We start from the raw sequence: 115,343 nt of genomic DNA on the forward strand, positions 1-115,343 counted from the left end.
CACCACTGCAACTGGGTATCGATGGATTCCGGCGAGATCATCACCAGCGCCATGCGATCCGCGCTGTAGTGGCTTTCGTAAAACCGGATAAGGTCGGAGCGCAGATCCCGTCCCGGCAGATCGGCCAGGGTATCGAGGTTGCCCACCGAGAATTTTGAGAAGGGGTGCGCCGGATTAACCGTCTCTTTATGCACCTGATAGCTGCGGCGCATGTCGTCCTGCAGCTTGAGGCGATACTCTGAGTCGACCGCGTTGCGCTCCTTGTCCACCCACTCGGGATCAAAGGTGGGGCAGATAAAGAACTGGGAGAAGCGATCCAGCCCTGCTTCGAAGAAGCCGTTGTCGATCTCGAAGAAGAAGTTGGTGAATTCGGTGCCGGTCCAGGCGTTGTTGCTGCCGCCATGACGGCTCATAAATTGCTGGTATTCACCTGGCTTGGGGTAAGTGGCGGTGCCGAGAAAAAGCATGTGTTCCAGAAAATGGGCCATCCCCTGCCGGTCGGCAGGATCGTCAAAATGGCCGGTATTGACCGCCAGCGAGGCGGCGGATTTGTCGGTTTCGGGATCACAAATCAACAAGACCCTGAGCCGGTTGGCCAGCTCCAGAAAATGGTATTGCCGATGGTCATTGGGACTGGCATATGGGCTCATTGGCGTGTGACTCACGTTGGATTTATTTGAATTTAAACATGATTATCGACCCCGCTATCCCGTCAGGCAAACCCTTTTCTGAGAGGTAGCGCAATTGTTTCCACACCCGTGGCGGGGTAAGATCCCCCGGCTATCAAAACAGGCCCGTTGGGCGAGGTTGTAATGAAGATCTATATCATGCGTCATGGCCAGGCTGGCATGAATGCGAAAACAGATGAACAGCGTCCATTGACCGAGCAGGGTATTGAAGAGTCTATCCAGATGGCCCGCTGGTTGGCGCCTCAGCTGATTGGCCCGCTGGATCGGGTGATCCACAGCAACTATCTGCGGGCTCGCCAGACCTGGCAAGCCATATGCAGTGAATTACCTGACGCAGCAGCCGTTGAAGAGAGTGGCGACATTACCCCGTACGGTGATCCCGCTTTCGTGGCCAGCTACCTCACCACCCTGGCGCAGCAACATGATCAGATCCTGATGGTCAGCCATCTGCCGCTGGTGGGTTATCTGGTGCAAAGCCTCTGTCCGGCCGCAGGAGCGCCCATGTTCGCCACCTCGGGCATCGCCTGTATCGAGTGGTACCATGGCAAAGGAGCCTTGCTCTGGCTCGAAGGGCCGCATACAATAGGCTAAAAGTTAATAAAAAGTTACAAATTGAATTTTTTGGGAAGAGGTGGGCGATTTTTCCGGGTTTTTATAAATATTTTACGGAATTAATTCGCAGAAGCTGCTGTCATACGGATACAACTGCAAGAGGTTGCAAACGATGAGAGTGTTCAAGAAGTACCTGCCACTGATGGTGGCAAAGCATGTCAAAACCTTCTTTAAAGGTCGGATTTACATCCATGGTCGGGGGCGGTTTGATTTCCAATCCGGTTTGTTGATGATGCCGAATCCGGCGGATATTCCCCACCGCCAGACTGTCACCGAGGTCAACGAGCTGATCTCCAGACTGCACATGGATGCCGCGTGATGTGCTTCTGAACGTGATATGCCTGCACTTTACGGGCATATTTGTTTCTGGCCGCTGGCATGCGCCCTATGCCCGGCCAGCTTCACACCTTTGTTTATCTCCCGTCGCCCCCTATACTGGCCCGCTGTTGTCTCTTCGGTCTGGATCGTTTCATGCCTCTTGCTTTTCTATTTCCCTTCTCTTGCATTGCCATCTGGGCGGGCAATGGCATCGTCAGCAAACTGGCGGTCGGTGTTCTGTCCCCCGCGGCCTTGGCCTGGTCGCGCTGGGTGGTGGCTGCGCTGGTATTAAGCCCGTTTCTGGCCCGTAGGGTATGGCGTGCGCGTGCTCGCCTGCGTGCAGGCCTTTGGCAGATCGCCATGCTGGCTTTGCTGGGCATGGTGCTCAACCAGACTTTTGGTTACTACGCGGCGCAAACCCTGGGGGCCACCGAGATGGGATTGATGATGGGGCTGACGCCGCTGTTGACCGTGTTGTTCAGCATCTGGCTGCTGCGTGAGCGGCCCACCTGGGGCGCCGTGTTGGGGGCTCTGCTCTCCATCCTCGGCTTGTCTATCTTGCTGGGACAGGGAGACCCGACCCGACTGTTTACCCATGGTATTCATATCGGCTCTGTCTATATGCTAATTTCGGCGGGCACTTATGCCCTTTACAGCGTGCTGCTCAAGAAGTGGGATCTGGGGCTCGACAACTGGTCGCTGCTCTACGGTCAGGTGCTCTGCAGTGTGGTGATCCTGACTCCCTTCTTTCTGCTGGTTGATGGCCAGTGGCCGGATAGTCGAGCTCTGTGGCTGATCCTCTATGCCGGTATCCCCACCTCGGCGCTCTCACCCTGGCTCTGGATGCAGGGGATTACACTGCTCGGTGCTACCCGTACCGCCATCTTTATGAACCTGCTGCCGGTGATGATCGCTGGTCTTGCCATCACCCTGCTGGACGAGCGGCTGACCAGCTATCACCTGATCGGGGGGGGGCTGACTCTGCTCGGTGTCTTGCTGGCACAACTGCTGGTGCGTCCGGTGGTGATGGGTCGCCGCCGGGGGACGATGGCGCCCGGTCCCGAAGAGCCATCTTGCGCGAAAGTGTAGGTGAACCCCGTGGCCCGCAAATGCACCTGCAGTAATGCAGGCGTATACAAAAGTAGGTGCACCGCAGGGACAAAAGGCGCGCATGACGTGATTTGCTAAATGATGTCTGGCCCCATGATCTCGCCATTGAGTGATCATGGGGTCTTTTACCTTTTTCGCCGCCTATCAATCTGTTCTCATCCTGCTGTTTCCGCCGACTTTTGCATGCTCCAGCCCGCCTGATGAGGTATAATGCGGCACTATTTTTATGGGTTCCCCGTGAGCGTGATGAAAGAATTTTTTGCAACCTGCCCCAAAGGGCTGGAAAACCTGTTGGCCGACGAGCTGACCACCCTGGGCGCAGAGCAGGTCCGTGAGACCGTCGCTGGCGTCCACTTCAAAGGCGAACTGGCGATTGGCTACAAGGCCTGCCTATGGAGCCGTTTTGCCTCCCGTATCGTGCTGGTGCTCTCCGAATTCCAGATGAACGACGATCTGGATCTCTATCTGGGTGCCCACACCATTCCCTGGGAAGAGCACTTCTCCGGTACCTCTACCATCGCAGTGGACTTTACCGGTACCAACCCTGCCATTCGCAATACCCAATATGGCGCGCTGAAGATCAAGGATGCCATCGTCGACCGCTTCACCAAGCGTGGTCACGTGCGTCCTGACGTGGACAAGAAGTCGCCGGATATCCGCATCATGGCGCACCTGGGCAAAGGCAAGGCCAATATCACGCTGGACTTGTCGGGCCCGGCGCTGCACCAGCGTTTCTATCGTCAGGGCACCGGTGAAGCTCCGCTCAAAGAAAACCTGGCCTGCGCCATGATTGCCCGTAGCGGCTGGGCTGGTGAGCCGATGATGGACCCCATGTGCGGCTCCGGTACGCTGCTGATTGAAGCGGCCTTTATCGCTGCCGACATGGCGCCAGCGCTGCGCCGCGAGCGCTTCGGTTTTGATCGCTGGCTGCAGCACGATAGCGAGCTGTGGCAGAGCCTGATGATGGAAGCGCAAGTGCGCGCCAAACGCGGCATGCAGCGTTGTGAAGTAAAACTGTTTGGTTGCGATGCCGACAGCCGAGTGCTGCTCAAAGCGCGCGACAACGCCAAAGCGGCCGGTGTGGCGCACCTGATTACCTTCAAGCAAGCCGATGTCACCAAGCTGGAAAACCCGCTGCCTATGCCGACTGTGGAAGGGGAGGCTCGCCAGGTCGGTATGCTGATCTCCAACCCGCCTTATGGCGAGCGTCTTGGCGAATTCCCGGCGCTGTTGGAAGTGCATCAGGCGTTGGGCGATGCCCTGCGTCGCAGCTTCCAGGGGTGGAAAGTCTCCATTCTGTCCGCATCCCCCGAACTGCTCAGCTGTCTGCGCCTGCGCGCCGACAAGCAATATCGCCTGTTCAACGGCGCCCTCGAGTGTCAGCTGCGTAACTACCAGATCGCACTCGACTCGGTGGCCTCCCAAAAAGAGGTGGCGCAGGACTTTGCCAACCGTCTGCGCAAGAATCTGAAAACCCTCGAGAAGTGGGCCAACAAAGAGGGCATCGACTGCTATCGCCTCTATGATGCCGACTTGCCGGAGTACAACGCTGCCATCGACCGCTATCAGGACTATCTGGTGGTGCAGGAGTATGCCGCGCCCAAAGATATCCCCGCCCAGAAGACCCGTCAGCGTCTGCTCGACATGGTTCAGGCCGCCATCAAGGTGACCGGCATGGACGGCGAGAAGGTGATCCTGAAGGTGCGTGAGCGTCAGGAAGGCAAACAGCAGTATCAGAAGCTCTCCGAAGAGCAACACCGGATGGAAGTGCAGGAGTACGGTGCCCGGCTGTGGGTCAACCTCTACGACTATCTGGATACTGGCCTGTTCCTCGACCATCGTCAGACTCGCCGCATGCTGGGTCAGATGGCCAAGGGCAAGCGCTTCCTGAACCTGTTTGCCTATACCGGCAGTGCCACCGTGCACGCAGGTCTGGGTGGTGCCAGCGAGACCACCACGGTCGACATGTCCCACACCTACCTGAACTGGGCACAGGACAACATGCGTCTCAACTCGCTGGTGGGCCGTCAGCACAAGTTTGTGCAGGCCGATTGTCTGAAGTGGCTGTCTGAAGCCGATGATCAGTACGATCTTATCTTTATCGATCCGCCCACCTTCTCCAACTCCAAGCGGATGGACGAGAGCTTCGACGTGCAGCGCGATCACCTGTTGCTGATGCAGCACCTGAAGCGTCTGCTGGCGGCGGACGGCACCCTGGTCTTCTCCAACAACAAGCGTCACTTCAAGATGGATCTGGCCGGTCTCGAGGCTATCGGTCTCAAGGCCCAGAACATCACCCAGAAGACGCGACCGAAGGATTTCGAGCGCAACCAGCACATCCACAACTGCTGGATCATCACCCATGCGCCGGAGCAGGCCGAGTCGTGATGCTGACCCTGTTTCACACCGACGGTTGCCACCTCTGTGAGCAGGCTTGGGCGCTGGTGGAGGAGGCCGGCCTTGCCGCCACCACCCGCCAGTGCGACATCATGGATGATGAGCAGTGGCTTGCCGCCTATCGGGTGCGTATTCCGGTACTGCGTGACGAGGCTGGCCGCGAGCTCGGCTGGCCCTTCACACTGGCCGAGCTAAAAGGCTGGGCCGCCCGTCAGGGGTGAGCGTGATTTGACGATAAAACGGGGGCAGACCCAGTCTGCTGCCCGTTTTTTTCATATGAAATAAGGAATACACATGGCTCTTTTAACCTTGCACGGCGCCTGTTTGTCGTTCAGTGATTTCCCGCTGCTCGACAATGCCGAACTGACCATCGAGCGCGGTGAGCGCCTCTGTCTGGTGGGCCGCAACGGGGCGGGCAAGTCCACCCTGATGAAGGTCATCGCCAGCGAATTGCCGCTGGACGACGGCCGTCTGGTGCTGCAACAAGATTTGAAAGTGACCCGCCTTGAGCAGGATCCACCGGCCTCCAGCGAGCTGACGGTGTTTGACTATGCCGCCGAAGGGCTGGCGGGCGTGGGTGAGCTGCTCAAGCAGTATCACCACATCTCCATGGAGCTGGCGCACGATCCCTCAGACGCAAACATTCGCAAGATGAGCGAGTTGCAAGAGCAGCTCGATTATCAGAACGGCTGGCAATTCGAGACCCGCATCAGTCAGGTATTGACCCTGCTGGGGCTGGATCCTGACGTGACCCTCGACAGCCTCTCTGGCGGCTGGCTGCGCAAAGTGGCGCTGGCCCGTGCGTTGGCCTGCGATCCCGACTTGTTGCTGCTCGATGAGCCGACCAACCACCTGGATATTGAGGCCATCAACTGGCTGGAAGATTTCCTCAAGGATTTTCGCGGCGCCATCGTCTTTATTTCTCACGATCGGGAGTTCATCCACAAGCTGGCAACCCGGATCATCGATCTCGATCGCGGTGCCATCACCTCCTGGCCGGGCAACTACGACGAATACCTGCAGGGGAAAGAGGAGTGGCTGCGGGTCGAAGAGCTGAAAAATGCCGAGTTTGACCGCAAGCTGGCCCAGGAAGAGGTATGGGTGCGTCAGGGCATCAAGGCTCGCCGTACCCGTAACGAAGGCCGGGTCCGTGCCCTTGAGGCGATGCGGATGGAGCGCTCCCAACGCCGCGAGCTGCAGGGCAAGGCCAAGCTGCAGCTGGACGAGGTCAATCGCTCCGGCAAGCTGGTGTTCGAGACCGAAGGGCTGGGGCTGGACTTTGGCGATCGCACCCTGTTCAAGGGGCTCGATCTGCAAGTGCTGCGCGGCGACAAGATTGCGCTGGTCGGCCCCAACGGCTGCGGCAAATCGACCCTGATCAAACTGTTGTTGGGTCAGCTTGAGCCGACCCGTGGCACCGTCAAGGGGGGCACTAATCTGGAGGTAGCCTACTTCGATCAGTACCGCGAGCAACTCGATCCCGAGCAGACAGTGGTGGACAACGTCGGGGAGGGTAAGCAGGAGGTGATGGTGCGTGGCCGCTCCCGTCACATTCTTGGTTACCTGCAGGACTTCCTGTTCGAGCCCAAGCGGGCCCGTACCCCGGTCAAGGCGCTCTCTGGTGGCGAGAAGAACCGGCTGCTGCTGGCCAAGCTGTTCCTCAAGCCCAGCAACCTGCTGATCCTCGATGAACCGACCAACGATCTGGATGTGGAAACCCTGGAACTGCTGGAAGAGCTGCTTTCTGACTACCCCGGCACCCTGCTGCTGGTCAGTCACGATCGTCGTTTCATCGACAACACAGTGACCGGTTGCTGGCTGTTTGAAGGGGATGGCCGTATCAGCGACTACGTGGGCGGCTATGCTGACATGATGGCGACCCGCGAACAGCAGAGTGTCCAGCAACAGGTCAAGAGTGCGCCGATCAAGGTACCCGAGCCGGTTGTTGCAGTAGCTAACGAAGCGCCGAAGAAGAGCAAGAAGCTCTCCTACAAGCTGCAGCTTGAACTGGAAGGGTTGCCCGCTCGTCTCGAGCAGCTGGAAGTCGAGCTGGATACGCTGCAAAGCGAGATCAATCAGCCCGGGTTCTTCTCCCTGTCAGCCGAGCAAACCCAGCCGAAACTGGATGCGCTCAATGCCGCCGAAGCCGCGCTGGAGCAGGCATTTGCTCGCTGGGAAGAGCTGGAAGGGCTCAAAAATCAGGAGTAAGTTTCTTGTAATTAAAACTTAATCCAGTTCAATGCCTTGTGTCACATAGCCCGATTAGGGTGAAAGTTTTTGTTTGACCGGGTGCGCTCGCAGGAGTAAAGATGAAAGTGACCGATGCAAAATTGGTCGCTTTTTTTGTTCCACGAAGAGGGTCGTAGATGATGAAGAGACAGAAGCGGGACCGTCTGGAAAGAGCTCGTGCTCGTGGTTATCAGGCTGGCGTGGTCGGCAAACAGAAAGAAACGTGTCCGTATCAATGCCTAGATGCCCGTGGGCATTGGCTTGGTGGTTGGCGTGACGCCATGGAAGGGCGGGGCTCAGGCCTCTTCATGAAGTAGTTGGTACTTCATCACTCATTACAAAAGGAAAGGGGCCGTTGTGGCCCCTTTGCGTTAATGCTGTTTTACCACTAATCAGACAGATCAGAATGCGGTGGTATCTTTGAACAGGCCCACTTTCAGATCGGTGGCGCTGTAGATCGGACGGCCGTCGACTTCGACCACGCCATCAGCAATTCCCATCACCAGCTTGCGGTTGATGACGCGTTTGAAGGTGATCTTGTAGGTCACTTTCTTGGCAGTCGGCAGGATCTGGCCGGTGAACTTCACTTCACCCACGCCCAGCGCACGACCCTTGCCGGGGCCGCCTTTCCAGCCCAGGAAGAAGCCGACCAGCTGCCACATGGCGTCCAGACCGAGACAGCCAGGCATCACAGGATCACCCGGGAAGTGGCAATCGAAGAACCAGAGATCCGGAGTAATGTCGAGCTCAGCCAGGATCTCGCCCTTGCCGTGTTCGCCGCCGTTGTCATTGATCTTGACGATGCGGTCCATCATCAACATGTTGGGGGCAGGCAGCTGACTGTTACCCTCACCAAACAGTTCGCCACGGCTGCAAGCCAGCAGCTCTTCACGGGTAAAAGAGTTCTTGCCCTGTTCGCACAGGGAAAGGCGGGCTTCCATGGTGGTATTGTCTACGGTCACGCGGTATTTCCTTCAAATGGGTCAAAGCCGGGCCAATTTAGCTTACAGTTGTTCGCTAAACAACTCCGATCACTTCATCAGCGGCCAAACAGGCGCCCCAACAGGGCTCGCAGCAGTCCGACTTTGGCAGTGGAGCCGTTCAACTCGTCCAACCGCTCCTGAATACGGCCAAACAGGGTATCGGGCATATCAGGCTCACCAGCGACACAGCCGGTCAGCAACTCGATGGCTTCTTCCACATGATCCACCGGGTGGATGTGGAACTGGCCCGCTTCAACCGCGGCAATCACCTCGTCAGAGAGGTTCAACTGCTGGATATTGGTCCCCGGCAGAATGATCCCTTGCTTGCCGGTGATACCGTGGATCTTGCACACCCGGAAGAAGCCTTCAATCTTCTCGTTGACGCCACCAACGGCCTGCACGTTGCCAAACTGATCGACCGCACCGGTCACGGCGAAGTGCTGATAGATAGGCTGGCGAGCGAGGGCAGAGAGCAGGGCACACAGGCCGGTCAGGGAGGCGCTGTCACCATCGATTTCGTGGTAAGACTGCTCGAACACCAGATTGGCCGACAGGGGGGAGGGGTTCTCTGCGCCAAATTTGTTGGAGAGATAACCATGGATAATCATCATCGCCTTGGCGTGTATATGACCGGCCAGCTCCGCTTTGCGCTCGATATCAGCCACATCGCCATCACCAAGGTGGACGGTTGCGGTGAGGCGCACCGGCTCACCGAAGTCATAGGGGTGACCAGAGACCTGAATGACCGACAGGCCGTTGATCTGGCCAATCTCTTCGCCATCGGTTTGCAGCAGGATCTGGCCGTCGATAACGCCCTGATCAGACTGTTCAACCAGATAGTTGAGGCGGTAATCCTGCTCCTCCAGCGCGCCACGAATATGCTCGTCGTTCACCACTTCTGATTCCAGCTCCCGGGCCAGACTGTCAGCCATCCGCATGATGGCGGCCAACTGCACCTCGGAGAGTGACAACCATTCCTGATGGTCACAGAGGCGGCTGGCATGACGACAAAGGGCGGCGAGGGCGGCTGGCGTGAAGTCCAGCAGGTTCCAGCGCTGGCGAACCCAGGCCAGATACTGCAGAAATTCCTGCAGATCCTCTTCAATATTGACCTCGGAAACCAGGTCTGCGCGCAGGAAGATACGCTCGGACATATCCCGATCCAGCATCTGGAACTCTGCCACATCGAGTCTGTCACCCACCAGGATCAGCTTGAGCTTGATCGGAGTCGCCTCAGGTGCGAAGAAGGGGGTCAAGGTTTTCCCTTCCTGATAGGCGTTCCAGTCCAGCTCGCCTTTTTGCATGGCATTTTTCAGTTTGAACCAGAGGTGCGGCTGATCCAGCAGCTCGTCCAGTTGCAAAATGAGGTAGCCGCCGTTGGCTTCGCGCAACAAGCCTGGTTCCAACAGGTGCTGGTTGGCATAGACAGAGCCTTGCTCGGTCTGGTAGTTGATGGAGCCAAACAGAGTATCCCAGTTGAGATCCCGGCCATAAATTATCGGCGCTTCCTGTGCTTCGTGGTGGATAAGCAGGTTGATCAGAATGGGGTGCTGAAACTCCAGACCCAATGCTACGTGAGCCGCCAGATCGGAGAGGAAATCATCGATTTTCGGATCATTGTTCTGCTTGCGCATGATGCGGGTCACGATGCGTTCAGCATCGAGATGGTGGCTCAACAGCTTGAGCAGCTCGCCAACCATTTCGCAAAACTCGACGCCAGTACCCGGTTGCAGTCGCAGCCAGATAGGTTTGTAGGGGTTGTTCAGATTCTCTGTATAGCAGAGATCAAACAGGTCACCATCTTTGCCATTGGAGTCGGCAATCAGCGTCTGGCAAACGCCTTCGTAATCTGCGCCGGGGAACCCGTTGAGCAGCATGACCGGACAGTCACCATCAAAACTGGCGAGACGCTTGATGCCGGAAATGGCTCTGGGCTGCAGCGCCGCAAAGGGGATGGGTTCAAGCTCGCTGAGCATGGGGAACTGTTCAATCGCAAAAGCGGGTTTTAATTGTTCTGATGTTAATTCAGCCACTTAAGACATCCGGTCGAAGATAGGATCAATTGTTGCCATTATACACAGTTCAATAAGTGGTGGCAGGCATCTGGCAGCATCTCCGTGATATGGTAAAGATGGGTGAGAGTCTGAGGGGATACACGGCGAGCTAGCTGAGTTTTCACATGGTGTCTGTTTACCTCATCCTTGCATTGAGCTGCCTGCTGTATATGTCACGGGGACTTTCGCGAAGTAAGTGGCAGAGGTTGAGAAACAGCCGGAGCAGTTTGTGTTGCCGGAAGGACGGGAATGAAGTTACCCCTGTTGCGTGAAGCCGAGGCCACGTAACCGTTCACTGGCAGGGGCTTGACGCACACAACCTGGAGGGTATGGGGTAATCCCGTTTTTTCGATGCAGGTTCGACGACGATCGGCCACTCTTGGGGACAACGCCCCCCAGCCGTTTGGCCATCTCTACCAATGGCACTATGCGTTGACGAAACAGCTCTCCACGATGTGAACACACCCCGTAGCTCCCTTTGCGCCACAGCATATCGTCATCCTTAATGAGCCACTCGCAGGCCCCCTATAGCGCTTCGAGCAGAGCTGGGTTCCTTGTTCTAACTGCTTTCCTTGCCCATGATCGCGAGACAGGTCAGACCGTGGACAGCAAAACCCGAGCGAGTCAGGGCACTTTCAAGTGGGTTTAACTGATTGAGGTGCTGGCCAGCGAATTCCATCAGGGATAAAGGCTGTTGCCTCGCTTGAAATCCGGATCTATGGCTGCAATCTCCACCTGACTCACTTTCATTTTGGGGGCTTGGCAAACCGGGGCGACCAACTATGACTGGCATTAGGCCTTTTTCAGGTAGGCTGCAACCAGTACGATCTGCACGCCGTTGACCTTGCCTTCGATATGGAGCGGGTTGTTGGTCAGGCGGATGCCCTTGAGCAGGGTGCCGCGCTTGGCGGTGAAACCGGCGCCTTTCACGTCCAGATCCTTGATCAGGGTGACGGAGTCGCCCTCTTGCAGTACGGCTCCGTTGGAATCAACGGTCGGCACGCTGTCGTCATCGTCATTAGCCATTCCGGCTTCAGCCCAGGCCTTGTCCTCGTCTTCCATGTACATCATGTCCAGCAGATCCTGAGCCCACACCTCACCCTTGCCGGAGAGTGCTTTCAGTTGGCGCCATGCCATCACCTGCACCGCAGGCACCTGGCTCCACATGCTGTCACTCAGGCAATGCCAGTGGTTGACCACCAGGGTATCCGGTTGTTCCAGTTGACCATGGCAGGTGTCACAAATAGCAACGCTATGATCATCGTCACTGGCGGGAGAGTGAGGCACCACGAAGGCGGTCAGCGTCTGCTCGGCGCTGCACAGTTCACACTTGGCGCCCGCGCGCGCTTGCAGGATGGCGTTGATGGTCATGTTGTTGGTCCCATAGCTAGTGGTAAAGCGGCCCGCGTTGGGCGGGATGCGTAAAAGAGGGGGCGAAATATAGCACATAACCTTGTACTTTGTCAGGTCAGTCATCGGTTGATGGCTGAGAGTGCAAGATGAGCGGCCGCGAAAACGGAATGCAACTCCGGTTTTTTAGGTGTTGCCTGATGTATGGCGAAAAGCGTGCCGGCTCTGTGTAAACAGCTTCAAGGCTAGCCTCATCTTTTCATGCGCCACGTATTCTCCACAAAACACACATTCTCAACACAAAATGATAGGAGCAAGATGACTCGTTTTAAAAATGGCTTATATGCCAACAAACTAAATATTTTTATCATTATTTCAACAGCACGGAGCGATGTTGAGACTCGCTTGATATAACAAAATGATTTGTAGGGATAAAAGCCCACCTTAACTATGGCCAGCGAAGGGGCTTTTTTTGTATTATTCCCCTCTTGACCTTATTTAGCCTAAAGGCTCCTGTACCGGGAGTGGTGACGAGGAAGACATGCAACAGCTTGAAGAAGTAGTCGGCCAGGCCAAGGCCGAAATTGAGGGCGTGAGCGATATCGCTACCCTCGACGAAATCCGGGTCAAATATCTGGGTAAAAAGGGCTTTTTTACTGAGCAGATGAAAGGCCTGGGTGCCTTGTCTGCCGAAGAGCGTCCTGCCGCGGGCGCCGTGATCAACCAGGCCAAACAGCAGGTTCAGGATGCCCTGAACGAGCGTCGTGAAGCCCTCGAAATCGCCGTGCTGAACCAGAAGCTGGCCGCCGAGACCATCGACGTTAGCCTGCCGGGCCGTCGCATCGAGAATGGTGGTCTGCACCCGGTAACCCGCACCATCGAGCGCATCGAGCGCCTGTTTGGCGAGATGGGCTTCAAGGTGGCCCGTGGTCCCGAGATTGAAGATGGCTTCCACAACTTCGATGCGCTGAATATTCCGGCTCACCACCCGGCGCGTACCGATCACGATACCTTCTACTTCAATCCAGATCTGATGCTGCGTACCCACACTTCGGGCGTGCAGATCCGCACCATGCAGCAGCAACAGCCGCCGATCCGCATCATTGCTCCGGGCCGCGTCTATCGTAACGACTATGACATGACCCACACTCCGATGTTCCATCAGGTTGAAGGTCTGCTGGTTGACGAGCATGCCAGCTTTACCGAGCTGAAAGGGATCCTGCACGATTTCCTGCGCAATTACTTCGAGGAAGATCTGACCATCCGCTTCCGTCCTTCCTACTTCCCGTTCACCGAGCCGAGTGCCGAAGTAGACGTGATGGGCAAGAACGGCAAGTGGCTGGAAGTGCTGGGCTGCGGCATGGTGCACCCGAACGTACTGCGTTCGGTCGGTATCGATCCGGAAAAATACTCCGGCTTTGCCTTCGGCATGGGCGTTGAGCGCCTGACCATGCTGCGTTACGGGGTCAACGACCTGCGTGCCTTCTTCGAAAACGACCTGCGCTTCCTCAAGCAGTTCAAGTAAGGGCGAGAGAACATGAAATTCAGTAAATCCTGGGTGATGGAGTGGGTCCGCACCGAGTTGAGTGACAATGCACTGGCCGAGCAGATCACCATGGCCGGTCTGGAAGTGGACGCCGTGGAAGCGGTGGCTGGTCAGTTTAATAATGTGGTGGTGGGTGAAGTGGTCGAGTGTGCCCAGCATCCAGATGCCGACAAACTGCGGGTGACCAAGGTCAACGTGGGCGAAGCCGAGCTGCTGGACATCGTCTGCGGCGCACCGAACTGCCGTCAGGGCCTCAAAGTGTGCGTGGCCAAAGTAGGGGCGACCCTGCCGGGTGATTTCACCATCAAGAAAGCCAAGCTGCGTGGCCAGCCGTCTCACGGCATGCTCTGTTCTTTCAGTGAGCTGGGTATCGACGTCGAAGCTGACGGCATCATCGAGCTGCCGGCCGATGCCCCCATCGGTACCGATATTCGCGACTACCTCAATCTGAACGACGTCTCTATCGACGTGGATCTGACCCCGAACCGCGCCGATTGCCTCGGTATCGCCGGTCTGGCCCGTGAGATTGGCGTGCTCAACAGCGTGGACGTGGTCGAGCCGACCTGGGCACCAGCTGTTGCCACCATCGATGCAACTTTCCCGATCCGGGTTGAAGCAACCGCCGATTGCCCCCGTTATCTGGGGCGCGTCATCAAGGGGCTGAACCTGCAGGCCCAGAGCCCGCTCTGGATGCAAGAGAAGCTGCGTCGTGGCGGCATTCGCTCCATCGACGCCATTGTCGACATTACCAACTACCTGCTGCTGGAATACGGTCAGCCGATGCACGCCTTTGATCTGGCTACTCTGGAAGGGGAACTGGTGGTGCGTCGCGCCCACGCTGACGAGCCGATGACCCTGCTCGACGGCAACGAAGTGAAGCTCAAAGAGACCACTTTGGTGATTGCCGATGCCAAAGGTCCTGCCTGCATGGCCGGTATCTTCGGTGGCAATCGCACAGGTGTCAGTGAGACCACTACCGACATCCTGCTGGAGTGCGCCTTTTTCGCGCCGCTCTCCATCACCGGCCGTGCTCGTGCTTACGGTCTGCACACCGACTCCTCCCACCGCTTCGAGCGCGGGGTGGATCCGGAGCTGCAGGCCAAGGTGATGGATCGTGCCACCCGTCTGCTGCTGGACATTTGTGGCGGAGAGTGCGGCGGCGAAGCCGGTCCGGTCATCGAGGTCAAATCCGATGCCCATCTGCCGAAAGCGGCACCCATCAAGCTGCGTCGCAGCAAGCTCGACAAGGTGATCGGTATCAGCGTGGCTGACGCTCAGGTGGTCGAGATCCTGACTCGCCTCGGCATGCAGGTCACTGTGGATGCTGACGGTTGGACTGCGCTCGCGCCCTCCTGGCGTTTTGATATTGCCATCGAGGAAGACCTCATCGAGGAAGTGGCCCGCATCTACGGCTACAACAACATCCCGAACCTCAAACCCGCCGCCTCTCTGGCGATGGTGGAGCAGGCTGAAGGGCAGGTGACCCTGAAGCGCGTGCGCGACCTGCTGGTTGACCGCGGCTTCCAGGAAGCGATCACCTACAGCTTCGTTGATCCCAAGACCCAGCAAACCCTGTTCCCGCAGAGCGATGCCATCGTGCTGCCGAACCCGATCTCGGTCGAGATGTCCGCCATGCGTGTCTCTCTGTTCCCGGGTCTGGTGCAGGCGGTGGTCTACAACCAGAACCGTCAGCAGCCGCGTGTGCGTCTGTTCGAGCAGGGTCTGCGCTTCATCAAGGACGAAAATGCCGAGAACGGCATCCGTCAGGAGCCGATGTTGGCCGGTATTATCACTGGCAACCAGAGCGACGAGCACTGGGACATCAAAACCCGCTCAGCCGACTTCTTTGATTTGAAAGGGGATCTGGAAGCGGTGCTGGACTTGACCGCCGAAGGGGCCACCTTTACTTTCGAGCGTACCGAGCACAGCGCCCTGCACCCTGGCCAGAGCGCAGCCATCCTGCGTAATGGCGAGATCATCGGTCACATTGGCGTGATCCACCCGAGCCTCGAGAAGAAGCTGGGTCTCAAGAGCCGCGCGGTGATGTTTGAGCTGGAGCTGGACAAGCTGACCCCGGCCAAGGTGCCGGTAGCTGCCGAAGTGTCCAAGTTCCCGGCGAACCGTCGCGACATCGCCGTGGTGGTCGATGTTACGGTTCTGGCAGGTGATGTGCTTGCGGTAATTAAAAAAGTTGGCGGAAATCAGGTAGTTGGAATAAACTTGTTTGACGTATACCAGGGTGCTGGTATGGCAGAGGACAAGAAGAGCCTAGCCATTAGTCTTGTATTGCAAGATACCCAGCGCACCTTGGAGGAGAAAGAGATTGCCGAGACCGTAGACAATGTCGTGCGGGCCCTTGGTGAAGAGTTGAATGCATCCTTGAGGGATTGATCTATGGCGCTTACCAAAGCCGACATTGCAGAGCACCTGTTCACCCAGCTCGGGATGAGCAAGCGTGAAGCCAAAGATATGGTGGAAGCCTTCTTTGAGGAAATCCGACAGGCGCTTGAGCGTGGTGAACAAGTGAAGATTTCAGGCTTCGGTAACTTTGACCTTCGTGAGAAGAATCAGCGTCCTGGACGTAACCCCAAGACGGGCGAGGATATTCCTATCAGCGCCCGCCGCGTGGTGACCTTCCGGCCTGGCCAGAAGCTCAAGGCCAGGGTAGAAAATGTTGAACCCAATGAGTGATAAAAAGCCAGGCAGATGCCTGGCTTTTGTTTTCAGATGACAAAATTCCCAATACTTCTGCTCGGTGCCCTGTTGGCACTGCCGCTGCACGCCAAGCCATTGCAGACTACAGTGCTGCCGCTGGCGCCAGCGACACAAGCCTATGTTGACTCCATCAGCCAGCTGGAGATCTGTTATCCCGCGACCCTTCCGCCCCCTTATTTGTTAGAGGGTGGTGGGTTGCTCAAGGATCGGATCGCCAAGTTGGCTGCCGTGTTGCCGGTCCCGCTCAAGGTTCGCGAACTGCCTGACTGGCAAGCGGCGCGCGATGCACTGCTGCGTGGTCACTGCGACCTGGTACCCCATGTCGGGCCGCTCTCGACCGTGATGCCCGATATGTTGGTCAGCCGTGCCATGATGGAGACGGATGCGGCCATTCTCTACCGTGGTGATCTTGAACATGCGACCTTTCTGGTTCCTGCGGCTACCAGCTCTGAAAAGATGCTCAGGGCGCTCTACCCGAATGCGGTGATCAGGCAACTGCCGAAGGGGGAGGATCTATACATGGCGCTGGAGAGTGGAAAAGGGAATGCCTATCTGGGTGACTATCTGCAACTGCGCTACCTGATGCGCGAGTTTCCTGCCGATGGCTTGCGACTACGCCGGTTGTTGGGGGATGAGATGGTGGTCAGCTACAGGTTGATGATGCGCGACGAGCCGGAGCTGGCCCGCCTGATCGATACCGCCATCCGCTACATGCCTGCCGGCAGTCTCTACGCCGATCTGGGACGCTACCTCGATCAGGGGTCGCTCTATGTCAACCAGTTGCACTTCAGCGATACTGAGCAGGCTTGGCTCTCTGGCCGGGGTCGCACTGTTCGTCTGGTGGTCAATCCAGAGCTGATGCCCTATAGCGGCGTTAATGATCTGGGGGAGGCGAAAGGATGGAGCGCGGATGTGCTGCGCCGGGTCACCCAGGAGACCGGCCTGAAATACAAGCTGGTGCCTGCCGCCAGCAAGGCGGAGGCAGTAGAAAAGCTGCGGCGCGGTGAGGCGGATATGATGGCCGGCTTGCCAGAATCCCCTGCACTGACGGATGAATTTATCTTCAGCCGGACGATCTCCATCAACCGGTTTGCCTTGATCAGCTCGCGCAAGCTGGTTGCCGATCATATCACCCAGCTCAAGCGGCAGCGTATTCTGGTGCCGGAATCCCTCTACGATCCCTCCTTGCTCGGCCAGCTCGGTGATCAGGAGTGGGTTCGCACCGACGGGCTAGAGCAGGGGCTCGCAGCGATCAAACAGGGCAAGGCTGACGCCATGCTGAGCGAGCTTTATCAGCTGCAATATCCCCAGCGCACCAACTTGCTGGAAGGGCTCGATATTGAGGAGCTGGAGGATCGCTTCGGCCTGGGCTTTGCTATCAAGAAAGATCAGACCGAGCTGGCCGGGGTGATGGATCGTAACCTGATGGCCCTGACCAGTAGCCAGATCGATGAACTTAACCAGCGCTGGCGTCGCTTGCTCGTCTTACAGCAGCCCGGCGTGAGCTACGCCGCCTGGTTTGGCTCTATCGCTATGGCACTGCTGATCAGCGGTATTGTCATCGGCGGGATCTGGCGCTCCCGTCAGCAACTGGCACGGGAGGTGGCACAGCGTCACGCCGTTGAGAAGGCGCTGGCCATCGAGAACGAGCTGCGTGAAACCATGTTTCAGGCGCTGCCAGTGCCCGTCTATCTGCGCAACAGTCAGGGCAAGGTGATCAAATCCAACAAGCAGGGAAGACGTCTGGCCCTGCGTTACTCGCAGCAGTTGATATTACCACCGGTGCAGCCCCAGAAGAGCGAAGGGGAGTTGGTGCTGGGGGATCAGGTTTTCGCTTATGCCCAGCATCCGCTGCGGTTGGACAAGCAGGCGCCCGCCATCGATCTCATCGCGCTGTCGGATATCAGCGTGCTGCGTGAGCAGGCCCGTTTTCTGCGTCAGGCTGAGCGCCGCCTGCGCGCCCTGACCAATACCGTGCCCGGCGTGGTGTTGCAGTTTATGTTCGAGCGGGGACAGGTGGGGGCCATCGAGTTTATCAGCCGGGGCTGTTACGAGTTGCTGGGGCTGGCGAGTCAGCAGATCCGCCGTGAGCCCAAACGGGTGTTCACTATGCTTGAGCGCGAGGATCGCCGCCGGGTGCGGCGTGACATGTTCGCCATGTTGCAGGCAGGCAAACCCTTCGCGTTCACCCTGCGTTATCACCATCCGACCAAGGGTGTGCGCTGGCTGCAGCTCTATGGCCGTGGCCGCAGTCAGCCGCAGGGTTGGCGGATCTATGCAGTGATGCAGGATGCCACTGCCCGGGTCGAGCAGGATCAGGCATTGCAACACTCTCATGAACAGGCGCAACAGGCGGTACAGGCCAAGGGCCGTTTTCTGGCCGCCATCAGCCACGAGATCCGCACGCCGATGAATGCCATTCTCGGTTGGCTGGAGTGGCTGGCCAGCACCCCTTTGTCGAGAGAGCAGGATTCGGCGTTGGCGCGAGTACGTCAGGCGGGTGATGAGCTGCTCGGCTTGCTCAACGATGTGCTCGACTTTAGCCGCAATGAAAACCGCAAACTCTCTCTTTCGCCCCAGCCCACTGATTTCACCGAGCTGTGCGAGCACGTGGCGGCGGTGCACTGGACCAAGGCGCGAGCCAAGGGATTACAACTGCGCTTGCAACTGGACCCGGCCCTGCCTGCCCTGCAGTCACTCGACCCCCATCGGGTACGGCAAGTGCTCCACAATCTGCTCTCCAATGCCATCAAGTTCAGCCTGCATGGGGAAGTGGTGCTGTGGGCCGAGCTGGCAGCGTCGACCTTGCGCTTCGGGGTGGATGATCAGGGGCCGGGGATCACCGCCAAGATGCGCCCCACGCTCTTTATGCCATTCGAGCAGTTTGCCGTTGCAGGGCAACTGCGGGCGCCGGGTACCGGCCTTGGTCTGGCAATCTGCAAGCAGTTGATCGAGCAGATGGGTGGCCTTATCGATGTCGAGGGGCGTATCGGCGGCGGTAGCCGCTTCTTCTGCGAGTTGCCACTGAAGCGAGTTCAGCAGGAGCCGGACTGGCAGCCCAAGGTGCGGCAGCTGGCGCTCTCCTTACCTCATGATGAGGCACAAGCCCTTTCGCCCTGGCTTAGTCGATTGGGGATCGCCACCTTCAGCAACGCCGTTGATACGTTGCAAGCGGAGGTGGACGAACAGGGGCTCTACCATTGGGCCTGGCAAGGGGAGTCCTGGGTGCCCGGTACCATTATCACCCTGCTGCAGCCACGATTGACTCCTGGTCAATCGGTCGCAGGCACTCAGCCAGGACGTGGCATGCGGGTGCTGCTGGTTGAAGATCACGATGTCAATCGCGAGCTGATCAGCTTGCAACTGGGGCAACTCGGTGCCAGCGTCATCACTGCCGCTAACGGCCAGCTGGCGCTGGCGATGCTGGCGCAGCACGAGGTGGACCTGGTGTTGACGGATCTGCAGATGCCGGTGATGAACGGGGCCGAGCTGTGCAGCGCGTTGCGCCAATCAACGCGCTGGGCCTGTTTACCAGTCTACGTCATCACCGCAGATCTCAGTGAGCAAGCGGCGAGTGAGCTGCAATCCTGCGGTTGCGATGGTCATCTGGACAAGCCGGTCGCCCTCAAGACGCTGGCGACTTTGCTAAGCCATATTGCCAGAGCGGAGCGCAATGCCATCGCCCCGGCACCGGTGGCCTCGCTGTTGACCGATGAATTGGCCGCCCTTTATCTAAAGGCGACCCGTGACGATCTGGCGGAACTTGACCGCTGTTGCCAAGCAGAAGATGACGTTGGTGTGAATGCGGCTTTACACAAGTTGAAGGGGGCCGCCAGAATGGTAGGCGCCACCGCGTTGGTGACTGTTATCGAAGAGTGGCAGCGAACGCCCCATCCGGCGCTGTCATCAGAACTACACCGGGTATTGGATGAGTTCAGCCAGCCGTTTTCAAAGAGGGCTCAAGATGATCATCAGTGATGAAGAACTATTGGCGTTACTCGACTCGGAAGATCGCGAGGCGGCCGGATTTTGCCCCATTGTGCTCTACGCCCTCGATCGCACCGCCCATGAGCTGGCCAGCGCCATGACATTGCCCTCCTATGTGGCGCTGCGCCGCACTCAACCGGATGCCTGCTGGCAGTGGGAAGGGCTTTTTGCGGCCGGTGCCATCGCGCTTTACGACCCCGCCGCCCATCAGCAGGCGGACTATTTCCCCGAGTTGCAGCAGCATCAGGGGATCTACGCAATCGGCGAGGACTGGTTGGGAGGCCTTGCGGCCAGTTACCGTGACTGGAGCCACTGGCTGGCGGCCAACCAGGTGCTGCTGCTTGAAGACCACCCGTTTCAGGGAATGCAACTGCAACAAGCCATTGCCGCATGGGGGCTCTCCTGCCTGTGGGTGCAAGATGAAGCAGCCTGTCTTGCGGCGCTGGCGGCGGGCGATATCAGTCTGCTGGTGTGCGATCTCAGTCTGGTGGAGCAAGATGCCATCAGCCTGTTGATGAGCCAGCCCCAGTTGCAGGAGGCTGGGCTGCCCATCGTGCTGCTCTCCGCTCATGAACAGACACTGATCGATGGTGCCCGCCGGCTGCTCCATGATGCCGGTTTCAATATTCTGGCGGCACTGGCTAAACCCCTCGACGGCGATGCGCTGCTCAGGTTGCTGCGCAGGCTTTATCTGGGCCCGTTACGGCAGCAGCGGTTGAGTGGCCAGCGTCGCTCTATCCGCCCTTGGCAGGGGGAGGTGCAAGGTCAGCTTGGGCTGCTCTCCAGCCCCGCCACCCCTTATCCGGTCTGGCTGGCGGTAACGGGCTTGCCCAGCCGCTGGGAGGTCCTCAAGGAGTGGCTGGCGGAGCAGTCGCGCCCCCCCTCCGAGCTGACCTTGTTGATCCACCGGCGTGATCACCTGCTCGGCAATGCAGATCGCTTCGCACTGGTGCTGCAAGCCAGTCTGGCGGGGAGCAAACTTGCGCTGCTGCTCGACAACGGTCAGCATCTGCCATTCGATCTGCTGGAGCGTCTGCCGCTGCAAGCCTTGCTGCTGGGACAGGGGATCTTGCCGGAGATGGAGTCCTTGACCGATGACTCCCTGCTGGGACGTTTTATGACCCGGGTCAAGGAACTGGGGATCGCAGTCTACCTGGATGACCCTTACAACCTGCTCGACGTCGAGGTGTGGCGAGCGCGCGGTATGACGGGGCGCTGGTAAGCCATGGCGCGCTACCTCTGCTGGCCGATGCATCGGGAGCGCCTTAGCAAAGGGCTGGATGGCTGGCCCCATCCGGTTTCCCGGGCCGGACTGCCGCTGGCGATGGAGGTTGCCGAGGTGCCCTGTCTGCTGCGCGAGCTGCATGGTGTGGCGCCTGCCCGCATGCTGGCTGCTTACGATGCATTGAGTGAAGAGAGCATCTATCTGCGCTTTATGCGCCCGAAACGGACGCCGCCACCGGAACAGGTCGCCCAATTTCTCAATTACCAGCCCGAACATCAGATCTCGCTGCTGCTGACCGATCTTGCCGGTGAGCCGCTGGCTCAGGCCCAATCGATCCGCCGCTCTCTTCATCCCGATCAGGCAGAATTCTCCTGCATCGTGGCGGATCACTTTCAGCACAAGGGCGCGGGACGGCGCATGCTACTGGCGCTGGCACTGTTGGCCAGGGCGGACGGGATCCGGGAGTGGACGGCAGAAGTTCTGGCCCAGAACCGTCCCATGCTGACCCTGCTCAAGCGCCTTGGCTTGCCGCTGACGCTGGTGACCGGACGGGAGATGGTTTTTGTCAGGCTGGATCTGTCGGTACTGGACGCCTGGTTGCCAGAGCCGCCATCTGCGCCGCTTAAGACCAAGGGCGAATAGTGACACTTTTTTCCCTGTGCTAAGGTCACATTTATTGTGCGGGGATAGACGGAGCAGCTTATGGCGCAGTCATATAAACATATCGTGATCCTGACCGGGGCAGGGATATCAGCCGAATCCGGCATCAAGACCTTTCGTGCCTGCGATGGCTTGTGGGAAGAGCACAAGGTCGAAGATGTGGCGACCCCCGAGGGGTATGCCCGGGATCCTGATCTGGTGCTGCGCTTTTACAACTCCCGCCGCAAACAGCTGCAACAGCCCCAGGTTCATCCCAATCCGGCCCACTATGCGCTGGCCCGTCTCGAGCGGCTGCTGCCGGGTTCAGTCACCCTGGTGACTCAGAACATCGACAATCTGCACGAGAGCGCAGGCAGCAAGAACCTCATCCATATGCACGGCGAACTGCTCAAGGCCCGCTGTCCCGAGTCCGGTCAGGTGATCGAGTGGCGTGGCGATCTCCATCAGGACGAGCTCTGTTCCTGCTGCCAGTTTCCTCAGCCGATGCGCCCTCATGTGGTCTGGTTTGGTGAGATGCCGCTCGGGTTGGATCGTATCTACAGTGCGTTGGCCCAGAGCGATCTCTTTATCTCCATCGGCACCTCGGGCGCCGTCTATCCGGCTGCCGGTTTTGTCCATGAGGCTGGCCTCAATGGTGCGCATACTATTGAGCTCAATCTTGAGCCGAGCGAGGTGGGTAGCCAGTTTGACGAGAAGCGCTATGGCCCGGCCTCTCTGTTGGTTCCCGCTTATGTAGACGAGTTGCTTGAGGCGTGCGGCATCCATCAACCCAGACAGATTGAGGGGCACAACTGGATGGAGATGCGTGGCCCTTAGCGGTTAGCAGATGCCCCGTAAACCATTGCCCAATCGGGCGGGGATATAAGGGGAGCTAATCTGATGCGTTTGCGAGCCCGCCTATGTCTTCAGTGTCTCGATAGTCGCGCCTGCCGCACGTCCGCAGTGGTTGTTGATTTCACTGGCACGCGCTATAACTGTGCTTATACACAGCCTGTGTTTTTAATCATGAAAAGAGCCACAAAAGTACGCATTTACCCCACCGACGAACAAGCGGCATTCCTCAATGCCCAGTTCGGCGCGGTGCGGTTCGCGTACAACAAAGCCCTTCATATTCAGCGGCACATGTTCCAGCGCCACAGGGTTTCACTCAAACCCAAACGCGACTTGAAACCCCTGCTCGCTGTGGCAAAAAAATCGCGCAAATACAGTTGGCTGAAAGAGTACGATTCACAAGCCTTACAGCAGGCGGTGATCAACCTGGATAAGGCATTCGCCAATTTTTTCAACCCCAAGCTCAAGGCCAGGATGCCCACCTTCAAGAGCAAGAGAGGCAGGCAATCCAGTTATCACCCCAATGGCAAAGTGCTGACCGATGCCATCCTGTTACCGAAGATGACGCCCATCCGAGCTGTCATTCACCGAGATATTATCGGCGTGGTATCTAGTATCACGGTCAGCCGTGGCCCGACAGGGAAATACTATGCCTCCATCCTTTGCGATGATGGCCGTGAGGCTCCCGCCAAGCCCTCCCTCATCACAGAGGTGACAGGCTATGATATGGGGCTGTCCCACTACCTCATTGCGTCGAGTGGCAAAAAGATGGCCAACCCGCGCCATCTTATCAACGCCAGTCGCAATCTGCGGCGAAAGCAAAAAGCACTGTCTCGCAAGACAAAAGGCAGTGCCAATCGTAGTAAGGCCAAATTACAGCTGGCCGCCCTGCACGAGCGGGTAGCCAATGCTCGCGCTGATTTTCAGCACAAACTCTCTCGCACGATAGTTGACGATAACCAAGCGATCATCGTGGAGACGCTTAAAACAACCAATATGATGAAAAACCACAAGCTGGCCCGCGCCATTGGCGATGCTGGCTGGCATGGTTTTATCATGAGGCTGGAGTACAAAGCCCAAGCGGCGGGCCGCCACCTAATCAAACTCGATCAGTGGTTTGCCAGCTCTAAACCATGTAGCGAGTGCGGCCACAAGATGTCGGAGATGCCACTTCACCAGCGACAGTGGGTATGTCCAGCGTGTGGGGCAGAGCATGACCGCGACATCAACGCGGCCATAAACATTCGACAGCAAGGAATATTGGAATTAAAAGCGGCGGGGCTCGCCGTTTCTGCCCATGGAGGCCAGCGTAAATCCGTCAATCTGACGGTAGCGGCCTAAGAAGTGGGAAGCCTCGCCGCTTGCGGCGGGGAGCAGTCACGCGATGGCACAGTTGCAAAGGTCAGTTGAAATCGCCACACTGGCAGCCACAAAAAATGGGACGCAGTTGGCGCAAATTACCATGACCGCAGTAAAGCAATGGATCGCTTTTTTTCTCCTGATGCTGGCCAGTGCCGGCGCATCGGCTTCTATCCCCCTGATGACCCTGATATTGCCTGGTGACCAGCAGGTGACCCTCGATGAGGCGGCCCTCTCCGCCTTGCCACAGACCGAGTTCACCACCACTACCCCCTGGACCTTGGGCTCCCACCACTATCGCGGGACAACCCTGTCAGCCGTGCTGGCAGCGCAAGGGATCCGGGATGCCCGCAAGATCGCAGTCTCGGCCCTCAACGGCTATCAGCAGGTGGTGGATCTGGCCCTGTTCGACGGCGTGCCGCTGACCTTGGTGCGCCAGGAGGACGGCAAACCGCTGACCCGGCGCAACAAGGGCCCGCTCTGGCTGCTCATTCCGTTTACCAGCTATCCCGAACTGGACGTGCCCACCATCCACAACTGTATGGTGTGGCAGGTGGCTCGCATCGAGATCGTTGATTGATGGGGCTATCCCGCCACAAACTGCTTTTGGTTGCGGTGTCGCTGTTGTTTCTGCTCTCCTCGGGTAGCAGCCTCTATCTGCAGCATCGCCAGGAACAACTGGTCGATACCTTCTACCGCAATATCCACTGGAACATCAGCCAGGTGATGCTGAAGTCCCAGCGTTTTCTCTACGGTCTGCAGCTCTACCGGGCCGGTGGGCTTGAGATGGCTACGTTGAGCGTTGATTATGATCTGCTGTGGAACCGGCTCGATATCTTTCTCATCAGCAGTGAAACCGCCGAAGTGCGTCAGCGCCATGGACTCGGCAAGGCGCTGGCCAGACTGTTTGAACTGATCAGGCAGCTCGAACCCCAAATTGAGGCAGGTGTACTGCGCGAGGGCGCTGAGCTTGTCCGTTTGCAGGAGGAGCTCGCCAGCCAGACCCGTCTCATCGAGCAAATAGGGGATCAAATACTCTCCGGCCAGGAGCGGGAGCGTTCGGTCAGCCAGATCCGCAGCAGCCTGTTCTGGCTACAGATCTGGCAACTGATCTTGCTGCTGACCGGTGGCGCCCTGGTGGCCGCGCTCATTCGTGCCAATCTGGAGAACCGCCGGCTCGCACTGATCGATCCCCTGACCCAGCTTGGCAACCGGCGCGCCCTGCAGGAACAGCTTGCCAACACCTTGCAGATGGGGATGGCCACTGCCTTGGTGGTACTCGATCTCAAGCGCTTCAAGCAGGTCAATGATCTGCTTGGCTATCAGATCGGGGATCGGTTGCTGCAGACAGTAGCAGACAAGTTGCAGCAGGCTCATGGCTGTCACGCCTACCGGCTTGGCGGTGACGAGTTTGCCGTGGTGTTGACCACGGTGGACGGGGACTTGGAAGCCCGTATCGATGCATTGGTTAGTCTGCTCCATTTCGAATTTGTGACCCGGGAGTGCAGCTTCGAGCTGGCTTGTCGACTAGGTGTTGCAAGGGTGACGAAACAGGATGCAGATCGGCTGCTGGATCAGGCCATACTGGCCCTTAATCAAGCCAAGCGCGGCGTGAATGTCAGCGTCAGCTGGTTCGAGCCGGACATGCTGCAGCAACTGCAACTGAGTCAGCAGCAGTTGCATTCACTGCGCGACTGGCTGGCCGGCCGCCAACCCGCACCGCTGCAGGTCGCTTTGCAGCCGCTGACAGATGAGCAGGGGGGGCACCTGTGGCAACTGACGCTTCATTGGCGTGAGCAGGGGACGCCCTGCCAGATGTGCTGGTTGCATGAGGGGGGAATACTGGGCCACGTCGTGGCAAAGTTGCTGCAAGAGCAGTTGGCGGTGGTACCTGCCGATGCGAGAGCCTTGCTCATCCCGCTCGACAATCAGGCTCAACTGACTCATTTGCTGGCCTATCTGCCAAGCGAGCACGCTGTAACAACGCTGGTGCTGCTGTTGCCCGCGTTGCAGCCGGAGCCGGCTCTGCTCACTGTGTTGCAGCGGCAGGGCTGTTGTTTGGCGCTCAGGGAGCTGGTAGTCACACCCCGGCTCAGTTGGCCGCTGGCTGGCCGATCCGCTACTGGCTGCCAGATGGCGAGTCAGAGCGTGAGTTGTTGCAGCCGCTGGCCCAGCGACTGGGGCTGCTGCAATTGCGCACGCAGCCAGCACCATCAGCCGATCAGGGCTGAGCAGACAAGGGTCATGTTGCCAGAGGGCACCAAGAAAAAGTGAGGGAGGTATGATGCCTCCCTCTTTTCATCCAGCGTGGCAGTAACGAGAACATCAATGGGCTACTCCGGCAGTTTTTACCCAAGGGGGACAGACTTGACGGTCTACAGCCAGGCGCAACTGGATGAAATAGCTTATCTACAGAACATTCGACCTCGTAAACATTTCGACTGGCAGTGCCTGATTGAAATGATGACAGAGGTGATTGGGGAGCCTGTAAATAATTCTGTGTAACTGCCCACCCCATTACAGGTGACCGTTCAGGCGATCACCGAACTCGATAATAAAGCGATTCAGGGCAGGCTTCCAATTCTGGATCGGCATGGTCCATTTCTTGGAAGCCTGTTGTATCGCCAGGAACGCGACTTTGAGCGCCGAATCATCGGTCGGGAACAGCTTCCTTTGCTTGGTCGCTTTGCGCAGTACGCTGTTTAGCGACTCAATGGCATTGGTGGTGTAAATCACCTTCCGGATCGCAGGGGGATAATCAAACAGTGTGATCAGATTGACCCAGTTACTCTGCCAAGAGCGCGCTATTTGCGGGTACTGACTATCCCAGCGTTCACCAAAGGCCGCTAGCGCCTGCTGAGCCTCACGCTCTGTCGCAGACTGGTAGATCTGCTTCAGATCCGCCGTCACCGCTTTGTAGTCTTTCCAGGACACATAGCGCAACGAATTGCGGACCATGTGGACGATACACAGTTGGACCTTCGTCTGGGGATACTCCACGGCAATGGCATCAGGGAAGCCCTTGAGACCATCCACACATGCGATCAAGATGTCTTCCAAGCCGCGATTCTTCAGCTCCGTCAGGACCGACAGCCAGAATTTTGCTCCTTCGGTCTCGGCCAACCACAGGCCCAACAGCTCCTTGTGCCCCTCCATATTGATGCCCAGAGCCAAATAGAGCGACTTGTTGATCACCCGCTGGTTCTCGCGGATCTTCAACACAATGCAGTCCAGATAGACAATGGGATAGAGCGGATCGAGCGGCCGGTTTTGCCATTCGTGGACCTGCTCAATGACACGCTCGGTTACGTTGGACACCAGCGTCGCCGAGATATCGGCGTCATACATCTCTTTGAACGCGTCAACGATATCGCGCGTGCTCAAGCCCTTGGCGTAGAGGGCGAGGATCTGATCGTCCATCTGGGTCAGGCGGGTCTGCCCCTTGCGGACGAACTGCGGCTCGAAGGAAGCGTTACGGTCGCGAGGTGCCTGAATGGTGACCTCGCCGTGCTGCCCTTTGAGGCGCTTGGTGGAATAGCCATTACGATTGTTGCCGGTCCCGCGGCCCTCGGGTGCGTGCTTTTCGTAGCCCAAGTGCTCGTCCATTTCAGCATTGAGAGCGGTCTCGACAGTGAGCTTGATCAGCTGTTGGGTGAGGGTGCCGAGATCTTTTTCAGACTTGATGTCTTTGGCCAGCTCAGCGGCCAGTGCTTTGAGTTTGTCTTGGTCCATTTGCTTACCCACGAAGGTATCCTTTTGAAAAAGTTACTTATTCGTGGGCGGTTACACAATTGGATTTACATGCTCTGATTGGGAAGTATCATACATACCCTGCGTCCATCCAGTAGGTGTGTTGCACTCAGCTCCGGCATCCACCATGATTAATACCTCATCGAAATATTTTATAAAGGTAGCTTGCAACCATGCTGCGTCTCATCACCTTAGAGCACAATGTCTCCATCACCAAATTGTCCGGTAAAGCCTTTATCGTCAGTGATGACGGAGCGAAAAGATTACTCAAGGTGGGTGAGGTTTTGCACAAGGGCGCACAGATCTCCATCAACCAAAACGCCATTTTTGAAACTGAAATTCTGGCGCCTCATCATACTATTACTGCTCAACATACCCCGTTAGTGACAGAAATAGACGCAAGCCATCATCATGTAGAGGACCACTCAAAAGAGGGTCAGGCCGAGCAAAAGTCTCAGGTTGCTACGACACAAACTGATCTATCTAAAGAAATTGCGGAGCTTCACCATCTGGTGCTTGAGGGATTGGACCCAACCAAAAACCTGATGACGGCATCAGGCGGCCAAGATGGCCGACATTCCGGTGGCGGTGGAGAAAGCAACAGTGGCGCCGTTTTGGTTGAAATGCAGCTTGATCAGACCATCGCTGAAGCCGGGTTTGATACAACTCATACAACGCAGCTGGCAGTGACCGAACGAGTTCTTCAAGGCGATGCAATGCCGATGGTGGATGCAACCTTGACGCTCAGTGCTGAGCGCAGTGTTGCCGAGGGGGGGCTGATTCATTTTATCGCGACCGTGGATAACCCGGTATCGGTCAGCGATCTCCAGGTGTTACTAAGCAATGGTCTTACCCTGGTAATCCCTGTCGGCAAAACCACCGGCAGTATCACTGTCTCCGCCCCTACGGATGATGTCTATCTCGATGCCAGCCACCTGCTTACTACTATCACAGGCGTTCAAGGTGGGGCGTTCGCCCGTCTGGGTTTGCCTTTGCACGCTGTTGAAACCGCGATCCCCGATACGATAGATCCGACACTCGTGACGCTCAGTGCCTCTCACCGCGTCGATGAGGGTAGCAAGGTTGTTTATACCGCGACGTTGAGCCATCCAGCGGGTTCTGAGTTGACGGTAACGTTAAGTAATGGCTCGAGCATTGTTATCCCTGCTGGTGGCAGTAATGGTTCTGTTGAAGTATCAGCACCGCTCAATACCCCGTGGCTGGAGAATGGTCATCATGTTGATACCACGATAACCAGTACTCAGGGTGGCAACTTCGAGCAACTGGTTGTGGACCGTAGCCCGTTGACCATTGATGTTATCAACACCATCGATACCACCACGGTGAGCCTGAGTGCGACCCCGACGGTCAGCGAAGGTGGTCAGATTGTCTACACCGCCACGCTGGACCATGCGGCGCAGGGCGCGGTGACCGTCAAGCTCGACAATGGCCATGTGATTACCATTGCGGATAAGCAGACCTCGGGCAGCGTCAGTGTGACGGCCGGTAACGATGTCTATGTCGGGCAACCGGCGGTGCATGCTCACATCGTGGATGCCAGTGGTGGCAACTTTGAGAAGTTGGTGGCGGACCCCCAGCCGGTGGTGACCACCATTACCGATACCACCGATACCACGACCGTCACCTTGACAGCAGACAAGAGCACGCTGACCGAGGCGGGTGGAGAGATTATCTACACCGCGACCTTGGCCCATGAGAGCCATGGCGTGACCACGGTCCATACCCAGCTGGGCGATATCACCATTGCTGACGGAGACCGCAGCGGCACGCTGACACATACCGTGCCGGTCGGTGAGGATGTCTATCGTGACCCGAGCACGGTCAGCAACGCAATAACCGGTGCCGAGGGTGGCAATTTTGAACGACTGGTGCCGAATACGGCACCGGTCACCACAACCATTACCGACACCATCGATACCACCACGATTAGCCTGACGGCTCCGAGTACCGTGGTGGAAGGCAGCACCATTACCTACACCGCGCAGGTTGATCATCCGGTCACGGGCAGCGATCTGGTCCTGACGCTCAGTAATGGCCAACAACTCACCATCCCGGTGGGCGCGAGCAGCGGAACGCTGGATGTGGCGACGCGGCCGGCAGATGTGTTGGCGCAGGGCGATAGCCAGGTTGCGCTCTCCATCACGAGCACTCAGGGTGGGAACTATGAGCGGCTCGATAGCAGCGCCCATGTGTCGACCACGGTGACGGACAGCGCGCTGCCGGTGCATGTGACCCTGACGGGCAGCCCGGACGTGAAGGAAGGGGGCGTAGTGACCTGGACGGCGCAGGTGGACCATGCGCCGGTGACACCGTTGCTGTTGACGTTGGATAACGGCTCGGAGATCACCATCAAGGCCGGGGAGTTGACCGGTAGTGTCGATGTGAAAGTGCATCCGGACACCGTCTATGTGGATGCTGGCGTGGTCAACGCGGCGATTACGGCCTCAAGCGGAGGCGGCTACTCCCATCTCGAGCTGCCGAGCGGCCCGAGCGCGGTGAGCGTCGGTGACACCATCGATACCACCACGATTAGCCTGACTGCCCCGAGTACCGTGGTGGAAGGCAGCACCATTACCTACACCGCGCAGGTTGATCATCCGGTCACGGGCAGCGATCTGGTCCTGACGCTCAGTAATGGCCAACAACTCACCATCCCGGTGGGCGCGAGCAGCGGAACGCTGGATGTGGCGACGCGGCCGGCAGATGTGTTGGCGCAGGGCGATAGCCAGGTTGCGCTCTCCATCACGAGCACTCAGGGTGGGAACTATGAGCGGCTCGATAGCAGCGCCCATGTGTCGACCACGGTGACGGACAGCGCGCTGCCGGTGCATGTGACCCTGACGGGCAGCCCGGACGTGAAGGAAGGGGGCGTAGTGACCTGGACGGCGCAGGTGGACCATGCGCCGGTGACACCGTTGCTGTTGACGTTGGATAACGGCTCGGAGATCACCATCAAGGCCGGGGAGTTGACCGGTAGTGTCGATGTGAAAGTGCATCCGGACACCGTCTATGTGGATGCTGGCGTGGTTAACGCGGCGATTACGGCCTCAAGCGGAGGCGGCTACTCCCATCTCGAGCTGCCGAGCGGCCCGAGCGCGGTGAGTGTCGGTGACACCATCGATACCACCACGGTGAGCCTGAGCGCGACCCCGACGGTCAGCGAAGGTGGTCAGATTGTCTACACCGCCACGCTGGACCATGCGGCGCAGGGTGCGGTGACTGTCAGCTCGACAATGGCCATGTGATTACCATTGCTGATGGGCAGACTGCGGGCAGCGTCAGTGTGACGGCCGGTAACGATGTCTATGTCGGGCAACCGGCGGTGCATGCCCACATCGTGGATGCCAGTGGTGGCAACTTTGAGCACCTGGTGGTTGCCCCCGGTGAGGTGGTGACCCCGATTACGGACACGGTCGATCCGACTGACCTGACCCTAAGCGTCACCCCGACAGTGGTGGAGGGGCAAGGGGTCACCTTTACCGCAACCTTGACGAATGCCCCCGGACGGATGTAGAGGTCGAGCTGTCAGGCGGCCATCACATCACCATTGCCGCAGGCGCTAGCAGCGGCAGTGTTACGGTCGCGACGACGGACACAATCTACACCAACCCGCATCTGGTGACGGCCATGATAACGGGGGCCAAGGGCGGTGAGTTCGAGCAGTTGAATCTTGATCCGAACCAGGCGGTAAGCCAGGTGATAGACAATCCGACGCCGACGCACCTGACACTCAGTACCAGCACGCCGAGCGTGGCGGAAGGGCAGTTGCTGAGCTTGACGGCCACTCTGGACCAGGTGCCTCAGACCGCGGTAGACGTGACACTGACCAACGGCATGACACTGACAATCCCGGCGGGTGAGCGGAGCGTGAGTATCGATGTGCTCTCTGCGGGTGAGGATGTGTATCTGGATGCGGGTCAACAGCATTTCGCCATCCGGGATGCGCAGGGCGGCAACTTTGAACAGCTGGTTGTAGACCGTAGCCCGTTGACCATTGATGTCACGGACACCCTCGACCCGACTAGCGTGACGCTGACGGCAGACAAGAGCACGCTGACCGAGGCGGGTGGAGAGATTATCTACACCGCGACCTTGGCCCATGAGAGCCATGGCGTGACCACGGTCCATACCCAGCTGGGCGATATCACCATTGCTGACGGAGACCGCAGCGGCACGCTGACACATACCGTGCCGGTCGGTGAGGATGTCTATCGTGACCCGAGCACGGTCAGCAACGCAATAACCGGTGCCGAGGGTGGCAATTTTGAACGACTGGTGCCGAATACGGCACCGGTCACCACAACCATTACCGACACCATCGATACCACCACGGTGAGCCTGAGCGCGACCCCGACGGTCAGCGAAGGTGGTCAGATTGTCTACACCGCCACGCTGGACCATGCGGCGCAGGGTGCGGTGACTGTCAGCTCGACAATGGCCATGTGATTACCATTGCTGATGGGCAGACTGCGGGCAGCGTCAGTGTGACGGCCGGTAACGATGTCTATGTCGGGCAACCGGCGGTGCATGCCCACATCGTGGATGCCAGTGGTGGCAACTTTGAGCACCTGGTGGTTGCCCCCGGTGAGGTGGTGACCCCGATTACGGACACGGTCGATCCGACTGACCTGACCCTAAGCGTCACCCCGACAGTGGTGGAGGGACAAGGGGTCACCTTTACCGCAACCTTGACGAATGCCCCCGGACGGATGTAGAGGTCGAGCTGTCAGGCGGCCATCACATCACCATTGCCGCAGGCGCTAGCAGCGGCAGTGTTACGGTCGCGACGACGGACACAATCTACACCAACCCGCATCTGGTGACGGCCATGATAACGGGGGCCAAGGGCGGTGAGTTCGAGCAGTTGAATCTTGATCCGAACCAGGCGGTAAGCCAGGTGATAGACAATCCGACGCCGACGCACCTGACACTCAGTACCAGCACGCCGAGCGTGGCGGAAGGGCAGTTGCTGAGCTTGACGGCCACTCTGGACCAGGTGCCTCAGACCGCGGTAGACGTGACACTGACCAACGGCATGACACTGACAATCCCGGCGGGTGAGCGGAGCGTGAGTATCGATGTGCTCTCTGCGGGTGAGGATGTGTATCTGGATGCGGGTCAACAGCATTTCGCCATCCGGGATGCGCAGGGCGGCAACTTTGAACAGCTGGTTGTAGACCGTAGCCCGTTGACCATTGATGTCACGGACACCCTCGACCCGACTAGCGTGACGCTGACGGCAGACAAGAGCACGCTGACCGAGGCGGGTGGAGAGATTATCTACACCGCGACCTTGGCCCATGAGAGCCATGGCGTGACCACGGTCCATACCCAGCTGGGCGATATCACCATTGCTGACGGAGACCGCAGCGGCACGCTGACACATACCGTGCCGGTCGGTGAGGATGTCTATCGTGACCCGAGCACGGTCAGCAACGCAATAACCGGTGCCGAGGGTGGCAATTTTGAACGACTGGTGCCGAATACGGCACCGGTCACCACAACCATTACCGACACCATCGATACCACCACGATTAGCCTGACGGCTCCGAGTACCGTGGTGGAAGGCAGCACCATTACCTACACCGCGCAGGTTGATCATCCGGTCACGGGCAGCGATCTGGTCCTGACGCTCAGTAATGGCCAACAACTCACCATCCCGGTGGGCGCGAGCAGCGGAACGCTGGATGTGGCGACGCGGCCGGCAGATGTGTTGGCGCAGGGCGATAGCCAGGTTGCGCTCTCCATCACGAGCACTCAGGGTGGGAACTATGAGCGGCTCGATAGCAGCGCCCATGTGTCGACCACGGTGACGGACAGCGCGCTGCCGGTGCATGTGACCCTGACGGGCAGCCCGGACGTGAAGGAAGGGGGCGTAGTGACCTGGACGGCGCAGGTGGACCATGCGCCGGTGACACCGTTGCTGTTGACGTTGGATAACGGCTCGGAGATCACCATCAAGGCCGGGGAGTTGACCGGTAGTGTCGATGTGAAAGTGCATCCGGACACCGTCTATGTGGATGCTGGCGTGGTCAACGCGGCGATTACGGCCTCAAGCGGAGGCGGCTACTCCCATCTCGAGCTGCCGAGCGGCCCGAGTGCGGTGAGCGTCGGTGACACCATCGATACCACCACGGTGAGCCTGAGCGCGACCCCGACGGTCAGCGAAGGTGGTCAGATTGTCTACACCGCCACGCTGGATCATGCGGCGCAGGGCGCGGTGACCGTCAGCTCGACAATGGCCATGTGATTACCATTGCTGATGGGCAGACTGCGGGCAGCGTCAGTGTGACGGCCGGTAACGATGTCTATGTCGGGCAACCGGCGGTGCATGCCCACATCGTGGATGCCAGTGGTGGCAACTTTGAGCACCTGGTGGTTGCCCCCGGTGAGGTGGTGACCCCGATTACGGACACGGTCGATCCGACTGACCTGACCCTAAGCGTCACCCCGACAGTGGTGGAGGGACAAGGGGTCACCTTTACCGCAACCTTGACGAATGCCCCCGGACGGATGTAGAGGTCGAGCTGTCAGGCGGCCATCACATCACCATTGCCGCAGGCGCTAGCAGCGGCAGTGTTACGGTCGCGACGACGGACACAATCTACACCAACCCGCATCTGGTGACGGCCATGATAACGGGGGCCAAGGGCGGTGAGTTCGAGCAGTTGAATCTTGATCCGAACCAGGCGGTAAGCCAGGTGATAGACAATCCGACGCCGACGCACCTGACACTCAGTACCAGCACGCCGAGCGTGGCGGAAGGGCAGTTGCTGAGCTTGACGGCCACTCTGGACCAGGTGCCTCAGACCGCGGTAGACGTGACGCTGACCAACGGCATGACACTGACAATCCCGGCGGGTGAGCGGAGCGTGAGTATTGATGTGCTCTCTGCGGGTGAGGATGTGTATCTGGATGCGGGTCAGCAGCAGTTCGCCATCCGGGATGCGCAGGGCGGCAACTTTGAACAGCTGGTTGTAGACCATAGCCCGTTGACCATTGATGTCACGGACACCCTCGACCCGACCAGCGTGACGCTGACGGCAGACAAGAGCACGCTGACCGAGGCGGGTGGGGAGATTATCTACACCGCGACCTTGGCCCATGACAGCCATGGCGTGACCACGGTCCATACCCAGCTGGGCGATATCACCATTGCTGACGGAGACCGCAGCGGCACGCTGACACATACCGTGCCGGTCGGTGAGGATGTCTATCGTGACCCGAGCACGGTCAGCAACGCAATAACCGGTGCCGAGGGTGGCAATTTTGAACGACTGGTGCCGAATACGGCACCGGTCACCACAACCATTACCGACACCATCGATACCACCACGGTGAGCCTGAGCGCGACCCCGACGGTCAGCGAAGGTGGTCAGATTGTCTACACCGCCACGCTGGACCATGCGGCGCAGGGTGCGGTGACTGTCAGCTCGACAATGGCCATGTGATTACCATTGCTGATGGGCAGACTGCGGGCAGCGTCAGTGTGACGGCCGGTAACGATGTCTATGTCGGGCAACCGGCGGTGCATGCCCACATCGTGGATGCCAGTGGTGGCAACTTTGAGCACCTGGTGGTTGCCCCCGGTGAGGTGGTGACCCCGATTACGGACACGGTCGATCCGACTGACCTGACCCTAAGCGTCACCCCGACAGTGGTGGAGGGACAAGGGGTCACCTTTACCGCAACCTTGACGAATGCCCCCGGACGGATGTAGAGGTCGAGCTGTCAGGCGGCCATCACATCACCATTGCCGCAGGCGCTAGCAGCGGCAGTGTTACGGTCGCGACGACGGACACAATCTACACCAACCCGCATCTGGTGACGGCCATGATAACGGGGGCCAAGGGCGGTGAGTTCGAGCAGTTGAATCTTGATCCGAACCAGGCGGTAAGCCAGGTGATAGACAATCCGACGCCGACGCACCTGACACTCAGTACCAGCACGCCGAGCGTGGCGGAAGGGCAGTTGCTGAGCTTGACGGCCACTCTGGACCAGGTGCCTCAGACCGCGGTAGACGTGACACTGACCAACGGCATGACACTGACAATCCCGGCGGGTGAGCGGAGCGTGAGTATCGATGTGCTCTCTGCGGGTGAGGATGTGTATCTGGATGCGGGTCAACAGCATTTCGCCATCCGGGATGCGCAGGGCGGCAACTTTGAACAGCTGGTTGTAGACCGTAGCCCGTTGACCATTGATGTCACGGACACCCTCGACCCGACTAGCGTGACGCTGACGGCAGACAAGAGCACGCTGACCGAGGCGGGTGGAGAGATTATCTACACCGCGACCTTGGCCCATGAGAGCCATGGCGTGACCACGGTCCATACCCAGCTGGGCGATATCACCATTGCTGACGGAGACCGCAGCGGCACGCTGACACATACCGTGCCGGTCGGTGAGGATGTCTATCGTGACCCGAGCACGGTCAGCAACGCAATAACCGGTGCCGAGGGTGGCAATTTTGAACGACTGGTGCCGAATACGGCACCGGTCACCACAACCATTACCGACACCATCGATACCACCACGATTAGCCTGACGGCTCCGAGTACCGTGGTGGAAGGCAGCACCATTACCTACACCGCGCAGGTTGATCATCCGGTCACGGGCAGCGATCTGGTCCTGACGCTCAGTAATGGCCAACAACTCACCATCCCGGTGGGCGCGAGCAGCGGAACGCTGGATGTGGCGACGCGGCCGGCAGATGTGTTGGCGCAGGGCGATAGCCAGGTTGCGCTCTCCATCACGAGCACTCAGGGTGGGAACTATGAGCGGCTCGATAGCAGCGCCCATGTGTCGACCACGGTGACGGACAGCGCGCTGCCGGTGCATGTGACCCTGACGGGCAGCCCGGACGTGAAGGAAGGGGGCGTAGTGACCTGGACGGCGCAGGTGGACCATGCGCCGGTGACACCGTTGCTGTTGACGTTGGATAACGGCTCGGAGATCACCATCAAGGCCGGGGAGTTGACCGGTAGTGTCGATGTGAAAGTCCATCCGAACACCGTCTATGTGGATGCTGGCGTGGTCAACGCGGCGATTACGGCCTCAAGCGGAGGCGGCTACTCCCATCTCGAGCTACCGAGCGGCCCGAGTGCGGTGAGCGTCGGTGACACCATCGATACCACCACGGTGAGCCTGAGCGCGACCCCGACGGTCAGCGAAGGTGGTCAGATTGTCTACACCGCCACGCTGGACCATGCGGCGCAGGGTGCGGTGACTGTCAGCTCGACAATGGCCATGTGATTACCATTGCTGATGGGCAGACTGCGGGCAGCGTCAGTGTGACGGCCGGTAACGATGTCTATGTCGGGCAACCGGCGGTGCATGCCCACATCGTGGATGCCAGTGGTGGCAACTTTGAGCACCTGGTGGTTGCCCCCGGTGAGGTGGTGACCCCGATTACGGACACGGTCGATCCGACTGACCTGACCCTAAGCGTCACCCCGACAGTGGTGGAGGGGCAAGGGGTCACCTTTACCGCAACCTTGACGAATGCCCCCGGACGGATGTAGAGGTCGAGCTGTCAGGCGGCCATCACATCACCATTGCCGCAGGCGCTAGCAGCGGCAGTGTTACGGTCGCGACGACGGACACAATCTACACCAACCCGCATCTGGTGACGGCCATGATAACGGGGGCCAAGGGCGGTGAGTTCGAGCAGTTGAATCTTGATCCGAACCAGGCGGTAAGCCAGGTGATAGACAATCCGACGCCGACGCACCTGACACTCAGTACCAGCACGCCGAGCGTGGCGGAAGGGCAGTTGCTGAGCTTGACGGCCACTCTGGACCAGGTGCCTCAGACCGCGGTAGACGTGACACTGACCAACGGCATGACACTGACAATCCCGGCGGGTGAGCGGAGCGTGAGTATCGATGTGCTCTCTGCGGGTGAGGATGTGTATCTGGATGCGGGTCAACAGCATTTCGCCATCCGGGATGCGCAGGGCGGCAACTTTGAACAGCTGGTTGTAGACCGTAGCCCGTTGACCATTGATGTCACGGACACCCTCGACCCGACTAGCGTGACGCTGACGGCAGACAAGAGCACGCTGACCGAGGCGGGTGGAGAGATTATCTACACCGCGACCTTGGCCCATGAGAGCCATGGCGTGACCACGGTCCATACCCAGCTGGGCGATATCACCATTGCTGACGGAGACCGCAGCGGCACGCTGACACATACCGTGCCGGTCGGTGAGGATGTCTATCGTGACCCGAGCACGGTCAGCAACGCAATAACCGGTGCCGAGGGTGGCAATTTTGAACGACTGGTGCCGAATACGGCACCGGTCACCACAACCATTACCGACACCATCGATACCACCACGGTGAGCCTGAGCGCGACCCCGACGGTCAGCGAAGGTGGTCAGATTGTCTACACCGCCACGCTGGACCATGCGGCGCAGGGTGCGGTGACTGTCAGCTCGACAATGGCCATGTGATTACCATTGCTGATGGGCAGACTGCGGGCAGCGTCAGTGTGACGGCCGGTAACGATGTCTATGTCGGGCAACCGGCGGTGCATGCCCACATCGTGGATGCCAGTGGTGGCAACTTTGAGCACCTGGTGGTTGCCCCCGGTGAGGTGGTGACCCCGATTACGGACACGGTCGATCCGACTGACCTGACCCTAAGCGTCACCCCGACAGTGGTGGAGGGACAAGGGGTCACCTTTACCGCAACCTTGACGAATGCCCCCGGACGGATGTAGAGGTCGAGCTGTCAGGCGGCCATCACATCACCATTGCCGCAGGCGCTAGCAGCGGCAGTGTTACGGTCGCGACGACGGACACAATCTACACCAACCCGCATCTGGTGACGGCCATGATAACGGGGGCCAAGGGCGGTGAGTTCGAGCAGTTGAATCTTGATCCGAACCAGGCGGTAAGCCAGGTGATAGACAATCCGACGCCGACGCACCTGACACTCAGTACCAGCACGCCGAGCGTGGCGGAAGGGCAGTTGCTGAGCTTGACGGCCACTCTGGACCAGGTGCCTCAGACCGCGGTAGACGTGACACTGACCAACGGCATGACACTGACAATCCCGGCGGGTGAGCGGAGCGTGAGTATCGATGTGCTCTCTGCGGGTGAGGATGTGTATCTGGATGCGGGTCAACAGCATTTCGCCATCCGGGATGCGCAGGGCGGCAACTTTGAACAGCTGGTTGTAGACCGTAGCCCGTTGACCATTGATGTCACGGACACCCTCGACCCGACTAGCGTGACGCTGACGGCAGACAAGAGCACGCTGACCGAGGCGGGTGGAGAGATTATCTACACCGCGACCTTGGCCCATGAGAGCCATGGCGTGACCACGGTCCATACCCAGCTGGGCGATATCACCATTGCTGACGGAGACCGCAGCGGCACGCTGACACATACCGTGCCGGTCGGTGAGGATGTCTATCGTGACCCGAGCACGGTCAGCAACGCAATAACCGGTGCCGAGGGTGGCAATTTTGAACGACTGGTGCCGAATACGGCACCGGTCACCACAACCATTACCGACACCATCGATACCACCACGATTAGCCTGACTGCCCCGAGTACCGTGGTGGAAGGCAGCACCATTACCTACACCGCGCAGGTTGATCATCCGGTCACGGGCAGCGATCTGGTCCTGACGCTCAGTAATGGCCAACAACTCACCATCCCGGTGGGCGCGAGCAGCGGAACGCTGGATGTGGCGACGCGGCCGGCAGATGTGTTGGCGCAGGGCGATAGCCAGGTTGCGCTCTCCATCACGAGCACTCAGGGTGGGAACTATGAGCGGCTCGATAGCAGCGCCCATGTGTCGACCACGGTGACGGACAGCGCGCTGCCGGTGCATGTGACCCTGACGGGCAGCCCGGACGTGAAGGAAGGGGGCGTAGTGACCTGGACGGCGCAGGTGGACCATGCGCCGGTGACACCGTTGCTGTTGACGTTGGATAACGGCTCGGAGATCACCATCAAGGCCGGGGAGTTGACCGGTAGTGTCGATGTGAAAGTGCATCCGGACACCGTCTATGTGGATGCTGGCGTGGTCAACGCGGCGATTACGGCCTCAAGCGGAGGCGGCTACTCCCATCTCGAGCTACCGAGCGGCCCGAGTGCGGTGAGCGTCGGTGACACCATCGATACCACCACGATTAGCCTGACTGCCCCGAGTACCGTGGTGGAAGGCAGCACCATTACCTACACCGCGCAGGTTGATCATCCGGTCACGGGCAGCGATCTGGTCCTGACGCTCAGTAATGGCCAACAACTCACCATCCCGGTGGGCGCGAGCAGCGGAACGCTGGATGTGGCGACGCGGCCGGCAGATGTGTTGGCGCAGGGCGATAGCCAGGTTGCGCTCTCCATCACGAGCACTCAGGGTGGGAACTATGAGCGGCTCGATAGCAGCGCCCATGTGTCGACCACGGTGACGGACAGCGCGCTGCCGGTGCATGTGACCCTGACGGGCAGCCCGGACGTGAAGGAAGGGGGCGTAGTGACCTGGACGGCGCAGGTGGACCATGCGCCGGTGACACCGTTGCTGTTGACGTTGGATAACGGCTCGGAGATCACCATCAAGGCCGGGGAGTTGACCGGTAGTGTCGATGTGAAAGTGCATCCGGACACCGTCTATGTGGATGCTGGCGTGGTCAACGCGGCGATTACGGCCTCAAGCGGAGGCGGCTACTCCCATCTCGAGCTGCCGAGCGGCCCGAGTGCGGTGAGCGTCGGTGACACCATCGATACCACCACGATTAGCCTGACTGCCCCGAGTACCGTGGTGGAAGGCAGCACCATTACCTACACCGCGCAGGTTGATCATCCGGTCACGGGCAGCGATCTGGTCCTGACGCTCAGTAATGGCCAACAACTCACCATCCCGGTGGGCGCGAGCAGCGGAACGCTGGATGTGGCGACGCGGCCGGCAGATGTGTTGGCGCAGGGCGATAGCCAGGTTGCGCTCTCCATCACGAGCACTCAGGGTGGGAACTATGAGCGGCTCGATAGCAGCGCCCATGTGTCGACCACGGTGACGGACAGCGCGCTGCCGGTGCATGTGACCTTGACGGGCAGCCCGGACGTGAAGGAAGGGGGCGTAGTGACCTGGACGGCGCAGGTGGACCATGCGCCGGTGACACCGTTGCTGTTGACGTTGGATAACGGCTCGGAGATCACCATCAAGGCCGGGGAGTTGACCGGTAGTGTCGATGTGAAAGTGCATCCGGACACCGTCTATGTGGATGCTGGCGTGGTCAACGCGGCGATTACGGCCTCAAGCGGAGGCGGTTACTCCCATCTCGAGCTGCCGAGCGGCCCGAGTGCGGTGAGCGTCGGTGACACCATCGATACCACCACGATTAGCCTGACTGCCCCGAGTACCGTGGTGGAAGGCAGCACCATTACCTACACCGCGCAGGTTGATCATCCGGTCACGGGCAGCGATCTGGTCCTGACGCTCAGTAATGGCCAACAACTCACCATCCCGGTGGGCGCGAGCAGCGGAACGCTGGATGTGGCGACGCGGCCGGCAGATGTGTTGGCGCAGGGCGATAGCCAGGTTGCGCTCTCCATCACGAGCACTCAGGGTGGGAACTATGAGCGGCTCGATAGCAGCGCCCATGTGTCGACCACGGTGACGGACAGCGCGCTGCCGGTGCATGTGACCCTGACGGGCAGCCCGGACGTGAAGGAAGGGGGCGTAGTGACCTGGACGGCGCAGGTGGACCATGCGCCGGTGACGCCATTGCTGTTGACGTTGGATAACGGGTCGGAGATCACCATCAAGGCCGGGGAGTTGACCGGTAGTGTCGATGTGAAAGTCCATCCGGACACCGTCTATGTGGATGCTGGCGTGGTCAACGCGGCGATTACGGCCTCAAGCGGAGGCGGTTACTCCCATCTCGAGCTGCCGAGCGGCCCGAGTGCGGTGAGCGTCGGTGACACCATCGATACCACCACGATTAGCCTGACTGCCCCGAGTACCGTGGTGGAAGGCAGCACCATTACCCACACCGCGCAGGTTGATCATCCGGTCACGGGCAGCGATCTGGTCCTGACGCTCAGTAATGGCCAACAACTCACCATCCCGGTGGGCGCGAGCAGCGGAACGCTGGATGTGGCGACGCGGCCGGCAGATGTGTTGGCGCAGGGCGATAGCCAGGTTGCGCTCTCCATCACGAGCACTCAGGGTGGGAACTATGAGCGGCTCGATAGCAGCGCCCATGTGTCGACCACGGTGACGGACAGCGCGCTGCCGGTGCATGTGACCTTGACGGGCAGCCCGGACGTGAAGGAAGGGGGCGTAGTGACCTGGACGGCGCAGGTGGACCATGCGCCGGTGACACCGTTGCTGTTGACGTTGGATAACGGCTCGGAGATCACCATCAAGGCCGGGGAGTTGACCGGTAGTGTCGATGTGAAAGTCCATCCGGACACCGTCTATGTGGATGCTGGCGTGGTTAACGCGGCGATTACGGCCTCAAGCGGAGGCGGCTACTCCCATCTCGAGCTGCCGAGCGGCCCGAGTGCGGTGAGCGTCGGTGACACCATCGATACCACAAGCGTGACCCTGACGGGGACCTCTGGGGTGAAAGAAGGGGGCGATATTACCTGGACTGTAACGCTCGGTGCGGCAGCACACGGGGAAGTAACGGTCCAGCTCGACAATGGCAAGACCGTGGTGATTGCTGACGGACATACGTCTGGTCAGGTTATTACCACTGCGCCGGATGATCTCTTCTCTGGCGGCTCTCATGTAACCGCCAGTGTGGTATCTGCTACGGGAGGCAATTTTGAGCAGCTGGCTATCGGGGCCACGGCTACCGTATCGGTGGTGGATAATATTTCTCCAGTCTATGCCCGATTGGTTAATGTCACCGGCAGTGTGACAGAAGGGGAAACACTGCAGCATCGCGTCGAGTTAACAGATGGTAATGGTCATCTTGTGCAGGTGCCGACCGGGGGATCCGTCACTGTTACCTTGACGTATGGTTCGCAAACCACCTCACCAAGCGATTTCAGTGCGGCATTGGTAACGACCGTGACCATTCCTGCCGGCCATAACAGTGCTGTGATAGAAAACCAGACCGTGGTGGATTCGCTGTACGAAGGGCACGAAGGTTATACGCTGACCATTAGCGGGGTAACGGACACGGCTCATAGTTTTGAGTCGCTGGAGATTGTTAGCGGTGCTGGCGCCACCGTAACGGCGGTGATCAATGATGCGGATACCGCTCCCGTCTTGTCGGTTGCTAATGCTGAGGTCACGGAAGGGGGCGATCTTCTCTTCACCGTTACCCGTAGTGGGGATGCGCAGGCGGCGCAAAGCGTGAAGTTTGCGACATCGGACGGCACCGCCAATAGTTCAGATTACACCGCAGCCAGCGGGACGCTCACCTTTAATCCGGGCGAACTGAGCAAGAGTGTGACGGTGCACACCACGGCGGATACCCTGTTTGAGGGTAATGAAAACATGTATCTCACGCTCTCCCAACCTAACGTTGGGTCTGTGGTGCAAGGTAAGGCGATGGGCACCATTATCGATGATGATAGTGCTCCCAAGGTGGCGTCTATTTCATCGCCGTCCGTAACAGAAGGTCAATCGCTGGTCTTTGATGTTGCCCTCACCAATGCGGCTTCCTCGCTGCAGAAGCTGGCCTTCTCTCTGGGTGGCGGTAGTGCAGGTGTTGAAGATTACGGCAAGCCGGTGTTTTCCAACGGGGTGGTCTTGGACCATGGTTATCTGGCAGTGCCTGCCGGTGTGACTCATTTCTCCGTGACCTTGCCCACCACCGATGATCTGTTGGCCGAGCCTACCGAAACCGTGCCGCTGACTATTGGTGGTGTGACGGGAACGGGTTCAATTCTCGACAATGACGCCGCCCCCACTCATGAACTGCCGACCTCTCTGGCCCTGAAGGAAGACAACCCAAGCGCGGTCAGTGGGATCAAGGTAGCGGATCGTGACAGCGCCCATCTGTCAACCACACTCAGTGTCTTGCATGGCACACTCCTGGTCACGGCCGGGCATGCCACTGTGCAGGGCAACCATGGGCCGAGTCTGACGATAAGTGGCACGGCGGCAGAGATTAACGCAGCGCTGGCGACCCTGACCTACACCGGTAAACCCGATTACCATGGCGCGGACACGCTGCAAATCGAGACCAGTGACGGCCACCATCACGCCACTGGCGCGGTGCCGATTACGGTGGCATCGGTGGCCGATATAGTGGCGGACTCTTTACATGTCAATGAAGATGCGTCGCTTAGTTTTAATCCATTAACTGGCCAGGGCGGCGCATCGGCAGATAACTTTGAAGATAACACTCGCCAAGTGACCGGCCATACCAATCCTTCACACGGCACGCTGACACTTGGCAAGGATGGCGCGGCGCATTACACGCCGGTAGCCAATTACCATGGCGCGGACAGTTTTACCTACACCGTCAGCGCCGGTGGCAGCACTGAAACCGCAACCGTCACCATTGATGTGGCATCCGTCAATGATGCGCCCACAGCACCTGACGTGGTGTTGGTATCGGGCTCTGAGGATACACATCTGCCGTTAAGCTGGGGGGATTTCCATATCACTGACGTGGATGGTGGTAAGGCGCTAGGCATTAAAATTGGCAGTCTCCCCGCCGACGGTAAGCTGCTGTTTACTGACGATGGCAGGGCTTGGAAGGCGGTTACGGTCGGCCAGGTCATCACCAAGGCCATGATGGATGCTGGTCATTTCCATTTTGTGCCGGATGCCAATGAGGCCGGTGATGATGCGTATCATCACCCCGGTGTCGGCAATATGAAAGATGACTATGCCCATTTTGATTTCACCCCCACCGACGGTGAGCCAGTTAATGGGCAAGGAGCATTGTCCCATATGCACATTGATATAGCGCCCAAAGTTGATACACCGGTGTTAACGGTCAGTAGAGGCACCATGACTCATCAGCCGGGCCGTACCACAATCGAGGTGCATCAACAGGCTGGACAGAAAGATATCACCGTCACAGATGGCCATTTCAATGCTGACCCGCATGTCAAGATTTGGCATTTGTCAGACATCCAGGGCCAAGGTGGTAATGTTCACGGTGCACATGATAAATCAGATATTTTTATGTTGACTGATGATCAGGGTGCAATTTTGCCGGCGATGGCCGGGGCGGTGCATGGCTTGGACGGTGGCGGCGATAAAATTGACAGCCCTCAGGACTATATCTTTCTGGCCGGTCCACGGAGCCGATACGAGATTACCTACAGCGCTGACCATCCGAATACGGCTGGCGGCGGCATGGATAACCTCTCCATCACTGACAAAACAACCGGACAGAAAGTGAGTGTTGCCAACAATATCGAGAGCATTATCTTCGGTGATGGACACGGTTTGGTGAGTACGCAGGGGATGATGACTGAAAGTGGAGCCAAGGCCACCACTCATAGTGAACCGGGCGTTGATCACTATCCCCTGCAGCTGACTGCCGCCTTGACCGACAAGGATGGCAGTGAAAAGATCTCGGATATTACCTTTAACGGGTTACCGGATGGCAGCACGCTCAATCTGGGACATGCTGGCGCTCGGGGCAGTTGGGTCATTACTCATCAGGAGCTTGCGCAAGGGCAGCTCGTGTTGACCGTGAAAGAGGGTCAGTCGATTGATGGCATCAAGGTCGCTGTTACCTCTACTGAGGTGGACGGCGAGCATGCGACGTCGACATTGACGCTTGCCAGAGGCGCTCATGTGTCGGTGAGTCACGATGCTGGCCATGAAGCGCCGGTGGAGAGTGTGGCGCTGCAAGCTGCTCATCACGCGGATGCAGCGCCGGCGCCAGATCATCCGTCGCAGCTTGGCGAGCCGCTCTCAGGGCAACACGGCCAAGAGTTGTTTGCCGATGACGCCATCAACCTCAAGGAGTTGCCGGTGGGGGATCACAACCTGATCCTGAGCGCGGGAGCTAGCCTGGGCTTCCCCCTAGAGACCATGCATATCGACAACCAAAGTGGTCATGACCTGCTTGGCTCGGATCAGGGGAGCTGGTTGTTCGGCATCACTGGCAATGATCGGATCCTGGGCGGGCTTGGGGATGACGTGATCCGGGGAGGCATGGGCAACGATAGCCTAACCGGAGGCGCCGGCCACGATCTCTTTGTTTGGGGTCACGGGGATGAAGGGACAGTGGCACAGCCTGCCATTGACACCATCACCGACTTCCACCCGGAACAGGGTGACAAGATTGATCTGGCTCACATGCTGCAAGGGGTGACCGGCAACCATGTCGATAGTCTGCTCAATAACCTCTCTGCCTCGGTGTCGATGGGCAGCAATGGCCTGAACGACGTGAACCTATCGGTTTCGCCGGCAGGGGATGGCCACGTGACTCAGCAGATCACCCTGAAGGATGTGGATTTGACCAGCTGGAATCTCACTAGCACCTCCTCCCACGATATCCTGCAGAGCATGGTCGAAGACCAGCATAGCCTGATCATCCAACACCCCTGACGCTGCGTGAGATAGCACTATAGAAAAAGAGCCGGCAATTGCCGGCTCTTTTATAAGGTGAATACATAAACTGAGGGGCGGTCGGACGGGCGAGTTGCCACGTTGTTGGCCATGGTGCTGTCACCGTAGCGGTCAAGGCCTCATGGTTGGCAGCAGAGAGCGGCATGACGGCGGCGGGAGCGGCCTCTACCTCGGCGGCAACTACGGCTTCGATAACCTCAGGGGCATCAGTTACGGAGTAGATCGCAGTCGGTTCCATTACGGCAGGCTGCGACACACTTCGGAACCTGGCGATATTACGTGCCGATTTCAGCGCTCAGAGCGCGCATCGGTCAATCAGCAAGGTCCGTTGCTGATGATCCTATCCCTGGATGTGGATGTTGCGGGGCCGCGCGCAGGATTGTCTGATCACCAGATCCGGGTCAACGGTGATCAGGTGGTTCTCCACCGCCTCGCCGTTGATCCGCGCCAGCAGACGGGTGACAGCCAGACGTCCCAGCTCCTCTTTGGGCTGGTTGATGGTAGTGAGTGGCGGCGACATAAATTCGGCCAGCGCCACATTGTCATAGCCAACGATGGAGATATCCCGCGGGATCACCAGCCCGGCCTGATGGGCGGCACTGATGGCTCCCATTGCCATCATGTCATTGCAGACAAAGAGGGCGGTGGGGCGCTCTGACAGGGCCAGCAGACGAGTCATCGCCTGATGACCGCTGGCGCCGTCAAAGTCCCCCTCCTGGATCCACTGCGGATTGACGGTGAGCCCCGCCTCCTGCAACGCCTGCTCAAAGCCAGCTTGGCGCTGGTTGGCGGGTGCGCGGCTCTGGGGGCCGGTGATACAGCCGATGGCGGTATGGCCCAGTTCAATCAGATGGCGGGTCGCCAGATAACCGCCGCGGAAGGAGTTGTCAGCGATAAGATCCACATCCTCGCTGACCAGCCCCCAATCCATCACTACTACCGGCAGGCTCTTGAGCCAGTCGAGCTGGTTGAACACCTCCTGCTGTCCCTCGCTGCACATGATCAGCAGGCCGTCGACCCGCTTGCGCAGCATCATTTTGAGGTAGGATAGCGCCGTTTCGGCCTGCCCCTCGGTGTTGCCCAGCATCAGGTTGTAGCCCTGCTCGAAGCAGTAACGCTCCACCCCGCGCACCACCTCGGCGAAGAAGGGGTTGCTGGAGGTGGTGACCAGCATGCCGATACTGTTGGTCTCCTTCACCTTGAGGCTGCGGGCCACCAGGCTCGGGGCATAGTTGAGATCGCGCATGGCGGTGAAGACCCGCTCGCGGGTCTCCTCGGCCACGAAGCGGGTCTCGTTGATGACATGGGAGACGGTGGTGGTGGAGACCCCCGCCAGCGCCGCCACCTCCTTGATATTGGCCATCAGTGCCCCTGCGCAGTCTGCTCAAGCAGGAAGGCGTCCACTTCTTGCTTGCTCGGGATGGAGCTCTGGGCACCGAACCGGGTGACGGAGAGCGCCGCCGCCCCGTGGGCAAAGCGCACCGCGCCGTGGAAATCGGCTCCGGCCAGTTCGGCCGCCAGCAGGGCGCCGTTGAAGGTATCGCCCGCGGCAGTGGTATCCACCGCCTTGACCCGAAAGCCCGGGATCAGCTGTTGCTGCTGTGCGTTGCTGCAATAGACCCCCTGCGACCCCAGGGTGATCATCACATCCGCAATACCCATCTGGTGGAAACGGGCGGCCGCCTCGCGGGCGCTGGCTGCGTCGGTGACTTTGACGCCGGTCAACAGCTCGGCTTCGGTCTGGTTGGGGGTGATGAGATCCACCAGCGCCAGCAGCTCACTCGAGAGCGGGCGGGCCGGGGCGGGGTTGAGTACCACCCGGGTGCTGTGGGCGCGCGCCAGGCGTGCAGCTTCATGGACGCTCTCCAGCGGCACTTCCAGCTGTAACAACAGGGTGTGGGCGTCGGCGATCATGGCTTCGTGGCGCTGCACCACCGCAGGGGAGAGGGCGCCGTTGGCTTCGGCGGAGATACCGATGCTGTTCTCCCCCTCATCGCTGACATAGATGATGGCGATGCCGGTAGGCAGGGTGTCGTCGAGCTCGACGGCGCTCACATCGATGCCATCTTTGGCAAAGCCGCTTTTCATCTGGTGGCCGATGGCGTCATCACCGATACGGGCGATAAAGGAGACCGGGGCACCGAGGCGGGCGGCAGCGACCGCCTGATTGGCCCCCTTGCCACCCGGGACCACCTGATAGCTGTGGCCGGTCAGGGTTTCACCCGGGCGAGGAAAGTGGGGAACGCGCAGCACGTGGTCTGCATTGACACTGCCCAGAACGACGAGACGATTCATGTTGACTACTCCTGATGCATCTTGGCTTGAACACTGTGATTGAGTGAGCCCAAGCCGGGAGACACCTGAACGAGAGAGAAAAGGGGAGGCGAACCTCCCCTCGAGAACTTACTTGCTGACCACTTGCAGCGGTACCGGGATGGATTTTTCCACCGGCTGGCCCTTGAGCACCTTGTCGGCAGTTTCGACGCCGATGGCACCGATCAGTGCGGGTTGCTGGGCCACAGTGGCGGCCAGTTTGCCACGGGCGACCGCGGCTTTGCCATCGTCAGTGCCGTCGAAGCCGACGATCATCACCTCTTTACCGGCAGCCTGCACCGCGCGGATGGCACCCAGCGCCATCTCGTCGTTCTGGGCGAATACGGCCTGTACAGTCGGATGGGCCGCCAGCAGGTTTTCCATGACGTTCAGACCCTTGGTGCGGTCAAAATCGGCAGGCTGGGATGCCAGTACCTGCAGCTTGTTGGCCGCCACGGCCAGGGCAAAGCCTTCACCACGGTCGCGGGCGGCGGAGGTACCGGCAATCCCTTCCAGCTGGATCACCTTGGCACCGGTGCCCAGTTTTTCGGTGATAAAGTCACCGGCCAGTTTGCCACCCGCCACGTTGTCGGAGGCGATGTGGGCTTTCACCTCACCCTGTGCGGCGCCGCGGTCCAGGGTCAGTACCGGAATGTTGGCGCGGTTGGCCAGACGAATGGCGTTGCCGACCGCTTCGGAGTCGGTGGGGTTGATCAGGATGGCGCCGACCTTGCGCACGGTGAGATCTTCCATGTTGGAGAGCTCTTTGGCCGGGTCATTCTGGGAGTCCAGTACCACCAACTGGTAGCCGAGCTCTTTGGCTTTGGCTTCGGCCCCCTCTTTCATGGTGACGAAGAAGGGGTTGTTGAGGGTGGAGACCACCATGGCCAGGGTTTGATCGGCGGCCTGGGCGGTACCCAGCACGGACATGATGGCGGCAGCGAGCAGGGTATTGAGCTTTTTCATCATTTCATTCCTTGTGTGTGGCATGTCGTACGTTATTAACGATTGCTTTTGTTATCGATCATCACGGCAAGCAAGATCACGCTGGCCTTGGCGATCATCTGGTAATAGGAGGATACATCGAGCAGGTTGAGGGCGTTGTTCAGGAAGCCGATGATCAAGGCACCGATCAGGGTGCCCATGATGCGGCCCTTGCCGCCCATCAGGCTGGTACCACCCAGCACCACGGCGGCGATGGCATCCAGCTCGTAACCCATGCCCGCCGTCGGCTGGGCAGAGGAGAGGCGAGAGGTAACGATGAGCCCGGCCAGCGCCGAGAGCGCGCCGCACAGACCATACACCGCCAGCTTCACCCGATCCACATTGATGCCGGAGAGGCGGGTGGCAGACTCGTTACCGCCCAGCGCGTAGATGTAGCGACCGAGCCGGGTGTGGTTGAGCATGAACCAGGCGAGCAGGAAGACGATGGCCATCAGCCAGATGGGCACCGGCAGACCGAACAGGTAACCGGTACCGAGCCAGGCAAAGTGATCGGCGCCGTCACTGAAACCGGTGGAGATGGGGCGGCCCTCGGTATAGACCATGGTGATGCCGCGCAGGGCGGTCATGGTGACCAGGGTGGCGATAAAGGCCTGCACCTTGCCTTTGGCAATGATCAGACCGCTGACGCCGCCCAGCAGGGCACCGGCACCCAGAGTGAGGGGCACCACCAGCCAGATCGGCAGCTCCATGGCGACCATGGTCGCAGCCAGCGCGCCGCACAGGGCCAGTACCGAGCCGACCGACAGATCGATACCGGCGGTGAGGATAACCAGCGTCATGCCGACCGCCATGATGGCGTTGACCGAGGTCTGGCGTAGGATGTTGAGCAGGTTGTCGGCGGTGAAGAAGTTGGGGCTCAGGAAAGAGACCACACCAATCAGGACCAGCAGCGCGACCAGGGATTTGTTCTCGATCCACCACGCCTTGCTCATGACGCCACGGCGGGAAAGGGTTTGGGTTGTCATTGGGATGCCTCTTGCTCTGCTTGCCACTGTTTACCGACTGCCGCCGCCATCAGCTTCTCCTGATTGGCATCGCGGGTGTTGAACTCTGCGCTGATGCGCCCTTCGTGCATCACCATGATGCGATCACTCATGCCGAGCACTTCCGGCATCTCGGAGGAGACCAGAATGATGCTCATCCCCTCCTTCTTGAACTGGTTGATCAGCTGATAAATTTCCTTTTTCGCCCCCACATCGACGCCGCGGGTCGGCTCATCGAGGATCAGCACCTTGGGCCTTGTCAGCAGCCCCTTGGCGATGGCCACCTTCTGCTGGTTGCCGCCGGAGAGCAGCTTGATCAGCTGATCCTGACTCGGGGTCTTGATGTTGAACAGGCGCACATAGTCGCTTACCGCCTGCCGCTCGGCCTTGCCGTCAATCTTGCCGTTGCTGATGAACTCGTCGAGGGCGCACAGACTCATGTTTTCGCGCACCGACAGCTCCAGCACCAGCCCATCGCCCTTGCGATCTTCGGAGATATAGGCAATGCCCGCTGCCAGACCATCGGCCGGGCTTTTGGGCACCAATGCATGACCGTCCACTTTCACTTCACCAGCGCTGATGGGGCTGGCGCCATAGATAAGCTTCATCAGCTCGGTGCGGCCGGAGCCCATCAGGCCGCTGAAGCCCAGAATTTCCCCCTGACGCAGGGAGAAGCTCACCCCGCGCACGCCGGGACCGGCCAGATCCCTGACCTGCAGGCTGACGGGGCCGAGCTCGCGCTCAACGCGCGGATACTGCTCTTCCAGCCGGCGACCCACCATCATCTCGATGATCTTGTCTTCGTCCAGCTCGCTCACCGCCTTCTCGCCAATCCACTTGCCATCGCGCAGCACAGTGACTCGATCGCAGATCTGGAAGATTTCCTTGAGGCGGTGGGAGATATAGACGATGCCGCAACCCTGCTCACGCAACTCGCAGATCACCTTGAACAGCTGCTCGGTCTCGGTATCGGTCAACGCATCGGTGGGTTCGTCCATGATGATGACGTTGGCATCGAACGACAGCGCCTTGGCAATCTCTACCATCTGCTGTTCGCCGATGGAGAGATCCCCGAGCCGGGTATCCGGCCCATGTTTGACGCCAAGTCGTGCCAGGAGGGTGCTTGCCCGCTCGCGCAGCTGTTTGTGGTCGATGCTGCCAAAACGGGTACGGGGTTCGCGCCCGAGGAAGATGTTGGCGGCAATTGACAACTCCGGCAGCAGGTTCAGCTCCTGGTGGATGATGCTGATCCCCTGATCCTGAGAATCGCGCGGCCCCTTGAAGTGGACCGGCTGACCGCGGTAGCTGACGCTGCCCGCATCGGCCTGATAGATACCGGTCAGCACCTTCATCAGGGTGGATTTGCCGGCGCCATTTTCACCGAGCAGGGCCATCACCTGGCCCGGATAGACCCGCAGACCCGCTTCGTCGAGGGCGCGCACACCGGGGAAGGTCTTGACGATCCCGGTCAGCTCCAGAATGGGTGAGAGGGGGGAGGTTGTGCTCATTTGCAGCTTCCTTGAAGAGGCTTAAAACGCCACACCGGCGCAGAGGATCAGGTTGGCGTAGGGAGTCACCTCGCCGCTGCGCACGATAGCCTTGCTCTGGCGGGAGCGGGTTTTGAACTCCTCGTGCAGGCAGTATTCGATGGCGATGGGTTTGCCCTGGGCGGCTGCGTGGGCCTCAAGCTGATCGACCAGCGCCTGATGGGCGGCGGGGCTGATCTGCTTGATCTCGCTCGCCATGATCACCTTCTCCACCACCAGATCGGTGAGCAGGGCGGTCAGTACGGTTGCAAGGCTGGGCGTCCCCGCCATCAGCGCCAGATCGATCCGCTCCGGCCCTGCCGGAATTGGCAAGCCTGCATCGCAGACGGTGATCTCGTCGGTGTGGCCCATCTGTGCCACCAGAGCACTCAGGGGGGCATTGAGCAGTACGCCTCGTTTCATACAGCACCTCATCAGGCCTTGGCCCGTCAATCTGTGAACCGCCAGGCAACCGGTTACGCAACCGGTTGCGTCATGACGCAAAGATAGGCTTTTTACAGAGGAAGGGCCACGGTAAAACTACGGAAATGTGAAAACGATCTCAAAGGCGGGGGATGTAGAGAGAAAGAAGGGTGCCAGATGAGATCTGCCACCCTTTCATTGATTTATTGCTTAGTTGGAGAGGTGTTTGTTGCCCGCCGGGCAGGTCAGCATGCGGCGATACGCTTACTTGACGCGCATCCCCGGCTGGGCGCCTTCCTGCGGCTCCAGGATCCAGAGATCCTTGCCGCCCGGGCCTGCGGCCAGCACCATGCCTTCGGACATGCCAAAGCGCATCTTGCGCGGCGCCAGGTTGGCCACCATCACGGTCAGCTTGCCTTCCAGATCTTCCGGGTTGTAGGCGGATTTGATGCCAGCAAACACCTGACGGGTCTCGCCGCCGATATCCAGTTGCAGCTTGAGCAGTTTCTCGGCTTCCGGCACCGCTTCGGCCTTCTTGATCAGCGCGACGCGCAGGTCAATCTTGGCAAAGTCGTCATAGCTGATGGTCTCGCTGATGGGGTCATCAGCCAGCGGGCCGCTCACTTTCGGTGCCTGCTCCTTGGCTAGGTCTTCCTTGGATGCCTCGATCATGGCTTCAATTTTGGCAGGCTCGATGCGGGAGAAGAGGGCCTTGAACGGTGCAACGGTATGATCGACCAGCGGCATTTCGATGCCATCCCAGCTGAGGGTTTCGGCCAGGAAGGCTTCGGCACGCTCGGCCAGCAGCGGCATGACGGGCTTGAGGTAGGCCATCAGTACGCGGAACAGGTTGATACCGACGGAGCAAACCGCTTGCAGTTCGGCATCTGCCCCTTCCTGCTTGGCGATGACCCAGGGAGCCTTGTCGTCCACATAGCGGTTTGCCTTGTCGGCCAGCGCCATGATTTCGCGGATGGCACGGCTGAACTCGCGGCTCTCATACGCTTCGGCAATGGCGGTACGGGCATTGGCGAATTCGGCGTAGAGCTCGGGCTCGGCGCAGGTGGCTGCCAGCTTGCCGCCAAAACGCTTGGCGATAAAGCCGGCGTTGCGGGAGGCGAGGTTGACCAGCTTGTTGACCACGTCAGCGTTGACGCGCTGCACGAAATCTTCGAGGTTCAGGTCTAGATCGTCGATACGGCTGTTGAGCTTGGCGGCGTAGTAGTAACGCAGGCACTCCGGATCCAGGTGGTTCAGGTAGGTGGATGCCTTGATAAAGGTGCCCTTGGATTTGGACATCTTGGCGCCGTTGACGGTCACATAGCCGTGTACGTTGACCTTGGTCGGCTTGCGGAAGTTGGCACCTTCCAGCATGGATGGCCAGAACAGGCAGTGGAAGTAGGCGATATCTTTACCGATGAAGTGGTAGAGCTCGGCGCTGGAGTCTTTGTTCCAGTAGCTGTCAAAGTCGATGTCGCCGCGCTTGTTGCACAGGTTCTTGAAAGAGGCCATGTAGCCGATAGGGGCATCGAGCCAGACGTAGAAGAATTTGCCCGGCGCGCCCGGAATTTCGAAACCGAAGTAAGGGGCGTCACGGGTGATGTCCCACTGCTGCAGGCCGCTCTCGAACCACTCCTGCATCTTGTTGGCCATCTCTTCCTGAATGGCGCCGGAGCCGCGCACCCACCCAGAGAGCCATTTTTCAAATTGCGGCAGGTCGAAGAAGAAGTGCTCCGAGTCCTTCATCACCGGTGTGGCACCGGAGACGGCGGATTTCGGATCAATCAGCTCAGTCGGGCTGTAGGTGGCGCCGCAGCTGTCGCAGTTGTCACCGTACTGATCCGGGGATTTGCACTTGGGGCAGGTGCCCTTGACGAAACGGTCCGGCAGGAACATCGATTTTTCCGGATCGAACAGCTGGGAGATGGTACGGCTCTTGATAAAGCCACCGTCTTTCAGACGGCCGTAGATAAGTGTTGCCAGCTCGCGGTTTTCGTCGCTGTGGGTAGAGTGATAGTTGTCAAAGCTGATGTTGAAACCGGCGAAATCGGTCTGGTGTTCTTTGGAGACGGCCGCAATCATCTCTTCCGGGGTGATCCCCATCTGCTGTGCCTTGAGCATGATCGGGGTGCCGTGGGCATCATCGGCACAGATGAAGTGCACCTGATGACCGCGCATTCGCTGATAACGAACCCAGATATCGGCCTGGATGTGTTCCAGCATGTGGCCAAGATGGATGGAGCCATTGGCATAGGGGAGGGCGCAGGTTACCAGCATTTTACGAGGATCAGTTGCCATATTACGTTCTTGATGTGCTTGTTGGGATGATAGAGTGCCGTGCATGTTACCCGAATTGGGGGTAGCCTGCCTAGGGTTGTGGCTGTGCCAACCTTGGCAGAACCGCCGTTACGATGGCAAGCAAGCCACTGATTTGTGTGCGGTAACCGTTCACCTCAAGATAAAGACAAGATAATGAGGAGTTAATGGTGATTGATTCAGTAAAACAGATCCTCGCCGAATTTAAGCCAGCAGGCTGGCACAAGGATCTGGTGGATGCCGGATTCGTTCGCGAGATCATCAATCAGGGTCAGGGTCAGGGTCAGGGTCAGGGGCTTACTATCCGGCTGGTATTGCCGTTTGCCGGTCTCTCGCTGCTCGATCAGCTCAAAGAGAACTTCGATGCCAGGTTGCGCAGCGCCACCGGTGCCGCCCGTATCGACTGGGCACTGGAGATTGACGTCGCCAGTATGCCGCGGGCGCAGGGGCTCAATGCCGTGCAGGGCATTCGCAACATCATCGTGGTTGCTTCCGGCAAGGGGGGGGTGGGCAAATCCACCACCGCGGTCAATCTGGCGCTGGCACTGCAAAAAGAGGGGGCGCGGGTCGCCATTCTCGATGCCGATATCTATGGCCCTTCCATTCCCACCATGATGGGCTCCCTCAAGGAGCGCCCCGTCAGCCATGACGGCAAGCTGATGGAGCCGGTGATGGCTTGTGGCCTCAAGAGCAACAGCATCGGTTATCTGGTCTCCGAGCAGGATGCCACCATCTGGCGCGGCCCGATGGCGAGCAAGGCGCTGGCGCAGATCCTCCATGAGACCCGCTGGGGCGAGGTGGATTATCTGGTAGTGGACATGCCGCCGGGCACCGGCGACATCCAGCTCACCATGGCCCAGCAGGTGCCCACCTCGGCGGCAGTGATCGTGACCACCCCGCAAGATGTGGCGCTGGCCGATGCCCGCAAGGGGATCGCCATGTTCAACAAGGTCAATGTGCCGGTGCTCGGCATCATTGAGAACATGAGTTACCACGTCTGCAGCGCCTGCGGTCACCATGAGCCGCTGTTTGGTACCGGTGGCGGCCAGAAGATGGCAGAGCAGTATCAAGTGGCGCTGCTCGGCCAGTTGCCGCTGCACATCGATATCCGCCAACACATGGATGATGGCTGCCCGACGGTGTTCGGTGCACCGGAAGGAAGCCTGGCTCAGGCCTATTTGAAGCTGGCACGCAGGGTAGGGGCCGAACTCTTTTTCAGCGCAAAACCGATTGCGACCCCCCTCTATGCCATGGCGCTGGATGAATAATCGGCGGTCGGTCACTTGAAAGGGAATTGAGGGTGGGCATGACCCACCCTTTTTTATATAATGGATCGGTTTAAACCACCCCCACTGCTCTTCTCTTTTAGGTATTTGTCATGTCTGATACTCAACATTCGTGTGTGATCATCGGTATTGCGGGCGCATCTGCGTCTGGCAAAAGTCTTATCGCCCAGACCATTTATGAAGAGCTTGTGGCCGAACTGGGCGCAGGTCAGATTGGTGTGATCACCGAAGATTGCTACTACCGTGATCAGACCCACCTGACCATGGAAGAACGGGTCAAGACCAACTATGACCACCCCAACGCGCTGGATCACGACCTGTTGGTACAGCACTTGAGCCAGCTGGTCAAAGGTGACGCGGTCGCCATTCCCCAGTACTCCTATACCGAACATACCCGGATGAGCGACGTGACCCCGTTTGCGCCGCGCCGGGTGATCATTCTGGAAGGGATCCTGCTGCTGACCGACAGTCGTCTGCGGGATCTGATGGATGCCTCCATCTTCATGGATACCCCGCTCGACATCTGCCTGCTGCGTCGTCTGGTTCGTGATGTGCAAGAGCGTGGCCGTACCATGGATTCCGTGCTCAAGCAGTATCAGAAGACGGTGCGTCCGATGTTCCTGCAGTTTATCGAGCCGTCCAAACAGTACGCCGATGTGATCGTGCCCCGTGGTGGCAAGAATCGCATCGCCATCGACATGCTCAAGGCGCGTATTCGCCACATGTTGATTGGTTAAGATGAAACAAGCCGGGTGATACCCGGCTTTTTTAAAGCACAAAGTAGTCAGGAGAGTCGCCCAATGCGTCTGTGTGATACCGATATCGAACGCCATCTGGATGAGGGCAAGATCGTCATTGAGCCACGGCCCGGGGTAGAGCGGATCAGTGGCGTCAGCGTCGATGTGCTGCTGGGTAACGAGTTTCGGGTGTTTCGCGATCATACCGCCCCCTATATCGATCTGAGCGGCCCGAGCAGCGAGATGGCCGATGCCATCGATCGGGTGATGAGTGAGGAGATCCACATCCCAGATGGCGAAGCCTTCTACCTACACCCGGGTCAGCTGGCGCTGGCTGTTACCTATGAATCCGTCACCCTGCCAGCGGATATCGTCGGCTGGCTGGATGGCCGCTCTTCATTGGCGCGTCTGGGTCTGATGGTGCACGTGACCGCGCACCGCATCGATCCGGGTTGGTCCGGTCGCATCGTGCTGGAGTTCTACAACGGCGGCAAGCTGCCGTTGGCGCTGCGCCCGAAGATGAAGATCGGCGCCTTGAACTTCGAGATGCTCTCCGGCGTTGCGGCCCGCCCCTACAACAAGCGGGAAAATGCCAAGTACAAGAGCCAGCAGGGGGCCGTTGCCAGCCGCATCAATCAGGACTGATGACAGGCCACTCTGCAACGATTCAAGGGGGCACAAGGTGCTCCCTTGTTATATCTGGGGTCAAACGGAGCTAGTGTAGGCGCCTGTTTGGCTAACTACTCTTCGATATCCAGCAACACCAGAATGGCGCTGTCGCCGCCCCATTCGCGGGGGGCCTGATGGAAGGCGCGCACATTGGGATGCTGGGCCAGCCAGCTGGGAATGCGCTGCTTGAGAATATGTTTGCCGATACCGTGCATCACCGAGGCAACGTGAATGTTCTCTTTTTTGCAGAGGGTGAGCAGGGCGGCCAGCTCCTGTTTTGCCTGCTGCTGGTTCATGCCGTGCAGATCCAGGTAGATCTCGGGCGGATAAATGCCCCGCTTGAGCTTTTTCAGCTCAAATTTTGACACATCTTCCCGCACGTAACGGGTCGGCCCATCGTCGTCGAGATGGGGTTGGTACTCATCGCTGAAATAGTGGTCAACCCCAAGCTTTTCGCGGGTTTCGCGCAATTCGCGTTTCTGCTTGACCGGGCGTAACTCGGCCCTTATGGTATCTTGCTTGATTTTCCGGGTACCTTTTATCGCATCGCGGAACAGCAGGGTTTCCTCGTCTGTCGGTGGGGGCGTTTTTTTCATCAGATGCTCATGTATTAGGTATGCGTCTTGCCCGCTAGGTAAACGGGGCTCGGGCCGGATATTACTCGACTTGGAGGTGGATTTGGACAAGATATTTATCGATGAGGTGGTTGCCGAGATGCACACCATCCAGGACATGTTGCGTTGGGCCATGAGTCGTTTCAACGACGCCGGGATTTTTTACGGTCATGGAACCGACAACGCCTGGGATGAAGCTGTGCAGCTGGTACTGCCCGCGTTACATCTGCCACCGGATGTAGACCCGGCCATGCGCCACTCCCGTCTGACCAGCAGGGAGCGTCACCGTATCGCCGAGCTGATTATCCGCCGGGTACAGGAGCGGGTACCGGCCGCCTACCTGACCAACAAGGCCTGGTATGCCGGTTGGGAGTTCTACGTGGACGAGCGGGTGCTCATTCCCCGTTCCCCCATTGCCGAGATGGTGGCCAACCGCTTCGCGCCTTTCCTCAAACATGAACCGACCCGGATCATGGACTTGTGCACCGGCTCAGGTTGCATCGCCATCATCATGGCCCACGAGTTCCCGGAAGCGGAAGTGGATGCCATCGACATCAGCATCGATGCGCTGAACGTGGCCGAGCGCAACATCAACGATCACGGGCTGGAGCAGCAGGTCATTCCGATCCGCTCCGATCTGTTCCGCGATCTGCCGGCGGGTGACAAGTACGATCTTATCGTCTCCAACCCGCCCTATGTGGACTCCGAAGACATGTCGGATCTGCCGGATGAATTCCGTCACGAGCCCGAACTGGCACTGGCGTCCGGCTCCGATGGTCTCAAGCTGACCAAGCGTCTGCTGGCCCATGCGGCCGACTTCCTCAAGGATAACGGCGTGCTGGTAGTCGAAGTGGGCAACAGCATGATCCATCTGGAAGCCCAGTTCCCCGAGATCCCCTTTACCTGGGTTGAATTCGAAAACGGCGGACACGGTGTCTTTGTGATGACCCGTGACGAGCTGGCGCAGTATCAGGATCATTTTGCCATCTACAAGAACTAAGCAGGAGCGCGCATGGCAGGGAACAGTTTTGGTCAACTCTTTCGGGTCACCACCTTTGGTGAGAGCCACGGCCTGGCGCTGGGCGCCGTGGTCGATGGTTGCCCGCCTGGGTTGGAGATAAGCGAAGCGGATCTGCAGGGCGATCTGGATCGGCGCAAGCCGGGCACCTCCCGCTACACCACGCCACGCCGTGAGCCGGATGAGGTGAAGATCCTCTCCGGGGTATTCGAGGGCAAGACCACCGGCACCTCCATCGGGCTGCTCATCGAGAATACCGATCAGCGCTCCAAGGATTACTCCGATATCAAGGATCTGTTCCGGCCGGGTCACGCTGACTACACCTATCACCAGAAGTATGGTCAGCGCGACTATCGTGGCGGTGGTCGCTCCTCCGCCCGCGAAACCGCGATGCGGGTAGCCGCGGGGGCCATTGCCAAGAAGTACCTCAAACAGGTGCATGGCATCGAGATCACCGGTTATCTCTCCCAGCTCGGCCCCATCAAGGCCGAGGCGTTCGACGCGGCGCAGATTGAGCAGAACCCCTTCTTCTTCCCCGATGCGGGCAAGCTGGAAGAACTGGATCAATACATGCGCGACTTGAAGAAAGAGGGCAACAGCATCGGTGCCAAGGTACAGGTCATTGCGCGCAATGTGCCGGTGGGCCTGGGTGAGCCGGTGTTTGACAGGCTCGATGCCGACATTGCCCACGCCATGATGGGCATCAATGCGGTGAAAGGGGTGGAGATCGGCGACGGCTTTGCGGTGGTGGAGCAAAAAGGCTCCGAGCATCGCGACGAGATGACCCCGGCGGGCTTTGCCAGCAACCATGCGGGCGGCATTCTGGGGGGTATCTCGTCCGGTCAGGATATCGTGGTGAGCATGGCGCTCAAGCCCACTTCCAGCATCACTGTGCCGGGCAAGACCATCAATACCGAAGGCGAGGCCACCCTGATGATCACCAAGGGTCGCCACGATCCTTGCGTTGGCATCCGCGCCGTGCCCATCGCCGAGGCGATGCTGGCGCTGGTGTTGATGGATCATCTGTTGCGCCATCGCGCCCAGAATCAGGGGGTGTTGACCCATACCCCGCAGCTGCGCTGATCGGCCAGCCCACCGCTTGGTTGATCGATTGGCGAAGTTCCAGTCAAAAGGCGACCTCAGGGTCGCCTTTTTCATGGGCATTCATCGTGCTGGATGACTGGCCGAGTGTCTCCGGCTCAGCCGGGTTTGTTGACAACGCAGCGGCAGAGAGAGTCCAAGTGCCAGCTAGGGGTGGCCGACAGAAGATAGCACGCATGAACCTTAACCTCCTTGGACAGCACGGATGCGGCGATATCGCTGTTATCTGGCATCCAGCATAACCTGATCCGAATGAGTTCTTGAGCGGCGTTGCCGGGTGGGACGGAGACCTGCTTTTGACAAACATGCTGGGAGGAACATCACATTTTTCTCGTTTATCCCGGGCAACTCCGTTAGACTGCGCCTCTATTCTTTCCCCTTTGCTCTGCTCCCCGGGGAAATCGTTGTTTTCTCAATAGGCCCAGATCTTGTGAGATGGCATCGGCTCAGCAGAGGAGCCCCACCACAAATCCCCGGCGCCCCTATCCCTAGCAGGTAACTATGAGTTTTACTTCCCTCGGTCTGGCCGAACCCTTGTTGCGTGCCGTTGCCGAGCAAGGCTACGACACCCCGTCTCCCATTCAGCAGCAAGCGATCCCCGCCGTTCTGGCTGGCCGCGATCTGATGGCGGCGGCCCAAACAGGGACCGGCAAGACCGCAGGCTTTACCCTGCCGATGCTGCAACGTCTGATGGAGAGCAAGCGCAAGGTCTCCCCGAACCGCATCCGCGCCCTGGTGCTGACCCCGACTCGCGAGCTGGCTGCCCAGGTAGGCGAGAGCGTGCGTAACTACGGCAAACACCTGCCGATCCGCAGCCACGTGGTCTTCGGCGGCGTGAGCATCAACCCGCAGATGATGGCTACCCGTCGTGGTCTGGATGTGTTGGTGGCCTGCCCGGGTCGTCTGATGGATCTCTACAACCAGAACGCCGTCAAGTTCGATGAAGTGGAAATCCTGGTGCTGGACGAAGCAGATCGCATGCTCGACATGGGCTTTATCCGCGACATCCGCCGCATCCTGGCCCTGCTGCCGAAGAAGCGCCAGAACCTGCTGTTCTCCGCTACTTTCGCCGATGAGATCCGCGAACTGGCCACCGGTCTGCTGGATAACCCGGCGGTGATCGAAGTCGCCCCGCGCAACAGTACCGCCGAGCGTATCGAGCAGCTGGTGCACCCCTGTGACAAGGCCTACAAGATCGCGCTGCTGAGTCATCTGGTCACCAGCAACAACTGGCAGCAGGTACTGGTGTTCACCCGTACCAAGCACATGGCTAACCGCGTTGCCGAGACCCTCGACAAGAACGGTGTCAGCGCCGCCGCCATTCACGGCAACAAGAGCCAGGGTGCCCGTACTCGCGCGCTGGCCGGTTTCAAGGATGGTAGCGTCAAGGTGTTGGTGGCGACCGATATCGCTGCCCGTGGTCTGGATATCGACAAGTTGCCGCAAGTGGTCAACTTCGAGCTGCCCAACGTGGCGGAAGATTACGTGCACCGTATCGGTCGTACCGGTCGTGCCGGTGCTGCCGGTCACGCCATCTCCCTAGTCGCGGCCGATGAAGGCAAGCTGATCAAGGCGATCGAGCGGCTGACCAAGCAGAACATTCCGTGCGAGCAAGTAGCTGGTTTTGAAGCCTCCCGCGAGACGCTCGATAACATAAGCCGTGGTATCGGCGCGCCGCTGCGCAAAGAGCCCCGTGACCCGAGCGAGCAGCGCCGTGCGCCGCGTCCGCAAGGTCAAGGCCAGCGTCAGGGTGCCGGTCGCTCTGCCAACGGCGGCAAACCCAAGCCCCAGGGTGGCCAGCGTCCTGAAGGCGGCGCCGGCAAACCGGCTCAGGCTCGTCGCCCGCGCCGCGCGACCCACAACCAGTAAGTAGTAAGCGGCTCGGGAGCCAGGCTCCTCAGCGTTACGGTTGACTGAAAAAGCCCTGCCAATTTGGCATAATGCCAGTCAGTTGAGGATCAGCTGATCGATCATTCTGATGTGTAAAAATCCGAAACCTGTTGATTGGTTTCGGATTTTTTTATGCGTGTCGAGCAGGCACTCAACTTTATTCACGCCAGTGCCTGATCAGAAGGGAACTCCGAACTATCCGATCCTGGCCTTGAGAAGGCTGTTTGCACTAAACGTTGGGCTTCACTTCGTTCATCACCAACCTACGATTTAGCAAATCGGGTCGATGAGCGACGCGTCATCGGCTGCTCTGCCAGCGCAGTGGCGATGGGGATAGTGCGAAGATGGATACCTGCAAAATGGTGGCAACCGGTTCTCGCGAACGTCTGATTACACTTCGCTAATCAGACCTGTGACCCAGTCGAGGGCAGACGATGCGGTAGTGGGATTTGAATCGAAGGAGGATGCAGACTGGTTTCTGACTGAGGTGTCGGCGCGCGTGCAACAGTTTGGCTGGCGGCTACACCCTCAGAACACCCGATTGTACGGGGTGAAAAAAAGCCACACCGGTTGGTGTGGCTTTTGCTAGAGGGTTAACCGGGGTCGCTTAGGGGCGACCAGCCGGGCAGGTGGCCACGTTGACGGCGGCAGTGCTGCCACCATGACGACCTGACGTGCTCACCTCGTTGCGTACCAGTGGCGGGTAGTTAACCGGCTCGCGGGCAGGCAGGGCAGGGGCTTCGGCAGGGGTTGCCATCGGGGCGGATGCCTTGCGGGCACGAGCCAGCAAGCCAGCACCGCGTGCTACCTGTTTGGTGACGACCGGCGTTTGTTCCACCACAACTGCAGGCACGGCAGCCGGGGTTTCGATGACCGCAGCAGGTGCTAGTGTTTCGACAACAGCGGCGACAGGTGCGGCTTCCACAACAGGAGCTGTTACGGCAGTTGCTTCTTCAACAACCGGAGCCGTTTCAACAACGTGTGCGGTTTCAACCACGGTGGTGGTGACCACTTCGGCAACCGGCGCAGCGACAACGGCTACTTCTGGCTCTGCGGCAACTACAACCTCAGCGACAGCTTCAACAACCGGGTTTGCGGCCACATCGGCTTGAGTTGCTTCAACTTGGGCAGTGGCCTGCTCGGCAGCTTCTTCAGCAACAGCTTCGACAACCACATGCTCGGTCAATGCCGCAGAGGCTTGCAGGGCGGCAGCGACTGCTTCAGCGCTCGGGATGGTGACAACAGGTACTATCGGCTCTTCAACCAGTGCTTTGGCAATATCTGCCTGGGCTGCTGTGGTCAGAGTGGTGGTATCTTGCTGTTCTTCGTCACGTTGGCTGCGGGCATCTTCGTTGATGCGCTTGCGGCGTTGGCCTTCGATACGTTGGCTGCGCGGAGTGCGGCGTGAACGGCGCTGGCCTTCACTCTGCTCTTCCTGCTCGTTACCCACGGTGGTATCGATCTCCTCAGCTTGCACTGCTGCATCGTCAACCGGCAGGGCAGGGGTGTCAGCAGCGGCGACATCGACGCGGATCTGCTTGCGCAGTTGACGACGTTCGCGGCGCTCGGCCACTTTTTGCTCTTTCTCCTGACGCGGCTCGATGGCGACTGCATCAACGGCGTCTACCGCTTCAACAACGACCTCGGCGCGCGGCTCACGAGGAGCTCGCGGTTCACGGGCTGGACGTGGCGCACGCTCTTGACGAGGTTCGCGTGGCTCGCGCTCCTGACGGGGTTCACGTTCCATGCGCTGTTCGCTGCGCACTTCGCCACGGGTCTCGCTACGGGCTTCACGCTCCTGACGCGGCTCGCGCTCTTTGCGGGGACGACGATTGCGGTTTTCACCGGCTTCGCGGTTGCCACCTTCACGCTTCTCTCCAGCTTCCGCGGTGTTGCGGTTGTTGCGGTTGTCGTCACGACGAGGACGCTGACCACGGCCACGGACATCATCACGCTGGTGTCGATGGCCCTCCTCTTTGCGAGCTTCACGCACGACCGGTTTCTCGACGGGCGCTTTCACTTCGGCAGGGGCTGTATCGCTGCTGAACAGGCCGGTAATGCCTTTGATCAGCTTGCTGAAGAAGCCCGCCTCTGCAGGGGCCGCAGCAACGGGCGCCGCCGGTTGTTGCGGTGCAACAGGGGCCGGTTGTGCCGGTTGGGCAAAGCCTTGCAACAGCGGTTGCTCACGTTCGATCACCTGAGCCTGCTTCGGTTGGTAGACCGGCTTGGCAATTTCGGTTTTCAGCTCGTAGCTGGCCGCTTCCGGGATCTCGTTCTGACGAATGCGGGTCACTTCGTAGTGCGGGGTTTCCAGATGCTGGTTCGGAATGATGTAAACACGCACATCATTGCGCTGTTCCAGACTGGCGATGGCGGCACGCTTCTCGTTAAGCAGATAGGCGGCAACATCCACCGGCACCTGGCCGTGAACCTGCTCGGTGTTGTCCTTCATGGCCTCTTCTTCGATGAGGCGCAGGATGGACAGGGCGAGGGATTCGTTGTCACGGATCACGCCCTGACCCTGGCAACGAGGGCAGATATGGCTGCTGGACTCGTTGAGAGAGGGACGCAGACGCTGGCGAGACATCTCCAGCAGACCGAAACGGGAGATCCGGCCCAGTTGGATGCGGGCCCTGTCCTGATGAACCGCTTCACGCAGACGGTTTTCCACTTCGCGCTGATGGCGAACCGGCGTCATGTCGATGAAGTCGATAACGATCAGGCCACCCAAGTCGCGCAGGCGCAATTGACGGGCAATTTCGTCCGCCGCTTCCAGGTTGGTTTGCAGCGCTGTCTCTTCGATATCGCCGCCCTTGGTGGCGCGGGAGGAGTTGATATCGATGGAGGTCAGGGCTTCGGTCGGATCGATAACGATACTGCCGCCGGAGGGGAGGCGCACTTCACGCTGGAAGGCGGACTCGATCTGGCTCTCAATCTGAAAGTGGTTGAACAGGGCAACTTCACCCTTGTACAGCTTCACACGGTTGAGGAAATCAGGGCGTACCAGCTCGATATGGGCCTTGGCGCGTTCGAAAATCACCGGATTGTCGATCAGGATCTCGCCCACATCGCGACGCAGATAGTCACGGATAGCACGCACGATCACGTTGCTTTCCTGGTGGATCAGCACCGGCGCAGCGCGCTCCTGGGAGGCCTTGTGGATGGAGTCCCAGTGATTGAGCAGAACGTTCAGGTCCCACTCCAACTCTTCCGGAGACTTGCCCACACCGGCGGTACGCACGATCAGGCCCATGCCTTCCGGCACGGTCAATCCGCTCAGGGCTTCTTTCAGTTCGGTCCGCTCATCACCCTCGATGCGGCGGGAGATACCACCGGCACGGGGGTTGTTGGGCATCAGCACCAGGTAGCTACCTGCCAGGCTGATAAAGGTGGTGAGGGCTGCACCCTTGGTGCCACGCTCTTCCTTGTCGATCTGGACGATGACTTCCTGACCTTCACGGACCACTTCTTTGATGTTGGGACGACCCTGATAGGAGTAACCGGAGGGGAAGTAATTGCGGGCGATCTCCTTCAACGGCAGGAAACCGTGGCGCTCGGCGCCGTAGTCAACAAAAGCAGCTTCAAGGCTGGGTTCTACGCGGGTGATCTTACCCTTGTAAATGTTCGCTTTCTTCTGCTCGTGTCCCGGACTTTCAATATCCAAATCGTAGAGCTGTTGTCCGTCAACCAGCGCTACGCGCAACTCCTCTTCTTGAGTTGCGTTGATAAGCATTCTTTTCATTGAGTTCTCATTATTGTGTCATTTTGATTTCCTCCATCTGGGTCCTGCCGGCGCCGGCCTCGGGTCTTCAGCATACTGGGGCAACCTCCCGGTTGGGGTATGCATGAGGCGCAAACTAAGGGCGCTCTGGTCATCACTTCTCGAGAAGGAATGAATAAGGATGCCGAAATGGAGACAAATAAACGGTGATGTTTGTGTTCTCCATGCGTTGTACCTCGCACCCGGGAACCGTCATGTTCTTGTAGACACGGTGTTTCGGGATTGGGTGGCATACTTTTTGGCCACTTAGTACAAGGCTTGAACACAATGACAAAACCTTGTTTATTATCCCATTTAAACCTCTTTTATAGCAAGGCGCCATTTTTCAACAAACCATGCAGCCAAGGGGCGCTGGCAGTGTTAAAATCCGCGCCATGACACAGATACAACAACAAGTGCAGCTGCTCACCATCGAAGCTGAGCATGACGGGCAGCGCATCGACAATTTTCTCAAGACTCAGCTAAAGGGCGTCCCCAAGAGCCTGATCTATCGCATCCTTCGCAAAGGTGAAGTGCGGGTAAACAAAAAGCGCATCAAACCGGAGTACAAACTCTGCGCGGGTGACGAGGTGCGGGTACCTCCCGTTCGCGTTGCCGAGAAGAATGAGCTGCCGTCGGCCAACCTCGGTGTTATCCAGCGTCTGGAGAGTCAGATCCTGTTCGAAGACGATGCCATGATCGTGCTGAACAAGCCCTCCGGCATGGCCGTGCACGGTGGCAGCGGTTTGAGCTTTGGCGTTATCGAAGGACTGCGCGCCCTGCGTCCGGAAGCCCGCTTTCTCGAACTGGTGCATCGGCTCGATCGCGACACCTCCGGCGTGCTGCTGGTTGCCAAAAAACGCAGCGCCCTGCGCAGCCTGCATGAGCAGTTGCGCGTCAAGACCATGCGCAAGCAATATCTGGCGCTGGTACGTGGCAAGTGGCAGGCCCACGTCAAGGTGGTCAACGCTCCGCTGCGAAAGAACGATCTGCAATCCGGTGAACGGGTGGTGCGGGTCAGCGCCGATGGCAAGCCCTCCGAAACCCGGTTCCGCATTGTGCGTCAATTTGCCGAAGCGACCCTGGTCGAGTGCAGCCCCATCACCGGCCGTACCCACCAGATCCGCGTGCATACCCTGCATGCCGGTCACCCGATCGCCTGTGACGATAAGTACGGTGAAGCAGCGTTTGACGAGAAAATGCGCAGCCAAGGACTGAAACGACTCTTTTTGCATGCTTGGAAGCTCAGCTTCACTCATCCGGCCGATGGTCGTGAGATGCAGGTAGAAGCCCCCCTTGCCCCTGAGCTTGACGGTTTCCTGGAAAAGCTGGCGCACTAATGCAAGATATCCGGCTCGCCATTTTCGATTGGGACGGTACCCTGATGGATTCGGTGGGCCGGATTGTTGCGTGTGTGGCGCACGCGGCTCGTGACTGTGCTGAGCCCGTGCCCACCGCAGTCGAGACGCACCAGATCATCGGTCTCAGCCTGGAGGTTGGCATCCCCCGGCTGTTTGCCCTGACGCCGGGCGACGAACGTGCCCTTGCCCTGATTGCCAGCTATCGCCACCATTACGTGCATGACAGCACTCCCAGCCCGTTATTTGCCGGGGTGAGGGAGCTGCTACAGCATTGGCATGAACAAGGCATTGTCCTGGCAATCGCCACCGGCAAGTCCCGCCGTGGCCTCGACCGGGTACTGGATGATAGCGGTCTGCGGCCGTTGTTTTCCGCCACGCGTGGGGCGGACGAGGCCAACTCCAAGCCCGATCCCCTTATGCTGACGCAAATTCTGAATGAGCTGGGCATTGCCCCGCACCAGGCGGTGATGATCGGTGATTCCATCCACGACATGGCTATGGCCGAGGCACTGGCTATGCCGCGGATCGGGGTGAGCTGGGGCGTGCACGATCGTGCACGCTTGCTGGCTCACCATCCGCTGGCGGTGGTCGATACCATGGCTGAGCTCCAGCGGTTGCTGGGTTAGCCTTGAGATATGGCGGATGAAAAATGAAAACCGGGAGCCTTGGCTCCCGTTTTTCATGGCAGGCATATAGCTCCCCTCAAGGCAGGGCGATACCATGGCGATCCAGTAGCTCGATCAGACCGATCAGTGGCAGACCGATCAAGGCGTTAGGATCGCGCCCCTCCAGCCCCCTGAACAGCACGATCCCCATACCTTCACATTTGAAGCTGCCCGCACAATCGAGGGGCAATTCTGCCTCTACATAGCGGCGAATGGCGGCTTCATCGAGATTGCGAAAATGAACGGTGAAAGGTTCCACTAGCTGATGAGCCTCACCGGTTGCGGCATTCATCACGCACAGGCCGGTGTAGAAGGTGACGCTGCGACCCTGGGCTGCCATTAGCTGGGCGATGGCATTGCCGATAGTGCCCGGTTTGCCGAGGATGCGACCATCGCAGACACACACCTGATCAGAGCCGATGATCAAGCCGTGATCACGATGTTGGGCGATAGCATCAGCCTTGGCGCGGGCCAGTCTGGCCACCAGCGCGTCGGCGGATTCGCCAGCCAGCGGGCGCTCATCCACCTCGGGCGAGGCACATTCAAAGGGGAGGCCAAGCTTCTCCAGCAGGGCTTTGCGATAGCGAGAAGTTGAGGCGAGGATCAGATTCTGTGGCATAATCGAGATACCGATGAAAGCAGGTACCGGCATTCTAGGGACTTGTGACGTTAAAATCATCGGCGGTAAGGACTTTTTCCTTTGACTATCAGTTGTTGGACCTATATTATTCGCGCCCTATGCAAAAGGTGAAGTTGCCCGTTAAGGTTGATCCAGTCCGTAGTGCCTTGAAGCTGCTCGATTACATCGGGATAGTGGAAAAGTCGCAGATGCCCAGGCTGGAGGAATCAACCGCTGGCTTGCAGAGTGATATCGAGGTATCACTGCACTTTGGCAAAGATGTCCAGAAGTTGACCGTTATGAAAGGCACTGCCCATGCCAAGGTTGACCTGGTTTGCCAACGTTGCGGAGAGACATTCGAACACCTCTGTGAAGCTGAATTTATCTACACTCCGCTGTTCGAAAGAACAAACGAGGAAGAGCTGCCGGAAGCTTATGAGCCCATTGAGTTGGACGAAAACGGCGAGATAGATCTTCATCAAATCCTGGAGGATGAACTCATCCTCTCGTTGCCTCAAGTCGCAATGCATCCGATGGATGCCTGCCCGAGAGGGAACATGGATATGACCTGGGGTGAAATCGAACCTGCTGATGAGCGGCCGAATCCCTTTGCAGTTCTTGAAGAGCTTAAACGTAAGTGAATTTAGGAGTTAGCCTACAATGGCCGTACAACAGAACCGTAAAACCCGTGCCAAGCGTGGCATGCGTCGTTCCCACGATGCGCTGACCACCGCTGCCCTGACTGTTGATCAGACCAGTGGCGAAATTCATCGTCGTCACCACGTGACTGCCGATGGTTTCTACCGCGGTAAAAAGGTAATCGCTTAAGGATTGCCTTTGTCTACGCAAACTGTCGCGCTAGACATCATGGGGGGAGATATTGGCCCCTCGGAAACAGTGCCTGCCGCCGTGCAGGCACTGTCTCTTTTACCCCAGCTAAAACTGATCCTGGTCGGCGACCAGCACCAGACCTCTTCTCTGCTGCAGCAACATGGCTTGCTGAATCATCCCCGCGTTCGTTTCGTACATGCATCCCAGGTGGTTGGCATGGGTGATAAACCGATCGTGGCGTTGCGTACTCTGAAAGACTCCTCCATGCGGGTGGTACTCAATCTGGTGAAAACCGGTGAGGCCGATGCCTGCGTCAGTGCCGGCAATACCGGCGCGCTGATGGCGATGGCCAAGTGCGTGCTCAAATCCCTGCCAGGGGTAGACAGACCCGCCCTCATCAAAGCGTTACCGACATTGAGCGGCAAACGCACCGTGATGCTGGATCTCGGAGCCAACGTCAGTTGCGATGCCGATACCTTGCTGCAGTTTGCAGTGATGGGCTCCGTCGTGGCCGAAAAGGTCGAAGGCATTGCATCGCCGCGGATCGCCTTGCTCAACATCGGCGAGGAGGAGATCAAGGGCAATTATCTGGTGCGCCACAGCGCCGAATTGTTGCGCCAGTGCCGCGCGATCAACTACGTTGGTTTCATCGAAGGGGATCGCATCTTCAGCGGCGACAGCGATGTGATTGTCTGCGACGGCTTTGTCGGCAATGTGGCCCTCAAAACGGCGGAAGGGGTGGTGCGGATGATGGCCCAGCTGGCCGGATATCCCCGCAAGAAACGCAGTTTTCTTGGCCGGATCGCCGGATTTATGTTCAAACGACGCTTTTCTTACCTGAACCCCGACCAGTATAACGGCGCAAGTCTGTTAGGATTGCGCGGCATTGTGGTAAAAAGTCATGGGCGGGCCGAACGGCCTGCCCTGTGTAATGCGATCCTGCTGGCCGCACAAGAGGCCAAACATCAACTTCCACTGCAAATAGCAGATCGCCTTGAAGCTGTCTTCTCTGACAGGGATCTATAAGAACTCTATGCATAGCAAAATTCTGGGTACTGGCAGCTACCTGCCGAGTTCAGTGCGTACCAACGCCGATCTTGAGCAGATGGTTGAGACCAGTGATGAGTGGATCGTGGAACGCACCGGTATCCGTGAGCGCCGTATTGCCGGTGCTGATGAGACCGTTGCCACCCTCTCTTACCAGGCCGCCCTGCGAGCCCTGGATGCAGCCGGTCTGACCGCTGCCGATCTCGATATGATAGTGCTGGCCACCACCAGTGCTGAAAATGCCTTCCCGGCTGCTGCCTGCGAGCTGCAAGGGTTGCTCGGCGTACCGGGCATTCCTGCCTTTGATGTGGCGGCGGCCTGCGCCGGTTTCACCTATGCGCTCTCCATTGCCGATCAGTTCGTCAAATCCGGCGCCGCTCGCCACGTGCTGGTTGTCGGAGCCGATGTGCTCTCCCGTATGTGCGATCCGCAAGATCGCGGCACCATCATTATTTTTGGTGATGGGGCAGGGGCTGTGATTGTCGGTGCCAGCGAGACACCGGGCATCCTCTCTACCCATCTCCATGCCGATGGCCGTTATGGCGAGCTGCTCAAGCTACCCCACCCCCGTCGTGGCATGCCAGGGGCCGAGCTCGAAGCCTACATGTATATGAAGGGCAACGATGTTTTCAAGGTAGCGGTCACCCGGCTGAGCGAGATCGTAACCGAAACGCTAGCTGCGGCTGGCATCGAACCGAGCGAGCTGGACTGGCTGGTGCCTCATCAAGCCAACTTCCGCATCATCAGTGCCACTGCCAAGAAGCTTGGCATGAGCCTCGACAAGGTGGTGCTGACCCTCGACAAGCATGGCAATACCTCTGCCGCTTCTGTTCCGGTCGCCTTCGATGAAGGGGTACGGGATGGCCGGATCAAACCGGGTCAGCTGGTACTGCTGGAAGCCTTTGGCGGCGGTTTTGCCTGGGGTTCGGCGCTGGTTCGCCTCTGATCTTCGGCGGGATGGTGTCATCATCATCCCGTCACCGATTTCATTTTTGTCTTATCTAAAAGGAATCAATGATGACCCAATTTGCCATTGCCTTCCCGGGACAAGGTTCCCAGTCTGTTGGCATGCTGGCCGAGCTGGCCGAACAACATGCCGTGATCACGGAGACCTTCGCCGAGGCGAGCCAGGTGCTGGGTTATGACCTGTTTGCCCTGGTGATGGATGGTCCGGTTGAAGATCTGAACAAAACCTGGCGCACCCAGCCGGCGCTGCTGACGGCCTCTGTCGCCCTGTGGCGTCTGTGGCAGCAGCAGGGTGGGGCAACGCCAGCCGTGATGGCGGGCCACAGCCTGGGTGAGTACTCAGCGCTGGTATGCAGCGGTGCCCTCGATTTTGCCGATGCGGTCAAACTGGTTGAGCTGCGTGGTCTGGCCATGCAGGAAGCGGTACCGGAAGGCACTGGCGCCATGGCAGCGATCATCGGTCTGGACAATGAATCCATCGCTGCCAACTGCGAAAAAGCGGCAGAAGGGCAGGTGGTCTCTCCGGTCAACTTCAACTCCCCGGGCCAGGTGGTTATCGCTGGTCACAAAGAGGCCGTTGAGCGTGCCAACGTGCTGATGAAAGAGTCGGGCGCCAAGCGTGCACTGCCGCTGCCGGTCTCCGTACCGTCCCACTGCGCCCTGATGAAACCTGCCGCAGAAAAACTGGCAGCTGCGCTGGACGGGATCGAGATCAAGGTTCCAACCATCGCGGTCATCAATAATGTCGACGTATCCTGTGAACAGGATCCGGCCGCCATCAAGCAAGCGCTGGTACGTCAGCTGTTCAGCCCGGTTCGTTGGACCGAGACTGTCGAGCGGATGGCCAATGAGGGCGTAACCCTCGAGATCGAGATGGGACCGGGCAAAGTGTTGACCGGGCTCGCCAAGCGCATCGACAAGCGCGTGGAAGGTATTCACGCCAACGATGCCGCCTCTTTTGAGCAGGCGCTGGCCCAGATCAAGTAAACAGGAGCAAGTGATGAGCTTTACCGATAAGGTTGTGTTGGTGACCGGTGCCAGTCGTGGCATCGGCCGTGCGATTGCCGAAACATTTGCGGCCCGTGGCGCGAAAGTGGTTGGCACGGCGACCAGCGAAAGCGGTGCCGAGGCGATCAGCGCCTATCTGGGCGACCATGGTTGCGGCATGGCGCTGAACGTGACCAGCCAGGAATCCATCGAAGCCGTCTTCGCCGCCATCAAGGCGCGCTTTGGCGACATCGACATCCTGATCAACAACGCAGGGATAACCCGTGACAACCTGTTGATGCGGATGAAAGATGACGAGTGGAACGAGATCATCGATACCAATCTGACCTCGCTCTACCGTCTGAGCAAACCGGTGTTGCGTGCCATGATGAAGAAACGTCACGGTCGCATCATCAGCATTGGTTCCGTGGTAGGCACCATGGGCAATGCGGGTCAGGTCAACTATGCTGCCGCCAAGGCGGGTCTGGTTGGTTTTACCAAATCGTTGGCGCGGGAAGTGGCATCCCGTGGTATCACAGTGAACGCGGTTGCCCCCGGTTTCATCGAAACCGACATGACCCGTGCCCTGAATGACGATCAACGTGCTGGCATCATGAGTCAGGTGCCTGCCGCCCGTTTGGGTGATCCAAAAGAAATTGCCGCAGCTGTGGTATTCTTGGCTTCTGATGACGCAGCCTATATCACCGGCGAAACCCTGCATGTTAATGGCGGGATGTACATGGTGTAATCAATTTGTCGTGAGATCTGTTCAAATTTGCGATAGTACGCCGAAGTTTGGCACATTTCGTGGTTTGACCAGCGGCAAGCTACTTGCAAACTCACGTCAATTGAATAAACTACCCAAACCAGACGCAAATAGCGTATTTTTAAAGGAAAATTCAGGTCATGAGCAACATCGAAGAACGCGTAAAGAAAATCATCATCGAACAACTGGGTGTTAAAGAGGAAGACGTTAAGAACGCTGCCTCCTTCGTCGACGACCTGGGCGCTGACTCTTTGGATACCGTTGAACTGGTAATGGCGCTGGAAGAAGAATTCGATACCGAAATTCCTGATGAAGAAGCCGAGAAGATCACCACTGTTCAAGCGGCTATCGACTACATCACCGCTAATCAGGAATAAGTTCCTGTTCTGAAAGAAGCGGCCCAAGGGCCGCTTCTTTTGTATTTGTTCCCTTTCAAAACACCTCTCGGAGACTACCTCAGTGTCAAAACGCAGAGTCGTGGTGACCGGCTTGGGGATGCTTTCCCCGGTGGGTAACACTGCCGAATCCAGCTGGCAAGCACTGCTCAACGGGCAGAGCGGCATTTCCCTTATCGAACACTTTGATGCCAGCGAGTTTGCAACCCGCTTCGCAGGTCTGGTCAAGGATTTCGATCCCGAGCAATATGGTATCAACCGTAAAGATGCTCGCAAGATGGACCTCTTCATTCAATACGGCATCGCGGCCGGTATGCAGGCGCTGGATGATTCCGGCCTGACCATCAATGAAGAGAATGCCGAGCGTGTCGGCGTGGCGATTGGCTCCGGTATCGGCGGTCTGGGTCTGATTGAACAGAACCACGATAGCCTCGTTAACGGCGGCCCGCGCAAGATCAGCCCCTTCTTCGTACCCTCAACCATCATTAATATGGTGTCCGGTCATCTCTCCATCATGAAAGGTCTGCAAGGGCCGAACATTGCCGTGACCACCGCTTGTACCACAGGTACCCATGCCATCGGTATGGCGGGTCGGATGATCGCTTACGGTGATGCGGACGTAATGGTGGCCGGCGGCACTGAAAAAGCCTCCACCGCGATGGGGATGGGTGGCTTCGCAGCAGCCAAGGCACTCTCCAACCGCAACGACGAGCCGCAAAAAGCGAGCCGTCCGTGGGATAAGGATCGCGACGGTTTTGTGCTGGGTGACGGTGCCGGTGTACTGGTACTGGAAGAGTACGAACATGCCAAGGCCCGTGGCGCCAAGATCTACGCCGAGCTGGTCGGTTTTGGCATGAGCGGCGATGCCTACCACATGACTGCGCCTCCTGCTGATGGCAACGGTGGCGCTCGCGCCATGAAAAATGCCATCAAGGATGCCGGCATTGCCCCCGAGCAGATTGGTTACATCAACGCCCACGGCACCTCCACCCCGCTGGGTGACGTGGCTGAACTGCGTGGCATGAAGTCGGTGTTTGGCGAGCACGCCAAATCCCTGATGATCAGCTCCACCAAGTCCATGACCGGTCACCTGCTGGGGGCAGCCGGTGCCATCGAGGCGATCATCACAGTGTTGGCTCTGCGCGATCAGGTGGCTCCGCCCACCATCAACCTGGACAACCCGGATGAAGAGTGCGATCTGGATCTGGTGCCCCATGTGGCCAAGCCAGGCAGCTTCGAGTATGCCCTTTCCAACTCGTTTGGTTTTGGCGGCACCAATGGCTCACTGATCTTCAAACGCGTATAATTTGCCGCAGGGCAAAGACACAGGCCCGATACTGCCGGTATCGGGCCTTTTTTATCGGAGGGATCCCTTTGCTTATCAATGGCATGAAGCTTGATACCATCTCGGCCCATGATCGAGGGCTGGCCTATGGAGACGGTCATTTCACCACCATGGCGGTCAGGGATGGTCACGTGTTGCAGTGGCCTGCCCACCTGGCACGGCTGCAGCAGGCCAACAAGCGGCTTGGATTGGCTGAACTGGACTGGCACCTCTTGACCCAAGAGGTTGAAGAGATGGTGGCCAACCAGCCACAATGCGTGGCCAAGGTGATCCTGACCCGCGGCCAGGGGGGGCGGGGCTATGATGGCAGCGGATGTCAGCACACAACCCGGATTGTCACTCTGGCGCCATTTCCCACTCACTATGGCCAGTGGCAACAGGAGGGGATCGAGATGGTGGTGTGCCGCCAGCGGATCGGTGATGCCCCCATGCTGGCTGGGCTTAAAACATTGAATCGTCTGGAGCAAGTGTTGCTGAAAAGCGAACTTGTCAGCCGCGATGCAGTCGAAGGAGTAGTGCTTAACAGCCGTGGTTTTCTGATTGAAGGGGTCAGTGCCAATCTGTTTTGGCGTCGGGGCAAGACGGTGTTTACGCCAGATCTCGCCCGCGGTGGTGTTGATGGCATCATGCGCCGCCAGGTGATGGCGATGCTGAAACAGATGAGTATTGAGTTGCGTGTGGTAGAGGCTCCGCTGGAGTCACTATGGCAGGCGGAAGAGGTGTGGCTCACCAATACCCTGATGGGGGTGGTGCCGGTCAATGGCATCGAGGATATCCACTATCCCGCAGCGGTATTGAGTCGCCGTTTACAGGAGCGTTTGGTCATTGAAGTTTAATCGGCTTTACACCCTGCTCGCGGGGGCGGCACTGACTGTGGCCGTCGCTGGGGGCTATGTACATTACAAATGGCAACAGGTGGAGACGCTCACCAACAAGGGGCCAACTCGCCTCTTTACGGTGGAGAAAGGTGCCCATGCGGCGCGCCTGATCACCGAACTGGGGGAGGGTGAAACCAGCCCGTGGGCGGTGCGACTCTGGCTGCGCGGCCATCCCGAACTGGTGGCCATTAAATCGGGCACCTACGAAATCAAGGAAGGGGCCCCCCTCAAGGAGACCCTCTCCCTGTTCGCATCGGGCAAGGAGTTTCACTTTAGCCTCACCTTCGTCGAAGGCTCCCGTTTCGAGGATTGGCAGAAACAACTCGCCAGCGCCCCATATCTTGAGCGGTTGACCGTCGAGCAATCCGAAGCCGACTTGGCACAGGAGCTCGGCATCGAGAATGGCAAGCTGGAGGGGTGGTTCCTGCCCGAAACCTATGCCTATACCACCCATGCCAGCGATCTTTCGATCTTGCGCCGCGCCCATCAGGATATGGAGACCTTCCTGCAGCAGAGTTGGGAGAAACGTCAGGCCAACTTGCCTTACAAAACGCCCTATGAGGCGCTGATCATGGCCTCCATCATCGAGAAGGAGACCGGCCAGCCGGACGAGCGGGCACAGATCGCATCGGTGTTTGTCAATCGTCTGCGTCTGGGCATGAAGTTGCAGACTGATCCCACCGTCATTTACGGGGTGAAGGATCGCTACGATGGCAACATTCGCCGCAGCGATCTGACCGACAAGAACCCCTACAACACCTATGTGATTGACGGTCTGCCGCCCACGCCTATCGCCATGCCGGGCAAGGCCTCCATCGAAGCTGCGCTCAACCCCAAATCGACCGACTATCTCTACTTTGTCGCTAAGGGGGGCGGAGCCCACTATTTCTCCAAGACCCTCGATGAACACAATCGGGCGGTTCGCGAATACATATTGAAGAAACCCTAATGTCTAAATTTATTGTGATCGAAGGATTGGAAGGGGCAGGGAAGAGTTCGGCCGTGCGTTATGTGACCGATTATCTAAAGCGTCACAGCATCGACCGGATTGAGTGCACCCGCGAGCCGGGTGGTACGCCGCTTGCCGAGCGGATGCGGGCCATCGTCAAAGAGGTGCACGATGAGCGCCTCACCATAGAAGCCGAACTGCTGCTGATGTATGCCTCTCGGGTACAACTGGTGGAGACTCGCATCAAGCCCGCGCTGGCCGATGGTGTCTGGGTGGTGGGGGATCGCCACGATCTCTCCTCCCAGGCCTATCAGGGCGGTGGTCGCGGTATCGATGCCCAGCTCATCGGAGCCATCAAGCAGGCGGTACTCGGCAACTTCAAGCCGGATCTCACCCTTTATCTCGATATCGATCCCGCCCTTGGCTTGCAGCGCGCTCGCCATCGCGGCGAGCTGGATCGCATCGAACTGGAGCAACTGAGCTTCTTCGAGCGTACCCGAGCGCGTTATCTCGAACTGGCCGCCAAGGATGATTCCATTGTGGTGATCGATGCGGCGCAAACGCCGGATCAGGTCAAAATGGCCATCGAGTGTGCATTGGATCACTATCTGTCGAACGAGCCGCTATGTATCCCTGGCTGATCCCCGACTGGCATGCCCTGAGCCAGACTGCCCAGTCCGGTCGTCTCGGTCACGCCTGGTTGTTGCTCGGCGATCCCGGTCTTGGCAAGGAGCAACTGGCCGAGCGGTTGGCGCGTTTGCACCTTTGCCAGCACCCCGATCGCGGAGAACACTGCGGTCATTGCCACTCCTGCCAGCTGTTTGACAAGGGTAACCACCCGGATCTCGGCACCATCGCTCGCGACAGCAAGACCATTGGGGTGGAAGCTATTCGCGAGATCTGCACCCGGCTGCAGGGCTCTGCCCAGCTCGGCCGCGGCAAGGTAGTGATCATTCCTGATGCAGAGCGGATGACCGAATCGGCGGCAAATGCCCTGCTGAAAACCCTGGAAGAGCCGGCCGGCGACAGCTTGCTGTTGCTGATTGCCTCCCAGGTTTCCCGGCTGCTTCCCACCATTCTCAGTCGTTGTCACAAACATGTCTGTCAGTTGCCTGCGGAAGGAGAGACGGTACGTTGGTTGGCCGAGCAGGGTCATCAGGCCACCCTGGCTCAGGTGCGGATCTGTCAGGGCGCCCCGCTGCGGGTACTCGACTATATTGAGCAGCAACAGGACGGTACTCGCCGCGAACTGCTGGAACAGTTTGTCGCCCTGAGTCAAAGTCCGGTCAAGGCGACGGCTCTGTGCAGCCAGCTGGGTCAGGAGACGCAGGTCAGGTTGCACTGGTTGCAGCTCTTCTTGTGCGATGCCCTGAAAACCCAGGCCGGATGTGGTCACCATCAGTTGGCGATGCCGGATCTGGCTATTTTGAGTCAGCGGCTGGCGGAGCAGTACTCCAGCGAAAAACTGCTCGAAGCCGAGCAGCAGTTGGTTGCCCTCAAGGCCGCTTGCCAGCCGGGGCAGCTCTCCAATCCCACCATCCATTTGATGAACTGGCTCAGTCGCTGGTTATAAGTACCGACAAGCAGAAAGGTTTTATATGTTACTCGTTGATTCCCACTGTCATCTCGATCGCCTCAGCTATGGCAGCAAGCAGGCCAGCATGGCTGATGTACTGGCCAAGGCCGCGAAACTGGACGTGGGATATTTTCTCTGTGTCAGTGTGACTCAGGCACAGTTCCCGACCATGCTCGAGGCGATCGCCCCGTATCCCCAGGTGTTTGCCTCTTGCGGGGTACACCCGCTCAATCAGGAACCCGGGGTTGATGCAGCCTTGTTGCTGACCCAGGCGGCAGATGAGAGAGTGATCGCCATCGGCGAGACCGGTCTCGACTACTTCTACTCCCCCGAGAACAAAGAGGTGCAGCAAGCCTCTTTCCGCGAACATATCCGGGTTGCCCGCGCGCTTAACAAACCGCTGATCATCCACACTCGCGATGCCCAGCAAGATACCTTGCATATCATGCGTGAAGAGGGTGCGGATCAGGTTGGCGGTGTACTGCACTGCTTCACCGAGTCTCTCGAGATGGCGCAAGCTGCGATGGCGATGGGCTTCTATATCTCCATCTCTGGGATCGCCACCTTCAAAAATGCGTCTGCACTGCAAGCCGTGGTCAAGGCTCTGCCCCTCGACAGATTGCTGGTCGAGACCGACTCGCCCTATCTTGCTCCCGTTCCGCATCGGGGGAGGGAGAATGAACCTGCCTTTGTGCGTGATGTTGCCCAGTTTATTGCCGACCTGCGCCAGATCCCGCTTAGCGAATTGGCAGCAGCGACCAGCCGGAATTTCTTTGAACTGTTCAAACTGGCGAAAAAATAACACAGAAGCCCCGTTGTTCGGGGCTTTTTATATTTCAAAGACTAAACTGATTACCCACCTGAATATCAACATCGCGCCACGTTATCTCTCACGCACCCAACAAATTTAACTCGTTCATCCATACAAAACAGGGTCGAATAATACTCCTATGTTTCGTTTGTTCACCGTGGCCAAAGAGTATTAAAACACCATGCTATAAGTATCGATAATATTCATTATCGATAGTTGATGTGTATGAAGGATCCTGTAAGATCCTCTCAAACTTCATATGAATCATAGTGTTCCGTGGCATATCCATCCTTATCCAATACGGCTCATCAGTCACTGCAGACTGTTTTCGATGCGCAGCTAAATAGTCGGGCACGACGCTTTTTACGCAGCGCAAAAGCGGATTCCACCCTCAATGCTTATCAGGCGGATACCCGTATTTTTGTCTTTTGGTGCCAATTACACGGGCTGGATCCGCTGCAAACGACCCATCACGACATCATGAATTTTCTCGCTGATCAGGCTGACGGCGTATTGGCCGACTGGGTATGGCTGGATAAAGAGGAGGGGAAGGGAGATCTACGTAACGGTGAACCTCGAAAACCGGCAACCCTGGTGAGACGTCTGGCGGGGATCCGCTATGCCTTCAAGCAGAAAGGGATTCACCCCATGCCCACCGAACATCCCGAAATCAAGGAGATGATGCGCGGTATTGTCAGGTTGGGGGATAACCGCAAGCGCAAAACCGGTGCCCTGACGCTACAGCCATTGGCCCAGGTGCTGGGTGGCATTGACACCCGTGATCTGGCCGGTTTGCGCGATCACACCCTGCTACTGCTGATGTTCAGTGGCGCCTTGCGCCGCTCGGAAGCGGCCCGAATTGAGGTAAGCGATCTCGATTTTGTGGGGCAGGGGATCCGTCTTCGCCTCAAACCGAGCAAACATCAGCTGCATGAAACCGAGATAGCCCTGATCCCGGGCAAGCACCACTGTCCAGTGTCTGCACTGCAAAACTGGCTGTGCAAAAGCCGGATCAGCGAGGGGCCGCTGTTTCGGCGCATGAACCGCTGGGGGCAACTGATGGCCGAACCACTCGGTCCCCAGGGCATTAACCTGATGATCAAGCGGCGAACTGGTCAAGCCATCGACGATCTCTACGTCAGTGGCCACAGCCTGCGTCGCGGATTTATCACCTCGGCGGTGACTGCCGGCAAGCCGATGAACAAGATCATTGAAGTCACTCGCCACAAGGATATGCGGACCCTGCAAGAGTACTTCGATGACGCCCATAAATTCTCCGATCATGCTCTCGACGGCTTGCTTTAACATGACTGCGTTACTTAATTTTTTATGTTAAATGATATCTTGTTGATCTGATGATATATTTGCCGTGCAGCCAACAGCCCAAGGTGGAAGGGCATCTTCCAATGAATAAGGGTATGCAGTAAGAGATAACAAATCTAAAAATGTAACATCGCAAGGATATATGAGCCAAGAAATGACAGTGCGTGAAGAGCAAGAGGCGGCCCCCCAAAACAATGCCGAGCGGCAGCGCCAGCATGTAAAACGCAAACAGGAGACCCATACCCGACTGCAATGCTGGATCAGCAATCGCCACGCCGAGCGACTGGCCGCTCTGGGTATCCATCTCGAAGACAGTCAGGCATCACTCATCGAGCAGGCGATCGACTTGCTCTATCAACATGAGTTGGGCAGGGAACCCCTTTTTGAAAACAGAGTGGCCACGCAGGTCGAAGAGGCTGTTGAATAGAGCCTAGCGTGAAGTAACAACGATACGTGAAGAGATAAAAAAAAAAGCCAGGTACTAATTCCTTGTACCTGGCATAGGGGAATTGGCTCCTTGCAGAGCCGTGCGCTAACTGGTGTTCGGATAGCCTTAAGCTTAGACAATGCTCAAGGCTTTTCAAGATCCGCAGAAAAGTTCAACCAGAGTGTGGGTATTTCAGACTCGTTCAAGTGCTAATGCACCGAACAACCCACTATGTATTGAACAGATTGTTATCACGCACCAGCTCGCGGGGGAGGGCATTCTTGACCCGGCTGCCAACCCATTTCCCCATTCCCAGGGTATGCCCCTGATAGCGGACGATCACCTCGCCAGCGCCAGCATCCTGCTCTGGCCAGACGTCCCGCCCCATCATAAATTCCCGTGCGTTAGCGCTATCCAGTTCGACCACGCCCTTGCTCGCTTTATCGCCGTAGGCCAGCGCCCACTCATGGGTAAGGCGATAGCCTTTCTTGAAGGTTTCGGCCAACTTGATACCAATGCGATCGAAACGCAACTTGCCCTGCACCCGCTCAAACAGCTGGGGGAAGAGCCAGATCTCGTCATTGCGGCCAAACAGTTGACCCAGCGGTGCCACTCCGAAGTTGGCTTCAATCTCGCGCAACATGGGTTCAGCCTCTTTGGTTGGAAGCGGCGCAAAAGGGAATTTACCCAGCTTGCCAGGCTTGAACATGGTGTTGGGTACGGAGTGATGCTTGCGCAATCTGGCGACGAAAAAGCCTTCACTGTCGAAGATCTGGGGCCAAACGTGCAGGTATCCTTCGGATGTACAGGCCAGCTCAGCATGGGGGAACAGGTCTGCCAACGAATCAAAACTCAAGGCATCGCCAAACTTGTCCAGCAGGGATTGGCAGACCGCCTGGTTCTCCTGCTCACTCAAGGTACAGGTGGAGTAGACCAGTACGCCACCCGGTTTCAAGGCATGGAAGGCGCTCTCCAGCAACCCTTGTTGCACCGCCGCAATCTCGTCGATGCTCTCGATGCTCCAGTTGCGCAAGGCATCTTCATCCTTGCGCACCGTCCCTTCGCCGGAGCAGGGGGCATCGAGCAGGATGGCGTCGAAGGTCTCCGGCAACCACTGGCCAAACACCTTGGCATCAAAATGGGTCATGCCCACATTGGTCACACCGCAGCGCTGAATATTGGCGCTCAGCACTTTCAACCGGCTGCTGGAAAACTCGTTGGCAACCAGCATCCCCTGATTGTTCATCAAGGCAGCGATCTGGGTGGTCTTGGATCCGGGGGCTGCCGCCGCATCCAGCAACATGCCGTCCGCTTTGATCTTGTCGCTGGCAAAGAGTGCTGTCACCGGCAGCATGGAGCTCGCTTCCTGAATGTAGAAGAGCCCGCTCAAATGCTCGGCGGTGTTGCCAAGTGGGACGGTTTCATCGCTACGGGTCAACCAGAAGCCGGTGTCACACCAAGGCACCGGGTCGAGCTGCCAGCCCAGTGGCTCCATCAGCGCGAGGAAGTCGGAGACGGCGATCTTCAAGGTATTGACCCGAATGCTGCGGCGCAGGGGACGTCGACAACTGGCCACAAACTCATCCATCGAGAGATGGGTCGGCATGATGGCCGCAATGTGGCGTAAAAAGTAATCGGGAAGGAAGGTGTTGTCGTGCACTGTGCCGTCTCGTTGACCGAAAAGAGGGGCGATATCCTACCACAAGGCTAGGAATATTCTGAATCTGAACACATTCAACAGGCTCCGGAATATAAAAAAGCCCGGCGCGAGGCCGGGCTTGGAGCAGATGCACGAGGGGAAGGGGTCAGGGCTGGATGCGCGGGCTCCACTCCTGCCACTCTTTCTCGGCTTTGCCGTAAAGTGGATAGCTGTGGCCCGCCTTGACGGTTGGCCCCATCTCTTTCTCCGGGGTATTGAAGGCGATGCCGCCAGCCAGAAGGCTCTGCACCGTCTCCACTTCGATGGTGCCACCGGTCAGGCCGATATCCGCCTTGACCCCGGAAACATTCCAGAAGCGCGAGTTGGCCCGCACCAGATGGGCATACTCCTGATCCACGTTGACGTCGATCACCACCTCGCTGCCATCCCGAGCCAGCGCCACCTTGGTAACGCTGCCCACCACCATCTTGCGAAACAGCAGCGGGCTGCCGACGCTCAGGCCATTGACAGAAGGGCTCTTGAGGGTCAGGGCCAGACCCACTGGGTCGACCTGGCTTAAAGGGAAGCGATCTTTTCCTGCCCCCTTGCCGGGGAGCGCCTCCACAAACGCTCCCTTGATCAGGGTGTCAAGGTGCGCAACACCGCCGAGTCCCAGCTTGGCTTGCACCAGGGTAAAGCGGGCACCGGATTGCAGGAAACGCTCGGCGTAGTAGCCATCGAGTTCCGCCTTGAAGATCACCTGACCCAGTGACGGTTCCAGCTCGATCTCTTCAATTTTGCCGATATCGACACCGCGATAGCGGATCGGGCTGCCAATCCCGAGCCCCGGATTGCTCTCTGCCACCAGTGACAGCTGGCGGACCTTGGCCTTGGCCTGCTCCTTGGAGTCGAACAGTTGATGACTGCTGCGGCCATTGGCCAACCGATCGAACTCGATGGCGCCGCGCAGCAGGGTACCGAGGTTACCCACCTTGACCTGCACTCCATCGACTCGCACCTTGGTGTCGATGGCCGGTTTTTTCCAGAACTGGGGTTGTTGGGCGAGGAGGGGAGCATAGACCCCATCAATCTCGAGTTCGATCTCGACCCCCTCTTTGGCGGCGCGCAGCTGTTTGACCTTGCCCGCTTCCAATCCCAGATAGAGCACAGGCGAGCCAATGCCGATGCCATCGGCTTGTTCTGCCTTGAGCAACCAGCGCTGGGGTTTGGCATCACGGGTACCTAGCAGTGCCAGCTCCTGACTCGGGTAGAGACGGTTAATCCGCTCGCCACTGCTGGCTTGCACCAGTTTGATCCCGCCACCCAACCAGGCACTGGCCGGACTGGTTTCTACCTTGATGCCGCTCAGGTCGGCATCGATCTGCAGCGGTGCGGCGCGATAGAAGCGGGCACGGTTGAGCAGATGGCCATAGTTCGGCGCCATCACCAGCTCAACGCTGGCATTGCCGCGCGCATCCAGGGTGAGCAGGCTGATGCGGCCCACCTGTAATCCCTTGTACCAGACCGGTGCATCCTGATTGAGCCCGGCCAGATCGTCAGCCTGCAGCATCACCTTGGTGCCATTCTGGGGCGCGCGATCGGTCAGAGTCATCTTCTGTACCGGTTTGCCCGCCACATAGTCGAGGCGAATGGCAGGGCCGGAGAGCAGGCGATCTGCATGCTGCACGCCGGTCGCGGAGAGGGAGACGCTCTCCCACACCAGTTGACTCTTGTCGGTAATGCGATAAGCCTGCTCCGGATTGATCAGCGCCGTGACCACGCGGCCTTGGTCGGTGAGTTGAATGGGGTCGACTCGACCTATCTCGATCCCTTCATAGAGGATGGGCATCCCCTCTTTAACCGGAAGATCGCCAGCCGCAATGTCGATACGTGCACCGCGCGCCGCTTCTGCCAGCCCTTTATAGAGGACGAAAGTCTGTCCCTTCTCCGGCTCCGGTGAATCTTTTGGTGAGTCAAAGGCAATGCCGCCGCTCAGGATGGAAGTGAGGCTGCCAGCCTCCACGCTCACCCCGGCCAGACTGAAGGAGCCCTTGATGCCGCTGATGTTCCAGAAGCGGGTATCGGCTTTGACCAGATGTTCGAAACGCGGCTCGATCACCAGATCCAGAATGACGTTCTGGTTGTCCTGGCCAAGGCGGGTATTGATCACGCTACCCACCTCGATGCCGCGGAAATAGAGCTTGGCGCCAATCCCCACCGAACCCAGCGAATCGGCGGTCAGGTGCAGCATGCGACCCTGCGCCTGATAGCCGGGGGGCGGGCCCTCCAGTGCATCGAAGGTCTCCTCCAGCGGATTGCTTTCACGCCCCGGTTGCAGGTTGATGTAATTGCCGGAGACCAGGGTATCGAGGCCGGAGATCTCGGTGAGCGACGCCTTGGGGCTGACCAGCCAGAAGTCGGATCCCTTGCGGATCAGCGGTCTGGCACGGCTGTCAATCTTGGCCAGTACCGCAATCTTGCGGCCATCTTCAGCCAGCTCTAGCTCCTGTACCACGCCGATGGCCACCCCCTGATAACGAACCTGAGTTTTACCCGGCAAGATGCCGTTGCCTTGAGCGAAATTGATCTGGATAAGCTGGCCACGGCTCAATACCTGTTGATAGAGAAAGCCACCTGCCAGCAGCAGGGCTATCAGGGGTAACAGCCAGACCGGCGATAACCAGCGACGCTTTTCAATGACGGGTTCAGCCCCGATCATACCGACTCCTTATTGGCTGGATTAAACAGCACATCAAACAAAAACAGGGAAATAATCAACGAGCCGCCTTGTCCCACAGTAAACGGGTATCGAGCATACGGGCCGACATCATGGTCAGCACCACCACCCCGGCAAAGGCGGTGGCCCCCGGGCCTGCGCGGACACTCAGCAAGACACCCCGATCGACCAGCGCCACCATTAGCGAAATCACGAACAAGTCCAGCATCGACCAGCGACCGATAAAATCGATCACCCGATACATCACCAGCTGGCGCTTGCGCCGCACCGGTTTGGCCCGCTGCAACTGCCAGCAGATCCAGCTCAGCCCCAATATTTTGCCCACCGGCACCAGTATGCTGGCGGTGAGGACGATAGTGGCAATCCCGCCCATTTTGCTGCGATAGAGCATCATGATACCGCTGAAGATGGTATCTGACTGCAGCAACCCCTTGTTGTAGAAGTGGGTAATGGGCAGCAAGTTGGCTGGCAGCAACATGAAGGTTGCGAGCGCCAGCAGGCCCCACGACCAAGCAAGGGAGCGAGGAATACGCACCTGCAGCTTGCTGCTGCACCGGGGGCAGACCGAACCGGCTTGATAGCGCACCAGCAGACCGCAGGTATGACAACGGCAGAGCCCCATCTCACGGGCGCTGGTCATGTTCCGGCTCCTTTAACGGGATCCGCGCCCAGTAGGGGGCGGGGTCAAACAGGATCAGCAGGGTCATGTTGAGCAACATCAGAATGCCGAGGCTAAGCAAGCCGCCACCGAGGTGCACGTCGGCGATATCGATCAATTTGAACAGGGCAACCAGCAGGCTGACGATATAGACCTCCAGCATGGCCCAATGGCGAAACACCTCGACCAGCTTCAAGGTGGAGGCAAGAATGTGCCAGCGTTTGGCCAGACCCGAGGCCAGCGCAAAGATCCCCGCCAATAACCCTATCGGCGCCAGCACGGCGCACCAGAGCACCAAGGAGGCAACCCAGAGCTCCCCCTCACTAAACAGCACGAAAATCCCGTGCAGCAAGTTGGCATCCGAGTTGACCCCCGCCAGCCGCAGATAGATCAGCGGCTCAAAAAACGCGGAGGGCAGCAACAGAAAACCTGTGATGGTCAAGGCCATCAGCTGGGAGGGACGAAAGGCATAGCGGCCATAGAGATGCTGATGACAACGTGGGCAGTGGGCATGGCGACGCAGCGGCAGTGCTTTGCGCTGGATCAGCAAGTCGCACGCCGGACAGACAATCACGGAACTGGGCTCCATCATACAATTCAACCTGTTGAAGGAATTGGTGAAATTTACCCTAAAACCGGTTTCCTGTCTTGCCTGCGGCCGGAATGTTACGAAAGTATGATTGACGTTAACGTAAACGTGATATTAGATAGCCAGACTAGACAGGTGAAAGGAGTCATGATGTCCAGTTTGTCCCCCTCGGCAGGCCTGCGCTTTCGCACCGCCCTTGCTAATGAACGTCCCCTGCAGATTGTCGGTACCATCAATGCCTATATGGCGCTGATGGCCGAACGCAGCGGTTTTCAAGCCATCTATCTCTCCGGCGCCGGAGTAGCCAATGCCTCCTTCGGCTTGCCGGATCTCGGCATGACCTCCCTCAACGACGTGCTGATCGATGCCGAGCGGATCACCGCGGCAACCCGTGTGCCGCTGCTGGTCGATATCGACACCGGCTGGGGTGGGGCATTCAATATCGCCCGCACCATTCGCGCGTTCGAGCGAGCCGGGGTTGCCGCCGTCCATATGGAAGATCAGGTGGCCCAGAAGCGCTGCGGCCACCGTCCCAACAAGGCGGTGGTGTCGCTGGAGGAGATGTGCGATCGCATCAAGGCAGCGGTGGATGCCCGCGAGAATAGCGAGTTCGTCATCATGGCTCGCACCGATGCGCTGGCGGTGGAGGGGATGGAGTCGGCTCTTGAACGCACAGCCGCCTATGTGGCTGCCGGTGCCGACATGATCTTCGCCGAGGCGGTGACCGAGCTGGACCAGTACGACCAGTTCAGGCAGGCGGCCAAAGTGCCGATCCTCGCCAACATGACCGAATTTGGCAAAACCGAACTGTTTGACAAGGAGCAGCTCGCCGTCCACGGGGTCGATATGGTGCTCTACCCCTTGAGTGCCAACCGCGCCGCCAATCAGGCAGCCCTCAACGTCTATCAACATATTCGCCAGGATGGCCATCAGCGAGCTGTCGTGGAGACCATGCAGACCCGGGAGTCGCTCTACGACTTCCTCGGATATCACCACTACGAGCAGACACTGGATCGTCTGTTTACAGCCAAGGAATAGGAGGCAGCTTATGGGACAGCAAAAACCGTTGGGCGGGGCAGGTCTGCGTGGGCAGAGTGCAGGGGAGACCAGCATCTGCACCGTGGGCAAGAGCGGCACCGGTCTTACCTATCGCGGCTATGACATCAAGGAGCTGGCCGACAGCGCCCAGTTCGAGGAGGTCGCCTATCTGCTGCTCAAGGGGGAGTTGCCCAGTGAGCAGCAGCTTGACGCCTACAAGCGCGAACTGCGTCGCCTACGCACCTTGCCCCAGACGCTGCTGGAGGTGCTGGAACGCATTCCTACCGATGCCCATCCCATGGATGTACTGCGCACCGGCTGCTCCATGCTCGGCGATCTGGAGCCGGAAGATGGTTTCGAGCATGAGCATGAAGTGGCGGATCGGCTGCTGGCCGCCTTTCCGGGCATTCTGATCTACTGGTACAAGTTCAGTCACGAGGGAGTTCGCATCGCCCTCGATACCGACGAGGAGTGTATCGGTGGCCACTTTCTGGCGCTGCTGCACCAGAAAGCACCGAGCGAGCTGGAGCGACGGGTGATGCACGTCTCCCTCATCCTCTACGCCGAGCATGAGTTCAACGCCTCCACCTTTGCGGCGCGGGTCTGCGCCTCGACCCTTTCCGACATGTTCTCCTGCATCACCGCCGCCATCGGTACCCTGCGCGGCCCGCTCCATGGCGGCGCCAACGAAGCGGCCATGGCGATGATCGAGCCCTGGCAAGATGAGGCGCAGGCAAGGCGCGAACTGCTGGCGAAACTGGCGGCCAAGGAGAAGATCATGGGCTTTGGCCACGCCATCTACCGCACCTCGGATCCGCGCAACGTTATCATCAAGGAGTGGTCGGCCAAACTTGCCGAGGCGGTGGGGGATGATCGTCTCTATCGCGTCTCCTGCGAGGCGGAGAAGGTGATGTGGGAGGAGAAAGAGCTCTTTCCCAACGCCGACTTCTTCCACGCCAGCGCCTATCACTACATGGGGATCCCGACCCAGCTGTTCACCCCCATCTTCGTCTGCTCGCGGATCACCGGCTGGTGTGCCCACGTGATGGAGCAGCGCGAGCACAACCGGATCATCCGTCCGAGTGCCGATTATGTCGGCCCGGCGCCCCGTCACTTTGTCTCTCTACAACAACGATAAGGAAATCACGATGTCCGCCAACGTCGACGTCAACCACAGACCCGAGCCCGATCAGGTGCTGGTCGATATTGCCGATTATGTCTGCAACCACCCCATTACCAGCTCTGCGGCTCTCGACACCGCCCGCTACTGCCTGATGGACACCCTTGGCTGTGGCCTCTTGGCCCTGCGCTTCCCCGAGTGTACCAAACACCTTGGCCCCATCGTACCCGGCACCCTCGTGCCCCATGGTGCCCGGGTGCCCGGTACCCAGCTCTGCCTCGATCCGGTCAAGGCGGCCTGGGATATCGGCGCCATCATCCGCTGGCTCGATTACAACGACACCTGGCTGGCCGCCGAGTGGGGCCATCCATCCGACAATCTGGGCGGTATTCTCGCCACCGCCGACTGGCTCTCCCGAACTCGCGTGGCAGAGGGCAAAGCGCCACTCACCATGGCTGATGTGCTGGTGGCCATGGTCAAAGCCCACGAGATCCAGGGGGTGCTGGCACTGGAGAACTCCTTCAACCGCGTCGGTCTCGATCACGTGGTGCTGGTCAAGGTCGCCAGCACCGCCGTGGTGACTCACATGCTGGGTGGCACTCGTGATCAGGTGATCGATGCGGTCTCCCAAGCCTGGGTCGATGGCCAGAGCCTGCGGACCTACCGCCATGCCCCCAATGCGGGTTCGCGCAAGAGTTGGGCGGCGGGGGATGCCACCTCCCGCGCAGTGCGCCTCGCCCTTATCACCATGAGCGGCGAGATGGGCTATCCCGGCGTACTGAGCGCCCCCAAGTGGGGCTTCTACGACGTGCTGTTCAAGGGCAACCAGTTTGCCCTGCATCAGGGCTACGGCAGCTATGTGATGGAAAACGTGCTGTTCAAGATCTCCTATCCCGCCGAGTTCCATGCCCAGACTGCGGTAGAGTGCGCCATGAAGCTGCACGGTCAGGTGAAGGGTCGGCTGGAGGAGATCGACCGCATTGAACTCACCACCCATGAATCAGCCATTCGCATCATCAGCAAGGTCGGCGCCCTCAACAACCCGGCCGATCGGGACCACTGCCTGCAATACATGGTGGCGGTGCCGCTGATCTTCGGTCGCCTTGTCGCCGAGGATTACGAGGATGACGTGGCCGCCGATCCCCGCATCGACGGGCTTCGCGACAAGATGGTAGTGCAAGAGGACAAACGCTACAGCCGCGAATATCTGGAGGCGGACAAGCGATCCATTGCCAACGCCATCCAGATCTTCTTCAAGGACGGCACTTACACCGCCAAGGTGGAGGTGGAGTACCCGGTCGGCCATCGTCGCCGTCGGGAGGAGGGGATCCCGCTGCTGGTGGAGAAATTCCAGCACAATCTGGCCACCCGCTTCCCGGCCAAACGGGTCAGCGACATCCTCGCCCTCTGTCAGGATGGGTCACGGCTTGCCGCCACCCCGGTACACGCCTTTATGGATCTGCTGGTGATCTGACTGGTCTTGTATTGGGCTACATATCGACAAACAGCGATCAACAAAAAGCGGGCCCATCGGCCCGCTTTGTTATTCTGGCAGAATATTCCTCACCAGAGCGTTAACTCAGCACACTGCTGTCGCCGTTAAAGAGCGCCGTCATGATCTCCGTCTCGCGACTGGCGATGGTCTCGAGAAACTCGTTGGCGCGTCCCATCTGATGGCACACCTGATAGCCCCGCTCGACAAAGGAGAAGAGCTCACCAAGCCCCGCCAGATGGGCCGGACCTGAGACCAGCTTGAGGGTTGCCCCCAGCAGCGGCTTTCTCGCCAGCTTGTCCAGCGTCATGCCAAGCTCGCTCACCAGAGTAATCTGATGTTCCCGGCGCGCCTGCTCACCCACGGCACGATAGGCGATGGTGTAATGGTCCGGCGTGATGGGATCAATGCCATCAATTCGCCGCAGCGCCACCACCATCAGGTAGTCCAGCTCCTCGGAGAGGGCATCAAGCTCGATCGCCTGCGCCAGCACCTTGTGGCCGGACTCCGGCAACAGCCGCTCGGCGGTCGGCATCACCCGCATCACATCTGCATCGCGGCGGGCACAATCGCCGGGGCCATAGAGATCGTTCAGGAAAAACTCGGCGGCAGGACCGTAGCGATCGCTCTCCAGCAGATCTCGATGGGTTCGCCCCAACCTGTCGGCCTGCCATTGGCGTAGCCGATCCCGATCCTGCTGATCTTCCAGGTGGGCACGCATCTGCTCGCGCAAGGCTGCAACCCGCTTGAGCTGGCGGTATAGCCGTTCCAGGGTGCTATCGTCGTCGTGGGCACGTTCTTGATGCGTCATCTACAGCTCTCTAGCCTTCAGGGCCCCTTGATGGGGATTGGGTGATAGGAAGATACAAGTGAATGAAAAACAAGCAGCTTTTGCTGACCGTTCCATCATAAGTGTAGCGCGCACGGGGGAGGGAAGAAATGCCGGACCCTGTAGACAACCAGCATCCCTCTCTACTCTGTTAAGTGAGTCCCATTTATGTGAACCATCCTTTCACTTGTTGTGAACATATGTTTAATATCAATAACTATCATATGACCCAGAGTAACGACCATGTTCTTCTACGACTCGCTCGCTGGCAGCAGCGCACTCTCCACCATTAAGATCAGCCGTCAGCATCCGCTTGGACTGGCCGCAGCCCGACTCGCGGCCGAAGCCATCGCCGCGGACATGAGCGAGAGCTATCAACTCGATTGCGAATGGGCAGATGAAGAGGAGACCGAACTGCACTTTCGTGGCTCAGGGGTACATGGCACCCTTACCCTGGACGATGAAACCCTGGAACTGGAAGTGCATCTTGGCTTGATGCTGTTGCCGGTACGCAGCGTACTGGAGCAGGAGATCCTAGATTATGTAGAAAATCGCTTACCTTGTCCCAAACGTGTTTGAAACTTTTCGCCGCACTGGCATTTAATAACCCTGCGGCGAACGATGGCTGTTTGAAATAAGTGGGCAAACCATTTTGCTTGCCGACTTAATTATACGGCGAGGTCTGGATTCTATTTTGCAAGTGAACTGTCATCCTTATTTCATATTTCGAGTCGGCACTCGTTATTGTCCTCTTGATTGCATCAAGTCTTCATCCTGATATGAGGGCATAAGCAACTTGCTGCCTCGGTAAATTCATTTTGTAGGGAAACAACCATGCCACTGAGTGAATTTATCTCCTGCGTCGATACCGCCTGGTTACGCATGGACAGACCCAACAACCTGATGCAGATCATCGGCGTCCTGATGTTTGAAGGCGAGCTCGATGAGGCGCGGTTGCGGGCCGGATTACGCCACACCATTTCGGTGCAACCCCGTTTCCACCAGCGAGCCGTGCTGGAAGGGGGATCCTACTACTGGCGCCATGACCCCGATTTCGATCTCGATCAGCACCTCAAGCGGGTGATCCTGCCGGGCGAAGCGGGCAAGCTCGAGCTGGAGAAGCTGGTGGCCGATCTCGCCTCGACGCCGCTCAACCACCAGCGTCCCCTGTGGGATATGCACCTGACCGACACCTCGTTGGGCGGGCAAGCGCTGGTGGTACGCATTCACCACGCCATGGGCGACGGTTTCTCGCTGGTGCGTGCCATGCTGACCATGATGGATAACACCCCGCAAGGGGCGCCACGGCCGCCGTCACCGGAGCCACTGGATGACAGCGATGACGAGGATGAGGAGGAGTGCCACCAGGGCAGTCGTTTGGTGCGGGCCGGTCTCAAGCTGACCGGTAGCCTCTGGTCCAAATATGTCGAGGTGGTCACCCATCCCACCAAGGCGGTGGATTACCTCAAGACCGGACGGGATCTAGCGAGCGAGCTGTGCAATATCGCCACCCTCAGTGATGACTCACCCTGCCGCCTGCGGGGCAAAACCACCAGCACCAAGCGGGTGGCCTGGTCGGAGCAAATTGATCTACCGGATATCAAGGCAGTGGGCAAGGTGCTAGGCTGCTCGGTCAACGATCTACTGATCGCCGCCACCGCCGGGGCGTTTCGCCACTACTTGCAAGAGAAGGGGGATGACGCTAACAAGGTCAAGATCCGCTCCCTGGTACCGGTCAATATGCGTGCGCCGGACGATGAGGGGGCGCTGGGCAACCGCTTCGGGCTGGTGGCACTGGACTTGCCGCTGGATGTTGAACACCCGTTGCAGCGGCTCTATACCGTGCGTGACCGGATGCAGGCGCTGCGCACCTCGCTGCAACCCGTGGTGGTGCTCAATCTGTTGCATGCCCTTGGTATGGCCCCCAATGCGGTGCAGCAGCAGGCCGTCGAGTTGCTCACGGCCAAGGCCAGTGCGGTGATCACCAATGTCCCCGGCCCGCAGCAGACTCTCTATATGGCGGGGGCACGGCTGCGCCAGCCGCTGTTCTGGGTGCCGCAATCGGGGGATATCGGCGTCGGCGTCTCCATCCTCTCTTACGATAACAAGGTGCAACTGGGCCTTATCACCGACAAGAAGCTGGTGCCGGACCCGGATCGGGTGGTGGCGCGTTTTGCGGTGGAGTTTGAACAACTGTTGCTGCTGGTGCTGATGGAGCCGGATCTGCAGTTCGATCCCCATGGACTGGATGCCCTGCTCGGTTGATTGACACTGAATCGACTGGCGACAGGTTGTTCAACCAAGCAACAACCATCAGCAAAGAGGCCAACCTGCGGGTTGGCCTCTTGTTTTGCTGTCTATCCGTGGCAAGAGTGGCGGTTAATCCTCCAACTCTTCGCGCGCCGCCTCCACATCGAGACGCTCCATGGCATCCACAGGTTCGCATCCGGCGGCTTCAGCATAGAGGGCTTCGGCCGCTTTCAGGCGGCTCTTGCCGTGCAGCATCACCTGAGCGTTGGCGTACTCCATGCGGGCGATAGCCGAGTCGGGGATCAGCGCCAGCGCCTCCTTGAAGTGACGCTCTGACTCCTCCTTCTTGGCGCCATAGGTGAGGCCGCCGATCATGGCCCCCAACTTGTCGACGATCTCGGCGTGCCAGGCACCGAAGGCAATATGGGCTTCGGCGTGGTCGGGCTCAAGCTCCAGCGCCTTCTCAAGGCTTGCCTTGATCTTGTCGCCAATCCCTTGCGAGAGCGCCTTGGTGATGGAGATGACCTGACTGTAGCGACCGAGTGCCAGAGCGTGGAAATACCAGGCGTTGGCGTTATCGGGCTGGCGCTTTTGCAGCTTCTCGGCATGGCTGGCCGCCCGCTCGAAGGCGGCGCGCTTGGCATACTTGTCCTCCAGCAGATAGCTGGCGTGGATCACCAGCGCCTTGTTCGCCACATTGAAGCCCGCCTCACCGGCCGCTTCGCCAAGGGCGACGGCCCGGGCAAAATCCCCGGCATGATAGGCCCGCCAGGCATCCTGTACCTGTTCATCCTCGGGCCAGGGTTCGGCATCCCCCTGATGGAGGCGATCCCAGTTGTCCGCCAGCTTCTGGCCGGCATATTCATAGGCCGCATCCGCGTAGGGGAAAGGGACAAATTCGAGTTGTGAAGTGGTCATGCTTGTTCTCCCTGTCGCATGTGAATCAAACCTTGTCGGTGTAGTGGTGGGCGAGGGCGCCCAGATGAGCGCGAGCATCGGCCCGCAAATAGGGGGCGACCAGCTGCATCACCTGAACGACGCCGAGCGCGATATCAGCGTCCGCCTTGGGGTGCAGTGCCCGCTGGTAAGAGATCCAGAATGTGCCCACCAGCGCCACATTGGCTGCCAGCGTACGCATCTGTTGCGCCGTGCCCTCCATCAGCCCGGCCGTTTGCAGGTGACTGCAAATGGCGGCTGCGGTCTGTTCCTTGCGGCGCAGCAGGGCGGAAAAGCGCTGCTCCACCTGATGATAACCGCTCATCAGGGTCGCGATATCGTAGTAGAGGAAACGGTACTGCCAGATGGCCTCAAACATCAGATGGAGGAAGAGCCAGATATCTTCCGCCTCATCGGATGGGGTCGTGACCGCCTCCAGCAGGCGATCCATCTGCTGCTCGAATTCGCCGAACAGGGCGTTGACGATCTCCTCCTTGTTGTGAAAGTGGTAGTAGAGATTGCCTTGGCTTATCTCCATCTCGGCCGCAATGGCCGAGGTGGTGACGCTGGGCTCCCCTTGTCGATTGAAGCAGGCGAGGGCAGTGGTCAGGATCCGCTCCCGGGTACGGCGTTTGGGTTTGCGATCCATGCTACTCCTTCGAGGGTGAACGGCGCACGCCGTGGCGATAGCGTTTGGCAAGCCAGTGCTGCAACTGTTCCAGCGACTTGTCGAGGGCGGCTACCGAGCCACTGCCAGGGGCCAGCAGGGTGCGATGTTCATCTGCCAGCGCCGCCAGATTGAGCTCAAGGCCATGCTTGGCCAGCACCGGCGCCAGCTCGTCACGGCGTTGCCAGAGATCGCGGCGGGTATGCTGGTAGGCGTGCTCGCAAAGGCGACGACGATCCCGATAACTGAACACATTGGTGAAGAACATCTCGCCATCGGCAGAAGAGGGCTCAAACAGCAGGGCGTCGGCGTCAGGATATTGGTGTTTGTAGCGATCCATCCCCACATGCATGCGGGAGTGGATGATGGCGCGAAAAGTCTGGGCCAGCACCACCGGCAGACCGCTATCCACCAGATTGGTCGGCGCGCCGGCGGCCATGTCCGCATCATAGGGCACCAGCGGATTGATGCAGAACACCAGATCCGCCCCCTCTTGAAGCGCTACCGAGGCGTGCAGGGTCTTGATCAGCGCCCCGTCCACATAGTAACGACCGTTGATCAATGAGGGGGGAAAGAGTCCGGGCAGGGCGGCCGACGCCTGCACTGCCGCCGAGATGGGCACGTCATCGAGCCCCGGGCTGCCGAAGGCGACCGGATGGCCGGTGTCAAGTTCGGTGGCCACCACAAACAGTCGACTGCGGAGCTGGCGAAAATCGTTGCTGCGGCCGGGACGAGAGAAAAACTGGGTCAGGGTGCGATCCACCCCGCGGTTGTCGAACAGTCCGGTCGGAATGGCCTTGGAGAGCCCCTGCAGCGATTCAAACAGGCTGCGCTTCCAGGGGGCCGCCAGATAGTAGGTCAGACTCTGCCACGCCAGTGGCGGGATCGAGGTCAGGCGGTCGGCGTATTCCCGAAAGGCGGGGCGCAGCAAGGTGGCCGGGTCAAACATCTCCCCCGCATCATCGCTGAGCAGGATCCGCACCAGCTTTGCCGGCGAGATACCGTTGGCCAATGCCGACGCCACCACGGCCCCCGAGCTCACACCAACATAGATATCGGCATGGTCAAGGCGCAGGCCGCTGATGCTGTCAGAGAGGGCAGCGCAGGCACCGATCTCGTAGATGCCGCCGAGCGGCCCGCCGCCAGCAAGGGCAATTGCGATGGTACTCATAGCGTCGCCTCCCTATCCATGACATTCTCCATGACAAGACCGGCCCAGCGAAGGGCATGGGCCGGTATCAATCACCTTCCGTCACCGCGAGGGATCAGGGCAGGATGCTTTCTGCTTTGGCCTTCACCTCTTTCACCGCATCTTCAGCGGCGGAGAGCAGATCGGCGGCCTGCTCGACGACGGCCTCCTTGGCTTTGGCGATCGGCGCTTTCTTTACGGGTGCTTTCTTGACCGGGGCCTTTTTGGGCGCTGCCGGTTTGGCTTCTGCGGCAGGGGTCTCCTCTTCCTGTGCATCCAGCAGTTGCTGGACCACGTCGGTCAGCTCGGCCATGCGCTTGGAGAGCTTGTCGATATCCTTGCGGGTCGGAATGCCGAGGCTGGCCACAGCGCGGGCCACGCGATCTTCAAACACCTGCTCCAGACGGCCCCAGGTATTGGCGGTCTTGTCGGTCACAGCGGCAATCTTCTCATCTGCGCTCTGACGGGTTTTTGCCTGCAGCGCTTCCCCTTCTTGCACCAGGGCTTCAAAGATCTTGCCACCCTCTTCCTGTGCTTTGGCATAGGCACCCAGACCCGCCAACCAGATCTGCTGGGTTGACTCCTTGATGGTGGAGGTGAGTTGGTTGTCGGTCACTGACCCTGCCAGTGCTTTCAATTTCTTAGCCATGATCTTCTCCTTGAATAACGACAGTTAAACGTAATGGCGACAACGACAACTGCAATCCGGTTGTGGCATTACTGATTTTTCAACTTCAGTCTAGGGACAAAAAATAGAGGGTTCTACCTAATAACGAAATAGTAAATTGATTGAAATCGGGGATGGCTCACGAACCGGCAATCGAATTGCAGATTTCAACATGAAGCGTGATATATCTAACCGTAAGTAACAGCCAAATCAGTAGCGGAACAATGACATGAACTATTTCATCACAGGCGGCAGTGGTTTTATCGGGCGCAGATTGATCAAGAAATTGCTGGAACGTGCGCCAGAGAATCGGGTCTATTTTTTGATGCGCTCCTCTCATCAGGATAAATTGCCGGATCTATTTGCATTCTGGAATGTGGATGAGCAAAGAGCCGTTCCGGTCATTGGCGACATGACGCTGCCACTGCTGGGGGTATCGGCAGCCGAGCAGGAACAACTCCTCGGCCGGATCGATCATTTTTTCCATCTCGCGGCCATCTATGACCTCAACGCCAAGGCCGGGATCCAGCAGCAGGTCAACACTGATGGGACCCGTCAGGCGGTGCAACTTGCCGAGCGGCTGGGTGCACAGCAGTTCCACCACTGCAGTTCCATCGCTGCAGCGGGCCTGTTTGACGGTCTGTTTCGCGAAGACATGTTCGATGAGGCCGAACACCTCGACATGCCTTACTTCCAGACCAAGCACGAAGCGGAAGGGATTGTGCGGAGCGAGTGCACCATTCCGTGGCGCGTCTACCGCCCGGGCATCGTTGTCGGTGACTCCAACACCGGCGAGATGGACAAGATCGACGGCCCTTACTACTTCTTCAAGACCATCCAGAAGCTGCGCCGTCTGCTGCCGCCCTGGATGCCCGCCATCGGGATTGAGGGCGGGCGCATCAATATCGTGCCGGTCAACTTCGTGGTCGATGCCATGGTGCATATCGCCCATCAGGAGGGGGAGGAGAGCAAGACCTTCCACCTGACCGACCCCAACCCGATGCGGGTTGGCGATATGCTGAGCACCTTCTCCCGCGCCGCCCATGCGCCGGAGCCTGCGATCCGCATCAACGCCTCTCTTTTTAACTTCATTCCACGCCACCTGACCGCCATGCTGATGACCATGGCGCCGGTGCGCCGCATCCGCGATGCCGCCATCGCTGATCTGGGTCTGCCCAAGGATGTGTTCCGGCTTATCAGCTACCCCACCCGTTTCGACAGTCGCGAAACCCAGCGGGTACTGAAAGGGACCGGTATCGAAGTACCGCCGCTGCACAGCTACGCCTGGCGGCTGTGGGATTACTGGGAGCGCCACCTCGACCCGGAGCTCTTTATCGATCGCTCCCTGCGTGGTCGGGTCGAGGGCAAGGTGGTGCTGGTGACCGGGGCCACCTCCGGCATTGGCCGAGCAACCGCACGCAAGCTGGCGGGGGCGGGGGCCAACGTCGTTACCATCGCTCGCGACGAGCAGAAGATTGCCGAGACTAAAGCTGAGTTTGCCGAGCTGGGACTGACCATCGAGATCTATCAGGGGGATCTCTCCAATCTGGTGCAAGCCGAAGAGATCACCGCTCGCATCGTGGCCGATCACGGTGGCGTCGATATTCTGGTCAATAATGCCGGCCGCTCCATCCGCCGCTCCATCGAGGACTCCTTCGATCGCTTCCACGATCTGGAGCGCACCATGCAGCTCAACTACTTTGGCGCACTCAAGGTGATCATGGGAGTGCTGCCCACCATGATCGAGAAGAAAAAAGGGCACATCATCAACATCTCCTCCATCGGGGTGTTGACCAATGCGCCACGCTTCTCCGCCTATGTTGCCTCCAAGTCGGCTCTTGATGCCTGGGTGCGTACTGCCGCCTCCGAGTTTGCCGACAAGGGGGTCAGCTTCTCCATTATCAATATGCCGCTGGTGAAAACGCCGATGGTCGCACCGACCAAGGTCTATGAGCAGGTACCGATGATGACGCCGGAAGAGGCGGCCGATCTGGTGTGCGATACCATCATCAACAAGCATGTGCGACTGGCGACTCGCCTCGGGGTGTTCGGTCAGGTGGTTCACGCTCTGGCTCCGCGCGTCGCCCAGGTGATCATGAACACCAGCTTCCGCACTTTTGCCGATCCCAAGGATGGCGACAAGTCCAAGGCCACCGCCGATCAGGTTGCCGTCTCCACCCTGATCAAGGGTATCCACTTCTAACTGAGTGATGCGATAAAGAGATCAACAGGGGCCTGAGCAATCAGGCCCCTGTTTTATTTGGAATAGCAGTTGAAAAACGATTAAGGAGGGTCAGACTCGGGACAACAACTCAAGCAGCAGATCAGTCGTACGGCGGGAATAGAGCAGAGAAAGATGCCCGATGGCGGGCAACTCGATATCTTCCATTCCCGCCAATCGTTGCCGTTCCTGCGGCATCACTACGTTGTCGTGACTGGTACGCACCGAGATGCCGGGTACGCAAAGCGGCACCGAAGCGAAACGCTGCAACCAGCCGGAGCCTGGCTCCATCTCGCGGGCATTGGCCCCAAGCCCAAGGGCGGCCAGCTGACTGCCCTGATGGGGCGTTGCCAGCGTGATCAGGCGCGCGACCTTGTCACCACCATGGAGAGCCAGATAATCGCGGCAGACCAGTCCGCCCATGCTGTGACCGACCAGCACCAGCTTATCAGCCCCGGTCTGCGCCAGCACATCGTCAATCCGGGTGGCCAGCAGCGGCACCATCTCATCGATATGACCAAATGGTGGCATCAGGGTAATAGTGGCGACCACATGGCCTGCGGCCTCCAGCCGGGCACGCTGAAGGCGCCAAATCCCGCGACTGCAACCGTAACCATGCACCAGCAATATGGGGCGCTGGCATGGACACAGCCGATCGGGTGTCATCAGTAAAGGCTCGAACGGAAGCAGCCAAGTAAAGGTGTAGAGATAGGCCAGCATCTCCTGCGCCATCATCTTCACCCTGCGCCAGGGACCGATAGCCGGGGAGGGGTAGAAGCGGGTAAACAGCCAGCTACCGAGCACCACCAGACAACGCAACCCAAGCAGGGCAAACACTACAAACAGCAGGGTCAGCAACCAGGGGAGCCCCACGACCAAGTGGGCGATGCTCCCGAGGAGCAGCACCTCCACCATCAGCAGGATAAACAGGTGTCGTACGATCGTCATAAGGCTATGATCCGACCAGTCAGGTGTGGAAGTCAAATGGCACTTTGAGACAGCTTGATCCAGCGCCTCTTTTGTCGCTAAACCCCGGCGAACTCTTTTCTGGTAAGGTTATTTGCAATACTGTATATCCATACATACACTTTATCCATCATCACCAAGAGGAGGCCATCATGGCTGTCGAGATCAAATATGTGGTTGTTCGTGGGGGAGTGGAAAAGATGACCTTTGCCAGCAAGAAAGAGGCCGATGCCTATGACAAACTGCTGGATACGGCCGACGAGTTGATGACCCTGTTAACCGGCGCCCCGATCGAGCTGGCACCAGAGCAGCAAGAGAGTCTGGCATTCTACCTGGCAGAGCAACGTGATGTGCTGCAAACCCTGCTGCGCGGCGGCAAGGTTCAGGCTGGCGCGAAAGAGGAAGAGGTTCCAACTGCCAAGCGCAAAGAGAAGGTGCTTAAACAGGTGGCCTGATTGCACAGGCCTGCTATTTCTCGGGATAAACAGCTCAGATAATTCACTTTATTTGCATTTAAAACCATTTTGACGGCTATTTACCCCGAGAATTTTTTAACAAAAGTGCATATACAATGCATAAACGACTCCTTCATGAGGGTAGCCGCTGCATGCCGGTAACTGGGTATTGCACGAGGTCATGGCCTGCATGGGTCGTGAGCTCACACGGTGCAACACAACGTTGGCGCAGCGTTAACTGGGAAAAGAGGGGCAACCGGTGTCGAAAAGTTGAGGTATCCATGATAGTAGACCAGCAAGGTGATAGCCTACTTCACGCTTAGCTTTTCAACAGGTCATTGGGATAGAGCCATAAACACGGCCCACCGACGTGGGCCGTCGAAAGATAGGTTACGCGTCAGATCCCCGGTTTTCGCTCCGGGCAGCGGCCGATGATATCTGCCGGCAGATCGCCGTTATCCTGCTCCAGCACCACATCGAATCCCCACAGTTGATGGAGGTGCTTGAGCACCTCGTGGCGAGAGTCGCCAAGGGGGATGCGGTTGTGGGGCACATAGCGCAGGGTGAGGGAGCGGTCCCCCTTCACGGCCACGTTGTAGACCTGAATATTGGGTTCCAGATTGCTGAGGTTGTACTGGGCCGACAGGGTGTTGCGCACCTGACGGTACCCCTCGTCATTGTGGATGGCAGAGACCTTCAGATAGTTCTTCAGATCGTCGTCATCGATGGCGAACAGCTTCATATCCCGCATCACCTTCGGGCTTAAGAACTGGCTGATAAAGCTCTCATCCTTGAAGTTCTGCATGGCAAAATGCAACGTTTCCACCCAGTTGCTGCCAGCGTAATCGGGGAACCACTGTCTGTCCTCCTCGGTCGGGTTCTCGCAGATGCGGCGCAGGTCGGTAAACATGGCAAACCCCAGCGCATAGGGATTGATCCCCGAGTAGTAGCGACTGTTGTAGGCCGGTTGATAGACCACGTTGGTGTGGCTGTGCAGCACCTCCATCATGAAGCGATCGCTCAGCTTGCCCTCGTCATAGAGGTGATTGAGGATGGTGTAGTGCCAGAAAGTGGCCCACCCCTCGTTCATCACCTGGGTCTGCTTTTGCGGATAGAAATACTGGCTGATCTTGCGCACGATGCGCACTATCTCGCGCTGCCAGGGTTCCAGCAAGGGGGCATTCTTCTCGATGAAGTAGAGAATGTTCTCCTGGGGCTCGGCGGGGTAGCGCCTGTCCTCCACGCCAGCGGCTTTATGCTGTTTGGGGAGGGTGCGCCACAACTCGTTGACCTGAGTCTGTAGATAATCTTCCCGCGCCTTCTGGCGCCGCTTCTCCTCGGCCATCGAGATCTTCTGCGGCCGCTTGTAACGATCCACCCCGTAGTTCATCAAGGCATGACAGGAGTCCAGTAATCTCTCTACTGCGTCAATACCGTGTTTTTCTTCACACTCGGTGATGTATTTTTTGGCAAACAGCAGGTAGTCGATAATGGATGATGCATCGGTCCACGCCTTGAACAGGTAGTTGTTCTTGAAGAAGGAGTTGTGACCGTAGCAGGCGTGTGCCATCACCAGTGCCTGCATCGGCATGGTGTTCTCCTCCATCAGGTAGGCGATGCAAGGGTCGGAGTTGATGACGATCTCGTAGGCCAGCCCCATCTGGCCGCGCTTGTAGTTGCGCTCGGTATGGATAAAGCGCTTGCCGAATGACCAGTGCTGGTAGCCGATCGGCATGCCAACGCTGGAGTAGGCATCCATCATCTGCTCGGCGGTGATCACTTCGATCTGGTTGGGGTAGGAGTCCAGCTTGTAGAAACGGGCGACCCGGGCGATCTCCTGATGATAGGTTTCCAGTAGATCGAAGTTCCAGTCTGGTCCGTCATCCAGTGGCGCTACACGTTTTTCAGTTTCGATCATGTGACCTCCTCACGCCGCTTGTTTCTTGAATAGCTCGCGGAACACCGGATAGATATCCTCGACCTTGCGAATGTGCTCCATCGCAAAGTGGGGGAACTGGCTGGCTACCGACTCATATTCGTGCCACAGGGTCTGGTGGGCACGGGTGGTGATCTCGATGTAGGAGTAGTACCGCACCCTTGGCATGATATCTCGCGCCAGGATCTCCCTGCACTGCGGTGAGTCATCGGCCCAGTTGTCACCGTCCGATGCCTGCGCCGCATAGATGTTCCACTGGTTGGCCGGGTAACGCTCGTTGATGATGTCGTTCATCATCTTGAGGGCGCTGGAGACGATGGTGCCGCCGGTCTCCTGGGAGTAGAAGAACTCGTGTTCATCCACCTCTTTGGCCTGGGTATGGTGGCGGATATAGACCACTTCTACGTTCTTGTAAGTCCGGCTCAGGAACAGATAGAGCAGGATATAGAAACGCTTGGCCATCTCCTTGGTGGCCTGATCCATGGAGCCCGAGACGTCCATCAGGCAGAACATCACCGCCTGGCTGGAGGGGACGGGCCGTTTGACGAAGTTGTTGAACTTGAGATCGAAGGTGTCGATAAAGGGCACCGCATCGATCCGTCGTTTCAGCTCCCTGATCTCCTTCTCGAGCAGGGCGATTTCGGCAAAGTGCTCGTTGGGATCGGTGGCCAGCAGGGCAAGCCGATCTTCCAGTTCATGCAGTTGGCGTTTTTTGCCCGCTTGCAGCGCCATACGCCGCGCCAGCGAATTTTGCAGCGAGCGCACCACGTTGATGTTGGCGGGCACCCCGTTTGAGGTGTAGCCCGCACGGTAGGTTTTGACTTCCATCAGCTGGTTGAGCTGGGTTTTCTGCAGCCGCGGCAGTTCCAGATCTTCAAACAGCAGATCCAGGTACTCATCCTTGGAGATCTGGAACACGAAATCATCGGCCCCTTCACCCTGATTGGATGCCTGTCCTTCCCCGGAACCCTGTCCTCCGGCCCCTCCTTTGGGGCGGTCAATCTTGTCGCCGGAGACGAACTGATCATTGCCGGGATGCACCATCTCCCGCTTACCGCCGTGCCCCTGATGAAAATGGGGCTCGCCGATATCCTTGGTGGGGATGCTGATGCTCTCGCCCTTGTCTACGTCCTGAATGCTGCGTTTGGAGACAGCATCCGATACCGCTTGTTTTATCTGCTTCTTGTAGCGGCGGATGAAGCGCTGCCGATTGACAGCGCTTTTGTTTTTGCCGTTGAGCCTGCGGTCGATAAAATGCGCCATAACTCCCCCTTGAACAGTCAGGGTCAGGATGACTTGCGTACCCTGAGATACCATTCGGAGAGCAGCCGCACCTGTTTGCGGGTGTAGCCTTTCTCCATCATCCGTTCGACAAAGTTATCGTGCTTCTTCTGCTCCTCGGCCGAGGTTTTGCTGTTGAAGGAGATAACCGGCAGCAGCTCTTCCGTATTGGAGAACATCTTCTTCTCGATCACGGTGCGCAGCTTCTCGTAACTGGTCCAGTTGGGGTTACGGCCTGCATTGTTGGCCCGGGCCCGCAGCACGAAGTTGACGATTTCGTTGCGGAAATCTTTCGGGTTGCTGATCCCGGCGGGTTTTTCAATTTTCTCCAGCTCGCTGTTGAGGGACGCTCTGTCAAACAGCTGGCCGGTTTCAGGGTCACGGTACTCCTGATCCTGGATCCAGAAGTCGGCGTAGGTGACGTAGCGATCGAAGATGTTCTGACCGTACTCGGAGTAAGACTCGAGATAGGCGGTCTGGATCTCCTTGCCGATAAACTCCACATAGCGCGGGGTCAGATAGCCCTTGATGAACTCAAGGTAGCGATCGTGCAGCTCTTGCGGGAACTGTTCGCGCTCGATTTGCTGCTCCAGCACATAGAAGAGGTGCACCGGGTTGGCGGCCACTTCCGCGTGGTCGAAGTTGAAGACGCGGGAGAGGATCTTGAACGCAAAGCGGGTAGAGAGACCATTCATCCCCTCATCCACACCTGCGTAGTCACGATACTCCTGATAGCTCTTCGCCTTGGGATCTGTGTCTTTGAGGCTTTCGCCATCATAGACCCGCATCTTGGAGTAGATGCTGGAGTTTTCCGGCTCTTTCAGCCGTGACAACACCGAGAACTGACCCAGCAGCTCGAGGGTGCCCGGGGCACACTTGGCCTCAGTCAATTCGCTGTTGATCAGCAGCTTCTCGTAGATCTTCACCTCTTCCGAGACGCGCAAGCAGTAAGGCACCTTGACGATGTAGACCCGGTCGAGGAAAGCTTCGTTGTTCTTGTTGTTGCGGAACTGCTGCCACTCGGATTCGTTGGAGTGAGCCAGCAGAATGCCGTCAAAGGGGAGGGCTGAGAGCCCCTCGGTGCCGTTGTAGTTACCCTCTTGGGTCGCCGTCAGTAGCGGGTGCAGCACCTTGATGGGCGCTTTGAACATCTCAACAAATTCCATCACCCCCTGGTTCGCCTTGCAAAGCGCACCTGAGTAGGAATAAGCATCGGCGTCATCCTGGGCGAAATGCTCCAGCATGCGGATATCAACCTTGCCGACCAGTGAGGAGATGTCCTGGTTGTTGTCATCACCGGGTTCAGTTTTGGCGATGGCAATCTGGTCGAGGATGGAAGGGTTGACCTTCTCTACCTTGAACTTGCTGATGTCACCACCAAACTCGTGCAGTCGTTTGGCGGCCCAAGGCGACATAATGGGACGCAGGTAGCGGCGCGGGATGCCGTACTCTTTTTCCAGGATCTCGCCATCCTCTTCGATGTCAAACAGACAGAAGGGGTGGTCGTTGACCGGTGAGCCCTTGATGCGATAGATGGGCACCTTCTGCATCAGGGATTTGAGTTTCTCTGCCAGGGAGGATTTACCACCGCCAACGGGGCCAAGCAGATAGAGGATCTGTTTCTTCTCCTCCAGCCCTTGGGCGGAGTGTTTGAGGTAGGAGACGATCTGTTCGATGGCCTCTTCCATCCCGTAGAAATCCTTGAAGGCGGGATAGCGTGCCACGACACGGTTTGAGAAGAGTCGGCTCAGTCTGGGGTTGGTTGAAGTGTCTACCATCTCCGGCTCACCGATGGCGGTCAGCAGACGTTCGGCGGCGGAGGCGTAGCAAGCTTTGTCCTGCTTACACATATCCAGGAACTCCTGGATGGTATATTCCTCTTCTCTCGCTTTTTCATATCGCTGTTGGTAATGCTCGAATATGCCCATAACTTTGCCCTCGTTATAGTCGCTTACCCTGAAAAAAGTGGATAACTGCTTTTGTGTTGTGCGCTGTTAAAGCCTAGTCAACAGACTCCAGTAATCCATTACGGTTGATTGGTTAAATTCTGAAGAATCCTGCCCGATCCTTGTGCGGGGGAGGGTCAGTCAACAACACCGCTATGTTACTGACTGTTAAATTATTTTTGCCACGATAGTGAGGTAAATGTCAAAGACATAAAAAATAAATGTTTATGGGAAACGGGGAACTTATTGCAAAAAGATTAAGGGGTTTGACGAAAGGCAATGGGGCTGCGGGTTGGCGGGGTTGTGGATGAAAATATCATTACGTGAACGTCAACATAAATACACCCACTTGGAGTCAAAGCTCTAATTTTTACATTGACGCTACATTTTGAGTGCCCTAGATTGGCGATGTGTGAGCAGCATGACGCTTTAGCAAGAGAGTTGACTGTTACCTCACCAAGCTCTGTTTAAGCACGTTTCCGTTGGCTTGACCCTCGCAACCGCGAGGGTCTTCTTTTTTCAGCATCCGCAGATGCGTATCGCTGCGGATGGATTTAGAGGCCGCGCATGATCACCCGATCATAGCGATCACCGATCAAGGGTAGGCTTGTTGCACAGCTGTCAGGACGCGGGCAAACGGGTGTGCGGCCAGTTGGCCTGCGCCCGCCAGTGATTTGGCCTTGACCCGGCTGGTCAGCGGCGTGGCGATACCGCACAGGAAACGGGCCAGGACACGAGCATCCACTGAACCAGTCTTGGCAATCAGCGGATCGCACCAGGCACGGATCCCCGCCTCGTTTGGCATGGTCAGTGAGGGCAGGGGCGGGAGATGCGCCACCTCGCCGCGGCAAACCGAGCAGTGGCCGCAATGAATCGGCGCTGCCTCATCGGCGAAATAGCGGGCGAGGCGGTGACTCAGGCACTCATCCGAGGTGAAAAAGTCGAGCATGGCTTGCAGTCTGGCCAGCTCGCTCTGCTCTTTTTGCAGGAACAGGGCGTGCAGGGCGTTTGCCTCCTGCTCGTTGTCCCATCCCTGACGGGTGATCCGGTAGACCTCGGTCATCTGCTTGCTTTCAAGCTCAATCCAGCCCTGCTGCTGCAGGTAGTCAAGCGCCGCAACCGCCCGCTGTCGCTCCCCCTGATAGCCCTGCCAGAGGGCGTCAAAGTCCATGGTGCACCAGCTGCGCGCTTGCGGGGCGCAGGCGAACAGTTGCTCCAGAAACTGGCGACGATCCGGATTGAAGCGACTCACTATCTCGCCTTTATCCAGCACAAACTTGAAGCGGTAGTCAGCGTAGTAGCTGTAGGCCGGGGTGATGATGCCCGCCATCTCCAGATAGACCAGCAGGGTTTTAAGGGGCAACTGACGGATATTGGTGTCGTTGGAGAGGCGCAGCAGGGTGAATTCCCACTCATTCCCGCTCTGCCCGATGATGGCGAGCAGCTGGAGGATGGCACTCAAATCCGGGGTATCGCCGTAGACGAAGTTCTCCAGCACTGGCAGCTGGCTCTGGTTGGCCAGCACGATACAGCGTGATGGCTGGCCATCCCGTCCGGCGCGGCCAATCTCCTGGCTGTAGTTCTCGATGGATTTGGGTAGATCGTAGTGAATGACCCGCCGGATATCCGCTTTGTCGATGCCCATGCCAAAGGCGATGGTGGCGACGATGCAATCCACCTTGCCCGCCATGAAGTCGTGCTGGATCTGGCTGCGCAGCGCCGAGTCGAGTCCGGCATGGTAGGCACGGGCGTTGATCCCTTGCCTAATGAGCTGCTCGGCGCAGGCTTCGGCGGTGTGCTGCAAGGTGACGTAGACGATGGTGGGGGCAGTCGGTTCTTGCGTCAGCGTTCGTGCGAGCCAGCCGTCCCGCGCGTCAGGCGCCAGGGGGATGACCGCCAGATCAAGATTGGAACGGTAGAAACCGGTGACTACAACTCCTTCAGGCTCGATGCCGAATTTGGTCTGCATATCCTGAATAACCGCCGGTGTGGCGGTGGCGGTCAGCAGCAACACCTGCGGGATCTTCAGGTCATGGCGGTAGCTCGGCAGCTTGAGGTAGTCGGGGCGAAAGTTGTGGCCCCACTCCGAGATGCAGTGCGCCTCATCGACGACCAGCAGCGAGAGCGGCACTTGTTCGATAAAGCGGCGAAAACGCTCGTTCTTGAGCCGCTCCACCGAAATCATCAGGATCTTGAGTTGTCCATCCAGCGCTTGCTGCATCACTCTGCGGCTCTCTTCCGGACTTTGGCTCGAGTCGAGGGTGGCGGCGCTTATTCCCTTGCTTTTGAGGAAGGCGAGCTGATCGTGCATCAGCGCCAGCAGCGGCGAGATCACCAGGGTCAGATGGGGCAGGGCGAGGGCGGGCAGCTGATAGCAGAGGGACTTGCCGGAGCCGGTGGGAAAGATGGCGGCGGCACTCTGGCCAGCCAGCACCCGGCTGATCACCGCCTCCTGGCCTGGCCTGAGTGTGGAGAAACCAAAATATTGGTTGAGCAGGGATGGGATCATGGCAAGGCTCCGCGGCAAATGGGGGATGATAGCACAGTGACGCCGGGCACGAATGGCACAGGCAGGTGAGGGTAGAGAGTGTTGATAAAACGTACAGAAATGGACGGTTACGCTACCGTTAAGGTTTTGTTGTGGTCTTTCGTGATGTAAATGGGATATTTTTTGGTGAATCTCTGGAAAAAAAAGATGGCGAATGGGATATTCCGTCATGCATTCCGGTAACTGGCGGATCGGCCCGACAGAAGGCCTGCCACAGTGACCACATTCGGGCGACAAGGGTCTTCCCCGATGAATGATTACAGACAGGACTCATAATTCATGCACTACGGTGCCTAGGGACTTTTTGATGACACAACAACACCCCCTCCTTCGGCTGGTCAATAGCACCAGTCTCGTCAGTCAGATCCTGGTTGGTCTGGTATTCGGGATCTTGCTGGCATTGTTTGCGCCCGAGTGGGCGAAAACGGTAGGCTTGCTCGGCAGCCTGTTCGTTGGCGCACTGAAAGCGGTAGCACCGCTGCTGGTATTCGTACTGGTCATGGCGGCCATCATTGGTCACAAGCAGGGCCAGAAGACCAGTATGCGGCCGATCCTGCTGCTCTATCTGTTTGGCACCTTCTCTGCGGCCGTGGTCGCGGTGATTGCCAGCTTCCTGTTCCCCTCCGACCTCCATCTGGTCGCCAATTCAGCCGAGATCACCCCGCCTGGCGGGATCTCCGAGGTACTGCAGACGCTGTTGTTCAACGTGGTGACCAACCCGGTCAAGGCGCTGATGGATGCCAACTATATCGGGATCCTGGCATGGGCCATTGGTCTGGGTATTGCCATGCGTCATGCCAACGAGAGCACCAAGGCGCTGATCACCGATCTGTCACACGGTGTCTCCACCATAGTCAAAGCGGTGATCCGCTGCGCCCCGCTCGGTATTCTGGGTTTGGTTGCCTCGACCCTGGCCGAGACCGGCTTCGACGCCCTGTTTGGCTATGCCCAACTGCTGATGGTGCTGATCGGCTGCATGCTGTTTATCGCCTTCGTGGTCAACCCGCTGATCGTGTTCTGGAAGATCAAGCGCAACCCCTATCCGCTGGTACTGACCTGCATTAAAGAGAGCGGCGTGACCGCCTTCTTTACCCGCAGCTCTGCCGCCAACATCCCGGTCAACATGGCGCTGGCCGAGAAGCTGCGCTTGCCGAAAGACACCTATGCGGTATCCATCCCGCTGGGAGCCACCATCAACATGGCCGGTGCTGCCATCACCATTACCGTGCTCTCCATGGCGGCGGTACACACGCTGGGGATGGAAGTGGATATGGCAACAGCCGTGCTGCTCTCTTTAGTGGCGACTGTCAGTGCCTGCGGTGCGTCCGGTGTAGCCGGTGGCTCTTTGCTGCTGATCCCTCTGGCGTGCAGCTTGTTTGGCATCAGCAACGATATCGCCATGCAGGTGGTAGCCGTCGGCTTTATCATCGGCGTGCTGCAAGATTCTGCCGAGACAGCCCTTAACAGCTCCACCGACGTGCTGTTCACTGCCGCGGCTTGCATGGCCGAAGATGAAACCCTGCTGGAAAGCGCCGCCCTGACTAGCCGCGAGGTGTGATCAGATAGATTGAATATTCAATTCAGCCCCTCTTTTCGAGGGGCTTTTTTTGGTTATGTCCCAATTCCGTATTGAAAGGCTAAGCGTGAAGTAGGCCATCACCTTGAGGTCGACCATCATGGATGCCCCAGTCTTTCAACACCGGTTGTCCCTCTTTCCCCAGTTACCCCTGCGCCAGCGCCGTGGATGCAAGAGCACGTTACACTATTTTGCCGATTGCGCTGCCAAGGTCACAACGTATCTCGCCATGAAGCCGGGTCGCAATGGACAGAAAGACACACTCTTGCCCGATATTCCAGAGATGGTAGGTATAATGATGCATGGCTCAACGTCCGTGGCCGCTTAGCCCTGATTCAGGGGTAGGGGACGTGGCCATCTTCGGGGGGGAATATGCCATGCAGATCTGGCTTGACCCATAAGGTGGCCGCTTGTTGCCTCACGGTCAGCGATGTGGTGGCGCAGTGTGAACATCACTTTCTGGCAGCAGCAGGGTGAGGCAGCTCGCCGGCGTGGCCGGGCACTGATCTGTAGATCTCCGTCAATGGTCGGAGCAGGCTGCAGAGCGTGGAGGAATTTGGTGTCATTATCGTTAAGTCTGGTAGCGAAGACCATGCCCCAAGGGCTTGAAGATCGTATTGCCTACGATCCGACCCCGTTCGTACACGACTCCATCGACTCGGTGGTGCACACCATGCTCGAGGCGATCTGGCGGATATCCTGTTCCTGCAGACCTGGCGCACCGCCATCATCCGCATCTGGCGGTGTCTGTCTCCCTCATAGCGACCTTCACAGTCATGCTGCTGTTGGCTTCTACCTCAATGCGCTGACCCTGTTTGGGCTTGTGCTCGCAATAGGTCAAGTAGTGGATAATGTCGAACAAAATATCGAGGTGGGGCTGTCGCCGCGTCAACGCCAGCTGACCCAGCGATTTGGGGTCGTGAAGTAATTTATTTCTGCATCATATTTAACATAATATACATTATGCGCAGTAATGGGTTTCTACGCTTTGAGGTTTTTTCGATGAAACAAAGCCGTCGCCCACAGGATCGACTCTCGCTGGATGCGTTAACCGCCGGTGTCGACCTGTTGGCACAACTGCGGCGCCATCGGTTTCGGCGAATGGATATCACTGTACCTGATGACCACCAGTTGCTGTGGTTCGATGTGTTCCCGCTGGCCAGTGCACTGGTGTTGATGAGTGGCGACGTTCCGCTGTGGGTCTGCCGCTGGCAGGTGGTCGACCGGGTGGCGGTTATCCACGACTGGCGAGCGTTCTGGTACACCCATCAACAGGATTTGGCTCATTTGCCGCAGGAAGCGATTTGCTGGCTGTCCGGTCGTTACCAGGTGCAATGGGCTGCGCCCAGTGGCGGACACTTCTGGCGACGCTGTTTACGTGAGGCCCGAGCTCGGGGCCTGTCGGTGAACGCTGGTGCCATCGGCCAGCCCTAAACATCGCTCACCGGGTTGGGTGGCTCGGTTAGCCGTGTTCTATGGGTGCAACCTCGCGGCGTGCGGCATGCAGCACGTCGGACATTGTTCCCGGGCTGACCCGTCGCACCACATCCACAGGCCGGACACTGCCCAGCCAGCCATTGGCCGACTGGAACCACACGGCCAGCGCTACAGGACCGCGCTGGGTTTGTAGGACGCTGATGATCTCGGTTAGTTCGGGTGATGCTGGCAGGTTCAACTCGGCCAGACTGAGGACATAGCCTCGGGCCAGCAGTTCCTCACGCGTTGCTACCCGAAAAGGTGATTTTTCGCCCATTTTTCTCTCCCCTGGTGTGAGACATGTTGAAGGTCAAAAAGAGGTTTTGAAGGTTAAAACAAAGATGTTGAAGGTCAATTCTCACAAATTATGCCGATAACCCTATTTATCGGCATCTGCCCAGAGCGGGAAATCGGCTGCCAGCTATTTATGGTCACAGTGACCCAAATTATGGTGCTTCCTGGGCCCGCAACCTGCCCGCCGTGCGCGAGCGCCCTAGGCCATCGTCTGGCCTAGGGCGCCCGGGGTGTTGTCATCAGCGCTTGGCGATCCGGATCCCCTGCTCTCGCGCATCGACCCATAACGACCTGCCGGTGATCTGCAGAGTCTGGCCCGTTCGGACCACCCATCACAACGATATCCCCCCCTCCTACCTCCAGTGCAGCACATCGGCCCAGGTCAGCGAGACCATGCAGTGCCCGTCTGTGCCCTCCTGACAGAAGCCGATGGGTTTTTCCCGCGTATTTCTGCCAGCAGTGGTATGCCAGCATCGGCAACGTGGCCCCAGCGGGTGCCGCTGGAGTCAGAGTCGGAACGGCGCCGGAGGGTTGCTGGGAGAGCGGTAGTCGCTCCCCTGCCCCGCCTCCAGCTGGGCACGTCCGGTGCGGAGCCATTTTTGGCAGCCATGCCGCTGAAACTGGTGCTCATCATCGCCACGCCGAAGCCCATCGCGCCCAACGTAAGGATCGCTTTTTAATGACCTGATACCACGACTTGCGCTTATGTTTATTCTCGACTGTTTTTTATACAGAAAAAAGATGGTTTTGTTCAATTTTCGCGTTTAATGAATGGGCTTGTGTTTCGGTTGACACGCCGCCTCGCAGTCACTCCACTCATACCAGACGCTATGCTCCTGCGCCCGGGGGCAATACGCGTGCAAGTGGCGGCCGACCAACGCTCGGATGTCCTGGTCTATCAGACCGGGGGGTCATCAGGATGCAATCTATATCTATAGTGCGGTGACGATGGGTGTTGAGGGCTACGGCGCTCTCGGGGCATTTCGACCCGCTCGGTCTGGAGGGCCAAAAATGCTGGAATTCGTCCACCACGATCAACGACCCCACTGGTAAATCCCTCCATAGGAGTGGGTCTCATTTGGCGACGACACCTATCTTGGCCAATCAGTAATGGTTGAAAAATCAGCCTGCTGCGGTTTTTCGGGTCATCGCTGTCGCGCAGTTCGGCTAGGAGCTCCACACTGCGGAGAGTTTTTCCGGTGCTGGGTGTGCCGGTGATGAGCGTGCTCATTCTGTTATCTCCGACTTTTTGGTCACTGTTACCGTTCTCTCGGTAGGAAAGGAGGGAGGGATGCATCCATCCCGCCATATTTAGAGCGCCACTTGTAGAAGGTGACCGAGCTGATGCTGGGCTCGCGGCAAAGTGCCGGGACAGGGGAGCCCGCCTCGGCCTGGTTGAGAATGGCAATGATCTGGGCATCGCTAAACCGTGAATTTTTTATGTAGAACTTCCTCCTGCATTCACAGTACGGGAAAATTCTACTTATGGGCACCTCAGTTTTTCTGGGGGGGATTACCAACCCTTCGGTTCCGGTTTTTTGAAGCAGAGCCAGTTTATTTTTCCAATACACCATTCGACTGGAATTACGGTTTGCATAACACGACCATCCTTTGGCTATAGCCGGAATAGCCATACACTGCCGGCGCTAGATGCGCCGATTAAAAGCGATAAGGCAAGCGCAAGCCAATACTAAAATCCGGAGCATCCTGCGTTAAGCCGACAGACCAGTTGATACCAAGAGATAGGGCATCTGTCATTGCCCACGTGCTGCCCATCCCAAAGGTAGCTGCATTTCCTTCAGAGCCCACCACTTTTTTAAATGAGGTTTGGCCAAGTGCATCAGTTTGGTCCAGCTTGGATTCCTGAGTCAGGCGCTGATTAATATTGAAAGACAGACTCAACCGCTCATTGAGTGCAAAAGCCAAACCAAAGCCATATTCAAACCAGTCGCCCAGTTTGACGTTGCCTGGCTGCTTACCTTGCGCTGATGAGATGTCGTCAAATTCATCTTTCAGGCTTGTACCATAGTTGACGCTCATAAATAAAATCGCTGGATCAAGTGTCTTGACAGCGGAAAATCCTGTGGAAATTTGCCATAATCCATCACCCGTTGCTAATTCCGAGGGGCTTTGAATATTACCTGATTCTGTGTAATCAAAGGTAATACCATAAGGATCTTTACCGGTAGGTGCCTTGACTCTGAGATTCCATACTAAATCGGGCCAGTTTCCTGTCTCATTCATCACATGGTAATAACTGGCAAGTGAAATATCCCCAATAGCATTGCTGCTGATTGCAACTTCCTCCAGTGATTTGGAGTCATTTTCTTTGCCTGTACTTTGATAGTTGGACTCACGCATTACATAAGGTAGCTGTAGCTCCAGTTGCCAGTCTTGATTAAAGGTGTAACGCGTTGTTAAATCAGCAACCCATTGATTGGAACGTACCCTGTCAACATTAATCACACCCAAAAAAATGGCATCAAGTGCCAAGAAACCGCGTAGTGCAAGATCTTTTCGATCGTAATGCTGATAATTGAGACCAAAATCAAACACCCATCTTCGATCAAACACAGTATGCTTTTCCAGAAGAAAGTCTTCGGTGCTGCGGCTACTGGAGGGGCTGCGTTGGAGTGAACTTGGATCATCTGCTGAAGGTTGCTGTGATAGTTGCACAACGCCACCATTCGCTGCTGTAGCTTCTGTAATTTTGGCTGCATCAAGTTCATTCTGTAATTCGTGCAATGCCCGATTTTGCAAGATAAGTTGCTGTCGCAGCACCTCGAGTTGCTGTTCGAGCGTTGCGATTGGCGTAGCCAATACCAGCAGCGGGGAAAAAGCAAAAATGCCTAGTGCTGTGCGAATCATTGTCATGTCCTTATGCGCAATGGTATTTATGGTGCGAGTAAAGTCATCGATGTAGCCTGACAAATCCCATTATAGGAAAGCTTAGCGGGAAAACCAGATTTTGGTTTGATTTATGCTTGTAATGCCCTCACCATTGACTCTATTGAGTTGGAGCAGCCCTTTGCTTAAGTCACTGCCACGAAGTCCTTGCTCAAGAATGACATTGCCATCAGAAGATTTCAGTTGATAGCCGATGTAGTGGCTGCTTACTTGGTAATAAGTTTGACCTAATGAACCACTTTGTTGAAATTGTCCCGTTCCAACAATCTGGCCTTCTGGTATCGGGTTGCTTTGCGGTTGACTGAGACTGGTTTGATTGACGGATTGATTTGCCGTTCCTTGTAATTGCAGTACCTGCACCACACCAGAACCTTTAATATTATTGGACTCACTCATTATTGTACTGTCACTCGATATTGATTGTGGGGTGCCGCCAATTCGGATTGCCATGTTTGGTTGTGTGGCGCGAGTGTCAACATTTATACTCATCATAGCACTCTGCTGCTGTTGAGCACTAATAAGGGTCGATACGAATTGAATACCAAAGAAAGTGACGCCATTATTGCTGACAAAGCGTCCTCGCAGGGAAGATAGTTGCTGATCACTTAAATCATAGACAAAGCCTGTGGGTGGGTTGGCCATACTATTTCCTGCCAATATTAGTACAAGTCCGCCCAGCGATAGTTTTGGTGCAGCGCTCATGATAATAACCTCATAACAAATCTTTGTGGCGAAAGCCAAATTCCAATAGTTGTGTTTCAGTAATTGGCGCAAAAAGATCGCCGCTCCGCTGAAGCGAAAGGGGGGGGGCTGGATTGGCTAAAATATTATTTTTACGGTAGCCTTCCCCAATAATAGCTAGTAAAATTCCATTCCAACTTTTTTTGAACTCATTGAAATCAATGATACGGTTGCCTAGCACAGGATCTGCAATATAGACGCGATTTTCACTGTCTATAGCTTTCAAAACAACGAAGTGTTGATACCCTCG

The 115,343-nt window shown here is 58.2% G+C and carries 96 protein-coding genes and 3 pseudogenes (2 of these 99 running past the window's edge); 64 read left to right on the top strand and 35 right to left on the bottom strand.

All coding sequences use genetic code 11. The features are described from left to right. Positions 1–650, bottom strand: the 5' end (the start) of a protein-coding gene (locus tag NMD14_09205; GenBank protein ID XEI34534.1) for an insulinase family protein. The gene continues 2,137 nt to the left of window position 1, outside the view; the window shows 650 of its 2,787 coding nt (coding positions 1–650); the start codon lies at positions 648–650; its stop codon lies off the left edge, out of view. 162 nt (positions 651–812) lie between these two features. On the opposite strand from NMD14_09205, the gene sixA reads away from it, so the two are divergent. The 7 genes from sixA to rmf all read left to right on the top strand — a co-directional run bounded on the left by sixA (position 813) and on the right by rmf (position 7,672). Next, positions 813–1,280, top strand: coding sequence for a phosphohistidine phosphatase SixA (gene sixA / locus NMD14_09210; GenBank protein XEI34535.1), 468 nt, complete (start codon positions 813–815; stop codon positions 1,278–1,280). Between the two features lie 133 nt (positions 1,281–1,413). Beyond that, the gene (locus tag NMD14_09215; GenBank protein XEI34536.1) at positions 1,414–1,620 is read left to right on the top strand and encodes a DUF1107 domain-containing protein; all 207 of its coding nucleotides are present in this window, start codon (positions 1,414–1,416) and stop codon (positions 1,618–1,620) included. A 152-nt stretch (positions 1,621–1,772) separates the two neighbouring features. Beyond that, on the top strand, positions 1,773–2,708 hold the full coding sequence (locus NMD14_09220) for a DMT family transporter (protein ID XEI34537.1): 936 nt from the start codon (positions 1,773–1,775) through the stop codon (positions 2,706–2,708). A gap of 231 nt (positions 2,709–2,939) precedes the next feature. Continuing rightward, entirely contained in the window at positions 2,940–5,117 is a 2,178-nt protein-coding gene (gene rlmKL / locus NMD14_09225) for a bifunctional 23S rRNA (guanine(2069)-N(7))-methyltransferase RlmK/23S rRNA (guanine(2445)-N(2))-methyltransferase RlmL (protein ID XEI34538.1), read from the top strand. Beyond that, entirely contained in the window at positions 5,117–5,347 is a 231-nt protein-coding gene (locus tag NMD14_09230; GenBank protein ID XEI34539.1) for a glutaredoxin family protein, read from the top strand. Before rlmKL ends, NMD14_09230 begins: the two co-directional genes overlap by 1 nt. A 73-nt stretch (positions 5,348–5,420) precedes the next feature. Continuing rightward, positions 5,421–7,334: an ABC transporter ATP-binding protein gene (locus NMD14_09235; GenBank protein ID XEI34540.1), complete on the top strand. Its 1,914-nt coding sequence runs from the start codon at positions 5,421–5,423 to the stop codon at positions 7,332–7,334. Positions 7,335–7,495: 161 nt separating this feature from the next. Then, the gene (gene rmf / locus NMD14_09240; protein XEI34743.1) at positions 7,496–7,672 is read left to right on the top strand and encodes a ribosome modulation factor; all 177 of its coding nucleotides are present in this window, start codon (positions 7,496–7,498) and stop codon (positions 7,670–7,672) included. An 84-nt stretch (positions 7,673–7,756) separates the two neighbouring features. Here rmf and fabA read toward each other — a convergent pair whose 3' ends face one another. The 4 genes and pseudogenes from fabA to NMD14_09260 all read right to left on the bottom strand — a co-directional run bounded on the left by fabA (position 7,757) and on the right by NMD14_09260 (position 11,763). Then, a complete protein-coding gene (gene fabA / locus NMD14_09245; protein XEI34541.1) occupies positions 7,757–8,317 on the bottom strand; it encodes a 3-hydroxyacyl-[acyl-carrier-protein] dehydratase FabA in 561 nt (186 codons plus the stop codon). 77 nt (positions 8,318–8,394) lie between these two features. Continuing rightward, the gene (locus tag NMD14_09250) at positions 8,395–10,371 is read right to left on the bottom strand and encodes a Lon protease family protein (protein XEI34542.1); all 1,977 of its coding nucleotides are present in this window, start codon (positions 10,369–10,371) and stop codon (positions 8,395–8,397) included. Between the two features lie 313 nt (positions 10,372–10,684). Then, positions 10,685–10,961 (bottom strand): annotated as a pseudogene (locus tag NMD14_09255) (IS66 family transposase). A gap of 223 nt (positions 10,962–11,184) precedes the next feature. After that, on the bottom strand, positions 11,185–11,763 hold the full coding sequence (locus tag NMD14_09260) for a PhnA domain-containing protein (protein XEI34543.1): 579 nt from the start codon (positions 11,761–11,763) through the stop codon (positions 11,185–11,187). 520 nt (positions 11,764–12,283) lie between these two features. On the opposite strand from NMD14_09260, the gene pheS reads away from it, so the two are divergent. The 11 genes and pseudogenes from pheS (at position 12,284) to NMD14_09315 (ending at position 26,570) form a co-directional block, all read left to right on the top strand. Then, a complete protein-coding gene (pheS, locus tag NMD14_09265; protein ID XEI34544.1) occupies positions 12,284–13,267 on the top strand; it encodes a phenylalanine--tRNA ligase subunit alpha in 984 nt (327 codons plus the stop codon). Positions 13,268–13,279: 12 nt separating this feature from the next. After that, positions 13,280–15,679: a phenylalanine--tRNA ligase subunit beta gene (gene pheT / locus NMD14_09270; GenBank protein XEI34545.1), complete on the top strand. Its 2,400-nt coding sequence runs from the start codon at positions 13,280–13,282 to the stop codon at positions 15,677–15,679. 3 nt (positions 15,680–15,682) lie between these two features. Further along, positions 15,683–15,979 (top strand): integration host factor subunit alpha, encoded by a 297-nt coding sequence (gene ihfA / locus NMD14_09275; protein XEI34546.1) that lies wholly within the window; start codon positions 15,683–15,685, stop codon positions 15,977–15,979. A 15-nt stretch (positions 15,980–15,994) separates the two neighbouring features. Next, positions 15,995–19,981 carry a transporter substrate-binding domain-containing protein gene (locus NMD14_09280; protein ID XEI34547.1) on the top strand — a complete coding sequence of 1,329 codons (3,987 nt, stop codon included), beginning with the start codon at positions 15,995–15,997 and terminating at the stop codon, positions 19,979–19,981. After that, a complete protein-coding gene (locus tag NMD14_09285) occupies positions 19,968–21,212 on the top strand; it encodes a response regulator (GenBank protein XEI34548.1) in 1,245 nt (414 codons plus the stop codon). The genes NMD14_09280 and NMD14_09285 overlap by 14 nt, the downstream gene beginning before the upstream one ends. 3 nt (positions 21,213–21,215) lie before the next feature. Then, positions 21,216–21,857, top strand: coding sequence for a GNAT family N-acetyltransferase (locus NMD14_09290; protein ID XEI34549.1), 642 nt, complete (start codon positions 21,216–21,218; stop codon positions 21,855–21,857). 60 nt (positions 21,858–21,917) lie between these two features. After that, entirely contained in the window at positions 21,918–22,691 is a 774-nt protein-coding gene (gene cobB, locus NMD14_09295; protein ID XEI34550.1) for an NAD-dependent protein deacylase, read from the top strand. Between the two features lie 189 nt (positions 22,692–22,880). Beyond that, positions 22,881–24,047: a transposase gene (locus NMD14_09300; protein ID XEI34551.1), complete on the top strand. Its 1,167-nt coding sequence runs from the start codon at positions 22,881–22,883 to the stop codon at positions 24,045–24,047. A gap of 121 nt (positions 24,048–24,168) precedes the next feature. Beyond that, positions 24,169–24,645: a hypothetical protein gene (locus NMD14_09305; protein XEI34552.1), complete on the top strand. Its 477-nt coding sequence runs from the start codon at positions 24,169–24,171 to the stop codon at positions 24,643–24,645. Then, the gene (locus tag NMD14_09310; GenBank protein ID XEI34553.1) at positions 24,645–26,339 is read left to right on the top strand and encodes a diguanylate cyclase; all 1,695 of its coding nucleotides are present in this window, start codon (positions 24,645–24,647) and stop codon (positions 26,337–26,339) included. The genes NMD14_09305 and NMD14_09310 overlap by 1 nt, the downstream gene beginning before the upstream one ends. 29 nt (positions 26,340–26,368) lie before the next feature. Further along, positions 26,369–26,570: pseudogene (locus NMD14_09315) on the top strand (IS30 family transposase). Between the two features lie 12 nt (positions 26,571–26,582). On the opposite strand, the gene NMD14_09320 reads toward NMD14_09315, so the two are convergent. Next, positions 26,583–27,797, bottom strand: a complete 1,215-nt coding sequence (locus NMD14_09320; GenBank protein XEI34744.1) for an IS256 family transposase — start codon at positions 27,795–27,797, stop codon at positions 26,583–26,585. 755 nt (positions 27,798–28,552) lie between these two features. On the opposite strand from NMD14_09320, the gene NMD14_09325 reads away from it, so the two are divergent. From NMD14_09325 to NMD14_09385, 13 genes are all read left to right on the top strand, one after another. Then, complete coding sequence (locus NMD14_09325; protein ID XEI34554.1) at positions 28,553–31,081, top strand: hypothetical protein; 2,529 nt, start codon at positions 28,553–28,555, stop codon at positions 31,079–31,081. Then, positions 31,078–31,350: a hypothetical protein gene (locus tag NMD14_09330; GenBank protein XEI34555.1), complete on the top strand. Its 273-nt coding sequence runs from the start codon at positions 31,078–31,080 to the stop codon at positions 31,348–31,350. Before NMD14_09325 ends, NMD14_09330 begins: the two co-directional genes overlap by 4 nt. 113 nt (positions 31,351–31,463) lie before the next feature. Continuing rightward, positions 31,464–32,282 (top strand): hypothetical protein, encoded by an 819-nt coding sequence (locus NMD14_09335; GenBank protein ID XEI34556.1) that lies wholly within the window; start codon positions 31,464–31,466, stop codon positions 32,280–32,282. Further along, positions 32,279–32,551, top strand: coding sequence for a hypothetical protein (locus NMD14_09340; GenBank protein ID XEI34557.1), 273 nt, complete (start codon positions 32,279–32,281; stop codon positions 32,549–32,551). The genes NMD14_09335 and NMD14_09340 overlap by 4 nt, the downstream gene beginning before the upstream one ends. A 113-nt stretch (positions 32,552–32,664) precedes the next feature. Then, positions 32,665–34,086 (top strand): hypothetical protein, encoded by a 1,422-nt coding sequence (locus tag NMD14_09345; protein ID XEI34558.1) that lies wholly within the window; start codon positions 32,665–32,667, stop codon positions 34,084–34,086. Beyond that, positions 34,083–34,355, top strand: a complete 273-nt coding sequence (locus NMD14_09350) for a hypothetical protein (protein ID XEI34559.1) — start codon at positions 34,083–34,085, stop codon at positions 34,353–34,355. The genes NMD14_09345 and NMD14_09350 overlap by 4 nt, the downstream gene beginning before the upstream one ends. A 113-nt stretch (positions 34,356–34,468) precedes the next feature. Beyond that, entirely contained in the window at positions 34,469–35,287 is an 819-nt protein-coding gene (locus NMD14_09355) for a hypothetical protein (protein ID XEI34560.1), read from the top strand. Beyond that, the gene (locus NMD14_09360) at positions 35,284–35,556 is read left to right on the top strand and encodes a hypothetical protein (GenBank protein ID XEI34561.1); all 273 of its coding nucleotides are present in this window, start codon (positions 35,284–35,286) and stop codon (positions 35,554–35,556) included. The genes NMD14_09355 and NMD14_09360 overlap by 4 nt, the downstream gene beginning before the upstream one ends. Before the next feature lie 113 nt (positions 35,557–35,669). Next, positions 35,670–37,091, top strand: coding sequence for a hypothetical protein (locus NMD14_09365; protein ID XEI34562.1), 1,422 nt, complete (start codon positions 35,670–35,672; stop codon positions 37,089–37,091). Then, entirely contained in the window at positions 37,088–37,360 is a 273-nt protein-coding gene (locus NMD14_09370; protein XEI34563.1) for a hypothetical protein, read from the top strand. The genes NMD14_09365 and NMD14_09370 overlap by 4 nt, the downstream gene beginning before the upstream one ends. Positions 37,361–37,473: 113 nt before the next feature. Beyond that, positions 37,474–38,292, top strand: a complete 819-nt coding sequence (locus tag NMD14_09375) for a hypothetical protein (protein ID XEI34564.1) — start codon at positions 37,474–37,476, stop codon at positions 38,290–38,292. Continuing rightward, the gene (locus NMD14_09380) at positions 38,289–38,561 is read left to right on the top strand and encodes a hypothetical protein (GenBank protein XEI34565.1); all 273 of its coding nucleotides are present in this window, start codon (positions 38,289–38,291) and stop codon (positions 38,559–38,561) included. Before NMD14_09375 ends, NMD14_09380 begins: the two co-directional genes overlap by 4 nt. Before the next feature lie 113 nt (positions 38,562–38,674). Further along, on the top strand, positions 38,675–46,327 hold the full coding sequence (locus NMD14_09385) for a type I secretion C-terminal target domain-containing protein (protein XEI34566.1): 7,653 nt from the start codon (positions 38,675–38,677) through the stop codon (positions 46,325–46,327). 361 nt (positions 46,328–46,688) lie between these two features. Here NMD14_09385 and NMD14_09390 read toward each other — a convergent pair whose 3' ends face one another. The 7 genes from NMD14_09390 to metG form a co-directional block, all read right to left on the bottom strand. Beyond that, entirely contained in the window at positions 46,689–47,711 is a 1,023-nt protein-coding gene (locus tag NMD14_09390; GenBank protein XEI34567.1) for a substrate-binding domain-containing protein, read from the bottom strand. Beyond that, the gene (rbsK, locus tag NMD14_09395; protein ID XEI34568.1) at positions 47,711–48,643 is read right to left on the bottom strand and encodes a ribokinase; all 933 of its coding nucleotides are present in this window, start codon (positions 48,641–48,643) and stop codon (positions 47,711–47,713) included. The genes NMD14_09390 and rbsK overlap by 1 nt, the downstream gene beginning before the upstream one ends. A gap of 108 nt (positions 48,644–48,751) precedes the next feature. Further along, entirely contained in the window at positions 48,752–49,627 is an 876-nt protein-coding gene (gene rbsB / locus NMD14_09400) for a ribose ABC transporter substrate-binding protein RbsB (protein XEI34569.1), read from the bottom strand. 35 nt (positions 49,628–49,662) lie between these two features. Then, on the bottom strand, positions 49,663–50,631 hold the full coding sequence (rbsC, locus tag NMD14_09405; protein ID XEI34570.1) for a ribose ABC transporter permease: 969 nt from the start codon (positions 50,629–50,631) through the stop codon (positions 49,663–49,665). Continuing rightward, positions 50,628–52,157, bottom strand: coding sequence for a ribose ABC transporter ATP-binding protein RbsA (rbsA, locus tag NMD14_09410; protein XEI34571.1), 1,530 nt, complete (start codon positions 52,155–52,157; stop codon positions 50,628–50,630). Before rbsA ends, rbsC begins: the two co-directional genes overlap by 4 nt. 21 nt (positions 52,158–52,178) lie before the next feature. Further along, positions 52,179–52,598, bottom strand: a complete 420-nt coding sequence (gene rbsD / locus NMD14_09415) for a D-ribose pyranase (protein ID XEI34572.1) — start codon at positions 52,596–52,598, stop codon at positions 52,179–52,181. A gap of 264 nt (positions 52,599–52,862) precedes the next feature. Continuing rightward, positions 52,863–54,896, bottom strand: coding sequence for a methionine--tRNA ligase (gene metG, locus NMD14_09420; protein ID XEI34573.1), 2,034 nt, complete (start codon positions 54,894–54,896; stop codon positions 52,863–52,865). A gap of 185 nt (positions 54,897–55,081) precedes the next feature. On the opposite strand from metG, the gene apbC reads away from it, so the two are divergent. The 3 genes from apbC to dcd all read left to right on the top strand — a co-directional run bounded on the left by apbC (position 55,082) and on the right by dcd (position 57,582). Beyond that, on the top strand, positions 55,082–56,182 hold the full coding sequence (gene apbC / locus NMD14_09425; GenBank protein XEI34574.1) for an iron-sulfur cluster carrier protein ApbC: 1,101 nt from the start codon (positions 55,082–55,084) through the stop codon (positions 56,180–56,182). 110 nt (positions 56,183–56,292) lie between these two features. Continuing rightward, on the top strand, positions 56,293–56,937 hold the full coding sequence (gene udk, locus NMD14_09430; GenBank protein XEI34575.1) for a uridine kinase: 645 nt from the start codon (positions 56,293–56,295) through the stop codon (positions 56,935–56,937). A 63-nt stretch (positions 56,938–57,000) separates the two neighbouring features. Continuing rightward, the gene (gene dcd / locus NMD14_09435; GenBank protein ID XEI34576.1) at positions 57,001–57,582 is read left to right on the top strand and encodes a dCTP deaminase; all 582 of its coding nucleotides are present in this window, start codon (positions 57,001–57,003) and stop codon (positions 57,580–57,582) included. Positions 57,583–57,677: 95 nt separating this feature from the next. On the opposite strand, the gene smrB is transcribed toward dcd, so the two are convergent. After that, positions 57,678–58,202, bottom strand: coding sequence for an endonuclease SmrB (gene smrB, locus NMD14_09440; protein XEI34577.1), 525 nt, complete (start codon positions 58,200–58,202; stop codon positions 57,678–57,680). A gap of 82 nt (positions 58,203–58,284) precedes the next feature. On the opposite strand from smrB, the gene prmB reads away from it, so the two are divergent. The 3 genes from prmB (at position 58,285) to NMD14_09455 (ending at position 62,208) form a co-directional block, all read left to right on the top strand. After that, positions 58,285–59,220 (top strand): 50S ribosomal protein L3 N(5)-glutamine methyltransferase, encoded by a 936-nt coding sequence (gene prmB / locus NMD14_09445; GenBank protein ID XEI34578.1) that lies wholly within the window; start codon positions 58,285–58,287, stop codon positions 59,218–59,220. A 12-nt stretch (positions 59,221–59,232) separates the two neighbouring features. Next, complete coding sequence (aroC, locus tag NMD14_09450; GenBank protein ID XEI34579.1) at positions 59,233–60,321, top strand: chorismate synthase; 1,089 nt, start codon at positions 59,233–59,235, stop codon at positions 60,319–60,321. Between the two features lie 519 nt (positions 60,322–60,840). Then, positions 60,841–62,208: a DEAD/DEAH box helicase gene (locus NMD14_09455; GenBank protein ID XEI34580.1), complete on the top strand. Its 1,368-nt coding sequence runs from the start codon at positions 60,841–60,843 to the stop codon at positions 62,206–62,208. 628 nt (positions 62,209–62,836) lie between these two features. Here the strand turns inward: NMD14_09455 and rne are convergent. Next, positions 62,837–65,971, bottom strand: a complete 3,135-nt coding sequence (rne, locus tag NMD14_09460; protein XEI34581.1) for a ribonuclease E — start codon at positions 65,969–65,971, stop codon at positions 62,837–62,839. A gap of 413 nt (positions 65,972–66,384) precedes the next feature. On the opposite strand from rne, the gene rluC reads away from it, so the two are divergent. Next, entirely contained in the window at positions 66,385–67,329 is a 945-nt protein-coding gene (rluC, locus tag NMD14_09465) for a 23S rRNA pseudouridine(955/2504/2580) synthase RluC (protein XEI34582.1), read from the top strand. Then, the gene (locus NMD14_09470; protein XEI34583.1) at positions 67,329–67,976 is read left to right on the top strand and encodes an HAD-IA family hydrolase; all 648 of its coding nucleotides are present in this window, start codon (positions 67,329–67,331) and stop codon (positions 67,974–67,976) included. Before rluC ends, NMD14_09470 begins: the two co-directional genes overlap by 1 nt. A 76-nt stretch (positions 67,977–68,052) precedes the next feature. Here the strand turns inward: NMD14_09470 and NMD14_09475 are convergent, their stop codons facing one another. Next, positions 68,053–68,634, bottom strand: a complete 582-nt coding sequence (locus NMD14_09475; GenBank protein ID XEI34584.1) for a Maf-like protein — start codon at positions 68,632–68,634, stop codon at positions 68,053–68,055. Between the two features lie 119 nt (positions 68,635–68,753). Here NMD14_09475 and yceD point away from each other — a divergent pair, with 119 nt between their 5' ends. The 15 genes from yceD to NMD14_09550 all read left to right on the top strand — a co-directional run bounded on the left by yceD (position 68,754) and on the right by NMD14_09550 (position 80,935). Then, positions 68,754–69,275, top strand: a complete 522-nt coding sequence (yceD, locus tag NMD14_09480) for a 23S rRNA accumulation protein YceD (GenBank protein ID XEI34585.1) — start codon at positions 68,754–68,756, stop codon at positions 69,273–69,275. A 19-nt stretch (positions 69,276–69,294) separates the two neighbouring features. Beyond that, complete coding sequence (rpmF, locus tag NMD14_09485; GenBank protein XEI34586.1) at positions 69,295–69,462, top strand: 50S ribosomal protein L32; 168 nt, start codon at positions 69,295–69,297, stop codon at positions 69,460–69,462. A gap of 9 nt (positions 69,463–69,471) precedes the next feature. Then, a complete protein-coding gene (gene plsX / locus NMD14_09490; protein ID XEI34587.1) occupies positions 69,472–70,491 on the top strand; it encodes a phosphate acyltransferase PlsX in 1,020 nt (339 codons plus the stop codon). A gap of 7 nt (positions 70,492–70,498) precedes the next feature. Next, positions 70,499–71,458, top strand: coding sequence for a ketoacyl-ACP synthase III (locus tag NMD14_09495; GenBank protein ID XEI34588.1), 960 nt, complete (start codon positions 70,499–70,501; stop codon positions 71,456–71,458). 71 nt (positions 71,459–71,529) lie between these two features. Next, on the top strand, positions 71,530–72,465 hold the full coding sequence (gene fabD / locus NMD14_09500) for an ACP S-malonyltransferase (protein ID XEI34589.1): 936 nt from the start codon (positions 71,530–71,532) through the stop codon (positions 72,463–72,465). Between the two features lie 13 nt (positions 72,466–72,478). After that, the gene (fabG, locus tag NMD14_09505; protein XEI34590.1) at positions 72,479–73,213 is read left to right on the top strand and encodes a 3-oxoacyl-ACP reductase FabG; all 735 of its coding nucleotides are present in this window, start codon (positions 72,479–72,481) and stop codon (positions 73,211–73,213) included. Positions 73,214–73,371: 158 nt separating this feature from the next. Beyond that, complete coding sequence (gene acpP / locus NMD14_09510) at positions 73,372–73,608, top strand: acyl carrier protein (protein ID XEI34591.1); 237 nt, start codon at positions 73,372–73,374, stop codon at positions 73,606–73,608. Positions 73,609–73,690: 82 nt separating this feature from the next. After that, complete coding sequence (gene fabF / locus NMD14_09515; protein XEI34592.1) at positions 73,691–74,932, top strand: beta-ketoacyl-ACP synthase II; 1,242 nt, start codon at positions 73,691–73,693, stop codon at positions 74,930–74,932. Between the two features lie 68 nt (positions 74,933–75,000). Continuing rightward, positions 75,001–75,807 carry an aminodeoxychorismate lyase gene (pabC, locus tag NMD14_09520; GenBank protein XEI34593.1) on the top strand — a complete coding sequence of 269 codons (807 nt, stop codon included), beginning with the start codon at positions 75,001–75,003 and terminating at the stop codon, positions 75,805–75,807. Beyond that, positions 75,797–76,798 carry an endolytic transglycosylase MltG gene (gene mltG / locus NMD14_09525; protein ID XEI34594.1) on the top strand — a complete coding sequence of 334 codons (1,002 nt, stop codon included), beginning with the start codon at positions 75,797–75,799 and terminating at the stop codon, positions 76,796–76,798. Before pabC ends, mltG begins: the two co-directional genes overlap by 11 nt. Beyond that, entirely contained in the window at positions 76,798–77,439 is a 642-nt protein-coding gene (tmk, locus tag NMD14_09530) for a dTMP kinase (GenBank protein XEI34595.1), read from the top strand. The genes mltG and tmk overlap by 1 nt, the downstream gene beginning before the upstream one ends. Then, positions 77,424–78,371 carry a DNA polymerase III subunit delta' gene (gene holB / locus NMD14_09535; protein XEI34596.1) on the top strand — a complete coding sequence of 316 codons (948 nt, stop codon included), beginning with the start codon at positions 77,424–77,426 and terminating at the stop codon, positions 78,369–78,371. The genes tmk and holB overlap by 16 nt, the downstream gene beginning before the upstream one ends. A 25-nt stretch (positions 78,372–78,396) precedes the next feature. Further along, on the top strand, positions 78,397–79,176 hold the full coding sequence (locus NMD14_09540; GenBank protein ID XEI34597.1) for a YchF/TatD family DNA exonuclease: 780 nt from the start codon (positions 78,397–78,399) through the stop codon (positions 79,174–79,176). A 324-nt stretch (positions 79,177–79,500) separates the two neighbouring features. Next, the gene (locus tag NMD14_09545; protein ID XEI34745.1) at positions 79,501–80,490 is read left to right on the top strand and encodes a tyrosine-type recombinase/integrase; all 990 of its coding nucleotides are present in this window, start codon (positions 79,501–79,503) and stop codon (positions 80,488–80,490) included. Between the two features lie 160 nt (positions 80,491–80,650). Continuing rightward, positions 80,651–80,935, top strand: a complete 285-nt coding sequence (locus NMD14_09550) for a hypothetical protein (GenBank protein XEI34598.1) — start codon at positions 80,651–80,653, stop codon at positions 80,933–80,935. A gap of 229 nt (positions 80,936–81,164) precedes the next feature. Here the strand turns inward: NMD14_09550 and rsmF are convergent, their stop codons facing one another. From rsmF to NMD14_09570, 4 genes are all read right to left on the bottom strand, one after another. Beyond that, positions 81,165–82,595 carry a 16S rRNA (cytosine(1407)-C(5))-methyltransferase RsmF gene (gene rsmF / locus NMD14_09555; GenBank protein ID XEI34599.1) on the bottom strand — a complete coding sequence of 477 codons (1,431 nt, stop codon included), beginning with the start codon at positions 82,593–82,595 and terminating at the stop codon, positions 81,165–81,167. Between the two features lie 145 nt (positions 82,596–82,740). Then, on the bottom strand, positions 82,741–85,293 hold the full coding sequence (locus NMD14_09560) for an MlaD family protein (GenBank protein ID XEI34600.1): 2,553 nt from the start codon (positions 85,291–85,293) through the stop codon (positions 82,741–82,743). Positions 85,294–85,348: 55 nt separating this feature from the next. Further along, positions 85,349–85,951, bottom strand: a complete 603-nt coding sequence (locus NMD14_09565) for a paraquat-inducible protein A (protein XEI34601.1) — start codon at positions 85,949–85,951, stop codon at positions 85,349–85,351. After that, on the bottom strand, positions 85,935–86,561 hold the full coding sequence (locus tag NMD14_09570) for a paraquat-inducible protein A (GenBank protein XEI34602.1): 627 nt from the start codon (positions 86,559–86,561) through the stop codon (positions 85,935–85,937). Before NMD14_09570 ends, NMD14_09565 begins: the two co-directional genes overlap by 17 nt. 147 nt (positions 86,562–86,708) lie before the next feature. Between NMD14_09570 and prpB the strand changes: the two genes are divergently transcribed. The 3 genes from prpB to NMD14_09585 are packed head-to-tail and all read left to right on the top strand — an operon-like array spanning position 86,709 to position 90,190. Next, on the top strand, positions 86,709–87,596 hold the full coding sequence (gene prpB / locus NMD14_09575; GenBank protein ID XEI34603.1) for a methylisocitrate lyase: 888 nt from the start codon (positions 86,709–86,711) through the stop codon (positions 87,594–87,596). Positions 87,597–87,606: 10 nt separating this feature from the next. Next, positions 87,607–88,734, top strand: a complete 1,128-nt coding sequence (gene prpC, locus NMD14_09580; protein ID XEI34604.1) for a 2-methylcitrate synthase — start codon at positions 87,607–87,609, stop codon at positions 88,732–88,734. A gap of 10 nt (positions 88,735–88,744) precedes the next feature. Beyond that, positions 88,745–90,190, top strand: coding sequence for a bifunctional 2-methylcitrate dehydratase/aconitate hydratase (locus NMD14_09585; protein ID XEI34605.1), 1,446 nt, complete (start codon positions 88,745–88,747; stop codon positions 90,188–90,190). Positions 90,191–90,290: 100 nt separating this feature from the next. Here the strand turns inward: NMD14_09585 and NMD14_09590 are convergent, their stop codons facing one another. Beyond that, positions 90,291–91,019, bottom strand: a complete 729-nt coding sequence (locus NMD14_09590; protein ID XEI34606.1) for a hypothetical protein — start codon at positions 91,017–91,019, stop codon at positions 90,291–90,293. Positions 91,020–91,280: 261 nt separating this feature from the next. Between NMD14_09590 and NMD14_09595 the strand changes: the two genes are divergently transcribed. Continuing rightward, complete coding sequence (locus NMD14_09595) at positions 91,281–91,616, top strand: polyhydroxyalkanoic acid system family protein (protein XEI34607.1); 336 nt, start codon at positions 91,281–91,283, stop codon at positions 91,614–91,616. Between the two features lie 255 nt (positions 91,617–91,871). Next, positions 91,872–93,302: a wax ester/triacylglycerol synthase family O-acyltransferase gene (locus NMD14_09600; protein ID XEI34608.1), complete on the top strand. Its 1,431-nt coding sequence runs from the start codon at positions 91,872–91,874 to the stop codon at positions 93,300–93,302. 114 nt (positions 93,303–93,416) lie between these two features. On the opposite strand, the gene NMD14_09605 is transcribed toward NMD14_09600, so the two are convergent. The 4 genes from NMD14_09605 to NMD14_09620 form a co-directional block, all read right to left on the bottom strand. After that, on the bottom strand, positions 93,417–94,205 hold the full coding sequence (locus NMD14_09605; protein XEI34609.1) for a hypothetical protein: 789 nt from the start codon (positions 94,203–94,205) through the stop codon (positions 93,417–93,419). A gap of 25 nt (positions 94,206–94,230) precedes the next feature. Further along, complete coding sequence (locus tag NMD14_09610; protein ID XEI34610.1) at positions 94,231–94,872, bottom strand: TetR/AcrR family transcriptional regulator; 642 nt, start codon at positions 94,870–94,872, stop codon at positions 94,231–94,233. 1 nt (position 94,873) lies between these two features. Further along, positions 94,874–96,061: a patatin-like phospholipase family protein gene (locus NMD14_09615; GenBank protein XEI34611.1), complete on the bottom strand. Its 1,188-nt coding sequence runs from the start codon at positions 96,059–96,061 to the stop codon at positions 94,874–94,876. Between the two features lie 94 nt (positions 96,062–96,155). After that, entirely contained in the window at positions 96,156–96,728 is a 573-nt protein-coding gene (locus tag NMD14_09620) for a phasin family protein (protein ID XEI34612.1), read from the bottom strand. A gap of 247 nt (positions 96,729–96,975) precedes the next feature. On the opposite strand from NMD14_09620, the gene NMD14_09625 reads away from it, so the two are divergent. Next, positions 96,976–98,949: an SDR family oxidoreductase gene (locus NMD14_09625; GenBank protein XEI34613.1), complete on the top strand. Its 1,974-nt coding sequence runs from the start codon at positions 96,976–96,978 to the stop codon at positions 98,947–98,949. Between the two features lie 90 nt (positions 98,950–99,039). Here the strand turns inward: NMD14_09625 and NMD14_09630 are convergent, their stop codons facing one another. Beyond that, on the bottom strand, positions 99,040–99,915 hold the full coding sequence (locus tag NMD14_09630) for an alpha/beta fold hydrolase (protein XEI34614.1): 876 nt from the start codon (positions 99,913–99,915) through the stop codon (positions 99,040–99,042). Positions 99,916–100,085: 170 nt separating this feature from the next. Here NMD14_09630 and NMD14_09635 point away from each other — a divergent pair, with 170 nt between their 5' ends. Continuing rightward, positions 100,086–100,388 (top strand): YebG family protein, encoded by a 303-nt coding sequence (locus tag NMD14_09635; GenBank protein XEI34615.1) that lies wholly within the window; start codon positions 100,086–100,088, stop codon positions 100,386–100,388. Positions 100,389–100,785: 397 nt separating this feature from the next. Here the strand turns inward: NMD14_09635 and NMD14_09640 are convergent, their stop codons facing one another. From NMD14_09640 to NMD14_09655, 4 genes are all read right to left on the bottom strand, one after another. Next, positions 100,786–102,306 carry a SpoVR family protein gene (locus NMD14_09640; GenBank protein ID XEI34616.1) on the bottom strand — a complete coding sequence of 507 codons (1,521 nt, stop codon included), beginning with the start codon at positions 102,304–102,306 and terminating at the stop codon, positions 100,786–100,788. Between the two features lie 9 nt (positions 102,307–102,315). Continuing rightward, positions 102,316–103,587, bottom strand: a complete 1,272-nt coding sequence (locus NMD14_09645; protein XEI34617.1) for a YeaH/YhbH family protein — start codon at positions 103,585–103,587, stop codon at positions 102,316–102,318. A 23-nt stretch (positions 103,588–103,610) separates the two neighbouring features. Continuing rightward, positions 103,611–105,533 carry a PrkA family serine protein kinase gene (locus NMD14_09650; GenBank protein ID XEI34618.1) on the bottom strand — a complete coding sequence of 641 codons (1,923 nt, stop codon included), beginning with the start codon at positions 105,531–105,533 and terminating at the stop codon, positions 103,611–103,613. Between the two features lie 613 nt (positions 105,534–106,146). Next, a complete protein-coding gene (locus NMD14_09655) occupies positions 106,147–108,060 on the bottom strand; it encodes a RecQ family ATP-dependent DNA helicase (GenBank protein XEI34619.1) in 1,914 nt (637 codons plus the stop codon). A 346-nt stretch (positions 108,061–108,406) separates the two neighbouring features. Here NMD14_09655 and sstT point away from each other — a divergent pair, with 346 nt between their 5' ends. From sstT to NMD14_09670, 3 genes are all read left to right on the top strand, one after another. Beyond that, complete coding sequence (sstT, locus tag NMD14_09660) at positions 108,407–109,657, top strand: serine/threonine transporter SstT (protein XEI34620.1); 1,251 nt, start codon at positions 108,407–108,409, stop codon at positions 109,655–109,657. A gap of 577 nt (positions 109,658–110,234) precedes the next feature. Further along, a complete protein-coding gene (locus NMD14_09665) occupies positions 110,235–110,603 on the top strand; it encodes an efflux RND transporter permease subunit (GenBank protein ID XEI34621.1) in 369 nt (122 codons plus the stop codon). Positions 110,604–110,677: 74 nt separating this feature from the next. Continuing rightward, the gene (locus tag NMD14_09670) at positions 110,678–111,109 is read left to right on the top strand and encodes a hypothetical protein (protein XEI34622.1); all 432 of its coding nucleotides are present in this window, start codon (positions 110,678–110,680) and stop codon (positions 111,107–111,109) included. A 28-nt stretch (positions 111,110–111,137) separates the two neighbouring features. Here NMD14_09670 and NMD14_09675 read toward each other — a convergent pair whose 3' ends face one another. The 5 genes and pseudogenes from NMD14_09675 to NMD14_09695 form a co-directional block, all read right to left on the bottom strand. Further along, positions 111,138–111,428: a hypothetical protein gene (locus NMD14_09675; protein ID XEI34623.1), complete on the bottom strand. Its 291-nt coding sequence runs from the start codon at positions 111,426–111,428 to the stop codon at positions 111,138–111,140. A 1,303-nt stretch (positions 111,429–112,731) separates the two neighbouring features. Beyond that, positions 112,732–112,887, bottom strand: a pseudogene (locus tag NMD14_09680) (transposase). A 217-nt stretch (positions 112,888–113,104) separates the two neighbouring features. After that, a complete protein-coding gene (locus tag NMD14_09685) occupies positions 113,105–114,313 on the bottom strand; it encodes a transporter (protein ID XEI34624.1) in 1,209 nt (402 codons plus the stop codon). A gap of 81 nt (positions 114,314–114,394) precedes the next feature. After that, on the bottom strand, positions 114,395–115,054 hold the full coding sequence (locus NMD14_09690) for a hypothetical protein (protein ID XEI34625.1): 660 nt from the start codon (positions 115,052–115,054) through the stop codon (positions 114,395–114,397). 10 nt (positions 115,055–115,064) lie between these two features. Next, positions 115,065–115,343: the 3' portion of a C39 family peptidase gene (locus tag NMD14_09695; GenBank protein ID XEI34626.1), read on the bottom strand. It continues 288 nt past the right edge of the window; 279 of the gene's 567 nt are visible here — the last part of the coding sequence; the start codon falls outside the window, past its right edge; its stop codon occupies positions 115,065–115,067.

This window comes from Aeromonas veronii, from assembly GCA_041319085.1.
In the GTDB taxonomy this organism is placed as follows: Bacteria; Pseudomonadota; Gammaproteobacteria; order Enterobacterales; family Aeromonadaceae; genus Aeromonas; species Aeromonas veronii_F.

What these genes read in the sequence shown, in the direction of transcription:
- sixA (XEI34535.1), top strand. Translation starts at nt 813, where the DNA reads ATGAAGATCTATATCATGCGTCATGGCCAGGCTGGCATGAATGCGAAA.
- fabG (XEI34590.1), top strand. Translation starts at nt 72,479, where the DNA reads ATGAGCTTTACCGATAAGGTTGTGTTGGTGACCGGTGCCAGTCGTGGC.
- NMD14_09630 (XEI34614.1), bottom strand. Translation starts at nt 99,915, where the DNA reads ATGACGATCGTACGACACCTGTTTATCCTGCTGATGGTGGAGGTGCTG.
- NMD14_09620 (XEI34612.1), bottom strand. Translation starts at nt 96,728, where the DNA reads ATGGCTAAGAAATTGAAAGCACTGGCAGGGTCAGTGACCGACAACCAA.
- NMD14_09595 (XEI34607.1), top strand. Translation starts at nt 91,281, where the DNA reads ATGTTCTTCTACGACTCGCTCGCTGGCAGCAGCGCACTCTCCACCATT.
- NMD14_09455 (XEI34580.1), top strand. Translation starts at nt 60,841, where the DNA reads ATGAGTTTTACTTCCCTCGGTCTGGCCGAACCCTTGTTGCGTGCCGTT.
- rbsD (XEI34572.1), bottom strand. Translation starts at nt 52,598, where the DNA reads ATGAAACGAGGCGTACTGCTCAATGCCCCCCTGAGTGCTCTGGTGGCA.
- tmk (XEI34595.1), top strand. Translation starts at nt 76,798, where the DNA reads ATGTCTAAATTTATTGTGATCGAAGGATTGGAAGGGGCAGGGAAGAGT.
- holB (XEI34596.1), top strand. Translation starts at nt 77,424, where the DNA reads ATGTATCCCTGGCTGATCCCCGACTGGCATGCCCTGAGCCAGACTGCC.
- NMD14_09640 (XEI34616.1), bottom strand. Translation starts at nt 102,306, where the DNA reads ATGATCGAAACTGAAAAACGTGTAGCGCCACTGGATGACGGACCAGAC.
- prpC (XEI34604.1), top strand. Translation starts at nt 87,607, where the DNA reads ATGGGACAGCAAAAACCGTTGGGCGGGGCAGGTCTGCGTGGGCAGAGT.
- NMD14_09285 (XEI34548.1), top strand. Translation starts at nt 19,968, where the DNA reads ATGATCATCAGTGATGAAGAACTATTGGCGTTACTCGACTCGGAAGAT.
- rbsA (XEI34571.1), bottom strand. Translation starts at nt 52,157, where the DNA reads ATGAGCACAACCTCCCCCCTCTCACCCATTCTGGAGCTGACCGGGATC.
- udk (XEI34575.1), top strand. Translation starts at nt 56,293, where the DNA reads ATGTCTGATACTCAACATTCGTGTGTGATCATCGGTATTGCGGGCGCA.
- NMD14_09650 (XEI34618.1), bottom strand. Translation starts at nt 105,533, where the DNA reads ATGGGCATATTCGAGCATTACCAACAGCGATATGAAAAAGCGAGAGAA.
- NMD14_09635 (XEI34615.1), top strand. Translation starts at nt 100,086, where the DNA reads ATGGCTGTCGAGATCAAATATGTGGTTGTTCGTGGGGGAGTGGAAAAG.
- NMD14_09215 (XEI34536.1), top strand. Translation starts at nt 1,414, where the DNA reads ATGAGAGTGTTCAAGAAGTACCTGCCACTGATGGTGGCAAAGCATGTC.
- rpmF (XEI34586.1), top strand. Translation starts at nt 69,295, where the DNA reads ATGGCCGTACAACAGAACCGTAAAACCCGTGCCAAGCGTGGCATGCGT.
- NMD14_09230 (XEI34539.1), top strand. Translation starts at nt 5,117, where the DNA reads ATGCTGACCCTGTTTCACACCGACGGTTGCCACCTCTGTGAGCAGGCT.
- pheS (XEI34544.1), top strand. Translation starts at nt 12,284, where the DNA reads ATGCAACAGCTTGAAGAAGTAGTCGGCCAGGCCAAGGCCGAAATTGAG.
- NMD14_09625 (XEI34613.1), top strand. Translation starts at nt 96,976, where the DNA reads ATGAACTATTTCATCACAGGCGGCAGTGGTTTTATCGGGCGCAGATTG.
- yceD (XEI34585.1), top strand. Translation starts at nt 68,754, where the DNA reads ATGCAAAAGGTGAAGTTGCCCGTTAAGGTTGATCCAGTCCGTAGTGCC.
- NMD14_09565 (XEI34601.1), bottom strand. Translation starts at nt 85,951, where the DNA reads ATGACCAGCGCCCGTGAGATGGGGCTCTGCCGTTGTCATACCTGCGGT.
- metG (XEI34573.1), bottom strand. Translation starts at nt 54,896, where the DNA reads ATGGCAACTGATCCTCGTAAAATGCTGGTAACCTGCGCCCTCCCCTAT.
- NMD14_09320 (XEI34744.1), bottom strand. Translation starts at nt 27,797, where the DNA reads ATGGACCAAGACAAACTCAAAGCACTGGCCGCTGAGCTGGCCAAAGAC.
- rbsK (XEI34568.1), bottom strand. Translation starts at nt 48,643, where the DNA reads ATGAATCGTCTCGTCGTTCTGGGCAGTGTCAATGCAGACCACGTGCTG.
- NMD14_09670 (XEI34622.1), top strand. Translation starts at nt 110,678, where the DNA reads ATGAAACAAAGCCGTCGCCCACAGGATCGACTCTCGCTGGATGCGTTA.
- NMD14_09290 (XEI34549.1), top strand. Translation starts at nt 21,216, where the DNA reads ATGGCGCGCTACCTCTGCTGGCCGATGCATCGGGAGCGCCTTAGCAAA.
- NMD14_09335 (XEI34556.1), top strand. Translation starts at nt 31,464, where the DNA reads ATGATAACGGGGGCCAAGGGCGGTGAGTTCGAGCAGTTGAATCTTGAT.
- cobB (XEI34550.1), top strand. Translation starts at nt 21,918, where the DNA reads ATGGCGCAGTCATATAAACATATCGTGATCCTGACCGGGGCAGGGATA.
- NMD14_09645 (XEI34617.1), bottom strand. Translation starts at nt 103,587, where the DNA reads ATGGCGCATTTTATCGACCGCAGGCTCAACGGCAAAAACAAAAGCGCT.
- smrB (XEI34577.1), bottom strand. Translation starts at nt 58,202, where the DNA reads ATGAAAAAAACGCCCCCACCGACAGACGAGGAAACCCTGCTGTTCCGC.
- NMD14_09260 (XEI34543.1), bottom strand. Translation starts at nt 11,763, where the DNA reads ATGACCATCAACGCCATCCTGCAAGCGCGCGCGGGCGCCAAGTGTGAA.
- NMD14_09345 (XEI34558.1), top strand. Translation starts at nt 32,665, where the DNA reads ATGATAACGGGGGCCAAGGGCGGTGAGTTCGAGCAGTTGAATCTTGAT.
- NMD14_09220 (XEI34537.1), top strand. Translation starts at nt 1,773, where the DNA reads ATGCCTCTTGCTTTTCTATTTCCCTTCTCTTGCATTGCCATCTGGGCG.
- NMD14_09550 (XEI34598.1), top strand. Translation starts at nt 80,651, where the DNA reads ATGAGCCAAGAAATGACAGTGCGTGAAGAGCAAGAGGCGGCCCCCCAA.
- prpB (XEI34603.1), top strand. Translation starts at nt 86,709, where the DNA reads ATGTCCAGTTTGTCCCCCTCGGCAGGCCTGCGCTTTCGCACCGCCCTT.
- pheT (XEI34545.1), top strand. Translation starts at nt 13,280, where the DNA reads ATGAAATTCAGTAAATCCTGGGTGATGGAGTGGGTCCGCACCGAGTTG.
- NMD14_09470 (XEI34583.1), top strand. Translation starts at nt 67,329, where the DNA reads ATGCAAGATATCCGGCTCGCCATTTTCGATTGGGACGGTACCCTGATG.
- ihfA (XEI34546.1), top strand. Translation starts at nt 15,683, where the DNA reads ATGGCGCTTACCAAAGCCGACATTGCAGAGCACCTGTTCACCCAGCTC.
- NMD14_09560 (XEI34600.1), bottom strand. Translation starts at nt 85,293, where the DNA reads ATGATCGGGGCTGAACCCGTCATTGAAAAGCGTCGCTGGTTATCGCCG.
- dcd (XEI34576.1), top strand. Translation starts at nt 57,001, where the DNA reads ATGCGTCTGTGTGATACCGATATCGAACGCCATCTGGATGAGGGCAAG.
- NMD14_09300 (XEI34551.1), top strand. Translation starts at nt 22,881, where the DNA reads ATGAAAAGAGCCACAAAAGTACGCATTTACCCCACCGACGAACAAGCG.
- NMD14_09585 (XEI34605.1), top strand. Translation starts at nt 88,745, where the DNA reads ATGTCCGCCAACGTCGACGTCAACCACAGACCCGAGCCCGATCAGGTG.
- NMD14_09385 (XEI34566.1), top strand. Translation starts at nt 38,675, where the DNA reads ATGATAACGGGGGCCAAGGGCGGTGAGTTCGAGCAGTTGAATCTTGAT.
- aroC (XEI34579.1), top strand. Translation starts at nt 59,233, where the DNA reads ATGGCAGGGAACAGTTTTGGTCAACTCTTTCGGGTCACCACCTTTGGT.
- apbC (XEI34574.1), top strand. Translation starts at nt 55,082, where the DNA reads ATGGTGATTGATTCAGTAAAACAGATCCTCGCCGAATTTAAGCCAGCA.
- rne (XEI34581.1), bottom strand. Translation starts at nt 65,971, where the DNA reads ATGAAAAGAATGCTTATCAACGCAACTCAAGAAGAGGAGTTGCGCGTA.
- NMD14_09600 (XEI34608.1), top strand. Translation starts at nt 91,872, where the DNA reads ATGCCACTGAGTGAATTTATCTCCTGCGTCGATACCGCCTGGTTACGC.
- rlmKL (XEI34538.1), top strand. Translation starts at nt 2,940, where the DNA reads ATGCGGCACTATTTTTATGGGTTCCCCGTGAGCGTGATGAAAGAATTT.
- NMD14_09605 (XEI34609.1), bottom strand. Translation starts at nt 94,205, where the DNA reads ATGACCACTTCACAACTCGAATTTGTCCCTTTCCCCTACGCGGATGCG.
- rluC (XEI34582.1), top strand. Translation starts at nt 66,385, where the DNA reads ATGACACAGATACAACAACAAGTGCAGCTGCTCACCATCGAAGCTGAG.
- NMD14_09495 (XEI34588.1), top strand. Translation starts at nt 70,499, where the DNA reads ATGCATAGCAAAATTCTGGGTACTGGCAGCTACCTGCCGAGTTCAGTG.
- rbsC (XEI34570.1), bottom strand. Translation starts at nt 50,631, where the DNA reads ATGACAACCCAAACCCTTTCCCGCCGTGGCGTCATGAGCAAGGCGTGG.
- NMD14_09235 (XEI34540.1), top strand. Translation starts at nt 5,421, where the DNA reads ATGGCTCTTTTAACCTTGCACGGCGCCTGTTTGTCGTTCAGTGATTTC.
- NMD14_09375 (XEI34564.1), top strand. Translation starts at nt 37,474, where the DNA reads ATGATAACGGGGGCCAAGGGCGGTGAGTTCGAGCAGTTGAATCTTGAT.
- NMD14_09355 (XEI34560.1), top strand. Translation starts at nt 34,469, where the DNA reads ATGATAACGGGGGCCAAGGGCGGTGAGTTCGAGCAGTTGAATCTTGAT.
- NMD14_09280 (XEI34547.1), top strand. Translation starts at nt 15,995, where the DNA reads ATGCCTGGCTTTTGTTTTCAGATGACAAAATTCCCAATACTTCTGCTC.
- NMD14_09690 (XEI34625.1), bottom strand. Translation starts at nt 115,054, where the DNA reads ATGAGCGCTGCACCAAAACTATCGCTGGGCGGACTTGTACTAATATTG.
- NMD14_09615 (XEI34611.1), bottom strand. Translation starts at nt 96,061, where the DNA reads ATGAGTACCATCGCAATTGCCCTTGCTGGCGGCGGGCCGCTCGGCGGC.
- NMD14_09475 (XEI34584.1), bottom strand. Translation starts at nt 68,634, where the DNA reads ATGCCACAGAATCTGATCCTCGCCTCAACTTCTCGCTATCGCAAAGCC.
- NMD14_09540 (XEI34597.1), top strand. Translation starts at nt 78,397, where the DNA reads ATGTTACTCGTTGATTCCCACTGTCATCTCGATCGCCTCAGCTATGGC.
- NMD14_09305 (XEI34552.1), top strand. Translation starts at nt 24,169, where the DNA reads ATGACCGCAGTAAAGCAATGGATCGCTTTTTTTCTCCTGATGCTGGCC.
- NMD14_09655 (XEI34619.1), bottom strand. Translation starts at nt 108,060, where the DNA reads ATGATCCCATCCCTGCTCAACCAATATTTTGGTTTCTCCACACTCAGG.
- fabD (XEI34589.1), top strand. Translation starts at nt 71,530, where the DNA reads ATGACCCAATTTGCCATTGCCTTCCCGGGACAAGGTTCCCAGTCTGTT.
- NMD14_09675 (XEI34623.1), bottom strand. Translation starts at nt 111,428, where the DNA reads ATGGGCGAAAAATCACCTTTTCGGGTAGCAACGCGTGAGGAACTGCTG.
- NMD14_09590 (XEI34606.1), bottom strand. Translation starts at nt 91,019, where the DNA reads ATGACGCATCAAGAACGTGCCCACGACGACGATAGCACCCTGGAACGG.
- acpP (XEI34591.1), top strand. Translation starts at nt 73,372, where the DNA reads ATGAGCAACATCGAAGAACGCGTAAAGAAAATCATCATCGAACAACTG.
- NMD14_09610 (XEI34610.1), bottom strand. Translation starts at nt 94,872, where the DNA reads ATGGATCGCAAACCCAAACGCCGTACCCGGGAGCGGATCCTGACCACT.
- sstT (XEI34620.1), top strand. Translation starts at nt 108,407, where the DNA reads ATGACACAACAACACCCCCTCCTTCGGCTGGTCAATAGCACCAGTCTC.
- NMD14_09685 (XEI34624.1), bottom strand. Translation starts at nt 114,313, where the DNA reads ATGATTCGCACAGCACTAGGCATTTTTGCTTTTTCCCCGCTGCTGGTA.
- rmf (XEI34743.1), top strand. Translation starts at nt 7,496, where the DNA reads ATGAAGAGACAGAAGCGGGACCGTCTGGAAAGAGCTCGTGCTCGTGGT.
- rbsB (XEI34569.1), bottom strand. Translation starts at nt 49,627, where the DNA reads ATGAAAAAGCTCAATACCCTGCTCGCTGCCGCCATCATGTCCGTGCTG.
- NMD14_09570 (XEI34602.1), bottom strand. Translation starts at nt 86,561, where the DNA reads ATGATGGAGCCCAGTTCCGTGATTGTCTGTCCGGCGTGCGACTTGCTG.
- NMD14_09390 (XEI34567.1), bottom strand. Translation starts at nt 47,711, where the DNA reads ATGGCCAATATCAAGGAGGTGGCGGCGCTGGCGGGGGTCTCCACCACC.
- NMD14_09310 (XEI34553.1), top strand. Translation starts at nt 24,645, where the DNA reads ATGGGGCTATCCCGCCACAAACTGCTTTTGGTTGCGGTGTCGCTGTTG.
- NMD14_09365 (XEI34562.1), top strand. Translation starts at nt 35,670, where the DNA reads ATGATAACGGGGGCCAAGGGCGGTGAGTTCGAGCAGTTGAATCTTGAT.